This is a genomic window from Streptomyces herbicida (assembly GCF_032656585.1).
In the GTDB taxonomy this organism is placed as follows: Bacteria; Actinomycetota; Actinomycetes; order Streptomycetales; family Streptomycetaceae; genus Streptomyces; species Streptomyces herbicida.
Genome location: NZ_JAUYWJ010000018.1, coordinates 115,344 through 206,240 on the forward strand (window position 1 = coordinate 115,344; position 90,897 = coordinate 206,240).

Genomic DNA, 90,897 nt, shown 5'->3' on the forward strand with positions numbered 1-90,897 from the left:
CATTCCTGGGCCACCATCGCCTGCTGACCCGGCTCCGACACCGAACAGCATCATCGACCCAGGGGGAGAGATCAAAATGACCAGGAGAGCACCAAGACCGCCAAGGCCATTGAGCGCACTGAGATCACGAAGAGCGCTGAGCGCACTGATCGCGAGTCTGGCCCTGCTCATCGGCCTGACCGCCGCCGGAGCGTCGCCCGCCTACGCCGGTCTGGACGGGCCGGTGGCGGCCTACGTGGACCAGCACTGCGGAATGGACACCACCGGGAGCGGCAAGACGACCACCACCGTACCCGTGGACCGGGTCACCCTGAACCTGGAAGCCGTCGGGCACGGCCCCGCCGACTCCAAGATCACCGCCGTTTACACCATCCCCGGCACCAGCAAATACGGCACACTGTTCGGCCAGTTCGACCCGACCAAGGGAAACGTCACCTTCAACTACACGGTGGACAACCCGCCCGCGGCCTCGACGCTGAGCATCAGCTACGAGGTCGTCTGGACCGACGGCACCTACTACAGCAACACGCTGACGCGCACCCTGCTCCACTGCACGCGGGACAACACGAGCGGGGTCGACAGGGAGTGGTGGTTCGACGACGCCTACGCCACCGCCTTCCAGCAGTGCACCACCGTCGGCACATGGCCGTACTCCATCCGCGCGGTGGACGTGACCGTGCACATCTCGCACGACCTCTCCGACGCATCCAGATTCGCGCGGCAACCGGTGTGGGTGGACTACTGGATTCCCGGCAAGAAGGGCTACACCTCGGGAACGTCAGGCACCACCGACTCCGTCGGTGATGCCTGGGTGACGTTCCGGCTGGTCGCCCCGCCCACCGGCGCCGAACTCGACATCCTGTCGAGCGTCAGGGAGGACACGAGCCGCACCTACCCCGTCCACAAGTGGGTCACGATCGGTTGCTGACCGGACCGGGTCACTGGGTCGTGCCCTCCGGGCCCCAGCCCGAGCCGCCCAGCGGAAACTCGTAGGCGGGCCGGCCGTTGTTGCCACTCGTGCGGAACGGCCGCCCGTTGTCGTTGATCACCAGCGTGCCGCTGCGGAAACCGCTGGCCCAGTGGGCGTCCAGCACCCAGGTCACCTCGTATGCGGAGGCGTCCGCCCTGATGTGGACGACCTTCGGGTCCGACTCGCTCACCGACAACGGGAATTTCCGCCCCCAATCCCAGAGCTGAACAGGTCAACGCGCGACAGTTGAATACGTAAGCCCACCAGTACCGAGGCCGTTATCCCAATAGACAAGCGAGCCTGCGCCATTCCTCCCTCGGGAGCTTCCCTCTCGACCAGCCGCTGTCAGTGCTCCGCGGGAGGTGGTCGCCGGAGTCGGGGCGCGCGGGCGTCCAATGCCACCACACAGGCCTCGAACACCGTGAGAGCCAGGATGGCGGGCCCGGGGCCGAGCCGCAGCAGAAGTGCGCCGACGGTTCCACCGACGAAGATGCCGAGGACGGTGGCAATACGCCGAGCCCGCGGCACGGCAGGCGTTCGGGCGGCCCGCCAACTGAAGGACAGGGCATCCGTCAGCGCCTTGACCATCGCGATCTGCACCACCGTGGTGGGCATGTCCGCGACCCCTGTCTCGATCATCGCCCGGGTCCGCCACCCCATCGCGCAGGCAAGCAGCGCCACCGTGAGGGCGAGGGCGGGTGCGGGAAGCGTTTTGGCCCCGCCAACCGCGACGGCATGCAGGCCCGCGGCAGCCAGCATCCCGACCTCGGCAGCGAGAGTGATCACGAACCAGCGGCGTCCGCGGCGCATCAGCCGCGCAATGACAAGATCGCAGACGGCGGCCCCCAGGACGAAAGCGCCCAGAGCGATCGCCGGGCGGCCGACGGCGATGCCCGGCGCCCTCGCGACCCCGAAGGCGAGCAGCAGCAGGTTCCCGGTGGCAAGGGCGGCGAAGGCATCACCGAGGCCGAGAAAAGTGATCGCGTCCACCGCACCGGACGTCAGGGTCAATGCGAACAGCGCGATGCTCACGCGTGTCTCGGCTCGCATCCTGTCGGCGATCACATCGTCAGCCTGCCGCAGCAGCGGGAGCCGACGGACACCTGACACGCGCTCAGCACCCTGTCGGCCCTTGCAACTGCGGTCACCGCGAGCGACGCTCACCCCGCTGTTCACCGAAATGTACGGCACTCCGCTGACCATCTACCTGCTGGGCAGCCGGCTCGGCTGCTAGACGGCATGTAGGTGCCGGCCGTGGGCCCGGGCCTCGCTCGCAAGTTGTCGTGGGTTGCCGGCCGGGCGCAGCCTGGCCGGTAGTGCCTACATTTGCGGGGGGCCCGGTGTTTTCTGAGCGTACGAGCGTCGGGTTGGATGTGCATGCCCGCGGGGTGGTGCGTCCGCGATCGACACGGGGACCGGGGGCGCCTGGCACCACCGCAAGCGCTACCGGGCCGGGGCCACGATCAATCCCGCTGGCAACGCACCGGCCGCAGCGCGCGCCCGCGGACACCTGGACAATCAGCGGCTCAACCAGCGCTGGAAGACCTTCATCGCCAACCACAAGCGGCCGGTGGTCGCGAACGTGGCCATCGCCCGGGAGCTGGCCGGCTGGTGCTGGTCGCCGGCCACCCTGCCCGACTCGGACGAGCCTACAGACCGGCTGGCCGGCGACCTGGTGGCGGCACCGTGAGGAGCGACCCGCGACGGCACCATGAGCAGCGGCAACAGCCGCCGCGCTCTATCTCTGGACCCGCGCAAGCGCTCCCGCCGAACAGCCCGTCCTGCGGTAACCAACCCGCGTATATCAGCATGTATGACGCGTCGGGACCGACACGCGCGCCACCAGGCACCGACCGGCCCGCTGCACACAACCGGCGCCCGAGACACGTATCCCGGACGCCGCTGGAGAGTGCCCCTTGACAGATCGGCCCCACATATCAGTGCCGTATCAGGCAACGTATGCCCTGTGGTGATGTGACGCGCCGCTCGGGTGCCGGCGCAGGCAGGGCATCACCACGAGTCTGTCCGGGTGGCGGAACGCACGCCCGGACTCCGCGCCTTTGTTCGATCTCGCGGGTCAGCCTTCGGAGGGACGCGGGGCACGCAGGTGCGCCCGTTCCTTCAGCTCCTCCTCGTCGACCAACGTGAGCATCGGCTGACCCGGCGCGCACACCATGGTCACCACGAACTTGGTCGGTGCGTCCGACAGCGCATTTCCGTCCTGGTAGTGGATCACGTCACCGCCTGGCTCCCAGAACGTCCCACCGGCCTCGACCACACGCTCCGGCTCACCCTCGAGCTCGAACCGGACCGCGCCTTCCATCACGTAGCCGAACGATGGACCCGAGTGGCGATGCGGAGGGAGCCCGGGATGACCGGGAGGCCACTCGACGAGGATGGTCATTCCCGAACCGCCTTCGGGAAAGAAGGGCGGAGTGACTTCCTGCAGCAACTTGACTTCGGGCGGCAAGGAGCCCTCGTGGGCGGGCCCGTGCTCTGGGTTCTTCTCTGACATGCACCGCACCTCCGTAAGCCTGCCCGGAATGGACGATCCTGCGTCGGCCACCGCCTTTCGGACCGGTGTACCGACCCACTCGTTCGGCGGTGACCAAGTTCGCCGGTCCCCGGCTCACACAATTCGCTTCGCGATGAGGACAAGCCACAGCCCGCATCCGTGACAGGCCGTGTGCCATCCGCCTCGCCCAAACGGTCTCGAGAACACCCTGCCTCCCGTCGGCGGCCGCCACAATCCGGGACCAGCGGCATCGAGACCGCATCACACCATGTCATCGGCGGGCATCTAGCGCCGTACCAGGCAACGTTTGTCCTGTCCTGATGTGACGCGCCGCTCTGGTGCCGGCGCAGGCGGGGCCTCACCATGAGTCTGTCCGGGTGGCAGAACGTGTGCGAGTTCGTGAGATCGATGACGATGAAGGCCGGAGGTGCTGCGGATCATCCGCAGAGGCACCGGCTCGGTCGTGTCGTGGCGGCGGGCCCCGATGGTACTGCTGTCAGCACAGGGCATGGCGGTGGCGAAGCTCGCCGAGGTGACGTTCACCAGCGCGGACCGGGTCCGCGATGTGATCCACGACCTCAGCGCCGACGGCTTCGAGGCACTCCACCCCGAGTACAAGGGCGGTCGCCCGAGGACTTTGCGCTGCCCGAGCGGCGTTCGATGTCAAGAAGATCGCCAAGTCCGAGCCGACCGAGCACGGCCTGCCGTTCTCGACCCGGAGCCTGGCCAAGCCGGCCGACTTCCTGGTCGACAAGGGGGGTGGTCGACGACATCAGCCACGAGGCCCTGCGCGTCCTGCTCCGCGAGGAGGCCGTCTCCTTTCAACGCGTGAAGACCGGGAGGCCTCGCGCGACCCCGACTACGCCACGAAGAAGGCCCCTATCGAGCACCTCTGCGCGATCGCCGACGGCGAGGTCGTCCCGAAGACGGTGAGCCGGTCGTGGTCTTGTGCGTCGATGAGTTCGGTCCGCTCAACCTCCAGCCGCACTCCGGCAGTCAGTGGGCCGAACGCGGCGGCAAGCACAAGCCGCAGGCGGGCACCTGGGGGAACGACCTGACCGGCCGGCAGGGCGACCCGCACCTGAGCCCTTTCCACCCGACCGGCTCCATCGCCATCGGTACCGGGTTCCGGCTGGTCGCCGCCGCCTGGCAGCGCCTGTGCGAAGCCGTCCAGCGCGACGAACCGGCCGCCACTGGACCGTATGCATGGGTGCGTCACCGCGGTACGACGGCTTCGTCCTCATCATGATCGGCTTTCTGCTGCAGTGGCCCACCATCCCCACCCTGATCATGTTCCCGGTCCTGGTGTACGTGTATGTGAGACCGGCCCGCAGCGAAGAAGGCGAAGTAGCACAGCAGTTCCGCGGGCAACGGACCACCTGTGCAGTCAACACCCCCGCCTTCTGGCCGAATCGGCCCCACAGAGGGCCAGCCCCCGGAAACCGGCAGCTCCAGCAGGCCCGGGGCCTCGCGAGGCGTACCTGCAGCGCGCTCCTGGGCCGGCTCCGCCGACGGTGCCGTCCGGCTGTTCAGGACTTGCGGCCGATGAAGGCGAGCATGCGAGTCTGGACGTCGGCGCTCTCCGGCACCTCGACCCGCGGTCCGTACTGCCCGCTCGCACGGAGCACGTCGTCGAGCGGCAGCATCCCGTCGAGCAACTGGGCGCATTTGGCGGGATCGAGGTGTTCGTCCTGGCCGGTGGCGCGTGCCAGGTCCCAGGTGTGCATGAAGACATCGGCGGTGTAGAACCGGTCGACCGCCTGGTCCAGTGGCATCTCTCCGATGTGCGGGTTCGACAGCAGTTTGTGTGCGGTGGCCCGATCGTCGAGGAGGGCCTGCACCCCATCGCAGTGCGTCACCCAGGCGGCCACCGGGTCGTCGTCCACCGAGGGCCCTTTCGGCAGTTCGACTCCGGCTCCGGCTTTCAGGAAGTCGGGGAACCACTCAACGAGATGACGCACGACGTCCCGGGCGGTCCACCCCTCGCACGGCGCCGGGTTGTCCCACGCTTCCGGATCCGTGCCGCGTACGCGGACGGTGAAGGCGCGTGCCACCGTACGGTGCTCATCGGCTGCTGTGCTCGCCATGATCAGGACTCCACCTCGGTGCGTCGGCCGGTGCTGTCGCCCTGCCGGCCGCCGAGCAGCTCGTCAAGCCGTTCGTAGCCTTCTCGGACGCCGTGATCCATGCCGCTCTTGAGCATCGCATCGCGGGCTTCCATCGAGTCCATGAGCGACTTGCCAGTGACCCGGGTGCGACCACCGAGGTCCTCGAAGACAGCCGTCTCCAGACTGACGCCGTCCGGAAAGCCCTCGTAGGTGAAGGTCTGCACGATGCGCTCGTTGGGGCGCACCTCGTGGAACACACCATGGAAGCCGTACTCGGTTCCGTCGCCGTCTTGATGCACATAGCGATAGGAGCCGCCGCTGCGCGCGTCGTACCGGTCGATCCGCATCGTGAGCCGACGCGGGCCGAGCCACTGGACGACCAGATCGGGATCGGTGTAGGCCCGGAACACGCGCTCCGGCGGAGCGTCGAACTCCCGGATGATCAGGATGGTTGGCAGATCCGGATCGGCCACGATCCGCGTCTCGTTGCGGTGGTGCGGGTCGGTGGTGTTCATGATGCCGCCTCTTTCGTCGGTGTGTCCGTCGCCGGCTGCTCGTCCATCTGTTCAAGGAGGGCATCGAGGCGGCGGAAACGGTCCTCCGCCTCGCGTCGATAGCGCTCGATCCACTTCGTCATCAGGTCGAAGACCTCTGCCTCGAGGTGGCAGGGCCGCCGCTGGGCGATTCTGCTGCGACTGACCAGACCGGCGTCCTCCAGGACCTTGATGTGTTTGGACACGGCCTGCACGGTGACGTCGTACGGCTCGGCCAGTTCGTTGACCGTGGCGTCCCCGGCGGCGAGCCGGGCCACGATGTCGCGCCGGGTGGGGTCGGCCAGTGCGGAGAACACCAGCGACAGTCGATCGTCGGCCACCTCGCACCTCTCATATTCAACCGATTGGTTAAATACGCTACGGTCAGGCCTCTGGCTTGTCAACCAATCGGTTGAATAGTGATGTGGCCGCCGCGCACGCCAAGAGGCGCCCGTAGCCCTGGGCGGCGTCCTGTGCAAAGGTCTGCCAGAAGTGCGCGCCCGAGACTCAGGCCTCCCCCATTCGACGACCGCGGGCGCCGGCTGGAGATCCGCGATGCCCCGACGCCACCCGTCGGGCGCGACCGGACGGCAGACGCAGCGACCGTCGTGGCCCTGTCCTCAAGAATGGGACAGCACCTCCACAGCACTTCAGGAGTGGGCTGGTTCTAGGACCCGCCGCCGAAGAAGCCCGACTTCAGGTCCCCGATGATGACGTCGAGTGGATGCCCACTCACGGTGAACGGTCCACTCCAGGGCGCGGTGAGTGCGAAGAACAACGCCAGGCTCAGCCCGACCACACTCGCAACGCCCAGAACGAGCAGTGACGTTCGTAGGCTGCTGCGGAAGATAAGAGCGCCGGCGTTCACGATCAAGGCCAGTCCGCCGGCCACAAGCGTGACGACGTAGAGCGCGGGTACGTCGCGCGAGGCCGCCGCAACGCGTGCGCGACGACCGCTGGTGACGCTGTCCAGGGAAACCAGCAGCTCCGTGCTCGCCGGGGTTCCCAGCTCGGGGCGGGCCGCCTCGGCCCGCACGCGCCGCTCCAGCCGTGCGATCGCGCGAGCGGTGGCCGGGTCGTCACCGGACGCCGCTGCCGCACCCTCCCATTCCCTGACACGCGTGGCCTGCAGGTAGTCCAGCAGTGCCGAATGGATCGGCTCCGACTGGACTCGGGGACTTGTCGCCGCCCACGCCAGGCGGGAGGCTGCGGCCGCCTCGTCGCTCACCAACCCTTCTGCTGCGCGCAGGTAGCTGGCCTCGCTGGCCAGGGAGAGTGCCGCAAAGATCGCGAAGGCAGCGCCGAGTGTGGGCATCAGGGGCATGGCGATCTGGGGCACCCGCTCCTGTTCCCCGACCGGTACGAGCGCCCGGATGCCGACCCGCGCCACGGCCGCGACCAGTAGGGCAACGAAGAGCCAGCCCACAACCAAAGCACCTGTCGGCAGCGAGGCCAACCAGTTCACCACATCACCTACAGCGCATTCCACGAGCGTCACACGACGGTGAGGCATCGCCCCCCGACCTGAAGCTCCTCGTCGATCGCCTTCAACGAACGCTCCATGATCACAGGTCGAAGACCTCCGATGCCCGCGACGCCCGGCACGGCACCTTGCTTCGTGGACCAATCAGCCGAGTACGGACCAGTACGACGTTGTTCGGCCGCCGTGCGATACACCGCACCGGACGCCGTTTGTCATCCGCCCGAAGTTGCCGGACGCGCCACTGGCTCGGCCATGGAAGTCGCTGGTCGCGGGCAGGTCGGACCTACCGCTCTGCTGAAGCAGGTGTCGCAGGTTCGCCTGCTCGACGTAGCTGCGGGACAGTGCCTGCCCGCGTCCGCGAGCGCGGCAGGCCGGGATGGGCGCTTGGTCCTGGACTCGGCGCGGACCGGGGGCAGCAGGCCGTCGCCGGGCCACAGGGCGCGCTCGCCCGCGAGGGAGGCAAGGGCCTTGTCGACCTCGGCCAGGACGGCAGCACACTTGGTCGGCCCGTAGTCGATCGACTGGCCGGCTGCCGCGTCCTGGACACGGATGTGGCTGTGCGGCCCGGTGCGGAGAAGGGCGCGCTTCGATCTCGGGCAGGCCGCCCCGCCCAGTTCGTGGGTGAGGGTGGCCGGCGGGATGGTTTCGCCCGCCCTGCGTCCTTGGCCGAGTGGGTCTGTGGATCCGGGCCGCGTCGGGCTGCCGTAGGTGCGGGTGGAGGAGCAACGCAGCGGCCACCAGGGTGCGTTGACCTCCTGAACGCCGGGGGCCGGGACAGTACGGCTCTTGCGCAGAGAGGAGGTACACGTTCGCACGTGCTCGAGGCGGGCGTGCATGGCCTCCGGCGCAAGCCCGGGAACCGCCAATAGGCGGCGCGTTCCCCTGAAGGCGTCATGTCCCAGTTGTGCCGCACGAGCGTTCAAGCCCCCGGCTTCCTTGAGGCGCACCCTGGAGTCCTCGCCCCGACCAGCGAAGGAATGACAAGAATGACCAGGAACGTCTCAGCAGCACCGACGAGCCTTCACGGGACGGAGAGGGTTCGCCTGGCTGTCTACAACGGCTTCGCCCGCACCGGCCGTGCTCCGAGCGTGCCGGAACTCGCCGCACCCACCGGACTCGTCCCCGACCAGGTGCGTCAGGAGTTGCGCACCCTTCACGGACGTCACGACGTGGTCCTGGATCCGCAGGACCACGACCAGGTTGTGATGGCCCACCCCTTCGCGTCCGTGCCGCTCGGCTTCTCCGTCATGGGGGCGCACACACTGTGGTGGGGCGGCTGCGCCTGGGACTCGTTCGCCATGCCCCACCTGCTCGAGGACGAGCCCGACGTCCTGGTCGCCACCCGCTGTCCGGCCTGCGACGCTCCGCATGCCTGGGTGGTCGGCCAACAGGGGCCGCCGCAGGGCGACCAGGTGGCCCATTTCCTCGCCCCCATGCGCAGGGCCTGGGACGATGTCGTGCGCACCTGCGGCAACCAGCGCCTGTTCTGCTCCACCGACTGCGTCGACACCTGGCTGCAACGGACGGGCCAGAAGCGCGGCTACGTAATGGATCTGGGCACCCTCTGGCGCCTCGCCAGCGACTGGTACACCGGACGCCTGGAACCGGGCTACACCCGCCGTGACCCCGCCTCCGCCACCGCCTACTTCGCCCAGGTCGGCCTGCACGGATCCTTCTGGGGACTGCCCGACTGAGGTCCGGATCAGCCTGCCGCCCCACAGGTCCTCCCACGCGGAAGGGCTGCGCCACAATGCCATCACCCGCTGGTGCGACCCCTGACCGCGCTCGGAATCGGCAACGGCCTCACCGAAGGCAGGGTCATCGGCCTGATCGTCGTCACGGCCGCCCGCGGTTCGACCTGTCGCTCAACGACGGGCGCATAGGCCTCTTCTGGGCCGCGGCCGCTCTCGGCGCGCTGCTCGCCGGAACTGTTCTGCCCCGACTCCAGAAGACCCTGCCCGTCGGTTGGATCACCCTCGGCGGCCTCGAGGCCAACGCTCTCTTCCTCGCCTGCTGGGCGTGCTCCCCAGAACTGATCACGGGGCTTCTCGCGCTCGCCGCCCGGCAGACCGCCAACGGCCTGGTCAGTCTCAACGGCATCGTCATTCGCCAACAAGTCGACCCCGACCACCTCCAGGCCCGGGTCAACGCCACAGCTCGCATGATCGCATGGGGCGGGTAGCCCCTCGGGGCCACGACCGCGGGCATCATCGCCGACGCGACAGGCGTACGGACCGCCTTCCTCGCCGCATGCCTGGGTGCTGTCACCTCCCTCGCAGCAGGCCTGACCACTCCGCTGCTGCGCACCACGCACCGGCAGAGGTGTGCACTACCGCACGGACTGTCCGACCCGGCTGCCCGCTGCCGACGCCGACGTTCCTGCAGGACACGGGGCAGCTCAGAATCCTCGTCGACGCCGTCCACCACGAGACGTCCACCGGCGGGAGCGCCCACCGCGCCGCACTGCCACACTTCGCCCAGCCCGAACAGCCGCCCGGCTACAGGGGTGTGCTCCGCGTGCACAATGCCCAAGCGGCCGACGCCAGGAGTGCCCCTCACCCGGTCAAACATCCTGCTGGCGGCGGATCCTGGCCGCCACCTCGCTGTTCTCGGTCTCCCACCAGGGGCGCACACGTTCGGGCTCGTGAGCAGCAGGGCCATGGGCGCCGACACCGGCAGCGACCGGAGCCAGCTCCCTGTCGAGACGGCGATCGAGTTCCGCCGTCTGGCTGCGTTCCTCGCGGGCCCACTGGTACAGGAGGGCCAGCATGAAGGGAAGCGCAACCAGTTCGGCGATGCTGATCATCGCGCCGCCGCCGAGCTGCTGGTCGTGCTGGACGTCCGGGGACCAGGACGGCGCGTGGTGCAGATACCAGGCGCCCGCGATCAGCGTGCCGTGCGTCATGACGACGACGCCCGGGACGGCGTCGACGATACCGTCCAGGAAGACCAGACCCGCCCGTACCGGATGCGTGCACCAGGAGGGCAGCGTTTGTTCGTGGGTGAGCACTGGCACGACGACCAGGCATCCCGCCACGAGCAGGTGCAGGTACATCAGGTCGTGCAGCCAGCCGGTGCGCAGGGCCGCGGCGAAGTACGGCGTGAAATACACCGTCAGCTCGGTGGCCAGCACCAGAGCCGTACTGACCAGAGGGAACGTCAGCACTCTCGTCAGGCGGCCGGCCATGGCCCTGCGAACCCGCCCGGCGGCGACCTCCGGTAGCGCCTGCACCGCCAACCGGAGCGGGTCACCGAGCGCGAGGCCGAGGGGTGCGACCAGGTCGAGCAGGATGTTCTGCACCGCGGCCGGCCAGAACAACACGTGGTCATACACGGCAAGGGACGACATCGTCGCCACCACCAGCGCACCCAGCCCGAGCAGCACGAAGACGGCGGTACGGGCGGACGGCCAGGACTCACCCCTGCGCTGCAGCCGGACTACGCCCCAGCTGTAGAACGTACCAAGGGCGGCGACCAGCAGCAGCGCCGGGACGTCCAGCTGCCATGCGGACAGCAGTCGCCCCACGGTCAGCTTCGGGAGCTCAGCGGCCGCCCACTCGGTCACCGGGTAGCCACTCATGCAGATCGTCCTCCTCCGGCTCGACAGCATGGGGCAAGCCGACTCGGGCCCCACAGCGGGACGCTAGACCCCGGCGGTCGGGAACCGGGCATAGGGGCACCGCACGCCCGGGTGAAATCAGGGGTCAAGCCAGACCGACCCGGCCCAGGACCGTCTGCACCAGCAGGATCGTCGACATGCCGGCGACGCCGACGACCACTGCGATGGCAGTTGATGCGGTAGCGCGGCCCGTTGGGCGCCTCGCCCAGGACCGAACGGCGTGGCGGCCTGGGCCGCAGAGGCAAGCGGACCCGTACCGCCGATCGCGGATACCGTGGCGACGATGATCGTCAGGCTGATGATGCGGGCGAAGACGGCGCCGAGGATCGCGTCGGCACGGATGAGCGGATAATTCGCGGGCTTGGCACCCCCGTCGACGACGCCCGCGGCGGCGTACAACTGCGTCTACGGGATGACCGTCGTACCGATGAGGGCGAACGCGAGCAGGATCAAGAAAGCCATGACCCGTCACGGAACTGCTTGATCACCGGCAGGACGCAGTTGGCGGGCACCGCCGCAGCAGATCGGCGCCGGTGGCGGTAGAGGCCTGCGCGCGGCTGCCCAGCTCCACCAAAGCGGCCATCCGCGTCTGCGGAAACGCACTTCTACCCGAACCGCGGCCGCTGCCGGGACGTCCGAGGACGGCCTCGTCGGCTTCGGTGTCCACGACGTCCCAGGAGGTCCCGTCCACCGCCGGCAGCCGCATCCTCGCGCGCATCGGCCACAACACCCAGGCCCTCGCCGACCGTCCCCTGGTCTTCTAGACCACGGCCGGTGCCCTGTTCTACCTCATCCAGCCCCCAGCGTCGTTGATCTGACGATTCGTGACGACAGACGGAAACCGCCGGTCCGGTCAGTGCGACGTGGCTCCTGGTGGGACGGTCACTTCGTGCGGGCTCGGCAGGGTTGCCCAACTCTGGCTCGGTGCTTGCTGCTTTGCGCACCCGGATTTGCCGACGCCTTGACGATCCGTTCCCTACGTGTTCAACCGGCCGCGTGTGCCTGCGTTGTGTGCCGTCCCTAGAGTCCCTGGTGTTTCGAAGGAAGGGACTCATGGACAGACTCCTCGCAGTCCGGGCTCGTGAGATCACCAAGTGTTTCGGCGACGTCGTCGCACTCGACGGTGTCGATCTGGATGTGGCGCAGGGGCAGATCCACGGCCTGGTCGGGCCCAACGGCGCCGGCAAGACGACTTTGCTCGGTCTCCTGCTGGGCCTGGCCGTCGCCGACAGCGGCCGCCTCCAGATCCTGGGAACGCAGGTCGGTCGGACCCTCGCCGCGCCTGACGGGGTCGCAGGCTTCGTGGACGGACCGGGTCTCTACCCCTCGCTCACTGCCCGGCAGAACCTCGCCGCGCTGGCCGCGCTCCGCGGCCGCGACGCGCGGACAGCGGGTGTCGACGACGTGCTCGACCAGGTCGGGCTCAGCGACGTCGCCGACGACCGGGCCCGGGGCTTCTCACTCGGCATGCGTCAGCGGCTCGGGCTCGCCGCCGCCCTGCTCACCAAGCCCCGGCTGCTCGTGCTCGACGAACCTTCCAACGGCCTGGATCCGGCCGGGAAAAGACACGTACACGGTGTGCTCACCCGCCTCGCGGCGGACGGAACCAGCGTCGTGCTCTCCAGCCACCGCATGGAAGACCTGGAAGCGCTGTGCTCCGAGATCACCATCCTCGCCACCGGACGGGTCGCCTTCTCCGGCCCGCTGGGCAAGCTGGCCGCCGAGAACCGTGAGCTCGACTACCGGCTCCTGACCTCCGACCCACAGGCCGCCCGGCGACTGGCCGTGGACACGGCTGGGATCCACGTCGTCGACGACACCGAGGCCGGCGTGCGGCGCGATGCCGAGGTGCTCGTTGTGCGCGCGCTGGTGCCCGCCCTGGACCAACTGGTGGTGCAGCTCGTGCACGCGGGGGTCGCGGTGCGTGAGCTCGCACCCGTGGTGTCCCCGCTCGAAGCCGCGTTTCTCGCCCTCACCCAGCAGACCGGAGCCGACCGATGACCGGGACCGTCGCAGTCGACAACGTTGCCGCGGCCCGCCCCGTCTCGGTTCCGCGCGGCTACCGCTTCGAACTGGTCAAACTGGTCTCGCAATGGCGGATCCGCTTGCTGGTTCTCGCCTGCTGGATCGTGCCCGCCGTCTTCGTCGCCGCGGTGAGCCGGCAGAGCACGCTCCCCGTCGACACCCTCTTCGGCCGCTGGATGCATGCCACGGGGTGGGCCGGACCGCTGGTGATGCTCGGCTTCGCGGGCACCTGGGCGCTCCCGCTGCTGACCTCGGTGGTCGCCGGTGACGTGTTCGCCTCCGAGGACCGCCTCGGCACCTGGCGCCACCTGCTGGTAGCCATCCGCTCGCACCGACGGATCTTCGTGGCCAAGGCACTTGCCAGCATCACCGTCATCCTGCTGCTCGTGGCCGGACTGGCCTGCTCCAGCGCGGCCGGCGGGGTCGTGGCGGTCGGCAACCAGCCGCTGGTCGGCCTCGACGGCCACCTGCTGACACCGGCGGGCGCCGCCGGGAAGGTCTCGCTCGCCTGGCTCTGCGTACTCGCGCCGACCCTCGCTCTCGCAGGGATCGGACTGCTCGGGTCCGTCACGCTGGGACGGTCCCCGATGGGATTGCTGATGCCCGCGCTCGTCGCGCTCGCGATGCAGCTCGCCCAGATGATGCCGCTCCCCGTCGCCGTACGCCTTGCCCTGCCGAGCTACGCCTTCATCGCCTGGAACGGTCTGTTCACCGACCCGGCACAGCTCGGCCCGCTCCTGATCGGCATCGTGGTCAGCCTGCTGTGGGCCGTGACCGCGACAGTGCTGGCCTATGTGCTGTTCGTGCGGCGTGACTTCACCAACCTGACCGATGACGGCTCCGGGCGCCGCGCGGTCACCGCCGGAGTCCTGCCACTCGCCGGGTTGGTCGCAGCGACGGTCGCGATCGTCGCCACGGCAACCGGAGCCACGGGCTCCGGCATCGAACAGGACAAAGTGCAGCGCTCGGTCGCCACGGCATTCGCTCATCTCTATCGCCTTCAGACCGAGCGGCTCAACCGCCCCGACGTGACAGAAGCGCAGTTGAAGGCCACGGCGACATGCGACAAGGGCAGCGTCAAGGTCGCAGCCGAAGGGCCGGGCAACGACTGGCGCTGCGTCGTCTCCTGGCATCTCCCTGACGTCGAGGCCGCAGGGTCGGCCATCTACCAGCTCGACGTCACCCCAGACGGTCGTTTCATGGCCGATGGCGACGGACCGAAGGAAGTGAACGGCTACTTCCTGGTCCGCACCCCGACCGGGGACGCACCGAACCCGCTGTGGCAGTTCGACGGCAACGTCGAGCTGCTCGCCACCACGAAGGGATGACTCAATGCAGGTAACACGCCGCCGTAGGCGTGTCGAGAACGGCGATGTCAGCTTTCTCGGCAGACGCATCGGCCGCCGGCTACCTCTGTTGACGGCAGGCACCACCGCTGTCGCCCTCGTAGCCGCCGGCACCGCCATTGCCCAGACACACCAGTTCGGCACCGACCAGGTCGGCCAGGTCACCGATCGGGGCCAGGTCATCTCCAGCGACCAGTACATCGCCCCGTACGGCGAGCGCCTCGTCGTGAACAACGGCAAGATCATGTCGTCTGCGGTGAGCCCGGACGGCAGTCACCTCGCGGCCTCGGTCACCGACGGCGGGGCGGCGCTGTCGATCGTGGACCTGAAGAACTGGAAGGTACAGCAGCTCGTCAGCAGCTCCGCGTCGTCGAGCCCGCGCATCGGCAGCAACAGCGTGGGCCAGGAAGGCCCCACGTACTCCCCCGACGGTTCGCAGCTGTGGCTGGGCCAGACCGATGGCTACACGAGGTTCACCGTGAACCCGGACGGCAGCGTCGCCAACCCGACGACGGTCAAGATTCCCGCGGACGGGGCAAAACACGCGCTGGTGGGCGAGGCCGTGTTCTCGCCCGACGGCTCCACCGTGTACTCCGCGGTCAACGGCCAGAACCGTGTGGTCGCCATCGACGCGGCGACCGGGGCCATCAAGCAGAGCTGGCCCGTGGGCAATGCGCCGCGCGACATGGTTCAGGTCGACGACAAGCTCTACGTCAGCAACGAGGGCGGGCGTCCGGCAAAGGCCGGCGACACCACCATCAACTCGTACGGCACCCAGGTGCCGGCCGACCCGAAGACCGCGGCCACCACCACCGGCACGGTCAGCGTCATCGACCTCGCGGACCCGGCCGCCACCGTCGCGAGCATCGACGTCGGTCTGCACCCTACCGCCCTGTACGCCAAGAAGGGCGCGCTGTTCGTCACCAACACCGCGACCAACGACGTGTCGGTCATCAACACCGCCACCGACAAGGTCGTACAGACGATCGCCACCCAGCCGTGGCCGGAAGCGTCGGTGGGCTACGAGCCCGACGCGGTGACGCTCACCGACGACGGTCACCTGCTGGTGACGCTCGGCCGCGCCAACGCGGTCGCCGTCTACCGGTACAAGTCCCCGCAGGAGCCGGTCAGTTACATCGGCCTGCTCCCGACGGACTACTTCCCCGCCGAGATCGCCACCGTCGGCAAGCAGGTCGTGGTCTCCAACACCCGAGGTATCGACGCCCGCCGCCCCACCAGCAGCACCGGGCACGGCACCCACGACACGACGTCCAGCGTGCAGCGGTTCACGCTGCCGGACGACAGCGTGATCAGGTCCCAGACGGCGAAGGTCTTCAAGCAGAACGGCTGGATGCGCGGCTCGGTCGAACTGTCCAAGGGCAAGAACGAGGCGAAGCCGGTACCGGTCCCGCAGCGGCTCGGCGATCCCTCGACGATCAAGCACGTCTTCCTGCTCGTCAAGGAGAACCGGACCTACGACCAGGTCTTCGGTGACGTCCCCCAGGGCAACGGCGACCCGTCGCTGACGCAGTTCGGCGAGAATGTGACGCCGAACCAGCACGCGCTGGCCAGCCAGTTCGGACTGTACGACAACACGTACGACATCGGCACGAACTCCGCCGAGGGGCACAACTGGCTGATGCAGGCCGACGACCCGGAGTACACCGAGTCCTCGGCCGGTGAGTACGCGCGCAGCTACGACACCGAGGACGACGCTCTCGGCCACCAGCGGACCGGCTTCATCTGGACCGGTGCCCAGGCGTCGGGCAATTCCGTGCGGGACTTCGGTGAGTTCCAGCAGTTCCTTACCAAGCCGTCGGATGCAAGCTGGCAGAACCTGTACTGCGACTCCAAGAACATGGAGTCCACCGGGCAGGACACCGCCTACACCCTGAACTCGTCCTCGCCGATCCCGTCGCTCAACGACGTGTCGGTGCACGGCTTCCCGAAGTTCGACACCAGCGTCCCGGACATCTACCGGTACGAGATCTGGAAGCGGGACTTCGAGGAGAACGGGCCTGCGAACCTGAACATGTTCTGGCTCTCCAGCGACCACACCGGTGGCCCGGCGAACGCCGCCGCCCAGGTCGCGGACAACGACCTGGCGACCGGCAGGATCGTCGACGAGATCTCGCACAGCAAGTACTGGAAGGACTCGGCGATCTTCGTGGTCGAGGACGATTCCCAGGCCGGCCTCGACCACGTCGACGGCCACCGTGCCCCGATCCAGATCATCAGCCCCTGGGCCCGGCACGGCACCGTCGACAGCCGCTACTACTCGCAGATCACGATGATCCGGACCATCGAGCAGATCCTCGGGATCCACCCGATGAACCAGAAGGACAGTGCGGCCAGTCCGATGCGTGGGGCGTTCACCCGGCACGCGGACTACACGCCGTTCAAGGCGCTGCCCAACCGGACCTCGCTGACCGACGGTCTGAAGACCCCGCCCTCCTGCGGTCTGGACACCCCGGCGCCGCAGGACCCCAGCGCGGCACCCGTGCCCTCGGCGAAGGTGCCGGCGGACAAACAGGCGCTCGCGGCGCGGTGGGACGCCTGGAAGTCGAAGCAGCGGCTGACCGGCCCTCACGCCGTGCCCGACTACGCGAACCCCGCGCAGATGAACCACTTCACGTGGTATCAGACGCACAACTGGAAGAAGCCGTACCCCGGCGAGGACAAGATCTTCGCGCCGGAGGACGTGCCGGGCGCCTACATCCCGTCGTCGGAGTCCGACGGCTGACCTGAGCTGTCCAAGACAGGTGGGGCCCCGCTGACCCGCATTGCCGGGCCAGGGGCCCCACCTGGCGTGTGTGCCCACCACCCTGAACAATGCCTTGCGGGCCACCCCCGCCTTCAAAAGGAAGATCCGCCAAGACTTCAGGCAGGCCACACCCCGCTCGACCGTGCCCGCGCCCCAGGCAGCACGTGGTTGACGGTTCGCTGGGCCGACGACAAGTTGCCGCGGCACGGCAATCGGGCTTCGTAGCCGAGGCCGCATCCGGGAGGAAACATCACCATACTGCGCTTGCGGCACCCGGGTCTCGCCGCCGCGGAGGCCACCGCCAGCGCCGCCCACGGTCGGCAGCGTGCGGAAGGTGAAGACGTGGGCTGCCTCGGCGGGTGGGCTGAGACAACCGCTCAGTCACATCGACTGGGCGGAGGGGTCGACTGCGGGGTGAGCGAGATGACGGCCCGTGTTGGACGGAAGAAATGGGTCAGTGCCCAGGTGCCGATCCGGTCGCCGACGCGGCAGCCGGTGACGCCGGCCGTGCGGGTGTGGACGCCACCCCACACGCGGGCGTTGATCACGTCCCTGTTGAATTCGTCGGCGGACTCGTAGAACCTCGTGGTGCCCGTGATCTCAGAGGGCACGCGGAGGTCGAGGCGCGAGGTGCCAAGGGCGCCTGCGGCCGCGCGCAACGCTGCTGCAGCGACGGTCGTGTGACCGGCTACGTAGTCGGGGTGCGGCGGTGTGAGGAGCAGTGGCTCCCAGGCCGAATCCGCTGCTGTGGCTGGGTTGCCGTCGGTATTCGCCAGGCGGATGGCGCTGATCGGCCGCCAGCTGGCGTAGTGCAGCTTCGTGTTCCACCCGGTGACGGCAGCATCGGTGGTCGATGCGTTCACCGCGGCAAACAGTTGCGCCGTCTGTGCGATGCCCAGTCCGTGACGTGCAGCGTAGTCCCGGAAGGCGGACTGGAGCTGCGCCGCCAGATTGCCGCTGAAGAAGAGAGCGGTCCGGGTCTGCTCCGGGGTCCTGCTGGGGGCGGCCTTCGCCCCCATACTCTTCACCTCGTTGACGTCCTGGGCGTATCGGGCCGAGGTGAGAGCAGGCGGGCTGCCAGGGCGGAACTGGCTCGGGGAAGTGAGCAGCAGCGGGCGAAGCCTGGCAAGCCAGGTATCGATGAAGGGCTGAAATGTCGGCGGGGTGGGGCGCCAGACACCGGGAGCCGGTGGTCTGGTGAACGGTACGTCGGCGAACCGTCCGTCTCCTTCGCGGAGTTCGACGATGCGCTCGGCAGCACGTTTACCGAAGGTCACGCCCTGGTCTTTCGCCCGGCCGGCCGGAATTGCGGCCAGGGAGTTGACGTAGGCGCTGTCGAGCCGGGGCTTCGATGCGGGGAAGTAGGTGAGCAGGACGTCATGCGCAGCTGTTGCGGCAGCCGCTTCGGGAGATGCGGTGGAGGGCCCGCGCTCCCACCACTTGTACGGGGTGTACCCTCCCGTGATCCCGACCACCGCGTTGTAGACCGCGAGGGAGACGAACCCGTGCCAGATCGTGACCTGCGAAGAAGGCCGGGGGCCCAGACTGGCACCGATCGTTTCGGTGGCAATGGCGTTCCAATCGCGGACCACTGCTGCCTGGTCTACCGCGGAGGCGGGGCCGGCCTCAGCGGCTGAGGCGGCTGTCGCCGTGAGGCCAACGAGGGTGAGCGTCACAGCCCCGGCCACGGCTCGGACGCGCGAGCCACGGAGTGAACACATAGAGGAGCGTCTCAGGCCCACCACATACCCCTTGCTGCCGGTTCGAACAGACCGGCACGGCACCGGTCGCCATGGGTCAAGACCAATCGCTGTTGTAGTGGTGTGCAAGCCGATGGCGACAACAGAGTGACTGTGTGCCATCCCATGCTGTTGATGCCGTGGGTTCAGCCCGTTGGTGAAGTCTCCCCGTGGTCCGGGACACTCGATGTCTACGCCGCACAGGCATGCTGTTGCCGCCGGCTGGCCTCGGCTCGGGTGAAGTAGCCGTGCTGGCTGCCCGATGCGCGGCTGGGCAGCTGCCCGGCCTGCCGTCGCCGAGACCCCGACGGGACCGTGGACTCCAGGCTGCCCGGGCGGGGCCCTGACCAGGCGTCCACGCATGCGAGCCTCAAGCCGAACCTTCGGCCGCCCACGTGCCACCGCCAACCATGCACGGTTGAAGAGGATGCGCGGGCAGCAGCGCGCCAATGTCCCCGGTCGTCGCGGCGGCGCGGACCGAGGGCTGCAGGGCACCAGTGCACGCGTGTCCCCGACATCACTGGCTCATGACCCGGCGCCAACTGCCGCTGCCCTCGATACACGGATGGCTCTGGTCATGGCGGGACGACGGCCGGCGCGGCGCCGGCCGTCGTCCCGCGGGCGTTGCTGCGGCGCCGCCCGTGGCCTTGCATGTGGTGCGGTCAGACCGTGACGGCCGTGCGTGTGGTCGTGGGTTCGCCGTCGCCCGACGGGGCGGATGTGGCTTCGCTGTCGTCTGACAGGGTCGCCGTGGCGGTGGCGGGTGAGGGGGACCTGCGGCGGGTCGCCAGGCCGACCATGGCCACGCCGATGACCAGTAGGAACGCCATGCCGGCGAGGGCGAAGCTCAGGGTGTACTGGCTCTCGGCGGGCAGTGCGGGGATGCCGGGGGGCAGGTTGTCGAGCGTCTTGGAGGCGAGCAGCGAGGTGATGACCGCGCTGCCGATCGCGCTGCCGGTGGAGCGGGAGATGGAGTTGATGCCGTTGGCGATGCCGGTCTGGTGGTGGGGAACGCCGGCCACGATCAGGGCGGGCATCGCGGCGTAGCCGAAGCTGATGGCGATGCCGACGACCATGCCGGCCAGGATGACTGACGCGGTGGTGTCGTGGGCGAGGGTCAGCCAGGCGAAGCCGACGACGCCGAAGCAGGCGCCGGCGGCGAGGGTGAAGCGCGCGCCGATACGGCGTACCAGGATGCCGCCGAACTGGGCGGCCACGAGCGAGACGAGGGCGGAGGGCAGCAGGTAGACGACGGAGGCGCGCAGGACGGAGGCGCCGAAACCGTAGCCGGCGATCTCCGCGGGCGTCTGGACGAGGTAGGAGACACCGATGAACTGGGCGAACATGGCGAATCCGACGAGCAGTCCGGCAAGGTTGGTGAACAGCACCGGCCGGTGGACGAACATCTTCATGTCGACCAGGGGGTCGCGGACGGTGCGTTCGACGAAGACCCAGAGGACGGTCGTGACGACGGCGGCGGTGAAGAGGGCGAGCGTGCGGGGTGAGGTCCAGCCCCAGGTGTGGCCCTGCGAGATGGGCAGCAGGAGCAGGACGAGCAGCAGGGCGAGGCCGGCGGCGCCGAGCCAGTCGGTGCGCCCGCCCCTCCGGGTGCGGGGCGCGGGTACGGCGAGGGCAACCGCGATGAGGGCGAGGGTGGCGAGTGCGGCGGCCAGCCAGAAGACCTGGTGATAGTCGGGGTGCGCGCCCTGGGTCAGGAGTCCGGCACTCACCAGGGCGAGGCCGCTGCCGACCCCGAGCGTTCCGCTGACCAGGGCCATGGCGCCGGGCAGTCGCGCGGGCTCGACTTCTTGGCGCAGCACGGACAGCGCGAGCGGGAAGATCGCGGTGGCGGCGCCCTGCATCACGCGGGCCGCGATGAGCCACAGCATGGAGCTCGTGGTCGCGGCGAGCACGGATCCGGCGACCATGACCACCAGCACGGCGAGCAGGGTGGGCTTCGTGCCGTGCTGGTCGCCGAAGCGGCCAAGGAGCGGTGTGAAGACCGCGGCCGACAGCAGCGTGGCGGTGGTGACCCAGCTGGCCTGGGCCGTGGTGGCGCCGAGGTCGTGCTGGATGATGCCGAGGATCGGGACGACCAGGGTCTGCATCATCGACACGACCATGGCGGCGAGGCCCAGCACCAGAACGAGGCTGAGGCTGCCGGTGCGACGCTCCGGCACGGTGGGGAGGGAGGACACGGTCTTCTTTCCGGTGGAAGATGCCAAAGGATGGCCACATCGATGGTCAAGGTTCCAAACCTTTGAAGCAGTCGATGCTTGAGGACATCAAACAATGCGGAGCTGGCGGATGTCAAAGATTGAGAGGGTCAAGCTTTTCGCGGTACCCTCGACGCATGCCGCCCACCCCGTCCAAGGCGCAGCTCATGGAGCTGCTCGCCCACTCGGTCAGCACGCACTACGCCGACTTCACGACCGCCGCCGCCGACATGGGCCTCACCGCCAGCCAGGCAAAGACCCTCTCGGTGCTGCGACGCGGGCCCGCCTCGATGCGCTCACTCGCGCACACCCTCGCCTGCGACGCATCGAACATGACCGGGATCATCGACCGGCTCGAAAAGCGCGACCTGGTCAGCCGCGAGGTCAGCACCACCGACCGCCGCGTGAAGAACGTCGCCCTCACCGAGACGGGCGAGAAGGTGATCGAAACGATCCGCGAGCGGATGGAGCAGACGCAGACGGGCCTGGACAAACTGTCCGACGTCGAGCGCACCGAACTCTTCCGCCTGCTGACGGCCGTCTTCCCGAGCTGACGTGCACAGGCGTTCCTCTGTCGATCAAGGAAGTGACGGCTGACGCGGCGACCAGGGCCCAAGAACCCCGACCTCTCGGCCGGCTGCGGCCCAGTCTCTCGGCGCGGGCCCTCGCGCAACGCGACGACCGAAGGAAGCCCTGAAGAACGTCGCCCTCAACGCGTCACGGCCGTCGGGCGCGCTCGATGACCTACCGCGCCTTGCCGCAGCCCGCCACCGACCGGCCTCCGGTTTCATCGGGCTCCAGGCCCGCTCAGAAGAGGTGCGGTTTGCGGAACATCCGCATCACGGAGCTCTGACCGGTACCGGCTTTCCCCTGCCAGGCTAGGCCGATGGCACGCCGCGTCCAGGCGGGTTGGCCGTCGGCGGTGTCCCGGTACAGCTCGGCGACGACCACGGCCGGATGTTGGGGTGGGCAGGCACTGGAACGTCCAGGCCGTCCCCGTCGCAGGTACTGGGCCGGGTGGTTGCAGAATCCGCCTCAGGATCTCGCGCGACCGCCTCACCCTCATCGACCGCGGCATCCAGCTGACGGTGAATGGGGGCCCGCGGCATCGGGGGGCCGACCGGATCGCGGACAGCGTGGCCTTCGAGGCGCACGCGCCAATGGGCTCGCGCAGTTGGTGCTGTTTGCCGAGACAGCGGCAGGAGCACTCTTCGAGCACGGCCAGGCGACCGGCGATGCCGCCGCGCGTGCCGGGGCAGCTCTGGACGACGCCGAGCGAGGCGCCGGGCCTCCTCCGCCGGCTGCGGTCGATCGCGACCGAGTTCGGCGGACGCCAGGCCGCCCGGCTGCCCAGACTGCTGACGGCGTCGACGGCCTTGGACCGCGCCCCGCGGGTGCTGGGGGTGGACGAGTTCGCCTTCCGCGAAGATCTGCAGCTACGGAACCATGCTCGTCGACGTCGAGGCCGGCCGGGTCGTGGACGTACTGGCCGACCACACCTCCGAGCCCTTCGCGGCCTGGCCGCCCGAGCATCTCGGCGCCGAGGTCCCGGGCCTGCGACCTCGCCCGCGCCTTCGCCCAACTCGTCAGTCACCAGAGCGGATACCTGCTGCTGGAGTGGATCCGGAAGCCCGGGCTGAACGCACCGAAGCCCATCAAGGGCTTCGCCGGCTTCCTCTACCAGCATCTCGGCGCCATCACCGCCGGACTCACCCTTCCATGGGGCTCCGCGGCGATCGAAGGGCACATGAACCGGGTGAAAACACTCAAGCGAGCCATGTACGGCAGAGCCTCGCGTGAACTCGTCCGGAGCCCCATCCTGACAAAGCTTGAGGGGCAGACACGAACCACATGTCACCCGCCCGGCTGCAGGCACGGTACTCAGACGCAACGGCTCGTCCGGGGCCCCAGCCCTGGCTGGGGCCCCGCTTCCCCACTCTGTTCACCACGCCCGAAGCCGTCACCCCGGAGACCACGAGGGGGCGCATCAGGCCGCGAGTGCCGGACGCAACCGTGGGCGCCCCGGACCTGCAGGTGCTCAATGGAACGGCCCGGCAGGTCCACAGTGCCGACGTCCGGGGGTCTCGTGCTACGCCCCGGCTGCTCCTCTGGTCGGGTGGGCTTCTCATCCAGCCCGGGAGTCAAGATCGATTGTCAGTGGTGCGTGAGACGGTAGGAGCATCGAGGAAGAGGGGGAGCTGTCATGTCCGGAAGCCAGAACTACATCAATCACGTTGCTCTCGTGCTGGATGCCAGTTCGTCCATGTCGCATCTGAGCCGCAAGGTCGTAGAGGTCGCCGATCAGCAGATTGCATATCTTGCCCGCCGATCGAGGGAACTGGACCAGGAAACCCGCGTCACGGTGTACGTCTTCGCGGACAAGGTGGAGTGCGTCATTTACGACAAGGACGTGCTGCGCATGCCGTCGCTGAAGCAGCTGTACCGGGTCGGTGGCATGACGGCTCTGCTGGCGGCCGCGCTGAAGTCACAGCGGGAGCTCGCGCAGACGGCTCAACTGTACGGCGACCACAGCTTCCTGACGTTCGTACTCACCGACGGGCAGGAGAACGCAAGTCATCGCTGCCCGGATGCCCCTGCCAGGGATCCGCGTGAACTGGTCGACGCTGTGGCCGAGATGAGCGCGACACAGGAGGACAACTGGACGCTGGCCGTCCTTGTTCCGGACCAGATGGGCAAGCGCGAGGCCATGCAGTGCGGCTTCCCGAAGGACAACATCGCCATCTGGGACGCCACGAGCACACAGGGTCTGGAGGAGGCAGGGCAGGTTATCCGTCAGGCCACCGAAAAATTCATGGTGGGCCGTTCCAAGGGCATCCGGGGGTCGCGGGCGGTCTTTTCCACGGGTGCTGAGGCGGTCAACAAGGACACCATCAAGGCGGCCGGCCTCACCCCGGTGAATCCGTCGCAGTACGAGCTGATCCCGGTGGCTCGTGACGCGGCGATCCGGGACTGGGTCATCGAATGCGGGCACACCTACCGTACCGGTGGTGCGTTCTACCAGCTGAGCAAATCGGAGAAGATCCAGGCACGGAAGCAGATCGCGGTGGTGGAGAAGAAGACCGACCGGGTGTACACGGGGCCCGAGGCCCGAGCCCTACTCGGCTTGCCGAACCTGGAAGTTCGCGTCAAGCCGGACCACAACGACGACTTCACGATCTTCGTGCAGAGCACCAGTGTGAACCGAAAGCTCGTCCCGAACACGCGGCTCCTGCTCATACTCTGACGCCTTGGAAACCCCGTCGGGTGCCGGAGGCCTCGTCGTCCCGGCACCCCACCGACAGCAGGGTCGGGGGATGCGGAGCGCGGCATAGGACGCACGCATTGCTGAGACCGCTGCCGTCTCCGCTCCAATCACCCCAGCGCGGTCCGCGGCACCGACCGGACCCACACCGACACTCCCCTACCGAGCCGTGCCGCGGCCCCGCGCACCCGCGGCCGCCCGGTGTCTGCGGATCAGGCGACCGTCAGGACGATCTTGCCAGTCGTGCGGCCCTGCTCGCCGATCTCGTGTGCCTTCGCGGCCTGTGCCAGCGGCAGCACCGTCTCGACCACCGGCTTCAGCCTGCCCCGCTCCACCAGGGCGGCGATCTCGCGCAGACCGAGATGGTCGGGCTCGACCAGGACCCATACCGCCCGCACCCCGTCCTGCGCGGCGGGTACGTCGTCCGGGCCGGGCAGGGTGACCAGCCGACCGCCGGCCCGGAGCACCTTCAGGGAGCGCTCGGCCGTCTCCCCGCCGAGCCCGTCCAGCACCACGTCGACGTCGGTCACCACGTCCTCGAACCGCACCGCCCGGTAATCGACCACCTCATCCGCGCCCAGCTCCCGCACCAGGTCGTGCTTGCCGACGCTGGCCGTGCCGATGACGTACGCGCCACGGGCCTTGGCGATCTGCACCGCGAGGTGGCCGACTCCGCCGGCCGCCGCGTGCACCAGCACCCGCTCACCGGGACGCACATCCGCTGTGTCCACCAGCGCCTGCCAGGCGGTCAAGGCGGCGAGCGGCAGCGCCGCCGCCTCCACGTGCGTCAGGCCCGCCGGCTTCGGGGCGAGGTGCCGGGACGGCGCCACCACGTACTCGGCGTACCCGCCCGCCTGGCGCGGGAACAACGGCATACCGAATACCTCATCACCGGGACGGAACATCCCCACACCGGGCCCGACGGCCTCGACCGTGCCGGACACGTCCCAGCCCACCGCCGGGACAGCGCCCCATTCGATGAGGGCCCCGCTGGCGCGGGTCTTCCAGTCCACCGGGTTCACTCCGGCCGCGTGGACCCGTACCAGGACCTCGTTCAGTCCCGGTTCGGGGCGCTCGGTCTCACGCTCGACAAGGTTTCCGGGTCCGCCCCACTGCTCCACGACCACCGCACGCACTTTGTACGCCTCATTTCCGTTTCGATCGGCTCGTCGACGGGAGGTTCCCGCGCGACTCAGTCCACGATCCGGCACCGCGGTCAGCCATGGTGTTGGCCGTTTGGCCACTATGTGACAGGATCTGGCCATGAACGGAGTGCGGTGCGTGAGTATGAAGGACGAGCGGGACCAGACGCAGGGGTCTCCCGGGCGGCACCGGATCGCGGTGCTCGCCCTGCCCGGGGTACCGCCCTTCGAGCTCGGCATCCCCTCCCGTGTCTTCGGCAGCGTGGAGGACGCCGACGGGCGCCCGCTCTACGACGTCACCGTCTGCACCGCCGACGGCGCCCCCGTGGTCAGCGACGCCGGCTTCACTGTCCAGCCCGCGGCCGGTCCCGAGGCCCTGGCCGCCGCGGACACCGTGATCGTCCCGCCCACGCACGCCATGCCCGAACTGGGCCGCGGCGGTCCGCTGCCCCCTGAGGTCACCGCAGCCATCGCCGGCATCCGGCCCGGCACCCGGCTGGTGTCCATCTGTACAGGCTCCTACGTGCTCGCCGCGGCCGGGCTGCTCGACGGCCGGCCGGCCACCACCCATTGGAACCTGGCGCCGGAGTTCCGCCGGGCCTACCCCAACGTCAAGGTCGACGAAGAAGTTCTCTTCGTCGACGACGGCGACGTGCTGACCTCCGCGGGTGTGGCCGCAGGCGTCGACTTGTGCCTGCACATGATCCGCCGCGACCACGGCGCGGCCGCCGCCAACCGGGCCGCCCGCATGTGCGTCGTACCGCCGTGGCGGGACGGCGGGCAGGCCCAGTACATCGACCGTCCGGTCCCCGAACCCACGGTCGCCAGCACCACGGCCACCCGCGCCTGGGCCCTGGAGCACCTCGGCGAGCCTCTGTCCCTCGCCCAGCTCGCCGAGCACGCCCGGATGAGCCTGCGCTCCTTCACCCGACGTTTCCGCGACGAGGTCGGCATGACCCCGGTGCAGTGGCTCACCGCGCAACGCCTGGAACTGGCCAAGCAGCTGCTTGAGACCACCGACTTGTCGATCGACCTCGTCGCGCACCGGGCGGGCTTCGGCTCCGCGAACTCCCTGCGCGCGCACATGAGAACGGCCTTCGGGGTCTCTCCCGCCGCCTACCGTCGCACCTTCAGCCCCAACGAGCCTGTCGGAAACCACTGACCGGCTCGCGCAGCGCCCCTTCCGAAGCCCGAGAACGGACCAGTGACCTCGCCGTCATGTTCCTAACCGGCTTCTGGTGCGTCGTAGGAGAATCTGTACCCGGTGAAGTCGGTGACGTGGACGTATCCGATGCGCTGGTAGAGGGCGTTGCTGGTGGGGTTGGCCGGGTCCGCGAACAGTACGACGTCCGTCGCGCCGGAGGTCAGCGCGGCTCTGCTCACCTCGACCGTCACGGCGCCCGCGTAGCCGCGACCCCGGAGGGGCGCCGGGGTGGAGACGGGGTCGACCCGGACCATGCCGCCGACCATCGACGTCGCGCCCGCCATGGAGACGGGCGTGCCGTCCGGCGTCTCCCAGAAGGTGAAGTCCTTGTCCGCGAAACGCGTGTCGGCCCAGGAGCCGGCGTCGATGGCGTCCATGGAGACCTTCTCTCCGACGTCGACGCAGAACTCACGGCACCAGCGCACGACTTGCTCATGGTCCTTCTCGCCCGCGACGCGGCTGCGGCCCGCTGGGCGCGGTTGCGGTGGGGTGAGCGTGCCGAGACGGTAAAGACGAGTCCGCCAGAAGGGTACCGGCGTTGCGCCCGTGTGCCGCTGCCATGTCTCGGCGAAAGCGGTGGCGGTGTCGTGGTCCGCGATGACGTCGGAGGGGAAGCGCCCGAGGCTGGCCAGGTGAGCGGCGAGGGTGCCGGCCTGCTCGGCCGAGAGGGGGGTGAGGCCAAGGCGGCCGCGCGGAGTGCGATAAAAGATGGCGTGGACCTCCCCTCCTGACTCCAGTCGGCCGAAGACGGTGGCTTCGGCACTGTGTGCGTCCGCCCCGCGTGTGCGCATTTTCTCGATGTCCGTCAGCGGCGTGTTGTGCAGGGCCGGGCGCGAGCGCAGGAAGTCTCCGGCTCGGGCGAGGAAGTCGTCTACGTCTTCGGTGAGTTGCCAGTCATCCGGGCGCATGCTTCATGGTCCCTGACATGCTCGACTCGGAGGAGCACTGGCCCAGAGATGCACCGTCGCCACGACTGGTCAACGCCTTCAGTCATGTGTCGCAGATCAGCGAGGGACTCTCACACGGCCTTGACGTGCCGCCGCTCCGGCTCAGCCCCGGACGGTGACTCCGAAGCGGGTGCGCAGGCGCCACATCTCCCACGCCGAGACCGCGGTGACCGACAGCGGCCCGCCTAGTCGCCTCTCCCACCGCTCATTTCCGGCCAGTTGCCGTGTCGCCCGGCGACCTCGCGGCAGTGTAGTCGCTTCTGGGGCTTCGGCTGCGGCCCCTTTCGGGACCGCCCGGCGGCGAGATGGGAGGCGCCGGGGACGTCTGGGCCGGTGGCGTGCAGGAGTGGACGCGTGGCTGCCCGTCAAGGGCTGGTGGACCGACGCGGTCAAGGAGTAGCACGCCGGCGCGCCGGTGCCGTACCGCTGGACGTACGATTCCGTGCCCGGCGCCGGGGAATGGACGGGCAACTCCCGCTGCTCCTGGGGCATGTGCGGGTTCGCGTCCCTCCGCGACCTGCTGCTCTTCGTGGGCCGGCGGCCACGGCCCGCCGACCTGCGCGGCCGGAATTTCGCCTACTCGTCATCTCCAGGTTGCCATTGATGCCATGTCGCGCTCCCTGAGGTTCCAGTTCACTGGAGCGCCCCCCTCAACCGGATCTGAAAGAGGGACGCATGTTGAGACGCACGCTGAAGTGCGGGCTTGTCGCGCTCGTCACCGTCGGCCTTGCCTCTTCCGTGGGGTCGGTCGCCACGGCATCGGCGACCGGCAGCCCACTGACGCTCGCCGTGTTCGGCGACTCGCCGTACGGCAAGTCGGCGTACGCGCCCGCGGGCCAGAGCGGCGACACCTCCCAGTTCCAGATGACCCCGGCATTCATCGGCACCATCAACAGTGATCCGACGATCAGCGACGTCATCCACGTGGGCGACATCCACTCGGGCAAGGAGTTCTGCACCGCCGACTACGACTCCTCGATCGCGTCCGCGTGGCACACCTTCGCCAAGCCGCTCGTCTACACACCGGGCGACAACGAGTGGGCCGACTGCCACAAGGCGTCGAGTCTCACCTCGCCCGGTCAGGGCGGCGGCTTCTACGACTCGGCCTCCGGCGCGATCAACTACATCGGTACGAGCGGCCTGTCGACCAACACGGCGGACTGCGTCAGCTACCACTGCGGCAATCCGCTCGACAACCTCGCCGAAGTCCGGCAGGACTTCTTCGCCCAGCCCGGCCACACCCTCGGCAGCGGGACACTGAACGTGGTGTCCCAGGCGACGGCCTACGACCCGAGCCACCCCGGCGACGCGCAGTACGTCGAGAACGTGATGTGGGCGCAGCACGACATCGTCTTCGTGACCATCAACGTGCCGGGGGGCTCTAACAACGACGCCGACCCTTGGTACAAGGTGCGGACCGCGACTCAGGCGCAGACCGACGAACGGACCAGCCGGACCGCGGCCGACGTACGCTGGCTCGATGCCGCCTTCGCCGCCGCGCGGACCCAGCACGCCAAGGCGGTGGTGATCACGGCACAGGCCGACATGTGGGACCTCGACGGCAAGACCAAGGACCACCTGACGAACTACGAGCCGATCATCAGCGAGGTGGCGGCGAAGACGACCGAGTTCGGCCGCCCGGTGCTGATGCTCAACGGTGACTCGCACCTGTACCGCTCGGACAACCCGCTGTCGCCGACGGCGACGTGCACCGGCGAGACGGACCCGGCCACCGGCGCCGGCGTCTGCGCCCACGACCCGGGTAACAACGCGTGGAACGAGCACCCGTACTACAACGTCTCGAACTTCCACCGGATCGTCGTGCACGGCAGCTCCACCCCGCTTGAATGGCTGAAGCTGACAGCAGACCCCAACTCCAACTACGCCGTCACCGACACGACCTACGGCCCGTTCAGCTGGCAACGGATGCCGCAGCCACAGCTGTAGACCCTCTGAGCGCATACGACCGGCCACGGTGTCCCATGGGGACCCGTGGCCGGTCGCGTCCCCCGGGAGCAACGTCACTGCGCCCCCGTAAACGACCTCGAAGTCGCTCCGGCGCGTCGCCTTGCTCGGCGCAGAGAAGCTGCCGCAAGACTCACGAGTACGGCCGCGGTGACGCGCCTCTGTGTCAGTGGTGCGCCTCACCATTGGTGGAGCAGTGAGGTCCGAACGTGCGCCGGGTCAGCCCCCGCGGCCAGCCGGCGTAGTGCCAGGCATGGGGCCGATACGAAACGCACGCTGCAGAGCCGCTGGTCGCTCACGCTCCAAAGCGCAACGCACAGTCCAGCCCCACGAGTGCAGCGCGCAGCCGCACCGACGTCCTGTGAACTGTCTCACCCAGCGCTGCGGGTTCGGCGCACGAACTGCCTTGCCAGCGCCGTTCCTACCCGCTCCACACCGCTTGTTGGCCGGATACGTCAGTAATCTGTCATTGCAGCCAGTGCGACATTCGATACAGGCTGTGACTGTGTTGGAGCGACGAGTTGTTGTGGTGGTGTACGCGGGCGCGATGGCCCTGGACATCACCGGACCGATTGAAGTGTTCGATACCGCGAACCGGCTCCTGGGCCCCTCGGGCACCCCCTACCGGACCGACTTCGTCTCCGCCGACGCACCACTGGTGCGCATGAGTTCGGGGGTGGTGGTCGAGGCCTCGCCGCTGGAAGCGGGGCAGGGCCCGATCGACACGCTCCTCGTGCCGGGCGGCTGGAGTCTCGGCAACGCGCTCCGGGACCAGCCCCTCGTGTCCTGGATCGGCCGGGCAGCGGCCCGCTCGCGCAGAGTCGCCTCGGTATGCGGCGGTTCCTTTCTGCTGGCCGAGGCGGGCCTCCTCGACGGCAGACGCGCCACCACCCACTGGGCGTACAGCGAGGCGATGGCGGGCCGCTATCCGGAGGTGACGGTGGACGCCGAGCCGATCTTCGTCTGGGACGGTCCCTTCGTGACCTCTGCGGGCGTGTCGACGGGCATCGACATGGCGCTGGCTCTGGTGGAGGCGGATCACGGATCGGCGCTCGCGCTGGAGACGGCACGGTTTCTGGTGCTGTTCCTCAAGCGGCACGGAGGACAGTCCCAGTTCAGCGCCGTCCTCGACGCCCAGTTGGCCGACCATCCGCCGATCCGGGCAGCACAGGAGTGGATACTGGACAACCTGGACAACCCGCTGCCCGTGGCCGAGATCGCGCGGCAGGCCAACATGAGTCAGCGCAACTTCGCCCGGGTCTTCCGGCGCGAGGTGGGCACGACACCCGGCCAGTACGTCGAGCGGACGCGTATCGCCCGCGCACGCGAACTGCTGGAGACCACGGACCTGACGATCAGCCAGATTGCCGGGCGTTGCGGATTCGCCGCCACGGAGACGTTCTTCCGCTCCTTCGGACGAACCCTGGGACTCACCCCCAAGGAATACCGGCACCGCTTTCAGGTCATCTCGCCATCCGGCCTCATCGACCGTCACCACGAGCGGGAAGGGAGCCCCGCATGACCACCGCGACCTCGGAATTACGCGAGGCGGAAACGGTACGCCTGGTCGACTACCTGGCCGGGGAACTCGCCAGGGCCGGCGTCACCCACCTGTTCGGCGTCGGCGGCGCGAACATCGAAGACCTCTATGACGCGGTGCACCGCGGCGGCGCCGTCCGCGGCGTCGTCGCCAAACACGAGTTCTCCGCCGTCACCATGGCCGACGGATACGCACGTGTCACCAGGCGCCTCGGCGTTGTTGCCGCCACCTCGGGCGGCGGGGCGATGAATCTCGTACCTGGTCTGGCGGAGGCGTACGCCTCCCGGGTGCCCGTGCTGGCCCTGGTGGGTCAGCCGCCCACCGGCCAGGAAGGGCATGGGGCGTTCCAGGACTCCAGCGGCAAGGCGGGCTCCTTCGATGCACGGGAGGTCTTCGCACCCGTCTCCCGGTTCTGCGCCCGGGTCGATGACGCGGACTCGCTCACGGAGTTGCTGCCCCTGGCAGTTGCGGCGGCACAGGCCGATCCACGCGGGCCGGCCGTGCTGTTGCTGCCCAAGGACGTGCAGCAGGCGCGGATCCAAGTGCCCGCCCGCGACGTGGCTCCGGCACCGGGCGGCCCCGCGACGGCATCCGCGGCGCGGCTCGACACAGTTGCCGTCAGCGCCGTGTCGGACGCCCTTCGCGGGGCCGGTCGCGTCCTCGTCATCGCCGGTGAGGGTGTTGCCGTCGACGACGCCCGTGAGGAACTGGCGGAACTGGCCCAGTGCCTCGGGGCATGGGTGGCGGTCACCCCGGACGCCAAGGACGTCTTCGACAACCATGATCCCCGATTCGCCGGCGTAGCCGGGGTGATGGGCCACGCCAACGTCGAAGACTGTCTGCGGCGGGCCGACCTGTGCCTGCTGGCCGGTACCCGACTGCCGCTCCTGGCCCGCGGTGGCCTCGACCGGGCCCTGGCCGCCACCGACGTCGTCTGCCTCGGCCCCGAACCGCCGTTCGTGGCAGGCCTCTCACTGGGTGGGAATCTCCGCGACGCGCTGCGCGCGGTGACCGTCCGGCTGCCCTCGCGCCCACAGCCTTGCCCGCCGCACACCGGCCCCCTTCCCACCCCCATGCCGGGTCCGCACTTTCGGGCCCGGGAGCGAACCGTCCCCCATGCCCAGGCGGTCGCCGCGGTGGAGGCGGCACTCCCCCAGGACGCACACGTCTTCGTGGACGCGGGCAACACGGGCGCCAGCGCGGTCCATCTCCTCCCGGCGCCGCGCCATGGCCGCTTCGTCGTAGCGGTCGGCATGGGCGGCATGGGCTACACCTTCGGTGCCGGCATCGGCGCCGCGCTCGCCACCGGCCGACGCACCTACGTCCTCGCCGGCGACGGGGCCTTCTTCATGCACGGGATGGAAGTGCACACCGCCGTGGAGTACGGCGCACCCGTGACGTTCGTGATCTTCAACAACAACGCCCACGCCATGTGCGCGCTGCGCGAGGAGTTCCTCCAGGGCGGTGTCCGCAGCGACGACCTGTTCGCCCGCACCGACCTCGCCGCCGGTGTGGCCGCCGCCTTCCCGTCGCTGGAGGCCACGGGAGCCGTCGACGCGGCACAACTGCGCACGGCACTGCTGCGCAGCAATGCCGGCGACGGCCCGGCGTTCGTCGCGGTGGCCTGCGACCCACGGGAGATCCCCCCGTTCCTTCCCTTCCAGTCCTTCACCGAAGTAACCAAGAGCAAGGAGGGTTCAGATGAGCGAGGAGTCGTCCACGTTGGCTGACATCCCCGGTCTGATCCGGATCGAGAACGCCGACAAGCAGGAACTGACCGCCCACTGCATGGAGCTCACCCACGCGGTCTACCCCCACCACCAGGTCTACGGGCAGTACTGCACCATCCACGAGTACGTCGACTGCCCCCCGGAGCAGGCCTACGACTACCTGCGCCAGGGGCACCATCTGGAGGAGTGGACCTGCAGCCTGCGGGACTTCGCGCCCAGCGGCACCCCGGGGCTGTGGGTCGGTCACGACCGGCTGGAGGACGACACCAGGATCTACTGCGAGGTGGTCGCCAACCCCGAGGCCATGACCGTGGACTACCACTGCTCGTGGGACCAGGGCGAGAAGCTGTGGATGATCTACCTGATGCGCGTCGTCCCGGCCCGCCTGGTGCTCGACAAGCCGGGTTCGGTGATCACCTGGACCAACTGCCGGCACCCCTACTACGACACCAATCCGCATCCCGAGAAGGCGCCGCGCCCGGACCGGCCCTGGGTGGGTGAGTACTGGGACCTCTTCTACGCGGGGCACACCTTGGAGATGAACAATCTCAAGGCGATCCTGGAACACCGCCACCGGAGCGGCCTGCCCGTCAGCGTGGCTCCGGCCAGGGCGGTGGCGCGGTGACGACGGTCAGCCTCACCGACGTGGCAAGCTATCTTCCCGGCGAGCCGGTCCCCGCGGAGTTCTACACCGAGTACCCCGGAGCCGAGGACAAGCTCCGCAACCACCCCATGTTCAAGGTCCCGCCGTCACGGCACCATGTGGCCGCGGACGAGACGAACGCGGACATGGTCGAGCGCGCCGTACAACCCCTGATCGAACGGCACGGCGGGGCGGAGATCCGAGCCGTCGACGTGCTGTTGGTGCACAGCCAGTTGCCGGACCTGCCGTTCGTGGGCGCCGGAACCGAGGTGGCGCGTCGGCTGGGACTGAACCCGGAGTGGCTCGTCGACGTGGCCAACGCGGGCTGCGCGTCGTTCGTGTACATGTTGAAGATGGCCCGGCAGATCCTCACCTCCACCGACGCGAAGACCGCGCTGATATGCAACGCGCAAAGCGCCGCGGGGCAATGCTTCACCCAGTCCGAGGTGCGCAGGCTCGCCCAGGCGGCGATCCCGGGCGACGGGTGCGGTGTGGCGTTCGTGACGACGTCGGCACAGTCGCCGGTCCTCGACGTGGAGACCCGGCACATCGGCGAGTACGCCGGGGACATGACCGTGGCGCTCGACGACGGTCGCAAGTACTGGGAGCCGGGAGAGTCCCAGCTGCGGATCGGGTTCACCGACGCAAGCGTCGCCAAGGTCCTGGCACGCGGGAACCGCCTCGTTCCCGAGGTGGTCATGGATCTGTGCCGACGGCTGGGCGTGGCCAGCACCGATATCGACGTCCTCATCACCAACCAGCCGAACCGTACCTTCCTGCGGAACTGGCGAGAGGCGTTGCAACTGCCGGTCGAACGCCACCTGAACACCTTCGATGAGTACGGGAATCTGTTCGGCGCGGCGATCCCGATCACCTTGGACCGCGCGCTCGGCTCCCGGCAGGTGGAGGACGGCGACCTGGTGGTGCTCGGGGGTTTCGCCCACGCGGGCGACTTCGCGGGTGCCGTCGCCGTTCGCTGGCACGGCGGACGGGACTGAGCCATGGAACATCCCGTACTGCACCGACTTGCCCTGAACGAGAGCCCGTATCCCCCACTGCCCTCGGTACGCGAGGCAATGCAACGGGCCGTCGCACAGGCCCACCGCTACCCGCAGTTCCACCCCCACGACCTCACCGAGCAGATCGCCGCCTGGTGCCAGGTGACCTCCGACCGCGTCGCGGTCGGTAGCGGATCGGTCGGCGTGGCCCTGCAGTTGCTCCGGGCGGTGGTCCGGCCCGGCGACGCGGTGGCCTTCGCCTGGCGCACATTCGACGCCTACCCCCTCCTGGCCGCCATGGTCGGCGCTCAACCTGTCCCCGTCCCTCTCTCGCCGGACGGACACCAGGATCTGGACGCCCTGCTCGCGGCGCTCGACCACCGCACCCGCGTCGTGGTGCTGTGCAATCCGCACAACCCCACCGGAAGCCTCGTCACCGCCGACGCACTGTCGGCATTCCTGGGTCAGGTCCCCCGGCACATCACCGTGCTCCTCGACGAGGCGTACGTGGAGTTCGCCCGCGACACCAACCTGCCGGATACGTCCGCGCTCCTGGACGCACACCCCAACCTGCTGGTCCTGCGCACCTTCTCCAAGGCATATGGCCTCGCCGCTCTGCGGGTCGGCTACGGACTCGGCGCCCCCGACCTGGTGGAGCAGATCCGTCGGCAACAGCTGCCCTTCGGGATAAACGCGGTGGCAACAGCGGCGGTGAAGGCCTCACTACGGGCCGAAAGCGAGCTGCGCCTCCGCGTGGACACCGTCGTCGCCGAACGCGAGCGACTCCGGCGTGAACTCGTGTCCCTCGGCTGGCGTGTGCTCCCCGGCCATGCCAATTCCGTCTGGCTCGCCGCGCCCGATCCGATCGACGAGGGCGCCGCAGCACTCACCGACGCCGGTGTCCAGGCGCGCCACTACCCTGGCGAGGGGCTCCGGCTCACCGTCGGCAATCGGCATGCCAATGACACTGTGCTGACGGCGCTGGCGGGACTGCGCGCAGCCAGCGGCAGTTGAGAACGGTCGGACCAGGCGCGCGTGCCGCGCTCGGAGACGCCCGACGCGTTCCACGCAGGCTCCCGTCGGCCCCAGCCCCGACCGGCGCCGCTCGATCGAAGCCGTGGTCGTCGGCGAGGTCGCGACCAACGCCTCCTTGATGCGCTTCCTCGCAGCCAACAAAAGTCAGGGGTTCCGGATCACCGGGAGTGATCCGGAACCCCTGAGCAAAGGCCAGCGCCTACGGTTCGGCTAGGCCACGTTGACCGCGCTCCAGGCGGCCGCCACGGCCTTCGCCTCCGCGCCGTCCGCGCCGTACAGGTCGCCGACCGCCTTCAGGGTCGCCTCACGGGCGGCCTTGTAGTCGGTCGTCGAGGTCATGTAGGCGGTGAGTGCCTTGTACCAGATCTTGTACGCCTTGTCCCGGCCGATCCCGGTGACCGTCGAGCCGTTCGACGTCGGGGAGTCGTACTCGACACCGTTGATCGTCTTCTTGCCGCTGCCCTCGGACAGCAGGTAGAAGAAGTGGTTCGCGATGCCGGAGGAGTAGTGAACGTCGAGATCCCCGGCGCCCTGCTTCCAGGCGTCCAGCGAGTTGCCGTCCTTGCTGGGCTTGTCCATGTAGCGCAGCGGCGTGCCGTTGCCGTTGATGTCGAGCTTCTCGCCGATGAGGTAGTCGCCGACGTCTTCCTTGTTGTTGGCGAAGAACTCGACCGAGGTACCGAAGATGTCGCTGGTCGCCTCGTTGAGCCCGCCCGACTCACCGCTGTACTCCAGCTTGGCGGTGCGCGAGGTCAGACCGTGGCTCATCTCGTGGCCGGCCACATCGAGTGAGGTCAGGGGCTTCTTGTTCCCCTCACCGTCGCCGTACGTCATGCAGAAGCAGCCGTCGTCCCAGAACGCGTTGACGTACGCGTTGCCGTAGTGAACCCGGGAGTACGCGCCCTTGCCGTCGCCGCCGATGCCGTCGCGGCCGAGCTCCTTCTTGTAGAAGTCCCAGGTCATCGCGGCACCGTAGGCGGCGTCCACGGCAGCGGTCTGCGGTTCGTCGCTCTTGCCGTTGCCCCACTTGTCGTCGTCGTCCTTGACGATGTCGCCGGTACCGCTCTCGCCCTGGTGCAGGTCGTAGGTCTTGTGGCCGCCGCGGTCGGCGTCGGTGAGCTCGAAGCCCGAACCCGTCTTGGTGCTGGAGAGCGGGACCTCGCCGCTGTACTGGCTGGTGCCGGTGCCGGTCTCGATGGCCTGGTACTGGTAGAGCTTCTTGCCTGTGGTGGCGTCGGTGACGACGTGCAGCCGGCTGGGGGTGCCGTCCTTCTGGACACCCGTCTTGACGGTCTCGAAGGCGAGCACGGGATTGCCCTTGCCTCCGGCCCAGATCACCTTTCGGGCGCCGGCCGCCGCCTTGAGGGCGGCGGTGGTGGTCGCCACTGATATGCGGGCGTTGCTGGCCTTGGTGACGCCTTTGAGCTTGCCGTCCTTGGCGGTGTGGGTGACGAGGTCGCCGCCGAGTACGGGCAGCCCGGCGTAGGTGCGGTCGTACCGGGTGTGCACCGTGCCGTCGGCGTCCTTGACGACGTCACGCACGATCAGCTTTTCCTTGGCACCCAGTCCGAGAGTCCGGGCGGCCGACGCTGCTTCGGTCTGGGCGGCCTTCACGGCCGCAACGTGGTCGAACGTCCCGCGGCCCTGGGTGGTGGCCTCGGCTCGTTCGGGGGTGGCCTGCGCCGCACCGGTCTGTGCCGCGATCACGGCTGCGGCAGCCAGGGCCACAAGGGCGGCGGTAGGCCGGGTGTTTGCATGGAGGGTCATGCGGTCTCCATCGATCGTTCCTGTGGGGGGATGCGAAGAGCGTGACACCTGACAGGAGAAGTTGACAGGACACGGACACACACCTCACAACTCCTCGACGTTTCCTGTCCGCTTATGGCGATGGAGTGTTCGATAGTCGGCGGGGTTTGACTGAGCATCAGCCGAGCCCAGGCGGGTTCAGGTCTGCGGAGCATGAACTCCGCCGGGTCTTTTCAGCTCCACACATACACCCTTGGGTATGCGCGAGTCCGTCCTCACTGGGGAAGCCTCTTCTCCGTAGGCGCGGACCCGGATCGGCAGCTGCCGTCGGGAACCGCGGGGAGGGCCGTGGCCGCGGCCTGGTCCGGGACGGCGGGCAACCCCTTGGAGCCATCGACATCGGTTCACCGCTGCGACCGCACGACACGGCAGCGGCTCGCAAGGGGCTATGCTCTCGTCAACATGCGGATATCCACTGGGAATTGAGCGGCGGAGCGCCCCTGCTACGGTGGACCGGTGTCATCGATCAAGCAGTTCCAAGTCACCTTCGACTGCGCAGAACCTGAGCGCGTCGCTCGCTTTTGGTGCGAGGTGTTGGGGTACGTAGTACCGCCGCCACCGGAGGGATTCGCCACGTGGGACGATTTCGACCGCTCCCGGTCTCCTGAGGATCAGGGTTCATGGTTCGCATGCAGTGATCCCTCAGGTGTGGGCCCGCGACTGTTCTTTCAGCGCGTTCCCGAAGGCAAGGTCGTCAAGAATCGGGTGCATCTGTGCGTGCGGGTCGGGACCGGACTCGTGGGTGAAGAGCGCCTGGCCACGCTTGAGGCCGAATGCGCACGACTGGTCGCGCTCGGCGCGGCACGCGTGCGCCTACTGCTTGCCGATGACGACAATGAGTCGTGCATGGTGATGCAGGACATCGAAGGCAACGAGTTCTGTCTCGACTGAGCATCCTCCGAGACGGCGAGGTGGGGAACCGTCTCTCCTGGGCCTCTCTAGAGGTAAATGGCTGTGAGATCCGAGCAGCGCGCCGGAACTGGGGGCCGTGCCTTGGTGGGACTCGGAGGAACGCGTGCGGATCCGACTGCTTCACGCAGCCGACGGTGTTCTCGGGGGTCGGCCGATGCAGAGCCTCCTCGCAGAGCAGGACGAGGAGCCGACCTCCTGCGGCGGCTCCACGAGGCCCTCGGACGCTCGTGATGTCGACTGGCCCAGAGCCGTGCTGAGAACTGTTCGCCACCGTCCCGGCCCGCGTGATCAACAAGCAGGACGGGGACTTCGGGCATCCCCGCAGGCATCCCGACCGTCGAGGTCGGACATCGCAGATGCCTGGGACGGCGCGCAGACCATGGCGCCGGTCAGGCGTGCAGACCGAAGCCAGGAGCACCGCTGCCTCGACGCGTACCGCTCCAGGAGCAAAGATGCCGTCGGATTCGGGACGTCACCGACGCGGCCACCATGGCTGCGCAGCCCGACCGATTCCGGGTCGACGTCCTGAATGTGCAGCACAGGGCCGAGCCGCACACCGCAGGCGTCCTGAACGACTTCGCCGCCATTCGGGCCATGGGCGCCGCCCGTGACCTGGGTCTGGCGCTCGGCCGGGACCTCGCGCCCGCCGGCTTCAACGACACGCCGCTGGCCTCGCAACTCCCCGTACCGCTCACCAGAGTCCACTCGCCCACGGCCGAACTGAGACGCCGGGCGGTGAACCTGCTGGTACACCGTATCGCCGGCGAGGACATTCGGTCCGAAGTCCTGATGCCGCGCCTCATGGCGCGCGAGTGCACAGGTGGCGCCGTGGGCCGCCTCTGTCGTGACCGCCAAACGCGAGCCTCACCGTGGCATGGCGCCCGCGGCGAAGTGCATGTGAGATCCGAAGTGTCCCTGACCGGTCAGGATCCGGGACGGCTCGCCGGGCAGCCTGTCGGCGACAGGTAAGGGGACGAGCAGGGCTCCGGATCCACCGGGCAGTCAGTTGCAGGCATCACGCGTTGGCACCATCCGCAGACCAATTCGGCTCTCGCGCCGACTACGTTCAGGCTCCTCACGGCTTCAACTGCTGCCTCGAACCAGGTCCCCTCAACAACCATGGTCGGGGCGGACTTGAGCAACTGCCCGCTTCGCCACGCGCTCAGCCCGGTCAGGACGCGCACCGCACCGATGACTTCCAGCCCCTGGTTCCCGGCCTCGGCCAGCATGACACCGAACTCCGGCTCCTCCACCGTGCTCCTTGACTCGTTTTCAGATGGGACTTGCGGACCAGGTGCCACTATGTGATCAAATGAACCGATGCGTACCCCCCACATCAAGACGCATCATCCTGACCGGTCGGACGGGCCTCCTCCCGAAATGGTTCCGCGCGGCCGCAATCCGTACGACGAACTGGCTTCGCCGGCGGGCCGCCCATGGGACGAATCGCTCCCCCAGGGCAGCACAGCGGCCCATCGGGACGAGGACGCCGACGAACCCTGGGCACCGCCCAATCACAGGCGCGGCAGCCGGCGTCGCAACCGCGCCACCGGACTGCCCACCGTGGCACGAGTCCTGGCCTGGGTGCTCACCCTCGCCTGCCTCGTCACGCTGGCCGACCGCTGGGCGGTGCTCTACGCCGAGCACAAGGCCTCCGAACGGCTGAAGGACGAGCTGCGCCTCGCTGCCGCCCCCGAGGTACGGATCGACGGCTTCCCCTTCCTCACACAACTGGCCTCCCGGCACCTGGACTCGGTCCGGGTCACCCTTCCCGACATCCCGGCCGACCGGGTCACCCTCACCCAGGTCACCGCAGCGGCGGACGACATACGCATCAACGGCGACGGTCCCACCACGATCCGCGGCGCACTCGTGCGACAGATGCATGGCCGAGTACTGCTGTCGTTCGCCGACATGAACCGTGAACTCGGCGCCTCCCAGGTGGCTTTCACGGCTCACGGCCCCGGCCGCGTCCGAGCGGCCGGGGCCCTGCACATCGCGGGCCGCGAGCTGCGCGTCCGGGCCGAGGCGCACGTCCGGCGTGACGGGGACCGCGGCATCGCCACTTCCGTGGACGGCATACGGCTGGACATCGACGGCCTTGCCACGTACCAGCCCGGAACCGGGCCCGCCGATGGCCTCCACCTGACCCGTGCCTCAGCTCGCCGTCTCGCCCGGGAGGCCGAGAAGATCCGAGCCCTGTTGGCAGTTCCGGAGATCGTGCACCGCCTGGGCGTCCCCGACGATGCGGTACGTGCCGCGCTGCACGACGAGGACGAGCTCCATCGACTCACCAGCGCGCCGCGCTTCCTGCGGAAACTTACCGGCGTCAACCTCGTGGACGCGGCACTCGCCCACCCAAGGCTGCTCGAACGGCTCGGTCTCGACCTGTCCCTGTTCACCGCACTGACCAAGCTCACCCGCCCTCAGATCGCCGGCCGCTTCTCCTTCGCCTTCCAACTGCCGAAGCCGCCCGCGGGCGCCCTGCATCTGCAGAGCGTGACAGTGGCCAAGGACGGCATCCGCGCCGACGTGTCGGGAACGGGACTGCTCCTGAGCCGCTGACCGCGCCTCAGCGCAAGCGGCACCTCCTCCCACCGGCGGCACCCCGTCGTCGACGAGCACCTCGCCACGCCGGTACGACTTGGCGAGAGCAACCGTCTCAGCGAGGTATTTCGGGAGCCCGGCGTGCGTTCTCGCCGTGAACTCTCGGCTCGGCTCGTGAGCAGGCCGAAGGTGTGCTCCGTCGCGACGGTGTCCGGCTCAGTCCCAGAGGGAGATCGCCAGGACCAGGGCGACGACCGGGAGCAGCAGCCACGGCTCGGCCAGGACCAAGAGTCCGGTGAAGATCAGGGCGAAGTAGGCCAGTGCCTTGGCGGCGCGGCGCCGGGCCTTGTTCTTCTTCGTGCCCTTGTTCTTCTTCGTGCGCTGGTTCTTCTTCGAGTCCTTGTGGTGGTGAGGCGCCCCTGTGGCAGGGGCCGCCTCCGCAGGGTGCGTGTCGGTGTCGGTGTCGGTGTCGGTGTCGGTGTCGATTGCAGTTTCGGGCTTCATGTCGATGTTCGTCATGGCACTCAGCTTCGTTGCGAGAGCACCGCTCTCGCATCGGCGAAGCCCGCCTATCTAGGTGAAGACCGCCGACGCATATGTAGTGCCGCCGCGGTGAAAGTTGGTCCATGAGCACTGACATGGATCGTGCGGAGATCGTTTTGTGGGTACTGCATGCGGACGGCCGGTGGTCGGCCAGGACGGTCTGGGTGGTGGTCCTCGACGGGGAGGCGTATGTGCGCTCGGCTTTCGGACGGCGAAGTGCCTGGTACCGCCGGGTTCTGGGGCATGCGGACACGGAGGTGGAGGTGGCCGGGGTCCGGTTGTCCGTCGCTCTGCGGCCGGTGGACGACCCCGAGCAGGTCCAGCGTGTCTCCGATGCCTACCGGGCCAAGTACGGGTTGAGCTGGCCCGGCCCCGTGGAGTCGATGAGCGGGCCCGAGGCCGCTGCCACCACCATGCGGCTAACGGATGTCGGGCAGGTCGCGCAGTTGCCTGCGTGACGTGAGGCCGAGCTTGCGGAAAATGTTGCGCAGGTGCGCGTCGACCGTCCGCGGGCTGAGGAACAGCTTCGCCGCCACCTCCTTGGAGGTTGCGCCGTCGGCCACCAGGCGTGCGATGTGCACCTCCTGCATCGTCAGCTGGTCCGATGCCTTCGATGTGCGGCTGCGGGCCTGCTCGCCCGTGGCGCGCAACTCGCCGGCGGCGCGTTCGGCGAACGCCTCCACACCGAGGGCGGACAGCCGCTCGTGCGCCAGGCGCAGCGCGGACCGGGCGTCACGCCGTCGGCCCTGGCGGCGCAGCCACTCTCCGTACAGCAGATGTGCCCGGGCGCGGTAGACGACCAGTGCGCTGTCGTCGAGCAGGTCGATCGCCTCCTGGTAGACGGACTCGTCCTCGGTCACCAGGGCCCGCGCATAGGCCTCGACGCCAAGACCCCACGCCTGCCGGGCCGCCTGCGTGCGTTCTTGGAGGGACGTGAGGGCCGCGGCGGCGACCTCGGTCTCGCCACATCGCACGGCTGCCTCGACCAGCTCGGGCAGAGCGAGGCCCGCCGTGCCGACGGCGCCGTACTCGACCGCTTGCTTCGCCGCCTTCAGCGCGGCCGGGTAGTCGGACAGGCCGTTGCTGAGCACGGCCGTCGCCCACCGCACGCTCAGGCTCATCCGGTGATCCACCGACGCGAAGAGCTCGACGGCCTCCTTGCGCCGCCCGCGCAGCGCGGCCAGGTGGAGGCGCGGATAGACCAGCGGCGCCGCGCCGGTGGCGTCGGCGATCGCCTCCTCCTCGGAGATCAACTCCATCGCGGCACCGAAGTCGCCGGTGTGCACGGTCACTGCGGCCTGCATGGCCAGTCCGATGGGCAGCGCGTGGAAGGAGCCCGACTCACGGCCCGCCGCGACGGCACGGGTGGCGATGCCGTACATGGCGTCGAAGTTCCACAGCTCGGTGGCCAGCATGAAGCCCAGTGACGGCCGCTTGGCCCACACCTCGGCGTCGGCGTCGGCGACGACCGGCCCGAGGATCTTTCCCGCCGCCGGATGCCCGTCCCTGACCAGGTTGATCAGGCCGGTCAGCACCGCCACGGCGCCGGATACCGGCTCGCCCGACGGCGGGGTCTTCCCGACGGCCTCCACCACGTGGTCGAGGCCGCCGAGCAGAAGGCCCATCTCGATGGCGTCCAGATAGCACTCCCGTGACCAGGCGGGATCGGTGGCCGCCAGCCGGGCGGCGGCACGCAGGAGGTACGCCGTGGGGCCTTCGTCCCCCCGGCGGCGGACGAACGACAGTTTGCCGCGGAGCAGGTCGGTCCTGGCGGCCTGGCCGGCATCGTCGGTGCGGACGGTGGTGAGCAGTTCGGCCGCCGTGTCGAAGTCGCCCACCGATAGCTTGGCCTGGACCGCGGCCAGGACCCGCTCGGCGCGTTGGACAGGGCTGATCGTGAGCGCGGCCGAGCGTTCGAGGAAGGCCGCCGCCGCCGCGACACCGCCACGCTCCCGGGCGCGGGTGGCAGAGGCTTCGAGCTCGGCGGCGACCTGCTCGTCCGGGCCGGAACTGGCCTGGGCACGGTGCCAGGCCCGCCGGTCGGGTTCGGCGACCGGGTCGGTCACACAGGCCAGCGCTTCGTGCGCCCTGCGCCGCTCCTGCGGCGTCGCGGCGCGGTAGGCGGCCGAGCGGGCGAGGGGGTGGCTGAATCGGATCCGGTTGCCGAACTCGACCAACGGGGCGCACTGGGCGGCGGCAGTCGCGTCGATCCCCAGGAGTTCGGCCGCACGCCACAGCAGGCCGGGGTCGCCGATCGGGTCGGCGGCGGCGACGGTCACCAGCAGCCGGGCCGCCGGCGCCAAGAGCTCCAGCCGGGACCGGAAGCTCTGCTCGATCACGCCGGGTACCGAGTCGGGCTGGGCGAATCCGCCCGCCATCCCGGCCAGTCCGGCGGTCCTGGGAAGCTCCACCAGCGCAAGGGGATTGCCGCGCGCCTCGGCCAGGATGCGGTCGCGCACCCGCTCGTCCAACGGGGCGCGGCTCGCCGCGGCCAGCAACGCGCGGGCATCCGATTCGCCAAGACCCTGGAGCGAACGGCCGGGCAGCTCGTCCAGTTCGGGCAGGCGGCTCTGCTCGCGCGCCGCGAACACGAGGGCGATCGACTCGGCCGAGATGCGGCGGGCCAGGAAGGCCAGCGCCTTGGCCGACGCCTGGTCCAGCCACTGCGCGTCGTCGATGACGCACAGGAGCGGGCGTTCTCCCACGCTCTCCACCAGGAGGCCCAGCGACGCGACACCGACCAGGAACGGATCGGGTGTGCCGGTGCCAAGACCGAAAGCGATCTCCAGCGCCTTGCGGTGCCGCGCCGGCAACGCCATGAGGCGGTCGGTGACGGGCGCGAGCAACTGGTGCAGCGCGGCGAACGGCAGCTCCATCTCGAACTCCGCGCCGGACGCCCGCATGACGAGGAATCCGGCCGCGGCCCCGTCCAAGTGCCGCAGCAGCGCGCTCTTGCCGATGCCCGGCTCACCGCGCAGTACCAGGGCGCCGCCCCGGCTCTCCCGCGCCGCTTGGAGCAGGGCGTCGAGCTGCCGTATCTCGTCCTGACGGCCGATCAGCGCATCCGTGTATGTCTCGGGCATGTCGGAAAACCTATGCGGTCACGCGCCGCAGGGGAATCCGGGACCCCGGTCGCCCAGGGCCGCACCGCGGGCAGACGTATAGGCGATGACTACCGACGCGAGCGTCGGGCGCCCGCTGCCAGTGTCGAGCCATGACCCGCGCCGCACCGCAACAGACCACCACCGGCTGGACACCGCTGGCGGTCTTGGCCACCGCCCAATTCCTGGTCGTGCTGAGCACTTCGATCGTGAACGTCGCCCTGCCCCAGATCCGGGCCGGGCTCGATCTGTCGGACACGAGCCAGGCGTGGACGGTCAACGCCTACGTACTGGTCTTCGGCGCGCTGTTGTTGCCGGGCGGGCGCGCAGGCGACGTATACGGCCTTCGCCGCGTGTTTCTGCTCGGCATCGGCCTGTTCGCCCTCTCCGCCCTGGGCGCGGCACTGGCGCCCACGGCGATCGTGCTGATCGCCTGCAGGGCGGCGCAGGGAATCGGCGCCGCGCTGCTGGCCCCCACGGCCCTGGCCCTCGTGCTGACGCTCTATCCCGACAGCAACCGGCGTGGCACCGCGCTCGGAGTGTGGGGCGCGGTCTCCGGTGCCGGCGGGGCGGCGGGCGTACTGCTGAGCGGGCTGCTCACCAGCCTCTACGGCTGGCGGGCCGTGTTCGTCGTGATGGTGCCCCTCGCCCTGGCCGTCCTGGTGGCCACCTGGCTGCTGGTCGCAGCCGACCGGCCACGTGGCGGAAACCTGGACGCGCCGGGCACGGTGACGGTGACGACGGGGCTGGTCGCGCTCACCTACGGCCTGTCAGGGCCCTGGCCGCTCGCGGTGATCGGTCTGGCGCTGCTCGGCCTGTTCGTGGTGCTCCAGCGCCGCGCAGCCGACCCGCTGTTGCCGGCGCGCATGGGCGTGGTGGCGGTGCCCAATGTGCTGATGGCCCTGCTGGGCGCGGTCTGGCTCGGCCTGTTCTACTTCCTGCCCCTCTACCAGCAGCGCACCCTCGGCTACTCGCCCTTGGAGGCCGGGCTGACCCAGCTTCCCCTCGCCCTCATGATCACCCTCTCGTCGTGGGTCACCGGCAAGATCCCCGGCCGCCCTGTGCTCCCGGTGGGCCTGCTGGTCCTCGCGGCCGGACTGGCCTGGCTGTCCCGAACCCCGGCCGACGGCACCTTCCTTGTGGACCTGCTCGGCCCGACGCTCCTCATCGGCATCGGACTGGGGGTGGCCTTCGTCCGGCTCACCGCGATGTCCTCCACAGGCGTTACGGCCGCCGACAACGGCCTGGCCGGCGGGCTGGTCAACGCCACCAGACAGATCGGCGGAGCCATCGGCCTGTCCTTCCTGACCCTGCTGCCCTCCTCCGGCGCGGCCTTCCTGGCCTGCGCCGCCCTGACCCTGCTCATCTCGGCTCTTTCGACGCGAAAGGCATGACCATGCCCCTGGACAAGCCGTACATCAGCGGCCACTTCACCCCCGTCACCGACGAGATCACCGGCCACGAGCTGAAGGTGCGCGGCACGCTCCCACCCGAACTGAACGGACGCTACTTCCGCAACGGCCACAACCCCAAGCCCGGCATCACTCCCAGCCACTGGTTCCGCGGTGAGGGCATGATCCACGGCGTCCGCCTCACGGGCGGCCGGGCCGAGTGGTACCGCAACCGCTGGGTGCGCACCCCGTTCCTGGACGGCGTTCCGTTCACCGGAACCGAGCTGGAAGTCAGCGCCGCCGCCACCAACATCATCTTCCATGGGGGCCGCTACCTGGCCCTGCAGGAGGCCAACCTGCCCTGGGAGGTCAGCGCCGACCTCGACACGCTCGGCGTCCACGACTTCTGCGGCAAGCTCACCAGCGCGATGACCGCCCACCCCAAAGAGGACCCGGAGACCGGCGAACTGCACTTCTTCAGCTACAGCCCCTTCCCCCCGTATCTGACCTACTACGTGGCCGACGCCTCTGGCGACATCGTCAAATCGGAGGTCATCGACGGCTCCGGTCCGTCGCTCATGCACGACTTCGCCATCACCCGCGAGCACGTCGTCTTCATCAACTCGCCGGTGGTCTTCGACCACGCCGAGCAGTCCGGCATCCCCTACCACTGGCACGACGAAGTCCCGCTGCGCATCGGCGTGATGCCCCGCGCCGGCGGCAAGACCACCTGGTACGAAGTCGCCGACCAGGCGGCCCTGTTGCACGTCACCAACGCGTACACCGACGCCCAGGGGCGAATCGTCCTCGAAGCGCCGCGCTTCGACCGTTCCGCCTGGGAGAACTCATGGAAGTGGTGGGTCGGCGCTCCCGGCTACGGCACCAGCCCCGACGCCGGCTCGACCTTCTACCGGTGGACCATGGACCCGGCCACCGGCAAGGTCACTACCGAGTCCCTCAACGACCTGGCCACGGAGTTCCCGTCGATCAACGACGCCCACACCGGTTCGGCCTACCGCTACAGCTACGCCATCGCCTTCCCCGGCGCGGGCCTGTCGGGCTACCACACCGTCAAGTTCGACACGCGAACCGGCCAGGAGAAGCTGTTCGCGCACGGGGAGGGCCGGATGCCCGGCGAAGCCGTCTTCGCGCCAGCCGAGGGCGGGACCGCCGAGGACGACGGCTACCTGCTCACCATCGTCAGCGATCTCAAGGCCGACGCCTCGGAACTGCTCGTCCTGGACGCGAGCGACCTGAGCACTGTGGCCGCCGTCGAGCTCCCCCGCCGGGTACCCGCCGGCATCCACGGCCACTGGATCCCCGACTCCGAACCGCCCGCCTGACCCACCAAAGCCGCCCGGGCCGCCGTTTCCCCCACTGCGGCTCGGGCCCCGAACCCGTGTGGCATCCAAGGCTGCCGGATCCCCACTCCGAACCGCCCGCCCGACCCGCCAAAGCCGCCCGGGCCGCCGTTTCCCCCACGGCGGCCCGGGCCCCCGACACCGAGGAACCGCCATGACCTACCCCACGACCATCGACGAGAACGCCCCCGTCGTTGCCGACCACACCATCCGGATCGCCGCTCCTCTCGAGCGGGTCTGGCAGTTGCACACCGGGATCGGCTTCTGGCCCGGCTGGCAGCCCGCCATCACCGAGGCCCGGCTCGACGGCCCCATCACCCACGGCACCACCTTCCACTGGGCGACCGCGGGCCTGTCCATCGACTCCACGATCTACGCGGTCGATGCCCCGCACCGCATCCTGTGGGGCGGTCCCGCGCACGGCATCACCGGCGTGCACGAGTGGACCTTCACCGAGGACGGCGACGGCGTCGTGGTCCACACCCGGGAATCCTGGGCGGGCGCGCCGGTCGACGCCGACCGGGACAACCTCGCCGCCGCGCTGGACGACTCGCTCAGCGCCTGGCTCGACGCCCTGAAGAAGGCGGCGGAGCAGCAGCCGAACCGCTCGTCCTCACCCATCTGATACCGGCCTTCGTGCCGGCCGACACCTGGGCTGCTCTGCACTGTTCCGGTCCGGTCGAAGAGGTCGAAGAGCCCGGAAGGCGTTGACCCGGTCCCCCGCTGGTTCGGGACGGGATGTCAGCAGGTGCGCCGGCATCGGCCGGGCCTTGTCCGCGCTGGCCGCGTGTGCAGCGGGCAGGCCGGCGACATCGGCAGGCCGGTGCATGGCGCCGCGGGAGATGGCAAGGACGTGTAGGGGTCCGGCGCGAGCTTGACTCGGTGGACGTCCACGTCGCACACCACCGCGTTGTGATCTGGGCAAAAACCGCACAAGACCCTCAGGCGGGCAGTCGCACACCAGCATGGGGCCTGGATCCGCTCCACGATGTCGTCTCTGGCAGGCCGAGGCGTTCTCGGCCGAGCGCGGCACCCGCACAGGAACCTGAGCGGTGCAATCTCCCCAGAGCTTGCGCGTCTTCTCTCCGCATTTGATGGGTTCGCGGACAGCCAGGACGGTCAAGGCAAGAAGGGTTGGCTCAAGAAGGCGGGAGACCGTCTCGACGCAATTGACCGCGGTGGTCAGGTTCTACCCAGCAGGATGTGCGGCGCCCCGCCGCCGGGGGTCCGGAGCGGGGCGCCGTCGGGGCCGTGAGGGCCGGGCGTGAGGTCATACGGCCTTCAGGCGACCCAAGGGTGCGTCAGGCTGAGGCGCAGATGGCGTAGGCGCTGATCCCGACGCTGCTGTAACCGTCCTGTCGGCCAAGGGCGATCCAGCCGGTGCCGTCGGGCGTGGGGAAGCTGCCCACCAGTACCGCGCCGTTGCCCTGGGCTTCGGCACCGCCGCCGACGACCCGCTTGCCGGACGGGCAGTAGACGGTCCGCCGCTGGAAGTTCGGGACGTTCGCGTTGGGAAGGGTGACGATCTGGTAGCCCGCAACAGCGGCGCGGGCGTGTGCGGGCTTGTGAGCGGGAGCGTGCTCGGCGGACGCCTCGGCGGCCCAGCTTGCTCCAGCGGCAAGGGTGAGTGCCAGTGCTCCGGCGGTGAGGGCCGTCATTGCTCGCATGTGTCTCCTCCTGCTGGGGCGGGACGCCTGGTGTCCCGTCGCTGAAGGAAACGGTGCCGGAGGCCATGGGTGCAGGCAGGGCTATCGGTGATCAAACTCCCTGATCGTGGGAGGCGGGAGCGCAGAGCATGAGGGAGCGCAGAGCCGGGCGCGGACCCACCGACGGCCGGGGCCGCGTCCCGCACGGCAGCCATCTCATCGGGTGTCCGCGCCCAGTTGGCTTGCCGACGCTGGGCAAGCGCCGCTGGCGCCCACTGCATGTATGACCTGTTTCCAAAGGATCACCCGCTTGTCGGGGCGCCGATCGGGATGCCGTCCAGCCGCCAGCGGCAGACGGTGGGCGCCAGTGTTTCCACTCGGCGCGCACCAGTCATCTGGCGTCCGAGCCGGAAGTCCCGGCGTCGGCGGGCGCGCCATCGGGCCCGACGGGCCACGATGCGTCCCGGCACCCCGCCACTCCTCAGCTTTGCTCAACCGGGACAATCTCACAGCATGAACTCTCAGTCCCCAGCGGCTCACTTGGGCGGACTGCTCCGCACCGCCCGGACGTACCCCCGCCGTGCACCACTGACCCTCACCTACGTCTGCCTACTCCTCGTCAGCCACGCCTGGGTCAGCTACGGGCTCTCCGCCGAGCGGGTGGCCGCCCTGTTGGGCCACGTCAGCACCAACCTGGACAACCTGCACGATCGTCCGGTGACCGCGCTCCTTGGCAGCGTGCTGTTCTTCGACGGTACGCTCACGGATGTCACCTCACTTGAATTCGTGGGGACCTTCATCACCCTGGGCCTCGGTGTCTGCTGCTTCCTGGCCTGGGTGGAGCGCCGGTGGGGGAAGCCGCGCGCCGTGGCCGTGTTCCTCGGCGGGCATGTGACAGCCACCGTGCTCACCGCTGTCGTCGTGACCGTCGCAGTTCAGCACGGATGGTATCCGGCGGCCGTCCTGCAGGCTTCGGACTACGGGGTCAGTTACGGCGCCCAGACCGTGATGGCGGTCGGCACACTCGCCCTGCCCCGGCGTGGCCGCCTCCCCTGGGCCGTCTTCGTGCTCGCCTGGCCCCTCGGCGGTGCCGAGTGGACGGGGCCGCTGCCGGACTTCACCACCATCGGCCACCTGCTCGCGGCGGTCCTTGGTTTCGGCCTGGTGGCCGTCCCGGCATTCAGGCGCCCACGGGGCCAGGCTGCCGGGTTGCCCACCACTGCTCGTGGCTCCGAGCCGGCTCCAGGCCCCGCCTCCGCATCGACTTCACCGGTGGTCGAAGCGGAAACGCCCTCAGCGGACTGAGCCCAGCGACGACGAGACGTGAGATCCATCGCACCCTCACACTGCTGGTCGTATCCCCCCAGCTCAACTACTCCGAAACAGGGGGAAGGTCGAATGCCTGGGGTGCCTTCCGGGCACACGGCCTGTGCGGTGAGCCGCATGGTGCCGGCCTGAGGGCGGTGGAAGGTCTTCTGGGCGGGTTTGGCGCCGATCACTTCGTAGGTGCTCTTACTGCTTGGCCAAGTCGGCGCTCCTGCGGACGAGTTCGTAGATGACGCAGCCGCCTGTCTACTGGCGGGGCAGGTGCAGCGGTGCTCGACCTGTACCGGATGCGGAGGTCCTCACCATCGAGGCAGCAGTCGCGCGCGGCGCGGACGATCGCAGAACCAGGCCGTGACCCATCGGCAGTCCTGTCGGGCGAGGGTGCCGCACGCACGCGAGCCCGGAAAGCCAACCTCCCTTCGCAGTATCACTCTTGACGGCCACTCATGTGGTCTGCAGGATGAGCGACCATTGTGACAACGTTGTCCAAGAGAGGAAGCTGAAGCCCATGAGATGGACTCGGCGCATACGCAGTGCTGTCGCGGTATTCGCAGTCCTCGGAGCTGCTTTCATCGCGCCCGCGCCGTCCTCGGCCGCCGCCCAGGACGGCGAACTCACCGATCTCGTCAACCCGTTCATCGGCACCGAGAACGAAGGAAACACCTATCCCGGCGCAGCGGCGCCTTTCGGGATGGTGCAGTTCTCGCCGGACACCGGACACAACACCGGCTACGACTACTCCCAGAACCACATCAGGGGCTTCTCCCTCGTGCATCTCTCCGGTGTCGGCTGCGGCTTGGGCGGGGACCTGCCGGTGCTGCCGACCACCGGCGACGTCACGGTGACGGATTACGCCAGGTACCAGGCCGAGTTCAGTCACGACACGGAACAGGCAAGCCCGGGCTACTACAAGGTCGGGTTGAAGACCGGCATCGACGCGGAACTGACCGCCACCGCGCGCACCGGCGTCCAGCGCTTCACCTTCCCCGCCACCGACAAGGCCAACGTCCTGCTGAACGCAGGCCAGTCACTGCATCGGAGTGTCTCCAGCAAGGTCGAGGTGCTCGACAACCGGACCGTGCGCACCACGATCACCGGCAGCGGCTTCTGCCAGGGCACCAAGCCGTACACCGTTTACACCATCACCCGCTTCAACCGTCCGTTCACCGCCCACGGCACGTGGAACGGCTCCATGGTCACCGACGGCTCGAGGACCGGCCGGGACGGCGCCTACGTCCGCTTCGACACGACCAAGGACCGGACCGTCGAGGCGACCACGGCCCTCTCGTACGTCGACGCGCACGGCGCAGCCGTCAACCTCCGTGCCGAGGGCGGCCGTTCCTTCAACCGGGCCCGCGACGCCGCGCGGCGCGCCTGGGAGGACCGGCTCGACACCGTACGCGCGCAGGGTGGCAGCGACACCCTGCGTCGCACCTTTTACTCGTCCTTGTACCGGTCCTTCCTGGCGCCCAACATCGGCAGCGACGCCGACGGCCGTTACACCGGCTGGGATCAAAGGGTCCACCGCGCCCGGGGCTTCACGTACTACCAGAACTGGTCCCTGTGGGACACCTACCGCACTCAGTCCCAGCTCCTGTCCCTGCTCGCGCCGCATGAGGCTCGGGACATGGCGATCTCCGTCATCAGGATTGACGAGGAGAGCGGCTGGCTGCCGAAGTGGGGCTACGGCACGGTCGAGACGAACATCATGACCGGCGACCCGGTCACCCCGTTCCTCACGAACGCGTACCAGCAGGGGCTGCTCAAGGGCTACGAGGAACGGGCCTACCGTGCGCTGAAGAAGAACGCCGACGGAGTGCCGCCCGCGGACTCACCGGCCGTGGGCCGCGAGGCCAACAACGAGTACATCGCACGCGGCTTCGCGCCCTACATCAAGGGCCGCCCGCACGTGAAGCCCGGTGACTCCGACTACGACCACGGGGCGTCCGCGACTCTGGAGTACGCACTGTCGGACGCAATGCTCGCCCAGATGGCCCGCGATCTCGGCCACGCCCGCGACGCGGCACGCTACGCCGCCCGGGCCCAGAACTACCGGCAGATCTTTGACACCTCGACCGGTTTCTTCCGCGCGCGCGACGCCTCCGGCGCGTTCACCGGTCCGGCGGACCCGGCGCGGAGCGAGGGATTCCATGAGGGCACGGCCTGGCAGTACCAATGGCTCGTACCGCAGGACCTGCCGGGGATGGTCGGTCTGATCGGCGGCAAGCAGGCGGCCAACGACCGGCTGGACTCCTTCTTCGCCTACGACCAGTTGGTGCGGGACCCTGCGAAGACAGCTCGCGAGGTGTGGGTGAACGGCCCGTACGACTACTACAACGCGGACAAGTACAACCCGCAGAACGAGCCCGACCTCATCGCCCCGTACACCTACCTCTCGACCGGCCGGCCCTGGAAGACCACCGACGTCGTGCACGCCGCGCTGACCCTCTTCACGGACACCCCGACCGGCATGACCGGCAACGACGACCTCGGCACCATGTCCGCCTGGAACGTGCTGTCATCGATCGGCATCTTCCCGGTGCAGCCCGGCTACGACACGTGGGGCCTGTCCGCACCCGTCTTCGAACGCGTCGACCTGCGACTGGACCGCCACTACTACCCTCGCGGGGCGCTCACGGTGACGGCACCCGGTACCTCGGACGCCCGCCGCTACATCCAGTCGGCGCGGGTCGACAACGCGTCGTACGGCCGAACGTATCTGACGACAGATGCGCTGCGGCACATGCGCTCCCTCGCATTCACGGTGGGCACCGACCCGTCCGGGTGGGGAACGGGGGCCGAGGACGGGCCGCCCCCGCTGCACTGAACGGGGTGTGGCCTCGGCGTGTTCGACAAGGCGGCCGCATTCGAAGCGGGCGCCTGTGCGGACAAGCGGCACGAGGGGCGACCTCGCAGCCTGCCGACCGGTTCTGAGCTGACTCCGCCCAGCACCCACCATCCCGTGCGGCAGTGCGCGTCGCACGGGATGGTGGGCGATCGCCGCAGCCTGCTGGTCGCTGACTAGTTCGAGGGCGACTGCTCGTCGTCGCCAGGAACAGGAGGCAGCACGCAGCACGCAGGACTCGTTGCCCTCCCGATCGGCCGGGCCGCAGGCCGCTGTCCGGCCCTGCGTCGCGTCCAGCCAGAAGCGGTCCATGCGAGCGACATCCAGCGCGTCGAGACGATCCCGGTCAGCATCCCGTTCCCCAACGGTGAGCCGAGTGATGAGAACAGGCCCGAGGTGTGCTGTTCGGGCACATTGGTGACAGCACTGTGGTCGTGCGCGGGTGAGGGCCTTCTGGATTCGGTGGGGGGTTAGTCAGGGCCGCACACCGGTGTCCACGCCGCACTGCAGGACGACGCCCGTCTGGAGTCGATCCGCGCCTGGGCCAGCCCTTCACCCGCTGGTCCCTGCGCAAGCTCGTCGCCCCCTGCGGAGGGCGCACGGCAGACTTCGCCTCCCGAGGACTCTGCAAACGACCCGAATCCGACGGATGGTCAGAATTGAATCTCGACGGCGCGGCCTTCCGCGTCGAATTCGGGTACCTCGGGAACCCGGTCCGCGACCCCCAGTGCGATCCGGTGCGCCGACCAGGCCGCGACGGCGGCGTCGAGGACATCGTCCGCCGGGATGCGATCCGCCTCACCGAGCGCGTCCGGGAGCACGATCCCGGCGTCGGCCAGCAGAGAGCGGCGCAACTGCTGACCACGCCAGGTCTTCTTGGCGTGAGTCAGCGTCACCCCGCCGGCCAATGCGTGAAAGGACATCTCGGGGTGCACCTCATGGACCCGCTCGTCGGCCAGCCAGCACGCCCGAGCCTCCAGCAGTTTTGGGGCCAGCGCCCACGCCTGCTGGCTCAGCCGATTACCAGTGAGCTCCTGGCACCGGTCGGCGGCCGCCGCATAGTGCCGCTCCCGCCACGTCGGCCTTGGCGCAATGAGGAAGACACTGCTGCGCCGCACACCGAGATGGGCTCTGGCCGCGAGGTCCGCGGCACGCCAACCCTTCTCGACAAGGCCGAGCGGCATGTCCACCGCGATCACCCGCGCTCCGGCGGCACGCTCGATCAGTGTGTCGAGCCGCGCTTCCACCAAGCTGCCCGCGTAGGCGCCGTCCGAGAGCCCGATCCCGACCCAGCCCTGCTTACCGCAGGCGTCGACTCCCACGACCTCCATTCCACACCTCCCTCGTGCCCCGGAACCGCCTCCACCGGAGGGACCTCCACCCGCTGCCGCAGCCGGGCCAGGACCCTGCCACGCAATCCTCGCATGTCCGAGACCCCAGGCCCGATACCGCCGCAATCCGCGCAGGCTGGGGCGCTTGCCTGGCTGTCCGCCGATACTGCCGACACCGAGGAGTGGGCCATGGCTCCGTCCCCCGGCCCGGGCGACGAGTGTGTGGGTCGTCGCCCGGGCCGGCTCCCGTGGATCAGGCGCTGCGTGGGTGTGTCAGAGGACGTTGACCGCGCTCCAGGCCGCGGCCACGGTGGCGTACTCGGGGCTGGTGGCGCCGTAGAGGTCCTTCGCCGCGTTCAGTGTCGCGGTGCGGGCGCCCTTGTAGTCCGTCGTGGAAGTCATGTAGACGGTCAGTGCCCGGTACCAGATGGCGGAGGCCTTCTGGTTGCCGATGCCGGTGACGGCGGAGCCCTTGCAGGTGGGGCTGTTGTAGGAGACGCCGTTGATGGTCTTGGCGCCGCTGCCCTCGCTCGCGAGGTAGAACCAGTGGTTGCCGATGCCCGACGAGTAGTGCACGTCGAGCCGGCCGACCGACTTCGACCAGCAGTCGGCCGAGCGGCCGTCCAGGGACGGCTTGTCGAAGCGGCGCAGCCACGGCGGGGTGGACTGGTCGCTGAAGAGGTAGTCGGGGGTGTCGACCGGGTTGTTGGCGTACCACTCGACCATGGTGCCGAGGATGTCGCTGGTGGCCTCGTTCAGGCCGCCGGACTCACCGCTGTAGCGCAGGTTGGCGGTGGCCGAGGTGACGCCGTGGGTCATCTCGTGGCCCATGGTGTCGAGGTCGACCTGCTCGGGGTCGGTGCTGCCGTTGCCGTCGCCGGTCATCATGCAGAAGCAGGAGTCCGACCACTGGGCGTTGTCCCAGTTGGTGCCGACGTGGACGAAGACCGTGGCGCCGCGGCCGTCGTTCTTGATGCCGTTGCGGCCGAAAGTTGCCCTGTAGTAGTCGAACGTCTCCGCGGTGTTGGCGTGCGCGTCGACGGCGGCGGTGGCACGGTCGGTGGAGAACTTCCTGCCGTCGCCCCAGATGTTGTCGGCGTCGGTGAACAGGGTGCCGGAGGAGCTTTTCAGGGACGAGGACGAGACGTTGTGCGCGTCCTTGGTGATGTGGCCGCGCACCGGGTCGATCAGGGCGAAGGTGCCGTCGGCCTGCTGGGTGGTGTCCATGCTGACGTCACCCGTGTACTCGGAGTGGCCGGTGCCGGTCGCCTCGTGCTCGGCGTCGTAGTTCTCGATCGCCGCGCCGGTGGTGGCGTCGGTGACGAAGACCTCGCCGTGCGGCTGGCCCTTGTCGCCCAGGCCCTGCACAGTGGTGCGCCAGGCCAGGCGCGGGGTGCCGTCACCGGCCCATACGATCAGCTCGGGGGTGGACTTGGCGTTGCGCACCAACCCGTGCGAGCGCTTCAGGGCACTGGCCGCGGAGCCCCTGGCGTCGACTCTGGGCGTGACGGACTTGAGGCCCACCTTGTGGGCCTTGGCGCGGGTGGATCCCTTGAAGGAGCCGTCGGCCTTCTGGTGGACGACGAAGTCGCCACCGACGACCGGAAGGCCGCGGTAGGTCCGCTCGAAGCGGACGTGCTGGGTGCCGTCGGCGTCGATCACGACGTCCTTCACATGGAGCGTCTGGCCCGCGCCGAACCCGAAGGTGTCGGCGTACCGGGTCACGTTCGCCTTGGCCTGGGATATCGCCGTGGCGCGGACGGAGGATCCGCGCTGCACTGCATTGGTCTGCGAGTGCGCAGGTATGGCCATCGCACCCGTGATGACGCCGGCGGCGACCATCGCGGAAAGGGCAAGAAGAGGACGGGACATGACGGGGTGATTCCTTCGCTCGTCGTGGGGTGACGACGTCCTTGGACGTTGACGCGAAGTGTTCAACAGGTGACATGTCCCTGACCCGACTTCATCTGGGATATAACTGTGGAGTTATAGGGCGTTGGGCCGTGCCCAGCCGATCACATGCCCTCGCCGAGGGCGAACTCCCGGCCCCCGTCCTCCCACCAGGCCAGATACTGCGGCCGCTGCTGCACCAGCGACAGATAGGCGGCCAGCACACGCTCGCACGCCTCGTCGGTGAGCTCGGGCGGAACCGATTCCGTGTTCCAGGCCAGCAGCACCCGCCGGTGGAACGGGACGTCCACGAGCGGCCGCTGCACGGTACCCCGGGCGGAGACATCGGCGGTCGGCCATACCCCGCAGACGGCACGTCGACCGGCGACCAGGATCTGTGCCACGGACAGGTCCGACGTCACATGGGCGATGCGCGGCGTGAACCCCGCCGCCTGGCAGGTGAGATGAAGGTACGCGTGCACACCGCTCTCGTCGGCCTCCGGCATGACCCAGTCCTCGCCCGCGAGTTCATGGAGACTGACCATCTCCTGGCGCGCCAGCGGGTGGTCCTCGGCGAGCAGCACGAAGACCGGCTCGCGGAGCAGTGCGCGCGTCGCCACCGTCTCGCCGACCGGAAGGGGGAAACCCGGGAACTCGCCGAAAACCGCGATGTCGCATTTCGACAGGCTCAGCGATTTCACCAGGGTGTGCACGGAGCGGCGGGCATCTATGGTGAGCCGTCGTTCCGGGACGAGATCGAAGAGGGCGGAGACCAGCAGGGACACCAGGGGGCCGGCGGTTCCGCCCGCCCTCAGCGGGGCGGTGGCCCGTCTGTCCGCCTCGGCCGCCGAGCGCGCGTGCTCACGCAGCCGGTCGAAGCCGACGACGAGGTCACGGGCGCAGCGCAGGACGTACTGTCCGTTCTCGTTCGGCTTCACCCCGTCGGCACTGCGGATGAAGAGCGGGCCGCCCAGCTCGTGTTCGATCCGCTTCAGCTGAGCGCTCATGGCCGGCTGAGAGAGCTGCAGCCGTGCGGCGGCCTTGCGGATGCTGCCGGCCTCGGCGACCGTGAGCAGGACACGGAGGTGCCGGAACTCGAGGTGCATGACGTTCCCCGCTCCCCCGTGACCAGCAGAACCAGCTGCCCGACGGCATGGTGACCAAGAATCCGACGGACCCGCGGGAGCGGCAACCACGGGACGGTAAAGCCTACGTGCGAGCGCGACGGCGTGTCGTCGGCATCACGGTTTCAGTCCGCATATTTCGGCATGATTGATCGGGCTGTTCTCGCCCCTGGCAGGCCATCCGGTCGACGAGGACCTGCAAGTTCATGGCGTGCTCGCGTGCTCGCGTGCTTGCCCGCGGCCGCGCGGTGCGGCAGGTGGCGCGCTGGCGTCACCTACGAAGGCGACGACCTCGCCACCTGGATCCTGCGGCAGCGAAGCCACGACGGCTGGACGCCTTGGAGCCATGCGTTCGGCAACGCGGGCACTCCCATCCTGACCAGCGTCTCCATGGCGGCCAGGTCCGGCGACGCCATTGCCAATGTCGCTGGACCGAAGCGCCGTGGACGGCCGCGCCCTCCCCCTTCGCAGCTCTGATCTGATGCCGGGACTGGCGGCGAGCTGACGGACGGCGTGCACAGGACACTCCTGGTCGTGCGGGCGCCCCGAGCAGAAGCCCGGGGCGCCCATGCCACTGCAGCAGCAGCTTCTCTTATGCCGCAGCGACGGCCTCCTCGCACGGTCAGACGGGCCGAAGGGCCGCTGACCATTCCGTCCTGTTGCTGAAGCGGGGGCTCACGGCGGATACGCCGCGCACAGGACTGCCGGTGCTGGACCACCGTGCCAGACGCTCACAGCGCAGGACCGGCAGATGACCGGCACGTCAGCGACTTGTAAGGAGCAGCCCTCGAACGAGTCCACAAGACCGCTGGTGCGACGTGACCGAACATGAGGCGGACAGCCGATCGGTGAGCATCGTGGTGCTGATCGGGGGGATGACGGCATTCAGTTCGCCGTGCCGGGCCACCCACCGGGCGAGGGCGTGCCGGATGATGCTGTTCCACTGCTGACTCAGTACCTCAAACACGGCGGCGACGTCCGGATCCACTTCCAGCGACACCAGGCCACAAGCTGCCATCGGCGTTCTGCTCTTTGTCTCGCGACCGGGCCAGTCTGTCCGCCTACGCTGCCGCCATGGCCGAGGAGACAGCGGCACGGCAAGTCATGGACGCCTGCGGCGGCGGATCGAGGCGTAGCCTCGTGAGCACGCGCCTCTGCGCCTGTACGACGCCTCACACCGAGCCCGTTCCACGAGCGCCAATCCCCCGCCCCTGGGACAGCTCATTCTCCCGGCATGGCGCGGCCCACGACGCCGTCACGACCGGACATCACCTGTATCGCCCGCATTTGGGGTGTGGGTGGCCGAGACAGGGGGGGTGACCCACGAGCACGGCCTCGCCTTCTCCAAAGTCCGACTTCTGCTACCGGAGAGGTGAACCGGCATCGAAGAGTGGCCGCTGTCGTTCCCAGGGACAATCGCCGTCCGCAAGAACGGGGTGGTCCCGTTCGCTCCTCAGACCGATGACGGACCATCAGCGGGCTGACAGGTCGAGGATGCCGACGCTGGTCCGGCGCCCGACCTGTTCAGCGGGCAGGGCGGGAAGGGCCTCCGTGTCAGCGTACCGTCCACGTCAGGGAGGTGATGGCCTGTGCTCGGATGGCAGGATCCCGCATGGCCGTCGTGTGGTCGGTCACGGTCGCCGTGACCTTGTGGCCGCGACCTCGAACCCCCAGTTCACGTGGCGTCACGGACAGATCGCCCGTCGCCGACAGGACCCGCCTGCCGTCGACGTACCAGGTCAGTTCGAGATCGGCGAGGCCGCTCAGTGGTGCGAGGCGTACCGTGATGGGGCGTCCTTGCCCGATGGGCCGGGATCGAGGGAGGGATGAGGTCAGCGCGTCAGCGTCGGCGTAGAAGCCGGCGATCATCGCCTCGCGGCCCACGACGTTGAACTCGGTCGAGGCCAAGGAGCGCATGATGGACGTCTCGGTCGGACGGTAGATGCCCGCCTCGTAGTACCCCCCGCCTTCGTACGTGCCCACAACCGAACCGGACGGGTCCTGGGCCCCGAGCCAGCGGTACCACTTCGTCGCCCCCAGATCGCGGCGGATGGTGAGGTTGGCAGTGGCCGGTTCCTCGGCGGAAGGGTATGTGCCGTAGCCCGTGTATTGGTACTCGTCGGCCAAGTGACCTATGGAGTGGCCCAGTTCGTGGGCGCCTATGAGGTAGGACCTGTCGTTGTCGGACGACATCGTCGCCACCCCGTGGAAGGTGGAGCCCGGCGGCAGGTCGGCGGCGGAGTAGCCCGCACCGCCGTACTTGGTGGAGTTGGCGACAACGAAGACGATGTCCGCGTCCGGGGCCAGGCCCGCGTACTGCGCGACCTCATCGGTGTCGACGCACAGCAGGCGCTCGATGCCGTCGCAGAAGAAGGAGGAATCCAGCGCGGTGTCCTTCACGACGTCGGCCCCCGGGTCACCGGAGACGCCTGACTCGTTGGAGACGGTGTTGACCAACCAGATGTTGAACAGGCCGCGGTAGCTCCGGTACGGCTCGATACCGAAGATCGCGTCCAGCTTCTCCTCGGCGTCGGCCGTGAACTCGCCCTGTTCGTCCTCGGTGTAGCCGTCGCCCATCACCACCAGGTCGAGCCGCCCGGACACCGGTCCGGTGCGCTGGAATGCCTTCACCGCCGGGGTGGTGCCCGCCAGGGCCGACCTACGGCGGACGATCCGGCCAGGGGCGTCCGACGGGACGGTCACCTGACGGGGCTCGGACCGAGGTCCGGGGAAGTACTCGACGTGCTGAGTATGGACCGGAGGGACGGCCGCCTCGGCCGGTCCTGACTTCACTCCGCCGACCAGCGCCATCGTGGCGGCCAGGACAGCCCCGGCAGCGGTGATCCTGCGGATACGTGGTCTTGCGCGGTGCGGCACGGCAACCTCGCTTAAGTATTCAGTTAAGTGAACTTAACGCCGCGCTTAATTTAGGAGACCTGGCCACAACTGGCAAGACTTGCACCACAGTTGATCGACCACTCAGAGCCGCAACTACGCGACAACAGCTTCACGGACAGGAGTTGCGCGCATCTGTGGCTCTTTCACACGCAGGTGTGGAAGCCAGCCGCCCGCATGCAGTACGCCTGTACCGGAGCCCACGGGCAGGCCTTCCACGCCAGTGAACTGCTGGCCCTGTACGAGCAGTTCCTCGAGGAACTGCAGATCTTCCCCCGGACGCCCGCAGCAGAGGCCCGTCAACAGGAACACTGGTGTCCGAGCCCGGCCGGGCTCTTCAGTAACTCACGGAGGATTCATGGCTTTTGCTACGGCAAGACGCGTCGCTTCGCTGGGACTGGCAACCGCGATCCTGTCCGTGTTGCCCGTCGGGCACGCGAACGCCGCCACCTACCCGACGAGTGAGTACGCGGTCCCCTACGGCCAGACCTACACCAAGGGGACACTGACCTGGTACAACAGGTCGGTCCAGCTCACCGGTGAGCAAAAGTCGGTCAGCGCATCGAGCTGCCGCCTGACCTACGTCGCGGCCTACCGATCCGACGGCGGCCCCAACTACACCCGGCTGAGCGAACGCACCACCAAACCCGTGTGCGGCAAGTCGATTGCCATCTCCGTGGCCGTCCCCGCAGACGTCGTCGGCGGAGCGGACTTCCTGTACATCTGCCTGGACGACGCACGCAACCACTTGAACTGCCTGACCTTCAACAGGCCGTAAGCGGCTGCCCAATACAACGCCGTCGCACCCCGCCTCGATCACGGTCAAGGCAAGCCCCACGACCGTGAAGGCCGGGCACACGGTCCGGTTCACCGGGCGCACCTCTGGCATTCGGACCGGAGCATCAGTGATCCTGCAGATGAACAAGAGCGGTAAGTGGGTTCCGCTTCACGTCAACTCCAAGGTCAAAAAGGGCAACGCGTACGCCCTCGCGACCCGAGTGAACATGAAAGGCACTCAACAATTCCGAGTTGCCTCGGGTAAGACCCACTCTCCCACTGTCAACGTGACAGTGCAGTAGGCCATTTCCTCACCGAGGAAGAGAGAGCCCTCGGTGCACGGCCGCTCCGCGTCTGGATGTGATCCTCAGGCCGGAGCGGCCTCCATTGCGCCTGCGATACCGCAGTTCGATCCGTCTCCCGGGTGCGACAGAGTACGAACCGGAGAGCCAACCGCCCGAACCTTGAAGTACGCCACTCGGCGCGACCTGGTGCTCCTGGTCGCCCGAGGGCGCCCCGGCACTCCATCACGCGGCCTCGACGGCTCCCTGGGCACGGCCGACTGCCGAAAATCGTTCTGCATCCACCATGGGCCGGCGCTCCAAAGCAGGCCGTGGCCGACCTGACAGCGGTCGGCTTCACTCCGCCGGAGCCGTACCGGAGCGTCAGTACACCGTGGACTTCCCTGTAAAACAACCGGCTGCAGGGTCATCGTGCCCCCCAACCTGAACAACGTACGAACCCGCGGACGCCGCATCTGGGCCTGCGCGTCAATCCTGGTCATCGGGCGAGCTTTGCAGACCGCCTTTCGATCATTGTGTGTCACCTGTGGAGAGGCGCCCCTGGGGCCGGATCCGCCAGCCTACGGTGCGGCCACGAGGGCGGGTCCGGAACCGGCGGCCCGCTGAAGCCGACAACCAAAGGGGAGGCTCCGATGACGAATGTGGAAGTGTCACTGAAGGAGATGATGGCGGGGGTCGATGGGGCGCTGGGGGCGGCCGTCGTCGACTACACCAGCGGCATGGCCCTTGGCACCCTGGGCGGGGGCAAGGGCCTGGACATGACGGTCGCCGCGGCCGGGAACACGGATGTCATCCGCTCCGAGGTGCGCACCATGGAGCGTCTGGGTCTCAAGGGCCAGGTCGAGGACATCCTGATCACCCTGGAGAAGCAGTACCACCTCATCCGGCTGGTCGCCGGCCGTAACGGCAACGGGCTGTTCCTGTACCTCGTGCTCGACAAGACCCGCTCGAACCTGGCGATGGCTCGCCATCAACTCAAGAAAGTGGAGGAGCAGCTCGAGGTTTAGGCCGTCCCAAAGCCGGGCTGACGTGTGCCCATGAATTGAAGAGTTCTTCAAGTCATCACATGCACATGATCCCATTTCGTGGATTCGGGCGGCGCGGCCCAGCCGGAAAAGGCCTGCGGGGCGGGGCCGTGAGCGTCGGCGCGTCCTCGGGGCGCCGACGCTCACGGCCCCGGCGAGGAAATCATCGCCTTCGTACGGAGCTTGCTCCGCCCCGCGCCCTCTCCGAACCGCGCTCAAGCGCACTCGGCGTTCCCTGCGCATCGAGGAATGAGCTTCCTGCCGTGTGGGGGCCGATGCGCGGAGCGCCTCAACTGCCGTGATACGGCGCAGTGTGCGGCCTGCTCGTTGTTGGCGGAGGTCCGGGCGGTCCGGCAGCGGCGGTGGACGGTGCCTCTGAAGGGCTTGACACGGCCCTCGTCGACGCGGCCGCCTTCGGCGGCCAGGCCGGCACGTCCTCGAGAATTGAGAACTACCTCGGATTCCCGGCTGGTCTCCCGGCCGCTGAGCTGGCTGCCCGGGGGGCGATCCAGGCGACGAAGTTCGGGGTCGAGCTCCGCCGGAACGCCCGCGCGACGGCCTTCGTGAGCCACGATGGTCTGCACGCTGTCAGGTGCGACGACGGACGGGTCTGCAAGGCTCGCGACGTGATGATCGCCACCGGAGCCGAGTACCGGCGCCTGGCCGTCCCCGGCATCGAGGCCTGGGAGGGCAACGGTGTCTACTACGCCGCCACGGTGGCCGAGGCCAGGCACTCGATCGGACGGCCCGTGGCTGTGATCGGCGGTGCGAACTCGGCCGGCCAGGCAGCGATGTTCTTGTCCCGGACGTCCGATCTGGTCCATCTCGTTGTTCGGAGCCAGGACTTGGACCACTCGATGTCGCGCTATCTGATCGACGCGATCGCCTCCAACCCGAAGATCCAGGTACGGGTTCGAACGGAAGCAGTCGGCATTACGGGGGGCTCTGCGGTCACCGGGCTCGAGGCCGTGGACCCCACGACGGAGAAACGCTCCGCTTTGGAGGTCGCGCGGTCTTCGTGTTCATTGGTGCCACCCCGTGCACAGGCTGGCTCGACGCCCAACTGGCGGTGGACTCCGAGGGCTTCCTGCTCACCGGGCACGAACTCGACGCTTTCCCACCAGGCCTGCGAGCGCCGTTTCCCTTTGAAACCAGTGTGCCCGGCGTCTTCTGCGTCGGCGACGTGCGCAGCGGAAGCGTCAAGCGGGTCGCTACAGCTGTCGGCGAGGGCTCCGCGGCGGTTCGGCTTGACTTTGAACGACGGAGAGCCGACGGGGTGGAAATCCCATGATCACCGGCTTCCGTGGCCGTCCACGGGGGCAGGGCCGGTCGCCGTTCGCCAAGGGGCGGACCCAGGTATCGAGACTCTTTCGATCGCCGTCGGTCTGCGCTCGGGCAAACACCCTGGCCGGCTCCGTGCTCGGGCGCCCGAGTCCCCTCGTGACACGCTCAATACCGAGGTCCTGGCTCTGCTACGGCGGGTTTGCGACGACGCCCGCCCATGGGCCGTCCGCTGACGGCCGCGCAGCACAACTGGTCCGGAAGGTCACCAAGGACCTGGAAGGGCCCTGGCAGGCCACCACGTGAGAGTGGCGCCACGGCGTCGGTGAGCGGCGCGGCTCCATCCGCCTCCAGCTAAGGAAAGGCCAGTTCGGCCCAGATCGTCTTCCCGGATGCGGTGTACCGCGTGCCCCAGCGCTGGGACAACTGGGCCACGAGGAACAGGCCGCGGCCTCCCTCGTCGTCCCGACGCGCTCGCCGCAGGTGTGGCGCGGTGTGCGCGTTGTCGGACACCTCGCACAGCAGGCAGCGATCCTTGATCAGCCTCAGCATGACGGGTCCGGTGGCGTACCGCATGCCGTTGGTGACCAGCTCGCTCACCACGAGTTCGGCGTTGAACGACAGTTCGGACAGGCCCCAGGCCTCCAATTGGCGCTCGGTGAGTGTGCGGGCGTGAGCCACCATGGCCGGGTCGGGCGGCAGCTCCAGGTCCGCCACATGGTCGGGGTCGAGCCGCCGGGTGCGGATGAGCAGCAGCGTGGCATCGTCCACCTGGGGTCCGGGCGGCAAGGCCGACAGCGCCCGGTCACACAGCTCCTCCAGCGGGCATCGTTGCCAGGTGAGAACCTGGGCCAGGCGGTCGATCCCGCTGTCGATGTCAGTGCGCCGGTCCTCCACGACGCCGTCGGTGAAGAACGCCACCAAGCTGCCGCTGGACAAGTGCAGGTCAACGTTCTCGTATGGCAGGCCGCCCAGCCCCAGGGGCGGTCCCGGCGTCAGCGCGGACAAGGCCACCGAGCCGCTCGCATCGGCCACGATCGGCGGGGGATGACCCGCGCTTGCCCAGGTACAACGGCCGTTGACGGGGTTGTAGATCGCGTACAGGCAGGTCACCCCGAGCGCTTCGTCGCTCAGCCCGTCATTTGCGCGGGGTTCCGAGTCCTGTGCGACCAGGCCGTCCAGCCGGGTGAGCAATTCGGCCGGATCCAGATCCAGCAGGGCCAGCGTCCGTACGGTGGCGCGCAGTCGCCCCATGGTCGCGGCCGCGTGCACGCCGTGGCCCACCACGTCACCGACGGTCATGCCCACTCTGGCACCGGACAGCGGAATCAGGTCGAACCAGTCGCCGCCGACGCCCACGCGGTTGTCGGCAGGCAGGTAGCGGTACGCCACCTCGACCGCGCTCTGCTCGGGCAGGTGCTGGGGCAGCAGGCTTCGCTGCAGTACAAGGGCTGCCGCATGCTGACTGGTGTATCGGCGCGCGTTGTCGATGCCGACGGCAGCTCGCTCGGCCAGTTCCACGGCGAGCGTCTGCTCCTCGGGCCCGAAGGGGTCGGGGTTGCTGCTGCGCCGAAAGGTGGCGAGGCCCAGGACGGCATCCCGGGTGAGCAGCGGCACGAAGAGGCCGGAGTGCGAGGCGGCCGATCCCACCTCGCCCGGCGCCTCGGGCGGGGAGGCGTCGACGACGAGGCGGCCGGTGGCCAGACTCAGAGCCTGCGGCGACGACGGTGGATAGGAGACGGGACTGGTCCGGAACTCTTCCGGGGTCCTGCCGTGCATCCGCAGCAGACTGTGCCCCGGCGCCGAGCCCGTCGGGGGCTGACGTCCCTCGATGACCGCCGGCGGCAGGTCCACGAGCACCTCGTCCGCCAGCTGCGGTACCGCCACGTCGACGAGCTCCGCGGCGGTACGCCGCACGTCCAGCGAGGCACCGATGCGCTTTCCGGCCCGGACGAGCAGCGACAGCCGTTCCTGGGCGCGGTAGCGGTCGGTGATGTCCAGGGACTCCTCGAACAGCCCCAGCAGCTCACCCCGGGCGTCCACCAACCGGTGGTAAGAGCAGGACCAGACATGCTCGCGCACCGGGTCGGCGGGGGCGCGGCCGCGATAGTGCATGCCCATGATCGGTTCGCCCGTCGTCATGACGTGCTCCATGATCTGGTCCTCGTCCGGGGGATGGTGGCGGGAGATGAATTCGCCTTCCGGAAAGAGATCCGCGGCCGGTCGGCCGATGTACTGGGCGATCCCCGCGAGCTCCAGATCGGTGGAGACGTTCCCCCAGACGACGCGCATGTCGGTGTCGAAGATCGTCAGGCCCACGGTCGACTCGGTCGCCATTCCCTGGAGCATCGCCAGCTGCGCCTCCCAGCCGCGCAGCGCCTCCAGTTCGGCCGCGAGCACGACGGTTGCGGCGACACCCAGGTGCTCGAGCGGGCTGAACGTCACGGCCGCCCGCAGGGTACGTCCGTCCCGACAGCACAGGTCCAGGACGGTGCTGCGGGGTCTCTGCGTCTTGCAGAGGGCCGACAGCCGCTGTCCGGAAGCCCCTGCCAGCAGTCGGCCGGCCGGCTTTCCGAGCACATCCTCCGGGGAATGTCCGAGGAGACGCTGGGCCGAGGCTCCCCACCCGGATATGCGGCCGTCGGCGTCCAGTACCGCGGCGGCGGCCTTGGAGAGGTCCAAAGGACTGTGGAAATCGACGTTGGCCGTATTCGGAAAACGATCCATGACACCGCTTCCCTCCGTGCTCCCTCAGCATCCCGTGCCGCACGAGGGACGACAACCGCACGCACGATTACCACTTGCTCACGCAGGGCGACCCCCAATGGATTCCGGCCGTGGCCCGCCATGCAGTGCAGAGCGATCCGGAACCGGGCCGCAGCACGCAGTACGGGGCGCTCGAAGCGCTGACCTGCATACACACCGCTTCCGGCCGACATCCGCCAGATTCGAGCCGGTGTCTCTTTGAGAGACTCAAGACGCTGCTTCCGCGCCTACTCGGCATAGTCGGGGATCTCGTGTCTGACGGAGATCCACAACGAGACGAGCGTGGGCGGCGCCTCCAGTCTCGGAAGAGGGCGGAGCGTACAACCGTGCCCGGCGTCTGCCCGAGGGCCTGGCTGAGCGCCGCGCGCGACCTTGGGGGCGGATGGCTGGGTATGCGGACGGGTGCCCACGGACGGCCTGACGGCTCCCCGATGTGGTCAGGGGCGGGCTCCGGCCAAGCCGCGGGAACGCAGAACCCGGCACTCCAGCGGTGCGAACAGCGGCAGGTCGACCTCGGCTCGGCAGCACCTCGGTCGGACGACGGACAAACGAGACCCGTATGGGCCGTCCGCACGCCCGCACCGAGACGACGGAGCTCTCGCCGAGGGGACATGAGGTGTGTCGGTGGCCCCGGTTACGGTGCTGAGCATGACACTGTGGATCAACTGCGGCGTCGTGGCGTGGCTGGAGAAGACCGCACGGGGAAGACGAAACCGTCCTGGTGTACTTCAAGGGGACCGGCCTGATGAAGCCGGTTTCTGGGCCGCCGCCGTCAACGTCGGCCCGGCTGCCGCTCCACCGGTCAAGTCCACGTCGAAGGGCGTCGAGGCTGCGCCTCGGGAACCCGAGGCTCTGCTTGCCTGGACTGCCGCATCGACGCAGCAGCTACTGGGCGCGCTGTGCGAGGCCGGCCCGAATCGCGGTTGCTGGACAGATCACCCTGGGTGCCCCGCAACCGCTGCCGGACGAGGCGGCACTCGACGGTGTCGACGAGTTCGTGTCCACCTGTTGCCCGACGACGAGCGCCTGGCCGCGCACAAGCCCTCCGCCGTCGACTTCCTCGCCACCGAGGGCCGCTCCCGGCACCTTTCGCTGTCCGTCGACGGCGTACGGTTCACCCGTCCCCCCACGCCCGGCGCCATGCCCGACACCGCTGCCGGCGAGGGCCAGGACACGGTCGTCGCCTCCGCCCGGGGCACGGCCAGTGACGTGGTCCTCGTTCTGTACCACCGTAGCGCGATCGACTCCCTCCAACTCCACGGCGACAGCTGTGTGTTCGACGTGCTCCACGCCTGGAATCGGGATGAGTAGGACGTGACGACGCGCCCTGACACCACCGACTCGTCTCAGGCAGTCGTAGCCAGGAGCGCATCGGTGGCGCAGCACCGAAACGGTTCTCGGACGGCGCTGTTGACATCCGGCATTCAGGCGGGTTTCTCGAATCGGCTCGGCACGGGAAAGTAAGTGTCGAGGAAAGATCTCAAGAGCCGGTTGCACCGGTCGAAGTCTGCTTCCGTCGAGCAGGTGTCGTTGAGGCAGAACACCTTCTTGTCGCGTTTCAGCAGCAACTGGTCGAGTCGATTCGCCGAGTTGGGCAACGACACGTCGACGTAGACATAGGAGAGTTCCGACGGCAGAGCGCGCTGTGTGTGGAACGCGTAGTAGTGGTACAGAGACGATGGCACAGCCAGGTCGTCGGGTCCCCGGAATCGCGTGCTGGCCGTCAGCTGGTGCTGTTCGGGGAAGTCTTTTTCGATCTCGTCGAGAATGGTGCGCCGCAGGGGGTGCGGGACGTGGCGCATCTTCTGTACCAGCAGCCTGCCGAAGCGGTCTTGGACGATGGCCCTGTTGTTCTTGCCCGCGAGTGAAACCGGTGGGTCCTCGGTGAGGCGGGGGCCGAGGGGCACCAGGGCAGGTGAAGGGAAGAACTTGCTCAGGCCGTTGGCGAGGAAGAAGTCTTCGGGCAGGACCTCGTTCCCGAGGAAGACGTCATCGTTGAAGTAGAGGAACTGCTCGGACAGGCCCTCGATGTGGTGGAGCTGGCTTTCGATGGCGTGCGAGTTGAAGGTGGGGAGGTACTCCTGCCGACTGAATATGTCGCGGTGGCTGACGACTTTGATGCCGGGCTGGGCGGTGTCCAGCCACTCCGGCGTCTGGTCATCGGTGACGAGGTAGATGTTGCGGATCCACGGGGCGTGCATGGACAGCGAACGAAGCGAGTATCGGAGTTCGTCGTGGTCGGCATACCTGCCTGCGTTGGCCGCCTCCACATGAAGTCCCTCGCTCGACACGGCGGCCCGACGGCGCAACCACGCCGGATCGTTGCCGTCGACCCAGGTGTAGACCGCATCCACGGGAAAGGTGACGTCTCCCGGGAGCAGTGCCGTGAAGGCCTTGCGGGTGCGCACCGTTGCGGTGGAAGTGACATGGAGCCCGGTCGGCGCCGTGAAGTCCGCAAGGGGGGACCGCACTTCGGGCTCTTCCAGAGGCACGGAGTCGGTGACCGCGTTGCGTCGCGGTGCGTGGAGCATGCCGTCCTCCGGCGCCCAGAACTCGATCTCGCAGGCATGTTCGGGCCCCAGTACCAGATGTTCACTGGGCTCGGTGTGGAACCAGAACAGGCGCAGCGTCGACGCACCTGAACCCGCCCGCCACGCGCGCGCCCGGTAGGCAGGAGCGATACGGGAACCGCGGGCTCCTCGGCGTACCAGATACCCCGGCACCTCATGACACAGCTTGCGGAGTGCGCTCACGGCCCGCTGCCGGTCGCCGACGGGCACCGCGACGATGGTGGAGTGCCGCTCCTGACCGCGTATGCAGAAGTAGTCGATGCCGGAGTGCTCCAGGGCGGCTGTCACCTTGGACAGGTTGGATGCCCGGGCCACGTGCGGCGCAAGGCTCACCTCACTGAATGCGATACGCGCACGGCCATGGGCCCACGTGACGACGGCACCCGTGGCCGCAATCCGTGAACGACACAGCAGCGCCAGCAGCGATTGCATCATGCGGCGCACGGCGGCCGTCACGGACGCACCACTCACCAAAGCCTTGAGCTTCCTTCGCGACTCGGGCGAGTATCGGCGCGCGATGGTTCGCCGCAGCCGGTGAGGCATTAAGGCGCGGTAGGCCCTGACAAGAGCAGCTCCTTCAGCATTGACTGAGCGGCTGTTGGTGGATCGCGGTTCAGCTGAGGAAGTTCGGGACTGCATCGGTGACTGAGGCACTTCTTGTTCGGCGGCGGTTGGGTCCATGGTGAGCCTTACCTTTCCCGGTCTCTCCAGGGCTGCCGGGAAGAGCGCCGGCAGTGCAAGAGACCTTCGCCTCGGTGAGGATGCCGCCAAAAACGGACAGGTTCACTGTCACGGCCGTAACAGGGATCACAGGCTTCCGAGGGAACGAATGGTTGCGGGGAGCAGTCCTGTTGGCCAACAAGTGTGCGTCCACTTTTATGTTCCAGCGTCAAGCGCAAGCAGAGGTAACCGAGTGCCATGAACCAAGCGTTGTTGTCCCATGCCGTGACCATTGCGGCGCGGGCCCGCCGTACGGTGGGTCGAGCCCGTGGCAGCATGGAACAGATCAGAACTGTTCCCGCCTTCGGTGGTCCGGGGCGTGGCCGGCCGGCGCTGCGCCCGGTTCACCTCTCGGTGCTCGGTGGCGGGACGCTCAACGTGGCTGTGCCTCAACCCGCTGGTCATGACGAACTCGTATCCGCGTCCCTGCACATGGAACGGCGCACGCAGTCACGCAGCATTCCCCTGGATCCGGAGTGCCAGCACGACGGATCCACTCTGCTGACAGCCACCACAGCGCTGTGCCATCCCCGCCATGACGACCCGCAGCAGCCTGGTCTCAGACTCGGGGACGGGCTGTGGCGGCTGACTGTCGTCATCGCATACCGCTCGGGTTCCACGGCACGGTTCGCTGTGACGGTGCCGCCCACGCCCGCTGGGGGTGGGCCCACTCGCCCGTCCTGTCCAAGTGCCGGTTCCGGCACGGTATTTCGGCTCGTGCGCTCCCTCGAGGGTCACGTGATGCTCAAAGTCATCGCTCCGCGCCGGCAAGCCGAACTCACCGGCTTCTCCGTGCGATGGGACCGCATCACCGTCCACGGCCGGCTGATCGCGCCTGGTCTCCAGCCCTCACGCTTCACTGCGGAAGCGGTACCGCGGACAGTGGGCAGCATCGTCCCGATCCGTCCCGAGTGGCAGGGAGATCGGTTCACGTTTGATGTACCGCTCGCCGCCATGTCCGTGGGAGCAAAGACGGCGCGTCTGTGGGACCTGCGTCTGCGGTGCGGCGGCACGAAGATCAAGATCGGCCGACAACTGACCGACGTCCGATATCCCAGCAAGGTCTTCCGAACTCCTTTCCGTACCGTCGCACTGCCCGACGGCACGCTGCTGCGGGTACACGCGCATGTCTCCGGAGGCGGAAGGGCCGCGGTGAGCTGCACCATCATTCCGACACCCGAGGACAGCACCCGATGAAGATCACTTTTCTGCTCACCTGGGCCGACGGGATGGGCGGCACAGAGATGGCTGTCTACACCCAGGCCGCGCACCTGGCACGACACCATGAAGTGGAAGTGCTCAGCGTCTTCAGGACCGCCGAGGAACCCTTCTTCGAGGCAGGCCTCGGGGTGTCACGCCGCTATCTCGTCGACCGCACCGGGCCCGTCGGCCGGCCGGTGCGCGCCAGCACTCTCGACGAGGGGACGTGCCGCTTCCTCACCTCGCTCCCCAGCGAGATCATCAAGCCCGACTGGGAGCCCACGTTCGACCGGCTCTCGGACATCGAGATGACGGCAGCGCTCTCCGTCCTGGACACCGACGTGCTGATCACGACGACTCCGGCTCTTCTGGCTGCCGCCGCGGAGCTGGTGCCCTGGAACGTCATCACCATCCACCAGGAACATCGTGCCTCCCAGCTGCGCGGGGTCACCGGCGAACCACTGCTGATGTACGCACCTGCGGTCGACGCACTCGTCTCACTCACCGAACGCACCAGCGAGTGGTTCGCCGACTCCCTCGGCTCGGCCGCACCGGTCCTGGCTGCCATACCCAATGCCGTCCCGGACGGCTTTCGGCCCCGCTCGGACCTCACGCACAAGACGATTGTCCTGGCCGCCCGAATGACGCCCGAGAAGCAGCTCGACCATGCCATCGAAGCGTTCGGATCCCTCTCCCAACAGCACCCCGAATGGACCATGCGCATCTTCGGGGACGGGCCGCAGCAAGTTCGTCTCCGCCGGATGATCGACGGGTTGAACCTCCACGACCGCGTCCAACTCCTCGGCCAGTCCACCCAGATGGCAAACGAGTGGGCCAAGGCGGGCATGGCTCTGCTGCCTTCCCGCAACGAGGCGTTCCCTCTGGTCCTGCTGGAGATGATGGCCGCCGGCCTGCCCGTTATCGCCTACGACGTCGTCACCGGCCCCGCAGAGATCATCCGCCATGGAGTCGACGGCCTGCTCGTCCCCGCAGCAGACAAGGAAGCCCTGGCCGATGCGATGTCCACGCTGATGGCCGATGACGCGCTGCGCCAGTCGTACGGCGCGGCCGGCCGTGCCGGTGTTCAGGAGCGATTCTCGGCGCAGCGCATCACGTCTCAGTGGGAAGAACTCTTCACCCGACTGGCCGACCGCCGGACCACGGCTGGCCGTACCGCCGACCGTGCGGACCGCATGGCTCGCAGGGTCGCCGCCGGCGGAAGCCGCCACTTCAACATCGCTGCCCCCGTCAGCATGCTTGCGGCTTCCACGGACGAACAGAAGGCCAGGGAGGTCATGCTCCAGGCCAAGGACCGTACGGGGAATCTCGTCAGAAGCGCCGGCCGTCTCGCCGAGGTACGAGACGACATCTCCGCGGCGCGCATGGCCGAGTGGAATCTCGAGCTCGTAGCCGAAGCGCTCACCGCACACCATGTCCCCTACCTCATGGTGCGCGACAGCACGCCCACCCATCGCCTCGCCGTCGAGGTCGAACACCGCGAGCAAGTTCTCGATGCTCTCGCCACCGCGCTCCACGCCCAACCCGTCTACGCGGAGCTGATCACTCCCAAGGGAGTGGCTCCAGGTGCGGTTCTGGCCGAGCGGCTGCGTGCAGTCGGGGAAGTCATGGGCCTGCGCGTCTTCAAACCGGTGACCACTGAGAGCCGCACACTGCGCTATGGCCCCGCGTACGGCTGCCAGGTCGAATTCTGGGCCGAGAACGACGAGAGCGAGGAGCTGCCCGGCTGGCGCCGGGCTCCCCGCGGATCCACCCTGATCGGACCCTGCCTGCCCGATCTGAAACCCACTGCACAACTGCGCATCGGCGAGCGCGACTATCCCACCGCGACAGCATTCACCGACCGCCTCATCGGGGACATCGACTTCCCCATCGACGCCGTCTACACATGGGTCGACGACACGGACCCCAAGTGGCGCGAACGGCGCGACGCGGCACGGAAGGCTGCGGGTATCGCCGACGAAGAGGCGGACAGCGGGGATGTGCGGTTCCGCAACCGCGACGAACTACGTTATTCGCTGCGGTCGTTGGCCATGTATGCCCCTTGGATCCGCAACATCTACATCGTCACCGACGACCAGATCCCGCACTGGCTGGACACTTCCCAGCCCGGCGTCACGATCGTCAGCCACCGTGAGATCTTCAGCAAGGCGGATTGGCTGCCCACATTCAACTCACACGCCATCGAGAGCCAACTCCACCACATCAGCGGCCTGTCAGAGCACTTTCTCTACTTCAACGACGACGTCTTCCTGGGCCGCCCCCTCACCCCGGAGGCATTTTTCACCAGCAACGGCCACACCCGCCTCTTCTGGTCACCCACCGCGGTTCCTCCCGTGCCGCTGTCCCAGGAGGACGAGGGCTACTTCGCCGCTGCCAAGAACAACCGCGCCCTGCTCCAGCGGGACTTCCAACGGACCGCCACACAGGGCTTTCTGCACACCCCCCACCCGCTTCGACGCAGCGTACTCACCGAGATCGAGGAGAAGTACCCGAGCGAGATCGCCACCACCGCATCCAGCGTCTTCCGGGCGAGGACGGACGTGTCCGTCCCCTCTTCACTGCACCACCACTACAGCTATCTGACCGGCCGGTCGCACCCCTCCGCCCTTTCCAGCTCATTCATCAACGCCGGCCGCTACGACCACCACACCCGTCTGAGCCGTCTGCTCGCCTCACGCAGCCACAGCGTGTTCTGCATCGGCGAATCTCCGAACGCAGAGGTCCCGATAGACGAACAGGACCGCGTCCTGCGGGCCTTCCTCACCGCCTACTTTCCTGTGCCGTCTCGGTTCGAAAGAAGCTGACCCCACACGCGCCCCGACGAGGCACTTCCCATTGTTCACAGGAGAGACAAGGCCGTGTTTGATCAAGTCAGTCGCGCGCGCAGTTCAGCACTGCAAGACAACGGGGACGCCGCAGGAGCCGGTGACCGTCCTCAGCGACTCTACGTGTTGGACGCGCTGCGACTCATCGCAGCGCTCGCCGTGATGGCCTATCACTACCTGGCCCGGGGCGGCGGCTGGCACACAGACGTGAAGGCGATATTCCCAGCTGCCTTCCCTGTTGCCGCATACGGCTGGCTTGGTGTCCAACTCTTCTTCCTGATCAGCGGCTTTGTCATCTGCATGAGCTGCTGGGACAAGTCGCTGCGGGAGTTCTTCGTCTCGCGTGTGGTGAGGCTCTATCCGGCCTACTGGTTCGCGGTCGTCGCGACCACGGTGACCGTCGCGGTGATCCCCGGTGGCGCGCACCCGCTGCCGGGGAGCGATGTACTGACCAACCTGACGATGCTTCAAGAGGCGCTCGGTGTGCCCCATGTGGACGGCGCGTACTGGACGCTTTTCGTGGAGCTGAGGTTCTACCTTCTGTTCGCGATCGTCGCGTGGTGGGGACTGACCTACCGCCGTGTGCTGCTCTTCTGCTGCATCTGGGCCGCGGCCGGCGCACTCTATGCCCGGGCACCGGTGAACGACCCGGTACGGCTCCTGCTCATGCCGGACAGCAGTTGGTACTTCATCGCCGGCATCGCGCTCTATCTCATGCACCGGTATCGCCCGAACCTGATGCTGACCGGCATCGTCCTGCTGTGCTTCTGCGCGTCACTCCCCTTCGCGCTGAACACATGGAAGAACACGGGCACGTACATGGGGCACACGGTTCCGTCATGGCCAGTGATCGTCATCATCGCAGCGAGCTTCGGGATCATGACGCTCGTCGCCACGACGAAACTCTCCTGGATGTCGTGGCGATGGCTCGCCGTCGCGGGCACCCTCACCTATCCGGTGTACCTGCTCCATCAGGACATCGGCCGGGAGCTGTTCAGCGTGCTGTCTCCGCACGCGCCGCCCGGCGCGTTGCTCTGTCTGGTGGTCGCAGCAATGCTGATTCTTGCCTGGCTGGTGCACCGATACGTCGAGCGCCCTCTCGGACGCCGCCTGAAACGAGGCCTTGCCCAACTCTGATCGGCGCCGTGCAGGCCGTCCCCGGATCCCTGCACACGCGTCCTTGCATGGTCCTCTTCAGCATCATCATCAGGAAGGTCCTCCACGCCATGCGTCTGCTGAATCCCTTCTCCGCCGTCGCGTCGTCGGGCAAGCGCACGTCCACGGTCCTGGCACCCCACGTACAGATCTGTGCCCACACGGACGATGATCTGTACTTCATGACGCCAGACCTCTGGCAATCCGTGCATTCCGGGATACCCCAGGTCAATGTGTACCTGACGACGGGCGAAGCCGACGGCATCAATCTCGCCATGGACGATGCAGCCCGCAGGACCGCCGCGCCTGATTTCGCGGGCTACACGGCCGCCCGCCAGCATGGAATCCGGGCCGCATACGCATTCATGGTCACGGGCAGCCGCCGGGCCACCTGGCAGCGCTCCGTGATGAAGATCCGGGGAGTCACAGCAGAGATCAACCGCCTTGCCGAGGGGCACATCACACTCCTCTTCCTCAACCTGCGCACCGGCCGGGGCGCGCAGAATGCCAACCTTCTCGATCTGTGGCAGCAGACCAGTAAGAAGCTGGCCACGCTGCGCCCGACATCCAGCCCGATCCCCGCCAGATGCGATGGGCAGTCGCTGACCCGAGATGCCCTCATCGGCACGCTCACCGAGATTCTGCAGGGCTATTCCCCAGCCGTCGTTCGCATCATGAACCCTGATCCACAGTGGACCGTGATCGACAAGAAGACGGGCGGCATCACTTATTGCGACAACTCCGATCACACGGCCGCCGCCCTCTTCGCCATGGCAGCGCTCGAGAAGTACGAGCGAACCGGCCGCCAACGGCCCGCCGCCGTCGAAAGCTACGTGGGGTACTGCAACAAGCTGCGCCCCCGGAACCTCAGTCCCCAGCAGGCCGCCCGCAAGTTCTCCTATCTGGCGGTCTACGGCGGCGAGGACGGCCATGACTGCGAGCAACCGCCAGGCCTGTGCGGTGACAGGCCCCTCGGCAACCGTGCGTACAACCGCTTCTACGGGCAGAGCACGAACTATCGCTGGCATTCCAGCACCAACTGGCTCCAACGACTGTCCGACGGACGGCTCGCCGCCTTCGCCGTGCTCGGCGGCCGACCGGTCATGTGGGTCCAGGACCAGCCCGGCGGTGACACGTGGTCGGGACCGGCACCACTGGGCCACTTGCCGGCCGACGGCGGCCGCGTCGTTGCGCGTCTCGACGCGACACGCGACGCCGGCGGCCGCGTCCACGTCATCGCGGTAAGGGCTGCGGTCGGCCCCTCCCCCGAACAGCAGCAGCGCAACCTCCTGCACATCGCCGAGGATCCCGTGACAGGCGAGTTCGGTGCCTGGAGCGACATCGGCAGCCCGTACAGCACCTCGGCAGAACACGAACCCCAGCGTCGGGCCTTGGGCATGCCGGTGATCGTTGCGTCTGGTGACGGCGTTCGGGTCGCAGTCCGCAATTTCGGTACGGGTCTCAGCTCTCGTCTCCTTAGCGAGAAGAGATGGGAGCCCTGGAGCGACCTGAAAGGCAGCGTTCTGGAAGGCATGGCTGCCATCGCCAGGAAGGAAGGCACCGTCGAGTTCTATGGCACCAGCAGCACCAGTGGCATGGGCGTCCTGCGCTGGTACCAGACCACCCCTGGTGGAGGCTTCACCCGCGACTACGGCACCCAACTCGCCCAGCCTGCCGCTCCCATGTCGCTCATCGAGCAGCCGGACGGGAGCCTCCTCATGTACTCCCGGCAGCCCGGGACCGGATGGCTGGTTGCCAACCGTCAGCACCGTCCGAACGGCACGTGGAACACGCAGCCCGAGATCGCCGCCACCACTCCGGGCTTCGGTCCCCTCGCCCACACCGCACTGTCCGGAGGGAAAGCTGCGGCCCTGATCCAACGCACCGACGAACACGGGCTCAGCCTCTGCGTTCAACCCCTCGACGGCAGCCCGATACGACAGGAGTGGACACCGCTCGGCGGCGGCCCGTTCGTCCATGCCCCCGCCGTCTTCCTCGACAGCCGAGACCGACTGGTCATCGCCTACATCGACGCGCAGGCCTGCCTCACCACACTCACGCTCGACCTGTCCAGCGACCGAGAACTCACCAGCCTGCCGTCATGGAGCACCCATCACATACCGGGCTGTCAGCCGGCAAGTCGCCGACGGCGGTGAACGAGACCATTCGTCGGCGGTGGTGTCAGCCGGGACAAATACAACCAACGCTCCATCGTCATCGCGGAGTTCGAGATGAACTCCCTGATGAGCCGAAGTCAGTGGTGCTGGATCTGTGGGACGTCCTTGACGAATACGATCCCGTCGCTGTCCGCCAGGTGGGCCGGGTCGAGCGGGGCATAGCCGAACCAGGGGGATTCGCGGCGCACGGGCCGCGTATCGCCGAGGGCCGTGGCCAGCCGCGGGCCGTCGATGACGCAGCGGTCATCCGGGAGCGCGTACAGGAGTCCTTCGACGGTGTCCGGCGGCGGCGTGTCCACTCCCTGGTGCCGGATCGTGCCGAGGGCCGTGGCCACGAAGGCGTACCCGTCGCCGAGCTGGGCGCTCACCAGCGCGCCGGCGCTCCACCACTCCACCGGTCCCTCCCACATCTGCATCGTGCTCTTCACCCGCTGGAGGTGGGAGTTGTGGGCGTGGATGAGTGCCGGGCCCCGTTCGGCGAGGGCGAGGAGATTGTGGGCCATCATCTGGTCCCGCACGCCCAGCAGCCGGTTCATGCGAGCCGGTGAGGTGTCCGCCATCCAGTAGTGGTAGCGCAACAGGCCGGTGGCGGTTCGCCCGTACAGGCACGCCCGGTCCCAGTCGTCCCGCGAGGTTGCCGTGATCAGGTGTGGCATCTGCTCGTCGAGCAGCGCCACCAGGTCGTCGGCGAGCAGTCGCAGCCGACCGGCCTGGGCCGACTGCCCCACGGATTGGGCCGGGTCCATCATCGCGGCGGGATTGGTCCACCGGTCGTTGGTGTCGAGCAGCTGGTCGAGTGCTTCCGCGGTACAGGGGATCAGGTCCGCGTCCACCTGGGCCGAGAGGTAGCCGTGGAGTGCGGTGAGGGCCTGCCGGGGGCTCGCGGCGCCGGTGATTTCCAGCGGGCCGTCGAAGCCGGCGAAGCGGAGCCGTTCGGACTCGGGCCGGCCGTCGTTGTACGCGCGCATCCAGCACACGAGTTCGCGGTTGGCCTCGGAGGTACCCCAGCCATGACTGAATCCGTGCTCCATGGCCTCGTCGAGGGTGCCCGTGCCCGAGCTGACGTAGTCGTCCACGACCAGGCCCATCATGCAGTCGCTCTCGATCGCGACCGTCCGGAAGCCCTCCTGCTCCACGAGTTGCCGGACGAGGTCGTTGCGCAGGTCGAGCAGCGTGTCCTCACCGTGGGTGGGCTCGCCCAGTGCGAGCAGCCGGGGCCGGGCCGGAAGCAGCCTCATGATGGCGGCGGCCTCGACGGGCTGGGCGGTGTCCTTGATGTCAGTAGCCATGCCTTCAACGGTATCGTTGAACCTTCGGTTGAAACTTTTCCGCGATATCGTCAGTTCTATGGGGCGGAACCTTCAAAACAGCGAACGGCTCAGGCCGGTTGATCTGGCGCGCGGGCACGGTCTGTCCACGCAGGCGGTCAGGAACTACGAGGAGGCCGGCATCCTTCCGGCCGCCGGTCGCACACCCCACGGCTACCGCACCTATACACCGCTGCACGCGCGAGCCCTGCGCGCGTTCCTCGCCCTGGTGCCCGGCCACGGTCACCCGACGGCAACGTCGATCATGCGGGCGGTGAACGAGGGTGCGGTCGACGGGGCGTTCCGCCTCATCGACGAGAGCCACGCCCAGCTCCTCGAGGACCGCCGGACCCTCCAGGCCGTGGAGCGCGCCCTGCGCGACCTGGAGCCCACCACGACCGCCCGCCCCGACACCGCGCCCGGGCCCGGGCCCGACGGCACGTTCATCGGTCCGCTGGCGGAGAAGCTCGGAATCCGACCCGCGACGCTGCGCAAATGGGAGCGCGCCGGACTGGTGCGCCCGCGGCGCGACCCGCTGACCGGGTATCGCGTCTACGACGACTCCGACGTGCGGGACGCCCGGCTGGCCCACCAGCTCAGGCGCGGCGGCTACCTGCTCGAGCAGATCGCCCCGCTGCTCGCCCAGGTACGGGCGGCCGGAGGGCTGGAACCGCTGGAGGCCGCACTGGGCGACTGGCGCGGCCGGCTGTCCGCCCGTGGGCGCGCGATGCTGGCCGGGGCGGCCGAGTTGGAGGCGTACCTCCGCGAGCGCGGATGAGCCTTCGGCGGTCGGCCGAACAAGGACTCCGGGCACCAGGACAGGCCCGTCCCGGCACCACCCCATTGGCAGACTTACTACGCCCGCCACCCGACATTCAGCCTCGGCCGTCAGGTCGCCTGACCATCCGGCACGTCGTCACGGGAGACGGCCAGGTAACCCACGAAGGACACGATCGCCACCGTCCAGGCGAGGGTGACCGGACCCAGCCCCAGTCCGAGCCCGCCCCGGGTGTGGCCGAGCGCCATCCAGTCGGCGAGGGAGGCGCCGAGGGGACGGGTGATCACGTAAGCGGTCCAGAAGGCGGTCACGGCGTTCAGGCCGGTGAAGCGATGGGCAACCGCGGGCACGCAGATCGCGGCGGCGAAGAGGACGACAGAGCCGAGGTATCCGAAGCCGACGGTGGCGGTCAGGTCGCCGGCCGCCGTGCCGAGGGCGAACGTGGCGAGCACGGCCGCCCAGTAGAAGGCCTCGCGGCGGCGGGTGCGGATGCTGAGGATCGACAAGGTCCGCTCACTGGCGAACCAAAGGGCGAATACGGCGGCCAGTGCGGTGAGGAAGAGCGGTGTGGACACCGTGTAGGAGATGCCGAGTCCGACGTGCAGGACGTCGGCCGCCATCGTGCCGAACACGCTGACCATGACGACGGCGGTCCAGTACACCCATGCGACGTACCGGCGGACAGCGAGCTGAATGGCCAGGGAAGCCACCAGGGCCAGGCCACCGAGCGCGACTGCTGGTACCGGGCCGAGCAGACGGGCCAGCAAGTCCGACGCCGTCTCGCCCATTCCCGTGGTCAGCACTTTGATGATCCAGAAGTAGACGGTCACTTCCGGCACCTTGTTGGCCATGGCACGGAGGGGGGCGAGGGGGCGGTCATCGAGAAGGTGCTCTGCTGTCATGAAGCGCACGATGACACGGTGAAGTCCCGGTTCTACAGGTGCCTTTGCCATTGTTTTGAGGCTTCTAATGCATGAGTTTCAAAACCGTACAGGCAGCCTGACCGCAACCTGAACGCCATGACGAAATCCCTGGTCAGGCTGGTTGGGCCAGTGATAGACGTGGACTTTCGCATGCCTTACCTCCCCCCGATGCCAGCCAGGCGTCACGTAGTACCGCGGTACCACCGGAACGCCCTGGTTCAACCTCGGGTGCCACCGATCCGGGCGATGCCGAACTTAGGTTGTGGGTGTGGCGTCGGACCCGACGGACGCCGAGCCCGAGAGAAAGAGCGCCAATGATCGACGCACGGCAGCTGACCAAGAGGTACGGGGAGAAGACAGCAGTCGACGCCTGGAATTCGTCGTGAAACCGGGCACGGTGACCGGCTTTCTGAAGGTGACCGCGCCCGCGGTCGCGGCCGACATGGTGTTCATCGATGCGCTGCCTTTCTGCCGTGCCGAAGGACGGCTGTCGGCGTGTGGAGGATCAGGCCGGCGGCCAAGACGCCAGCCGGGCCGCGAACTCCGGTGGCGAGACCACGACCATGAGCGAGGCCGCCTCCGCACCTGGGTTGGCCAGACCGACGCGCTCGCCGACGGCGATGTGGGCGGCGGCCGTACCGGCCGTCAGCGTCCGGGCCTGTCCGTCGTGGTGCAGCTCGACGGACCCCGCCAGGGGGATCAGCACGATCTGTGAAGCGCCGTGGTCGTGTTCGGGCATGGTGGCGCCTGCGGGCAGTTCTATGTGGAGGACGGCGACCTGGTCGGAGGTCACCGCAGTTGTGAGCAGGGCCGCGGTCGGGCCGCCTGGCACGGGCGCGCGGCGGCGGGGCGAGGTGGCGATCTCGGCGACGTGCATGATGTGCCTTCCTCGGTGTGCGGGTGATGCGGCGTGCGGAGCGGACGGGACTGTGCGCCCACTGCGCGCTCCGGCGGGCCGGCGGGTGCCGGGTCGGCGAACGGCTCCAGCCCGGTGGCCGGCTTCCGGCGCTCTCACTCTCCCTGCGGCGGCAGAGCGGCGATCAGCGGATGGTCACGCTCGATCAACCCCAGCTTGGCCGCACCGCCGGGCGAGCCGAGAGGGTCGAAGAATTCGGCGTTCGCGCGGGTGTACTCATGCCACTCGGCCGGTACGTCCTCCTCGTAGAAGATCGCCTCGACCGGGCAGACCGGCTCGCACGCCCCGCAGTCCACGCACTCGTCCGGGTGGATGTACAGCGATCTCTGTCCCTCGTAGATGCAGTCCACAGGGCATTCCTCGACGCACGCCTTGTCCTTCACGTCCACGCAGGGCTGCGCGATCACGTAGGTCATCGGCGCACCTCCTCTCATTGGGCAGAGGTTTCCAGCGCGGAGTTTCTACGAATAATACATGTAATAATTAGCTGCGTCCGTTCGGAGAGGATCGACACCCTCGCCCGCACCGACGACTCACACCGCGCGAAGGGCATCGCCCAGAGCACCGAGGCGTATCTGACCACCCACCTCGCGGTGGAGCAGAGCGCTCCTACCCGCCCTCGCCGAGCTGCCCGCCGGCGAACTCGGCATCTTGGCCGCGAACTTCACGACCCTCGTCGACGACGGTCGCCTCGAACGGCCCGCCGTCCTGGACGTCACCGTAAAACGGCCCGTTGCAGTGGCCGGTCCGCATCGGCCGGATCGCCTGCACGGCCTGACTCGCCGACCCCGACGACCAATGACCACGCCAGCGGCGGACGTAGGGGACAAGATTTTCTCGTTTCTACGGCACACACTGGGTAAAATTGGCGAAATGAGCGAGCAGACGTTGCATGATCCGACCGCCCCTCCCGCCGTGGGCGAGAGCCGGGCCCATGTACTCGACGTACTGCGCGCCGCTCCCGAAGCAGTGGGCGTACGGGAGATCGCCGAGCAGACGGGCCTGCACTCCAACACGGCCCGGTTCCATCTCGACACGCTGGTGAAGGAAGGGCTCGCCGAGCGCAGCACCGAGGGACGCGGCCGGCCGGGCAGGCCGCGCACCGTCTACCGCGCCGCCTCCGCCCAGGTACCGACGGGCCGCCGCAGCTACCAGCTACTGGCCCAGATGCTCACCGGCCTCGTCACGGAGGCACTGCCACAACCGGCGCAGGCCGCGGTCAACGCCGGGGAGGCGTGGGGCCACTACCTCGCCGACACCCCCTCGCCCGCCCAGCGCATCGACACCGAGGAGGCCATCCGGCGGCTGACCCAGGTGCTCACGGACGTCGGCTTCGCCCCCGGCCCCGTTCAGGACGGGCCGGACCCGGTCGTCCCACTGCGCCACTGCCCGTTCCGGGAAATCGCAGAGGAACACCGCGACGTGGTCTGCTCCCTGCACCTGGGCCTCATGCGCGGCGCCCTGAAGGAAGTCCGCGCTCCGCTGGGCGTCAACCGGCTGGAGCCGTTCGTCGAGCCCTCGCTGTGCCTGGCCCACCTCACACCCGCGGAACAGCACCACCGGGCGGGCCGCACTGCCTGAGCCCGCCACCACGGCGCTCACGACCTGCCTCCGGCGCCTCGTGACCTTCCCGGCAGCGCGGTCACACCGAAGCCGTCCCAAGGCCGCCCGGCGCGCGGGAGCAGGTCCCCCGCCAAGCCTTCCCGGCGCCCACCGTCTGTCCCTCACGCACCCCCATCCGGTGACGCCTTGGTGTCACCACTACTCACCGAATCCAGGCAGCGGACGAACAGCGATAAAATTACCGGAATCGGTGGCCTGGCCCCCGGACGGACCTGGGCTCCCGCTCGACCTGTGTGACCTTGGGGAACGGCATGGAGGCGAGGTCTCCTGAGGTACGCGGAGTCCCGCACAGCACTCGTGCGCGGGGCAGGCTCCTGCCCGTCCTGCCCGCCCTGCTTCTGGTCATCGGCCTGTTCGTCGGCCTCTTCACACCCCGTGATGTCAGGCCGGACGCCTTCCTCGCGACGGCCATGGTTTCCGCCGCCGCGCTCCTGCCCCTGTGGGGGACCGTGCTCATCGGAGTGGGCGCGTGTGCGGTCTTCCTCGCTTTGATGGTGGAATTCGATGCGCTGCAGGATGCGACCGCCTACTCCGAGCTGGTCACCCTCGTGGCGATCGCGGCGTTCTCCGTCTTCTTCAACCGCATGCTCAGCCGACGCGCCCATCAGCTGGTCCAGGTCCGGTCAGTGGCCGAGACCGCCCAGCTGGCGGTGCTGCATCCGATACCGCGACACCTCGGGCACGTGACGCTCGAGAGCCTGTACCTGGCCGCCGCGGCGGAAGCTCGGATCGGCGGCGACCTGTACGAGGCGATACGCATCCCGCACGGCGTACGGCTGCTCATCGGAGATGTACGCGGCAAGGGCCTGCTCGCGATGCAGGCGGCCGCGATGCTGCTCAGTGCCTTCCGAGAGGCCGCCCACGACGCACCCGACCTGCCCCACCTCGCATGCCGCCTGGAGACGAGCGTGAGCCGTAACGCCTCTCAGTACCCCGGGATCCCGGGGTCGGAGATCGCTGAGCGCTTCGCCACCGCGCTCCTCGCCGAGATCCCGGACGACGAACCGGTCGTCCGGATCGTCACCTGCGGCCACCCGCCCGCGCTGCTGCTGCACCGCGGCGAGGTACGGGAGCTGGAGCCCGCCGCTCCCTCCCCGCCGCTCAACCTGGGCGACCTGGTGAGCGACGGGTATCACGTCGACCTCGCGCCCTTCCACCCCGGAGACCAGCTCCTGCTGTACACCGACGGGGTCACGGAGACCCGTGACGGCTCCGGCGCCTTCTACCCCCTCGCCGAACGCATCAGCTCATGGAGCGGCGAGGCGCCCCACCAGCTCCTCGACCATCTCCACCGCGACCTGATCGCCTACAGCGGCGGCGACCTCGACGACGACGTCGCTGCCCTCGTCGCCCGGCGGCGCCCGATCCTCTGACCGAGGCCGCCGCCAGGCAAGCCACTCGTCGCCGTGCCGCGCGCCCACGAGACCGCAGGACGGTCGCCGCGCTCGGGTCCACCGACGCAGGGCGCAGCCCGGGCAGTACGGCCTGGCACCCGTGCAATGCACGGCCACGCCTTCGACGCAGTGCGCGATTCGGCTCAGCGCGGTTGCGACCAGGTCGGCCCCAACCGGCTGCCCTGCCTCTCGTGTGTGTTCAGGCCGTCAGGGTCCTCCCCCGCGTCCTCCTGCCGGGCCTTCCGCGCGGCGATGCAGCGGGCGTGGGCCGCCAGGAGGGCCGGCATCGGCAGGAGCGCACCACCCGGGTCCTTCGCCGCGTCGTCCCAGCGGCGCAGCGCCACCGCGTCCGCGGCCAGAGGATGCGCCGCGAACCGAGCCGCCTCACCCTCGTCCATCGGGCCGCCCTGGACTTTGAGGGAGGCGACCGACACCGGGCTGAGCAGGCCGTCATAAGCCGGGTCGGTCGCTACCAGGTAGCGCTTGGCAGGTACGTGCTGGGCGATCACCCACGCCGCCCGTTCGCCCAGCCTGTGCCGGGCGAACGCGGCGCCCGCCAACTCGTGCGGCAAGCCCGGGTGTTCGGCCCGAGCCGGCCGGGCACGACCGATGTCGTGCAGCGCCGCGGCGACGACCAGTTCGTCGTCCGCGCCCGCGTCCAGCGCCAGCCGGGCCGTCTACAGCGCGTGCGACCGCTGATCGACGGCCTCTGCGCCGTACGGCAGCCCCGCGAGGCCGTCGACCAGTGATGTCAGTTCCTCGCTCGTGAGCGGGTCGCGAGGACGGCGTGCGGTCATCGGTCCCCCGTTCCGCGGATGGTCTCCGCCAGTTCCTCCGCGAGCCGTGGGGTCGCGGCGACCACGCCCGACCAGCGGCGGGAGAGGTCGGAATCGATCTCCAGCGGCCGTGCACATCGATCACAGCTCCGCCCGCGGCGGGTACGGTCACCATCGCCGCCGCCACGCGTCGGCGATGTGCGGCTGCGGCCGAAGGAGGCTGACCGCCGCGCCGTCCAGCTCCGTACGGCCGCTGGTCCGGTAGGGCGACGGCTGCCCCGCCACCGTGTGCCACCCAGGCTGAATCCGGGCCATGCCGAGGCAGAGAAGCGACGGTTACGACCTGTCGAACGAGTCCGGTCTCTTACGGCTACCCGACCGGACGACTCGACCCGGTCCCGGGGCCTGCGGCCCACGGCTTCCGCACCGCGAACGGGAAGATGACCTGCGAGGAAGCCTGGTGCGCGGCAGCTACGGGGCCACCGTGACGGCACACGGCGCTCCGGCGGCCCTGCGCCGAGCGCCACTGGGGCCTACGCCTCGTAATCAGCGCCATGGGCGGAGCCGCCGCGCCATGTGAGCTGGACGCAGCCCGAAGGAGAGCCTGCAAACACTGCCGCGCTGGACGGTGTTGCCCGATCTGCAGCAGCGGGGACGGATCAGAGGCCGTAGGCCTGCTCGCTCTGGCGGTAGCGCTCCACCAGGAGCGGGTCCATCAGCGTGGAGCCTGGTCCGAAGAACTTGCCGAACTTCTCCCGGTACTTCTGGAACCAGTGCGGCCGGTCGGACAGGAAGAAGATGTCGTGCAGGGCGATGGCTCGGACGGCAAGGACGGGTACCGGTGCCCTGCTCACCGCGAAGCGGGGGTTGCGTGCCGCGGTTACCTCGCAGTTCTCGTGGAACTGACCGATCATCAGCCCCCGCTCCACGAAGTCGTCCTTCACCCGCGCCTGGGCCCGGTCGAGCAGTCCCGTGTCCGCGCTGCGCAGGTCGGGGAGGACGACCACCATGGCCTGCAGCATGGGGTTCCTGCCCTGCCAGGTCGTCTCCTCGTACTCGCGCAGGCTGCTGCGGGCGATCTCCTCGACCAGTTCGAGGGTCGGCGCATGCCCGACCAGCCGCAGGCGGATCTCGAGTGTCCGGTTCTTGCGGGAGGGTGCCACGAACGGGCAGATGGGCCCGGTACGGCCGATCTCCGGATGGTTCGCCGATATGTAGTCGGTCAGCCATGTGTCGACCGACTCCAGCGCGGCCGCGAAGTCGACGACGGGTGCAGTGGACGTCATGTCGTACCTGTCAGTTCGGTGACGCGGTCGACAGCGATGCGGGCGAGCCGGTGGATCTCCGTTTTGTCGGGGATGCGAGTGTTGACGAACGTGAGGAGGTCGTCCTTCATGACGATCACCCACGAGGTCTCGATGCGGAAGTGGTCGACGGTGGACGACCAGCGCGCCAGGAAACCGCCGTCCCCCAGCTCGACCGCCTCCAGACCGACCCGGGCGATGTCGAGCTGCACGCCGTCGTTCAGCTCCATCCGGTACTGCGCACAGTCGCGCACCGCGGCGAAGAACTCCTGGTACACCTGCCGGCAGGCACCGTTGCCGAATTGCGCGACGTGGTGGAAGACCACGGACCCCACGATGTTCGTGAACAGGGCGGAGGCATGGTGTGTCGTCTCGGGGTGGGTGCCGTGCGTGAGCATGTTCGTCAGTTCGACGATGGCCCGGCCCGACTCGTCGCCGGAGACGAAGACGGGGTCATAGGCCGCGCTCGGTTCCTCGCCGAAGAACAACTCCTCGAGATCCTCCTCCCTCAGCAGCAGCTGCCCGAAAGCGGCGTCGTCCATCGCGTTCTCCTATCGGCGTACGAGGCTCAGCGGGCGCATGTCGGTCCAGTGCTCCTCGACATGGGCGAGGCAGGTCCCGCGGTCGGACTCGGCGAGCGCGACCGTCCAGCCGGCGGGCACCTCGGCGAAGGCGGGCCACAGCGAGTGCTGGCCCTCGTCGTTGACGAGCACGAGGAAGGTGCCCTCGGGGTTCTCGAATGGGTTGGTCATGCGTGCTCCCTGAGCAGAAGAGGTCGAGATGGGGAACGGGTTCGTCAGTGCTCTTCCAGCACCCTCGTGACGTACTTGTGAATGCCGTCGATCGAGGTGAACAGCGACATGTCCGCGAACTGCGGGTCGATCACCACGCCGTGCCGCTCCTCCAGCATGTGCTGGAGGACGACCAGCGTGAGCGAGTCGATCGCCAGCTCGGCATCGTCCGGCAGTTGCTCGGGGGGTCCGAGTCCCGCGTTCTCGCTCAGGATCGCCCTGATGTCGTCCTTTGTGATCAACGGTCCCCCTGTACCTGCGGCGACGATTCCGACGTGACGCGCTCGCGCATCTCCGCGCGGTCGCGGACCAGCTTTCCCATCGAGTTGCGCGGCAGCTGCCGCATGACGAAGAACCGCTTGGGGATCTTGACCGGACTCAGCCGCTCCCGGCACCAGGCGATGAGCCGGTCCGGGGTGAGCGCCTCGTCGGCAGCCACGAACGCCTCGATGACCTCCCCGTGGGCCACCACGGCCTCGTTCACCCGGGGATGGGCCAGCAGGACGTTCTCGACTTCGGCGAGGTCAACCTTCAGCCCGCCGACGACGATCATCGAATCGGCCCGGCCGAGCAGACTCAGGACCCCGGTCGCCGGGTCCTGGTGGACCCGGTCGCAGGTGCGCAGCCAGCTGTCCGTGAAACGATCGGCGTGGTCGCCGTACAAATAGGGTGAGCGGTCCATCCGGACATAGAGCTCGTCGCCGACGACCTTCACCTCGGCACCCGGCACCGGGGCTCCCAGCTGCGGGGGCGCGGTGGTTCCGGACAGGTCGCCGGCAAGCAGCCCGATCTCGGTCAGGCCGTAGACCGGACTGACCGGCACGCCGAAATGAGCGCGGAACTGCTCGTAGGTCTCCTGCGGCAGCAGTTCGCCACCGGACACCGCGAGCCGCAGGGCGGGCAGTGCGGGCCGGGAGGCGAGCCGAGTGAGCAGGTCGTAGTGAACGGGCGTGCCGTACACGGCGGTTGCCTCGGTGCGGGCCATCAGCCGCACCACCTCGGCCGGGCGCAGCGTCGGCGGGACGATCAGGGCCGCCCCGGCCGCGAGGGCGTGCAGCACACCGCTGACCAGGCCCATGTTGTGCATGACCGAGTTCAGCAGCATCACCCGGTCGGTCCGGCCGGGGATACCGGGGAGCGCAGCGTGCCGGTCGAGTTCGGCCAGTACGGAGTCGGCGGGCCGGCCGATCACCTTGGGCCGGCCCGACGAGCCCGAGCTGAACTGCACCAGGCGAATTCCGTCGACGGCGGGCCGGCCCTGCGGCAGCCGCTGGACGGTGAACTCGGAATCCTGGCGGAATCCGGCCACCGGTCCTTCGGCCCCGGCCGCAGCGACGACGTACTGCGGGCGCACCAGGTCCACCAGCGGCTCGTACTCGGCGGGTTTCAGCCGGAAGTCGACCAGGACCACCTGCGCGCCACGGCTCCACAGTGCAAGCAGCACATGAAGATAGGTGAAACTCGGTTTCATCCGCAGAAGAACCGAGCTGCCCTCCACAATCCCCTGCTCCCGAAAACGCCGCCCGAGATCGGCGACCGCCGTACGTAACTGCCCCCGGGTGACCGGCACGCTGGAAATCGCCCACAGGTCATCATCCGCGCCCCGGCTCAGCAGATGGCTTCCCCACCACGCATTCGCCATACACGCATCCTTTTGCGAAAACAGGTCCACGAAATGTTCCGTGCAGAATTCGATGAGGGCGAAACTAACACTGCCGTGAAACGTCGGGCAAGCGCCCCGGCGATCCGTACGGCCCGCCCCGGCGAAGGTCGGAGCCGGGACTGGACGTTCCCGCGAGCGGGTGGTCCTTCCCGTGCGACGAGTTGCCACGCCACGTCGGAGGGTTTGGTAACCGGGGTCCGCACAAGGCCGTTGACGAGCCCGCTACCTGCGCCGTTCGCCGCGGCGGCGTGCGGCGGGCCGCCGTGCCGCCGGTTTTCGGACCGCGCCGGCGGGGCCCGTTGTCCCGCCGGCGGGACGCCGCCGGGACATGCGTTTGGCATAAGCCATTGATCTCCTTGACCCTCCACAGCTCCCGGGTTAGGTTGACCTCGGTTGTACTCCCGGGCGGTTATGCCCGATTCCGAGATCTACGGCGGCACGCGTCGCTCCGACCATCCGACGGCCGTCGTTCCTCTGTCACCCGGTCGTATTGCTGACCCCTTTCCGGGTTGTTACGAGCTTTTCATTCCTGTCTCTCCGGCCATCCGCGCGGGGGAAATTTCGGAGGTGGAGACTTGTCCGTCAGCGCTGGCACCACGCTGCCTCTCACGGCCGCCCAACGTGAAATCTGGATCGCCGAGCAGCGGCTGGGGCAGGCGAATCGGGTTTTCCGGGTGGGCGATTACCTGGAGATCCACGGACGGGTGGACCCGGTGCTGTTCGAGCAGGCCCTGCTGCTGGTCGTCGCCGAGGCCGAGGCCCTGCATGTCCGCTTCGCCGAGGAACGCGGCGAGGTCCGGCAGGTCATGCGCGGGCCCGGCGACTGGACGCCCGCGTGGGTCGATCTCAGCGCGGAGCAGGACCCCGAACGGGCCGCCCGCGAGTGGCTGGAGGCCGCGGTCGCCCGGCCGATGAGCCTGGCCGAGGACCGACTGTTCGAGTACGCGCTCCTGCGCTTGAGCCCCAACCGCTTCTACTGGTACCAGGGTTATCACCACGCGGTGATGGACGCCTTCGGGTCGCTGCTGATCACACGCCGGGTGGCCGACGTCTACACCGCGCTCGCGCAGGGCCGTCCGGTTGACCCCAGCCCCTTCGGCTCACTGTCCGACCTGGTGTCCGCCGACCAGCAGTACCGCGAGTCGGCACAATTCATCCGTGACCGGGCCTATTGGATGCAACACTTCGCCGACCGCCCCGAACCGACCGGGCTGATCGGCCGCCCGTCCACCACGCCGGACCGCTACCTCCGGCACACCGCCGGCCTGGACCCGGCCGAGCTGACCGACTTACGCGCGGCGGGCCGGCGGGCGCGGGTGCCCTGGTCTCACCTGGTCATCGCCGCCACGGCCGTCTACCTCCACCGGACGACCGGCGCCTCGACCGTGGTGCTCGGTCTCCCGGTGACGGCACGCCTGGACCTGGTCCAGCGCCGGACGCCCGGCACGGCCTCCAACGTGCTTCCGCTCAGGCTCTCGCTCCGACCGGACATGACGCTCCGCGAGCTCCTGGACGGCATCGGGGAGCGCGTGCACGAACTGGGCGGCCACCAGCGGTACCGGGCCGAGGACCTCCAGCGCGACCTCGACCTGCCCGGCAGCATGGGGACTTGGTACGCCCCGGTCGTCAACGTCATGTCCTTCGACTACGCGCTGACCTTCGCCGGCCTGCCGATCACCGCGCACAACCTCTCCTCCGGCCTGGTCGGCGACCTCACGCTCGCCGTGTGGGACCGACGCGACGGCACCTGCCCGACGGTCGACCTCAACGCCCATCCCGAGCTGTGCCGGGACGACGAGCTGGCGGCTCACCACCGACGTCTGCTCACCGTGCTGCGGACCCTCACGACGGCGGAGACCTCCCTGCCGGTCGGCCGGATCGACCTGCTCGCCGACGAGGAGCGGGCCGCCCTGCTCGCCGCACCGAACGACGTCCCCGAAGCGAGCAAAGCCACCTTGCCCGGCCTGTTCGAGGCGCAGGCCGCGGCTCACCCCGACGCCGCGGCCGTCGTCTCCGGCCGGACCACGACCACGTACCAGGAACTCAACGAACACGCCAACCAACTCGCCCACCACCTCATCGCCCACGGCATCGGCCCGGA

73 protein-coding genes and 3 pseudogenes (1 of these 76 cut by a window edge) are annotated in these 90,897 nt (G+C 68.6%); 39 read left to right on the forward strand and 37 right to left on the reverse strand.

Annotated elements, in window-relative coordinates; genetic code table 11:
• Both Q8A52_RS33120 and Q8A52_RS33125 read left to right on the forward strand, forming a co-directional pair.
• Positions 1-27, forward strand: the end of a protein-coding gene (locus Q8A52_RS33120) for a hypothetical protein (RefSeq protein ID WP_316758155.1). Its footprint begins 774 nt before the window's first position; 27 of the gene's 801 nt are visible here — the last part of the coding sequence; its start codon lies off the left edge, out of view; it ends in the stop codon at positions 25-27.
• 82 nt (positions 28-109) lie between these two features.
• Positions 110-928, forward strand: coding sequence for a hypothetical protein (locus tag Q8A52_RS33125; protein WP_316758156.1), 819 nt, complete (start codon positions 110-112; stop codon positions 926-928).
• A 10-nt stretch (positions 929-938) separates the two neighbouring features.
• Here the strand turns inward: Q8A52_RS33125 and Q8A52_RS33130 are convergent.
• The 3 genes and pseudogenes from Q8A52_RS33130 to Q8A52_RS33140 all read right to left on the reverse strand — a co-directional run.
• A pseudogene (locus tag Q8A52_RS33130) lies at positions 939-1,172 on the reverse strand (transcriptional regulator); the annotation flags it as partial.
• Between the two features lie 143 nt (positions 1,173-1,315).
• On the reverse strand, positions 1,316-2,035 hold the full coding sequence (locus tag Q8A52_RS33135) for a YoaK family protein (RefSeq protein ID WP_316758158.1): 720 nt from the start codon (positions 2,033-2,035) through the stop codon (positions 1,316-1,318).
• 1,012 nt (positions 2,036-3,047) lie between these two features.
• Positions 3,048-3,485, reverse strand: coding sequence for a cupin domain-containing protein (locus Q8A52_RS33140; RefSeq protein WP_316758161.1), 438 nt, complete (start codon positions 3,483-3,485; stop codon positions 3,048-3,050).
• 377 nt (positions 3,486-3,862) lie between these two features.
• Between Q8A52_RS33140 and Q8A52_RS33145 the strand changes: the two are divergent.
• Positions 3,863-4,512: pseudogene (locus Q8A52_RS33145) on the forward strand (IS630 family transposase); the annotation flags it as partial.
• 502 nt (positions 4,513-5,014) lie between these two features.
• On the opposite strand, the gene Q8A52_RS33150 reads toward Q8A52_RS33145, so the two are convergent.
• The 4 genes from Q8A52_RS33150 to Q8A52_RS33165 form a co-directional block, all read right to left on the reverse strand.
• Complete coding sequence (locus Q8A52_RS33150; RefSeq protein ID WP_316758163.1) at positions 5,015-5,572, reverse strand: TIGR03086 family metal-binding protein; 558 nt, start codon at positions 5,570-5,572, stop codon at positions 5,015-5,017.
• A gap of 2 nt (positions 5,573-5,574) precedes the next feature.
• The gene (locus tag Q8A52_RS33155; protein WP_316758164.1) at positions 5,575-6,108 is read right to left on the reverse strand and encodes an SRPBCC family protein; all 534 of its coding nucleotides are present in this window, start codon (positions 6,106-6,108) and stop codon (positions 5,575-5,577) included.
• The gene (locus tag Q8A52_RS33160) at positions 6,105-6,467 is read right to left on the reverse strand and encodes an ArsR/SmtB family transcription factor (RefSeq protein ID WP_316758168.1); all 363 of its coding nucleotides are present in this window, start codon (positions 6,465-6,467) and stop codon (positions 6,105-6,107) included. The genes Q8A52_RS33155 and Q8A52_RS33160 overlap by 4 nt, the downstream gene beginning before the upstream one ends.
• 326 nt (positions 6,468-6,793) lie before the next feature.
• The gene (locus tag Q8A52_RS33165; RefSeq protein WP_316758170.1) at positions 6,794-7,591 is read right to left on the reverse strand and encodes a bestrophin-like domain; all 798 of its coding nucleotides are present in this window, start codon (positions 7,589-7,591) and stop codon (positions 6,794-6,796) included.
• A gap of 1,004 nt (positions 7,592-8,595) precedes the next feature.
• Here Q8A52_RS33165 and merB point away from each other — a divergent pair.
• The gene (gene merB / locus Q8A52_RS33170; RefSeq protein WP_316758172.1) at positions 8,596-9,303 is read left to right on the forward strand and encodes an organomercurial lyase; all 708 of its coding nucleotides are present in this window, start codon (positions 8,596-8,598) and stop codon (positions 9,301-9,303) included.
• Between the two features lie 62 nt (positions 9,304-9,365).
• Here the strand turns inward: merB and Q8A52_RS33175 are convergent, their stop codons facing one another.
• Together Q8A52_RS33175 and Q8A52_RS33180 are read right to left on the reverse strand one after the other, a co-directional pair.
• On the reverse strand, positions 9,366-9,722 hold the full coding sequence (locus Q8A52_RS33175; RefSeq protein ID WP_316758174.1) for a hypothetical protein: 357 nt from the start codon (positions 9,720-9,722) through the stop codon (positions 9,366-9,368).
• 450 nt (positions 9,723-10,172) lie between these two features.
• Positions 10,173-11,189: a cytochrome c oxidase assembly protein gene (locus tag Q8A52_RS33180; protein ID WP_316758176.1), complete on the reverse strand. Its 1,017-nt coding sequence runs from the start codon at positions 11,187-11,189 to the stop codon at positions 10,173-10,175.
• A gap of 1,092 nt (positions 11,190-12,281) precedes the next feature.
• Between Q8A52_RS33180 and Q8A52_RS33185 the strand changes: the two genes are divergently transcribed.
• From Q8A52_RS33185 to Q8A52_RS33195, 3 genes are read left to right on the forward strand one after another with little or no spacing between them, the layout of a single operon-like run.
• Positions 12,282-13,229 carry an ABC transporter ATP-binding protein gene (locus tag Q8A52_RS33185; RefSeq protein WP_316758178.1) on the forward strand — a complete coding sequence of 316 codons (948 nt, stop codon included), beginning with the start codon at positions 12,282-12,284 and terminating at the stop codon, positions 13,227-13,229.
• Positions 13,226-14,581: an ABC-2 family transporter permease gene (locus Q8A52_RS33190; protein ID WP_316758180.1), complete on the forward strand. Its 1,356-nt coding sequence runs from the start codon at positions 13,226-13,228 to the stop codon at positions 14,579-14,581. The genes Q8A52_RS33185 and Q8A52_RS33190 overlap by 4 nt, the downstream gene beginning before the upstream one ends.
• Positions 14,582-14,585: 4 nt before the next feature.
• A complete protein-coding gene (locus Q8A52_RS33195) occupies positions 14,586-17,342 on the forward strand; it encodes an alkaline phosphatase family protein (protein WP_316758182.1) in 2,757 nt (918 codons plus the stop codon).
• A 398-nt stretch (positions 17,343-17,740) separates the two neighbouring features.
• Here Q8A52_RS33195 and Q8A52_RS33200 read toward each other — a convergent pair whose 3' ends face one another.
• Both Q8A52_RS33200 and Q8A52_RS33205 read right to left on the reverse strand, forming a co-directional pair.
• Positions 17,741-19,039, reverse strand: coding sequence for a vanadium-dependent haloperoxidase (locus tag Q8A52_RS33200; RefSeq protein WP_316758184.1), 1,299 nt, complete (start codon positions 19,037-19,039; stop codon positions 17,741-17,743).
• Positions 19,040-19,764: 725 nt separating this feature from the next.
• Positions 19,765-21,300 carry an MFS transporter gene (locus Q8A52_RS33205; protein ID WP_316758186.1) on the reverse strand — a complete coding sequence of 512 codons (1,536 nt, stop codon included), beginning with the start codon at positions 21,298-21,300 and terminating at the stop codon, positions 19,765-19,767.
• A 155-nt stretch (positions 21,301-21,455) separates the two neighbouring features.
• Here Q8A52_RS33205 and Q8A52_RS33210 point away from each other — a divergent pair, with 155 nt between their 5' ends.
• On the forward strand, positions 21,456-21,872 hold the full coding sequence (locus Q8A52_RS33210; protein ID WP_316758188.1) for a MarR family winged helix-turn-helix transcriptional regulator: 417 nt from the start codon (positions 21,456-21,458) through the stop codon (positions 21,870-21,872).
• A gap of 253 nt (positions 21,873-22,125) precedes the next feature.
• Here Q8A52_RS33210 and Q8A52_RS33215 read toward each other — a convergent pair whose 3' ends face one another.
• On the reverse strand, positions 22,126-22,269 hold the full coding sequence (locus tag Q8A52_RS33215) for a hypothetical protein (RefSeq protein ID WP_316758190.1): 144 nt from the start codon (positions 22,267-22,269) through the stop codon (positions 22,126-22,128).
• A gap of 1,252 nt (positions 22,270-23,521) precedes the next feature.
• Here Q8A52_RS33215 and Q8A52_RS33220 point away from each other — a divergent pair.
• Positions 23,522-24,562: a vWA domain-containing protein gene (locus tag Q8A52_RS33220; RefSeq protein ID WP_316758192.1), complete on the forward strand. Its 1,041-nt coding sequence runs from the start codon at positions 23,522-23,524 to the stop codon at positions 24,560-24,562.
• A gap of 230 nt (positions 24,563-24,792) precedes the next feature.
• Here Q8A52_RS33220 and Q8A52_RS33225 read toward each other — a convergent pair whose 3' ends face one another.
• Entirely contained in the window at positions 24,793-25,716 is a 924-nt protein-coding gene (locus tag Q8A52_RS33225; protein WP_316758194.1) for an NADP-dependent oxidoreductase, read from the reverse strand.
• 151 nt (positions 25,717-25,867) lie between these two features.
• Between Q8A52_RS33225 and Q8A52_RS33230 the strand changes: the two genes are divergently transcribed.
• Positions 25,868-26,884, forward strand: coding sequence for a GlxA family transcriptional regulator (locus Q8A52_RS33230; protein ID WP_316758299.1), 1,017 nt, complete (start codon positions 25,868-25,870; stop codon positions 26,882-26,884).
• 62 nt (positions 26,885-26,946) lie between these two features.
• On the opposite strand, the gene Q8A52_RS33235 is transcribed toward Q8A52_RS33230, so the two are convergent.
• A complete protein-coding gene (locus tag Q8A52_RS33235) occupies positions 26,947-27,834 on the reverse strand; it encodes a GNAT family N-acetyltransferase (protein WP_316758195.1) in 888 nt (295 codons plus the stop codon).
• Positions 27,835-28,548: 714 nt separating this feature from the next.
• On the opposite strand from Q8A52_RS33235, the gene Q8A52_RS33240 reads away from it, so the two are divergent.
• The 6 genes from Q8A52_RS33240 to Q8A52_RS33265 all read left to right on the forward strand — a co-directional run bounded on the left by Q8A52_RS33240 (position 28,549) and on the right by Q8A52_RS33265 (position 35,763).
• The gene (locus tag Q8A52_RS33240) at positions 28,549-29,820 is read left to right on the forward strand and encodes a hypothetical protein (RefSeq protein ID WP_316758197.1); all 1,272 of its coding nucleotides are present in this window, start codon (positions 28,549-28,551) and stop codon (positions 29,818-29,820) included.
• 523 nt (positions 29,821-30,343) lie between these two features.
• Entirely contained in the window at positions 30,344-31,360 is a 1,017-nt protein-coding gene (locus Q8A52_RS33245; RefSeq protein WP_316758199.1) for a GlxA family transcriptional regulator, read from the forward strand.
• Complete coding sequence (locus Q8A52_RS33250; RefSeq protein WP_316758201.1) at positions 31,357-33,108, forward strand: thiamine pyrophosphate-binding protein; 1,752 nt, start codon at positions 31,357-31,359, stop codon at positions 33,106-33,108. The genes Q8A52_RS33245 and Q8A52_RS33250 overlap by 4 nt, the downstream gene beginning before the upstream one ends.
• The gene (locus Q8A52_RS33255; protein WP_316758203.1) at positions 33,080-33,733 is read left to right on the forward strand and encodes an SRPBCC family protein; all 654 of its coding nucleotides are present in this window, start codon (positions 33,080-33,082) and stop codon (positions 33,731-33,733) included. The genes Q8A52_RS33250 and Q8A52_RS33255 overlap by 29 nt, the downstream gene beginning before the upstream one ends.
• Complete coding sequence (locus Q8A52_RS33260; protein WP_316758205.1) at positions 33,730-34,749, forward strand: 3-oxoacyl-ACP synthase III family protein; 1,020 nt, start codon at positions 33,730-33,732, stop codon at positions 34,747-34,749. Before Q8A52_RS33255 ends, Q8A52_RS33260 begins: the two co-directional genes overlap by 4 nt.
• A 3-nt stretch (positions 34,750-34,752) precedes the next feature.
• On the forward strand, positions 34,753-35,763 hold the full coding sequence (locus tag Q8A52_RS33265; protein WP_316758207.1) for a histidinol-phosphate transaminase: 1,011 nt from the start codon (positions 34,753-34,755) through the stop codon (positions 35,761-35,763).
• Between the two features lie 231 nt (positions 35,764-35,994).
• Here Q8A52_RS33265 and Q8A52_RS33270 read toward each other — a convergent pair whose 3' ends face one another.
• Positions 35,995-37,551 carry a M4 family metallopeptidase gene (locus tag Q8A52_RS33270; RefSeq protein ID WP_316758209.1) on the reverse strand — a complete coding sequence of 519 codons (1,557 nt, stop codon included), beginning with the start codon at positions 37,549-37,551 and terminating at the stop codon, positions 35,995-35,997.
• A 495-nt stretch (positions 37,552-38,046) separates the two neighbouring features.
• On the opposite strand from Q8A52_RS33270, the gene Q8A52_RS33275 reads away from it, so the two are divergent.
• Positions 38,047-38,481, forward strand: coding sequence for a VOC family protein (locus Q8A52_RS33275; RefSeq protein WP_316758211.1), 435 nt, complete (start codon positions 38,047-38,049; stop codon positions 38,479-38,481).
• 483 nt (positions 38,482-38,964) lie between these two features.
• A complete protein-coding gene (locus Q8A52_RS33280) occupies positions 38,965-39,471 on the forward strand; it encodes a substrate-binding domain-containing protein (protein WP_408649298.1) in 507 nt (168 codons plus the stop codon).
• On the opposite strand, the gene Q8A52_RS49200 is transcribed toward Q8A52_RS33280, so the two are convergent.
• Positions 39,426-39,839, reverse strand: a complete 414-nt coding sequence (locus tag Q8A52_RS49200; protein WP_408649295.1) for a ribosomal protein L7/L12 — start codon at positions 39,837-39,839, stop codon at positions 39,426-39,428. The genes Q8A52_RS33280 and Q8A52_RS49200 overlap by 46 nt on opposite strands.
• Before the next feature lie 43 nt (positions 39,840-39,882).
• Here Q8A52_RS49200 and Q8A52_RS33285 point away from each other — a divergent pair, with 43 nt between their 5' ends.
• Positions 39,883-41,067: an LmeA family phospholipid-binding protein gene (locus tag Q8A52_RS33285; protein WP_316758215.1), complete on the forward strand. Its 1,185-nt coding sequence runs from the start codon at positions 39,883-39,885 to the stop codon at positions 41,065-41,067.
• Positions 41,068-41,265: 198 nt separating this feature from the next.
• On the opposite strand, the gene Q8A52_RS33290 is transcribed toward Q8A52_RS33285, so the two are convergent.
• Entirely contained in the window at positions 41,266-41,568 is a 303-nt protein-coding gene (locus Q8A52_RS33290) for a hypothetical protein (RefSeq protein ID WP_316758217.1), read from the reverse strand.
• Positions 41,569-41,675: 107 nt separating this feature from the next.
• Here Q8A52_RS33290 and Q8A52_RS33295 point away from each other — a divergent pair, with 107 nt between their 5' ends.
• Positions 41,676-42,050, forward strand: coding sequence for a DUF2255 family protein (locus Q8A52_RS33295; protein WP_316758219.1), 375 nt, complete (start codon positions 41,676-41,678; stop codon positions 42,048-42,050).
• Here the strand turns inward: Q8A52_RS33295 and Q8A52_RS33300 are convergent.
• Positions 42,012-44,675, reverse strand: a complete 2,664-nt coding sequence (locus Q8A52_RS33300) for an ATP-binding protein (RefSeq protein WP_316758221.1) — start codon at positions 44,673-44,675, stop codon at positions 42,012-42,014. The genes Q8A52_RS33295 and Q8A52_RS33300 overlap by 39 nt on opposite strands.
• 131 nt (positions 44,676-44,806) lie before the next feature.
• Here Q8A52_RS33300 and Q8A52_RS33305 point away from each other — a divergent pair, with 131 nt between their 5' ends.
• From Q8A52_RS33305 to Q8A52_RS33315, 3 genes are all read left to right on the forward strand, one after another.
• Positions 44,807-46,087 carry an MFS transporter gene (locus tag Q8A52_RS33305; protein ID WP_316758223.1) on the forward strand — a complete coding sequence of 427 codons (1,281 nt, stop codon included), beginning with the start codon at positions 44,807-44,809 and terminating at the stop codon, positions 46,085-46,087.
• Positions 46,084-47,427, forward strand: a complete 1,344-nt coding sequence (locus Q8A52_RS33310) for a carotenoid oxygenase family protein (RefSeq protein WP_316758224.1) — start codon at positions 46,084-46,086, stop codon at positions 47,425-47,427. Before Q8A52_RS33305 ends, Q8A52_RS33310 begins: the two co-directional genes overlap by 4 nt.
• A gap of 172 nt (positions 47,428-47,599) precedes the next feature.
• Positions 47,600-48,070, forward strand: a complete 471-nt coding sequence (locus Q8A52_RS33315; protein ID WP_316758226.1) for an SRPBCC family protein — start codon at positions 47,600-47,602, stop codon at positions 48,068-48,070.
• Positions 48,071-48,746: 676 nt separating this feature from the next.
• Here Q8A52_RS33315 and Q8A52_RS33320 read toward each other — a convergent pair.
• Positions 48,747-49,112 carry a hypothetical protein gene (locus Q8A52_RS33320; protein ID WP_316758228.1) on the reverse strand — a complete coding sequence of 122 codons (366 nt, stop codon included), beginning with the start codon at positions 49,110-49,112 and terminating at the stop codon, positions 48,747-48,749.
• Between the two features lie 492 nt (positions 49,113-49,604).
• On the opposite strand from Q8A52_RS33320, the gene Q8A52_RS33325 reads away from it, so the two are divergent.
• Together Q8A52_RS33325 and Q8A52_RS33330 are read left to right on the forward strand one after the other, a co-directional pair.
• On the forward strand, positions 49,605-50,396 hold the full coding sequence (locus Q8A52_RS33325) for a rhomboid-like protein (RefSeq protein ID WP_316758229.1): 792 nt from the start codon (positions 49,605-49,607) through the stop codon (positions 50,394-50,396).
• 529 nt (positions 50,397-50,925) lie between these two features.
• Positions 50,926-53,244 carry a GH92 family glycosyl hydrolase gene (locus Q8A52_RS33330; protein WP_316758231.1) on the forward strand — a complete coding sequence of 773 codons (2,319 nt, stop codon included), beginning with the start codon at positions 50,926-50,928 and terminating at the stop codon, positions 53,242-53,244.
• Between the two features lie 671 nt (positions 53,245-53,915).
• Here the strand turns inward: Q8A52_RS33330 and Q8A52_RS33335 are convergent.
• The 5 genes from Q8A52_RS33335 to Q8A52_RS33350 form a co-directional block, all read right to left on the reverse strand.
• On the reverse strand, positions 53,916-54,593 hold the full coding sequence (locus Q8A52_RS33335; RefSeq protein ID WP_316758233.1) for a DUF429 domain-containing protein: 678 nt from the start codon (positions 54,591-54,593) through the stop codon (positions 53,916-53,918).
• A 273-nt stretch (positions 54,594-54,866) separates the two neighbouring features.
• Entirely contained in the window at positions 54,867-56,465 is a 1,599-nt protein-coding gene (locus tag Q8A52_RS33340) for a M4 family metallopeptidase (protein WP_316758235.1), read from the reverse strand.
• 143 nt (positions 56,466-56,608) lie between these two features.
• Positions 56,609-57,589, reverse strand: coding sequence for a LysR family transcriptional regulator (locus Q8A52_RS33345; protein ID WP_316758237.1), 981 nt, complete (start codon positions 57,587-57,589; stop codon positions 56,609-56,611).
• 781 nt (positions 57,590-58,370) lie between these two features.
• A complete protein-coding gene (locus tag Q8A52_RS49205; protein WP_361618166.1) occupies positions 58,371-58,625 on the reverse strand; it encodes a winged helix-turn-helix transcriptional regulator in 255 nt (84 codons plus the stop codon).
• Positions 58,626-59,161: 536 nt separating this feature from the next.
• Positions 59,162-60,310, reverse strand: coding sequence for a M64 family metallopeptidase (locus Q8A52_RS33350; protein ID WP_316758239.1), 1,149 nt, complete (start codon positions 60,308-60,310; stop codon positions 59,162-59,164).
• 550 nt (positions 60,311-60,860) lie between these two features.
• On the opposite strand from Q8A52_RS33350, the gene Q8A52_RS33355 reads away from it, so the two are divergent.
• From Q8A52_RS33355 to Q8A52_RS49210, 3 genes are all read left to right on the forward strand, one after another.
• Positions 60,861-61,280, forward strand: a complete 420-nt coding sequence (locus Q8A52_RS33355) for a hypothetical protein (RefSeq protein WP_316758241.1) — start codon at positions 60,861-60,863, stop codon at positions 61,278-61,280.
• A 933-nt stretch (positions 61,281-62,213) separates the two neighbouring features.
• Positions 62,214-62,588, forward strand: a complete 375-nt coding sequence (locus tag Q8A52_RS33360) for a hypothetical protein (protein WP_316758242.1) — start codon at positions 62,214-62,216, stop codon at positions 62,586-62,588.
• Positions 62,589-62,917: 329 nt separating this feature from the next.
• Entirely contained in the window at positions 62,918-64,123 is a 1,206-nt protein-coding gene (locus tag Q8A52_RS49210) for an NAD(P)/FAD-dependent oxidoreductase (protein WP_408649296.1), read from the forward strand.
• Positions 64,124-64,241: 118 nt separating this feature from the next.
• Here Q8A52_RS49210 and Q8A52_RS33365 read toward each other — a convergent pair whose 3' ends face one another.
• Positions 64,242-66,614 (reverse strand): SpoIIE family protein phosphatase, encoded by a 2,373-nt coding sequence (locus tag Q8A52_RS33365; RefSeq protein WP_316758244.1) that lies wholly within the window; start codon positions 66,612-66,614, stop codon positions 64,242-64,244.
• 687 nt (positions 66,615-67,301) lie between these two features.
• Between Q8A52_RS33365 and Q8A52_RS49215 the strand changes: the two are divergent.
• A pseudogene (locus tag Q8A52_RS49215) lies at positions 67,302-67,649 on the forward strand (maleylpyruvate isomerase N-terminal domain-containing protein); the annotation flags it as partial.
• A gap of 12 nt (positions 67,650-67,661) precedes the next feature.
• Complete coding sequence (locus Q8A52_RS33370) at positions 67,662-67,964, forward strand: hypothetical protein (RefSeq protein WP_316758246.1); 303 nt, start codon at positions 67,662-67,664, stop codon at positions 67,962-67,964.
• A 113-nt stretch (positions 67,965-68,077) separates the two neighbouring features.
• On the opposite strand, the gene Q8A52_RS33375 is transcribed toward Q8A52_RS33370, so the two are convergent.
• Complete coding sequence (locus Q8A52_RS33375; RefSeq protein WP_316758248.1) at positions 68,078-69,679, reverse strand: stealth family protein; 1,602 nt, start codon at positions 69,677-69,679, stop codon at positions 68,078-68,080.
• 540 nt (positions 69,680-70,219) lie between these two features.
• Between Q8A52_RS33375 and Q8A52_RS33380 the strand changes: the two genes are divergently transcribed.
• The 4 genes from Q8A52_RS33380 to Q8A52_RS33395 are packed head-to-tail and all read left to right on the forward strand — an operon-like array spanning position 70,220 to position 77,300.
• On the forward strand, positions 70,220-71,140 hold the full coding sequence (locus Q8A52_RS33380; RefSeq protein WP_316758251.1) for a hypothetical protein: 921 nt from the start codon (positions 70,220-70,222) through the stop codon (positions 71,138-71,140).
• A complete protein-coding gene (locus tag Q8A52_RS33385) occupies positions 71,137-73,968 on the forward strand; it encodes a stealth conserved region 3 domain-containing protein (protein WP_316758253.1) in 2,832 nt (943 codons plus the stop codon). Before Q8A52_RS33380 ends, Q8A52_RS33385 begins: the two co-directional genes overlap by 4 nt.
• 54 nt (positions 73,969-74,022) lie before the next feature.
• A complete protein-coding gene (locus Q8A52_RS33390; protein ID WP_316758255.1) occupies positions 74,023-75,126 on the forward strand; it encodes an acyltransferase family protein in 1,104 nt (367 codons plus the stop codon).
• Between the two features lie 47 nt (positions 75,127-75,173).
• On the forward strand, positions 75,174-77,300 hold the full coding sequence (locus tag Q8A52_RS33395) for a PIG-L family deacetylase (protein ID WP_316758257.1): 2,127 nt from the start codon (positions 75,174-75,176) through the stop codon (positions 77,298-77,300).
• A 98-nt stretch (positions 77,301-77,398) separates the two neighbouring features.
• On the opposite strand, the gene Q8A52_RS33400 is transcribed toward Q8A52_RS33395, so the two are convergent.
• Entirely contained in the window at positions 77,399-78,610 is a 1,212-nt protein-coding gene (locus Q8A52_RS33400; RefSeq protein ID WP_316758259.1) for an erythromycin esterase family protein, read from the reverse strand.
• Between the two features lie 58 nt (positions 78,611-78,668).
• On the opposite strand from Q8A52_RS33400, the gene Q8A52_RS33405 reads away from it, so the two are divergent.
• Positions 78,669-79,406, forward strand: coding sequence for a TioE family transcriptional regulator (locus tag Q8A52_RS33405; protein ID WP_316758260.1), 738 nt, complete (start codon positions 78,669-78,671; stop codon positions 79,404-79,406).
• 110 nt (positions 79,407-79,516) lie between these two features.
• Here Q8A52_RS33405 and Q8A52_RS33410 read toward each other — a convergent pair whose 3' ends face one another.
• The 4 genes from Q8A52_RS33410 to Q8A52_RS33425 all read right to left on the reverse strand — a co-directional run bounded on the left by Q8A52_RS33410 (position 79,517) and on the right by Q8A52_RS33425 (position 82,016).
• On the reverse strand, positions 79,517-80,308 hold the full coding sequence (locus Q8A52_RS33410; RefSeq protein ID WP_316758263.1) for a COG4705 family protein: 792 nt from the start codon (positions 80,306-80,308) through the stop codon (positions 79,517-79,519).
• Positions 80,309-80,834: 526 nt separating this feature from the next.
• Positions 80,835-81,206, reverse strand: coding sequence for a cupin domain-containing protein (locus tag Q8A52_RS33415; RefSeq protein ID WP_316758265.1), 372 nt, complete (start codon positions 81,204-81,206; stop codon positions 80,835-80,837).
• Between the two features lie 134 nt (positions 81,207-81,340).
• Positions 81,341-81,661: a ferredoxin gene (fdxA, locus tag Q8A52_RS33420; RefSeq protein WP_316758267.1), complete on the reverse strand. Its 321-nt coding sequence runs from the start codon at positions 81,659-81,661 to the stop codon at positions 81,341-81,343.
• 193 nt (positions 81,662-81,854) lie between these two features.
• A complete protein-coding gene (locus Q8A52_RS33425) occupies positions 81,855-82,016 on the reverse strand; it encodes a hypothetical protein (RefSeq protein ID WP_316758269.1) in 162 nt (53 codons plus the stop codon).
• Between the two features lie 102 nt (positions 82,017-82,118).
• Here Q8A52_RS33425 and Q8A52_RS33430 point away from each other — a divergent pair, with 102 nt between their 5' ends.
• Complete coding sequence (locus Q8A52_RS33430) at positions 82,119-82,826, forward strand: helix-turn-helix transcriptional regulator (protein ID WP_316758270.1); 708 nt, start codon at positions 82,119-82,121, stop codon at positions 82,824-82,826.
• A gap of 293 nt (positions 82,827-83,119) precedes the next feature.
• Positions 83,120-84,241 (forward strand): PP2C family protein-serine/threonine phosphatase, encoded by a 1,122-nt coding sequence (locus tag Q8A52_RS33435; RefSeq protein WP_316758272.1) that lies wholly within the window; start codon positions 83,120-83,122, stop codon positions 84,239-84,241.
• A gap of 164 nt (positions 84,242-84,405) precedes the next feature.
• Here Q8A52_RS33435 and Q8A52_RS33440 read toward each other — a convergent pair whose 3' ends face one another.
• Positions 84,406-84,930 (reverse strand): HD domain-containing protein, encoded by a 525-nt coding sequence (locus Q8A52_RS33440; protein ID WP_316758301.1) that lies wholly within the window; start codon positions 84,928-84,930, stop codon positions 84,406-84,408.
• Between Q8A52_RS33440 and Q8A52_RS33445 the strand changes: the two genes are divergently transcribed.
• Complete coding sequence (locus tag Q8A52_RS33445) at positions 84,877-85,011, forward strand: hypothetical protein (protein ID WP_316758274.1); 135 nt, start codon at positions 84,877-84,879, stop codon at positions 85,009-85,011. The two genes, Q8A52_RS33440 and Q8A52_RS33445, sit on opposite strands and share 54 nt — an antisense overlap.
• 686 nt (positions 85,012-85,697) lie before the next feature.
• Here Q8A52_RS33445 and Q8A52_RS33450 read toward each other — a convergent pair.
• From Q8A52_RS33450 to Q8A52_RS33470, 5 genes are read right to left on the reverse strand one after another with little or no spacing between them, the layout of a single operon-like run.
• The gene (locus tag Q8A52_RS33450) at positions 85,698-86,324 is read right to left on the reverse strand and encodes a DUF6875 domain-containing protein (RefSeq protein WP_316758276.1); all 627 of its coding nucleotides are present in this window, start codon (positions 86,322-86,324) and stop codon (positions 85,698-85,700) included.
• Positions 86,321-86,884: a hypothetical protein gene (locus Q8A52_RS33455; protein WP_316758278.1), complete on the reverse strand. Its 564-nt coding sequence runs from the start codon at positions 86,882-86,884 to the stop codon at positions 86,321-86,323. The genes Q8A52_RS33450 and Q8A52_RS33455 overlap by 4 nt, the downstream gene beginning before the upstream one ends.
• A gap of 9 nt (positions 86,885-86,893) precedes the next feature.
• Entirely contained in the window at positions 86,894-87,094 is a 201-nt protein-coding gene (locus Q8A52_RS33460) for an MbtH family protein (protein ID WP_316758280.1), read from the reverse strand.
• A gap of 44 nt (positions 87,095-87,138) precedes the next feature.
• Positions 87,139-87,375, reverse strand: a complete 237-nt coding sequence (locus Q8A52_RS33465) for an acyl carrier protein (protein WP_316758282.1) — start codon at positions 87,373-87,375, stop codon at positions 87,139-87,141.
• A complete protein-coding gene (locus tag Q8A52_RS33470) occupies positions 87,372-88,964 on the reverse strand; it encodes a class I adenylate-forming enzyme family protein (protein ID WP_316758284.1) in 1,593 nt (530 codons plus the stop codon). Before Q8A52_RS33470 ends, Q8A52_RS33465 begins: the two co-directional genes overlap by 4 nt.
• Positions 88,965-89,371: 407 nt before the next feature.
• Between Q8A52_RS33470 and Q8A52_RS33475 the strand changes: the two genes are divergently transcribed.
• Positions 89,372-90,897 (forward strand): condensation domain-containing protein (locus Q8A52_RS33475; RefSeq protein ID WP_316758286.1); only part of this gene is annotated, 1,526 nt, incomplete at its 3' end.

Excerpts from the sequence above, each read along its gene's own strand:
- Q8A52_RS33140 (WP_316758161.1), bottom strand. The coding sequence starts at position 3,485 with ATGTCAGAGAAGAACCCAGAGCACGGGCCCGCCCACGAGGGCTCCTTG.
- Q8A52_RS33150 (WP_316758163.1), bottom strand. The coding sequence starts at position 5,572 with ATGGCGAGCACAGCAGCCGATGAGCACCGTACGGTGGCACGCGCCTTC.
- Q8A52_RS33155 (WP_316758164.1), bottom strand. The coding sequence starts at position 6,108 with ATGAACACCACCGACCCGCACCACCGCAACGAGACGCGGATCGTGGCC.
- merB (WP_316758172.1), top strand. The coding sequence starts at position 8,596 with ATGACCAGGAACGTCTCAGCAGCACCGACGAGCCTTCACGGGACGGAG.
- Q8A52_RS33180 (WP_316758176.1), bottom strand. The coding sequence starts at position 11,189 with ATGAGTGGCTACCCGGTGACCGAGTGGGCGGCCGCTGAGCTCCCGAAG.
- Q8A52_RS33185 (WP_316758178.1), top strand. The coding sequence starts at position 12,282 with ATGGACAGACTCCTCGCAGTCCGGGCTCGTGAGATCACCAAGTGTTTC.
- Q8A52_RS33190 (WP_316758180.1), top strand. The coding sequence starts at position 13,226 with ATGACCGGGACCGTCGCAGTCGACAACGTTGCCGCGGCCCGCCCCGTC.
- Q8A52_RS33195 (WP_316758182.1), top strand. The coding sequence starts at position 14,586 with ATGCAGGTAACACGCCGCCGTAGGCGTGTCGAGAACGGCGATGTCAGC.
- Q8A52_RS33210 (WP_316758188.1), top strand. The coding sequence starts at position 21,456 with ATGCCGCCCACCCCGTCCAAGGCGCAGCTCATGGAGCTGCTCGCCCAC.
- Q8A52_RS33220 (WP_316758192.1), top strand. The coding sequence starts at position 23,522 with ATGTCCGGAAGCCAGAACTACATCAATCACGTTGCTCTCGTGCTGGAT.
- Q8A52_RS33230 (WP_316758299.1), top strand. The coding sequence starts at position 25,868 with ATGAAGGACGAGCGGGACCAGACGCAGGGGTCTCCCGGGCGGCACCGG.
- Q8A52_RS33235 (WP_316758195.1), bottom strand. The coding sequence starts at position 27,834 with ATGCGCCCGGATGACTGGCAACTCACCGAAGACGTAGACGACTTCCTC.
- Q8A52_RS33240 (WP_316758197.1), top strand. The coding sequence starts at position 28,549 with ATGTTGAGACGCACGCTGAAGTGCGGGCTTGTCGCGCTCGTCACCGTC.
- Q8A52_RS33250 (WP_316758201.1), top strand. The coding sequence starts at position 31,357 with ATGACCACCGCGACCTCGGAATTACGCGAGGCGGAAACGGTACGCCTG.
- Q8A52_RS33255 (WP_316758203.1), top strand. The coding sequence starts at position 33,080 with ATGAGCGAGGAGTCGTCCACGTTGGCTGACATCCCCGGTCTGATCCGG.
- Q8A52_RS33265 (WP_316758207.1), top strand. The coding sequence starts at position 34,753 with ATGGAACATCCCGTACTGCACCGACTTGCCCTGAACGAGAGCCCGTAT.
- Q8A52_RS33270 (WP_316758209.1), bottom strand. The coding sequence starts at position 37,551 with ATGACCCTCCATGCAAACACCCGGCCTACCGCCGCCCTTGTGGCCCTG.
- Q8A52_RS49200 (WP_408649295.1), bottom strand. The coding sequence starts at position 39,839 with ATGTGGGGGGTACGCATCGGTTCATTTGATCACATAGTGGCACCTGGT.
- Q8A52_RS33285 (WP_316758215.1), top strand. The coding sequence starts at position 39,883 with ATGGTTCCGCGCGGCCGCAATCCGTACGACGAACTGGCTTCGCCGGCG.
- Q8A52_RS33290 (WP_316758217.1), bottom strand. The coding sequence starts at position 41,568 with ATGACGAACATCGACATGAAGCCCGAAACTGCAATCGACACCGACACC.
- Q8A52_RS33295 (WP_316758219.1), top strand. The coding sequence starts at position 41,676 with ATGAGCACTGACATGGATCGTGCGGAGATCGTTTTGTGGGTACTGCAT.
- Q8A52_RS33300 (WP_316758221.1), bottom strand. The coding sequence starts at position 44,675 with ATGCCCGAGACATACACGGATGCGCTGATCGGCCGTCAGGACGAGATA.
- Q8A52_RS33305 (WP_316758223.1), top strand. The coding sequence starts at position 44,807 with ATGACCCGCGCCGCACCGCAACAGACCACCACCGGCTGGACACCGCTG.
- Q8A52_RS33310 (WP_316758224.1), top strand. The coding sequence starts at position 46,084 with ATGACCATGCCCCTGGACAAGCCGTACATCAGCGGCCACTTCACCCCC.
- Q8A52_RS33315 (WP_316758226.1), top strand. The coding sequence starts at position 47,600 with ATGACCTACCCCACGACCATCGACGAGAACGCCCCCGTCGTTGCCGAC.
- Q8A52_RS33320 (WP_316758228.1), bottom strand. The coding sequence starts at position 49,112 with ATGCGAGCAATGACGGCCCTCACCGCCGGAGCACTGGCACTCACCCTT.
- Q8A52_RS33325 (WP_316758229.1), top strand. The coding sequence starts at position 49,605 with ATGAACTCTCAGTCCCCAGCGGCTCACTTGGGCGGACTGCTCCGCACC.
- Q8A52_RS33330 (WP_316758231.1), top strand. The coding sequence starts at position 50,926 with ATGAGATGGACTCGGCGCATACGCAGTGCTGTCGCGGTATTCGCAGTC.
- Q8A52_RS33335 (WP_316758233.1), bottom strand. The coding sequence starts at position 54,593 with ATGGAGGTCGTGGGAGTCGACGCCTGCGGTAAGCAGGGCTGGGTCGGG.
- Q8A52_RS33340 (WP_316758235.1), bottom strand. The coding sequence starts at position 56,465 with ATGTCCCGTCCTCTTCTTGCCCTTTCCGCGATGGTCGCCGCCGGCGTC.
- Q8A52_RS33345 (WP_316758237.1), bottom strand. The coding sequence starts at position 57,589 with ATGCACCTCGAGTTCCGGCACCTCCGTGTCCTGCTCACGGTCGCCGAG.
- Q8A52_RS49205 (WP_361618166.1), bottom strand. The coding sequence starts at position 58,625 with ATGGCAGCTTGTGGCCTGGTGTCGCTGGAAGTGGATCCGGACGTCGCC.
- Q8A52_RS33355 (WP_316758241.1), top strand. The coding sequence starts at position 60,861 with ATGGCTTTTGCTACGGCAAGACGCGTCGCTTCGCTGGGACTGGCAACC.
- Q8A52_RS33360 (WP_316758242.1), top strand. The coding sequence starts at position 62,214 with ATGACGAATGTGGAAGTGTCACTGAAGGAGATGATGGCGGGGGTCGAT.
- Q8A52_RS33365 (WP_316758244.1), bottom strand. The coding sequence starts at position 66,614 with ATGGATCGTTTTCCGAATACGGCCAACGTCGATTTCCACAGTCCTTTG.
- Q8A52_RS33380 (WP_316758251.1), top strand. The coding sequence starts at position 70,220 with ATGGAACAGATCAGAACTGTTCCCGCCTTCGGTGGTCCGGGGCGTGGC.
- Q8A52_RS33385 (WP_316758253.1), top strand. The coding sequence starts at position 71,137 with ATGAAGATCACTTTTCTGCTCACCTGGGCCGACGGGATGGGCGGCACA.
- Q8A52_RS33395 (WP_316758257.1), top strand. The coding sequence starts at position 75,174 with ATGGTCCTCTTCAGCATCATCATCAGGAAGGTCCTCCACGCCATGCGT.
- Q8A52_RS33400 (WP_316758259.1), bottom strand. The coding sequence starts at position 78,610 with ATGGCTACTGACATCAAGGACACCGCCCAGCCCGTCGAGGCCGCCGCC.
- Q8A52_RS33405 (WP_316758260.1), top strand. The coding sequence starts at position 78,669 with ATGGGGCGGAACCTTCAAAACAGCGAACGGCTCAGGCCGGTTGATCTG.
- Q8A52_RS33410 (WP_316758263.1), bottom strand. The coding sequence starts at position 80,308 with ATGACAGCAGAGCACCTTCTCGATGACCGCCCCCTCGCCCCCCTCCGT.
- Q8A52_RS33415 (WP_316758265.1), bottom strand. The coding sequence starts at position 81,206 with ATGCACGTCGCCGAGATCGCCACCTCGCCCCGCCGCCGCGCGCCCGTG.
- fdxA (WP_316758267.1), bottom strand. The coding sequence starts at position 81,661 with ATGACCTACGTGATCGCGCAGCCCTGCGTGGACGTGAAGGACAAGGCG.
- Q8A52_RS33430 (WP_316758270.1), top strand. The coding sequence starts at position 82,119 with ATGAGCGAGCAGACGTTGCATGATCCGACCGCCCCTCCCGCCGTGGGC.
- Q8A52_RS33435 (WP_316758272.1), top strand. The coding sequence starts at position 83,120 with ATGGAGGCGAGGTCTCCTGAGGTACGCGGAGTCCCGCACAGCACTCGT.
- Q8A52_RS33450 (WP_316758276.1), bottom strand. The coding sequence starts at position 86,324 with ATGACGTCCACTGCACCCGTCGTCGACTTCGCGGCCGCGCTGGAGTCG.
- Q8A52_RS33455 (WP_316758278.1), bottom strand. The coding sequence starts at position 86,884 with ATGGACGACGCCGCTTTCGGGCAGCTGCTGCTGAGGGAGGAGGATCTC.
- Q8A52_RS33460 (WP_316758280.1), bottom strand. The coding sequence starts at position 87,094 with ATGACCAACCCATTCGAGAACCCCGAGGGCACCTTCCTCGTGCTCGTC.